Origin of the sequence: Streptomyces sp. NPDC047028 (assembly GCF_040644095.1) — a bacterium.
GTDB lineage: Bacteria > Actinomycetota > Actinomycetes > Streptomycetales > Streptomycetaceae > Streptomyces.
The window spans coordinates 166810-279977 of record NZ_JBEYVS010000001.1 but is presented as its reverse complement, the minus strand read 5'-3'; the positions used below and the strand labels follow the sequence as shown (position 1 = coordinate 279977).

Genomic DNA, 113168 nt, shown 5'->3' with positions numbered 1-113168 from the left:
CGGATGCACGCGGCGGGCTTCCGGCCCACGGACGACCCGGCCCACCTCGGCCGCGTCCGCACCGCCGTGATCTGCGCGCCGACCCCGCGCGGCGCCGACGGCGGGCTCGACCTCGGGCAGGTGGAAGTGGCGGCCCGCGCGCTCGCCGAGCGGCTCCGCCCGCACACCACCGTCATCCTGGAGTCATCGGTGCTGCCGGGCACCACCGAGCGGTTCCTGCTGCCCCTGCTGGAGAAGGGCTCCGGACTGCGCGCGGGCCGCGACTTCCACCTCGCCTACTCCCCCAGCCGGGCCGACCCCGGCAACCGCGACCACACCCCGGCCAACACCCCGAAGGTCATCGGCGGTCTCACCCCGGCCTGCACCGAGTCGGCCGCCGCGTTCTACGGGCGGCTCACCGACAAGGTCGTCCGCGCGCGGGGGCTGCGCGAGGCGGAGACCGTGCAGCTGCTGGAGACCAACTACCGGCACGTCAACATCGCACTCGTCAACGAAATGGCCGTCCTCTGCCACGACTTGGGCGTCGACCTGTGGGACGTCATCCGGTGTGCGGAGACCAAGCCCTTCGGCTTCCAGGCGTTCCGCCCCGGCCCGGGCGTCGGCGGCCACGCCGTCCCGCAGGACCTGACCGGGCACGCCGGCGGCACCCTGCGCATGGTGGAACTGGCCCAGCAGGTCAACCACCGCATGCCCCGGTACGTCGTCCAGCGCGCCGCCACCCTGCTGAACGAGCACGGCAAGTCCGCGCGCGGGGCACGCGTGCTGCTGCTCGGCGTCACCTACAAGGCCGACCTCGCCGACCAGCAGGGCACGCCGGCCCAGGAGATCGCCGTACGGCTGATGGAACTCGGCGCCTCCGTCAGCTACCACGACCCGCACGTGGCCTCCTGGAGCGTCCTGGACCGCCCGGTCCCGCGCGCGGACTCCCTCTACGAGGCCGCCGCCGACGCCGACTTGACGATCCTGCTCCAGCAACACCGCACGTACGACCTCCAAGGCCTGTCGGTGAAGGCCCAACTCCTGCTGGACACCCGGGGTGCCACACCGACGGGAGCGGCCCACCGGCTCTGATGCGCGCCGGATCGGTGTCCCGGGCCCGTCACGAACGGAAAACAGCCGGGGGCGTTGTCGGCCCCGGCTGTTAGTCTCCCCTGGCTCGCGCATAGCGGGCACACAGTTTGCGCGAGCGCACATCCGTTCGATCGTCCAGTTGTACACAGCACGGGGGGACTCCTGTCATGAGCCAGTCATATCCGCCGCCGCAGCAGCCCGGTCCGGCCGGCGCCAACCCTTACGCCCAGCAGCCGCCGGTCGGCGCCCCCGCGCCCTACCCGGCGCAGCCCGGTGCCCCGGCCGCGCCGTACCCCGCCCAGCCCGGCGCCTTCGCGGGTCCGCCGGCGCCGCCCGCGCCGGGGCGGAACAACCTGGCGCTGGGGCTGATCGCGGCGGTCGCCGCGGCGCTGGTCGTGGGCGCCCTCTACGGCGTCGTCATCGGCCTCACCAAGCACGAGATCGGCTGGGCCGCGGTCGGCGTCGGCTTCGTCATCGGTGTGGCCGCGGGCAAGGCCGGCGGCCGGAACCCGGTGGTCGCGATCGCCGCCGCCGTGCTGGCGCTCGGCTCGGTCTACCTCGGCCAACTGGTCGGCGAGGCCATGATCGGCGCAGATCTGCTGCACGTCAGCTTCTCCGAGCTGTTCTTCCAGCACTTCGACCTGGTCCAGCAGGGCTGGAAGTCCGACGCGGACCCGCTGACCTTCGTCTTCTTCGCGATCGCCGCGTTCGCCGCGTTCTCGGGCACGAAGAAGGCCGCCGCATAACACGCACGCACGCGAGAAGGGCCCGGCACCGCGCGGTGCCGGGCCCTTCGCCGTCGTGGCGGCGTTGCGCGGGTCAGCGCTTGTGCTGGCTGTCGGCCACCGTGACCTCGACCCGCTGGAACTCCTTCAGCTCGCTGTAGCCGGTGGTGGCCATGGCGCGGCGCAGGGCGCCGAAGAAGTTCATGGAGCCGTCCGGGGTGTGGGACGGGCCCGTGAGGACCTCCTCGATGGTGCCGACCGTGCCGAGGTCGACCTTCTGGCCGCGCGGCAGCTCCTCGTTGACGGCCTCCATGCCCCAGTGGTGGCCCTTGCCGGGCGCGTCCGTGGCGCGGGCCAGCGGGGAGCCCATCATCACCGCGTCGGCGCCGCAGGCGATCGCCTTGGGCAGGTCGCCGGACCAGCCGACGCCGCCGTCCGCGATCACGTGCACGTACCGGCCGCCGGACTCGTCCATGTAGTCGCGGCGGGCCGCCGCCACGTCCGCGACCGCGGTCGCCATGGGGACCTGGATGCCCAGCACGTTGCGCGTGGTGTGCGCGGCGCCGCCGCCGAACCCGACCAGGACGCCGGCCGCGCCGGTGCGCATCAGGTGCAGGGCGGCGGTGTAGGTGGCGCAGCCGCCGACGATCACCGGGACGTCCAGCTCGTAGATGAACTGCTTCAGGTTCAGCGGCTCGGCGGCGCCCGACACGTGCTCCGCGGAGACCGTCGTACCGCGGATGACGAAGATGTCCACGCCCGCGTCCACGACCGCCTTGGAGAACTGGGCGGTGCGCTGCGGGGAGAGCGCGGCCGCCGTGACCACGCCGGAGTCGCGCACCTCCTTGATGCGCGCGCCGATCAGCTCCTCCTTGATGGGGGCCGCGTAGATCTCCTGCAGGCGGCGGGTGGCCCGCTCGGAGGGCAGCTCGGCGATCTCGTCCAGCAGCGGCTGCGGGTCCTCGTGCCGCGTCCAGAGGCCTTCGAGGTTGAGCACGCCGAGGCCGCCCAGCTCACCGATGCGGATCGCGGTGGCCGGGGAGACGACCGAGTCCATGGGGGCGGCCAGGAAGGGCAGCTCGAAGCGGTAGGCGTCGATCTGCCAGGCGATCGAGACCTCCTTCGGGTCCCGCGTACGGCGGCTGGGGACGACGGCGATGTCGTCGAAGGCGTACGCCCGGCGGCCGCGCTTGCCGCGCCCGATCTCGATCTCAGTCACGTCTGTGGCCTTTCCCTGATGCGTTGCAGCGTCTTCCAGTATCGCCGACGGGTACGACAGCGGCGGCCCCGGATGCTCCGGGACCGCCGTCGGTTCACGTCTCGCGCGGCGTCACGCGCGCGGGGGCGTCGCGTTCACGCGCGCGTGGGCGTCACTTCTTGCTGCTGTAGTTGGGCGCCTCGACCGTCATCTGGATGTCGTGCGGGTGGGACTCCTTCAGGCCCGCCGAGGTGATCCGCACGAAGCGGCCCTTGGACTCCATCTCCTCGACGGTGGCGGCGCCGACGTAGCCCATGGTCTGGCGCAGGCCGCCGACGAGCTGGTGCAGGACGTTGGCGAGCGGACCGCGGTAGGGCACCTGGCCCTCGACGCCCTCGGGGACGAGCTTCTCGTCGGTGGTGACCTCGGCCTGGAAGTAGCGGTCCTTCGAGTACGACTTGCCCTGACCGCGGGACTGCATGGCGCCGAGCGAGCCCATGCCCCGGTACGACTTGAACTGCTTGCCGTTGATGAACAGCAGCTCGCCCGGGGACTCCTCGCAGCCGGCGAGGAGGCTGCCCAGCATCACCGTGTCGGCGCCGGCGACCAGCGCCTTGCCGATGTCGCCCGAGTACTGCAGGCCGCCGTCGCCGATCAGCGGGATGCCGGCGGGGCGGGCCGCGAGGGACGCCTCGTAGATGGCCGTGACCTGGGGGACGCCGATGCCGGCGACCACGCGCGTGGTGCAGATGGAGCCGGGGCCGACGCCCACCTTGATGCCGTCCATGCCGGCGTCGATCAGCGCCTGGGCGCCGTCGCGGGTGGCGACGTTGCCGCCGACCACGTCGACGTTCACGCTGGACTTGATCTTCGCCATCCAGCTCAGGGCGTTGCTGTTGTGGCCGTGGGAGGTGTCGACGACCAGGAAGTCCACACCGGCCTCGGCGAGGCCCTGGGCGCGCTCCAGCGCCTCCGGGCTGGCGCCGACGGCGGCACCGACGAGCAGCCGGCCCTCGGCGTCCTTCGCGGCGTTGGGGTACTTCTCGGCCTTGACGAAGTCCTTGACCGTGATCAGGCCCTTGAGGACGCCGTCGCCGTCCACCAGGGGAAGCTTCTCGATCTTGTGCTTGCGCAGCAGCTCCATGGCCTCGGGACCGGAGATGCCGACCTGGCCGGTGACCAGCGGCATCGGGGTCATGACCTCGTGCACGCGCCGGGTGCGGTCGCTCTCGAAGGCCATGTCGCGGTTGGTCACGATGCCGAGGAGCTTGCCGGCCGGGTCGGTGACGGGGACACCGCTGATGCGGAACTTCGCGCACAGCGCGTCGGCCTCGGCGAGGGTGGCCTCCGGGTGCACGGTGATCGGGTCGGTGACCATGCCGGACTCGGACCGCTTCACCAGGTCGACCTGGTTGACCTGGTCCTCCACGGAGAGGTTGCGGTGCAGCACGCCGACGCCGCCGAGGCGGGCCATCGCGATCGCCATGCGGGACTCGGTCACCTTGTCCATCGCCGCCGACAGCAGCGGGATGTTCACCCGGACGTTGCGGGAGATACGGGACGAGGTGTCGGCCGCGTTGGGGAGCACCTCGGATGCGCCCGGCAGCAGCAGCACGTCGTCGTAGGTCAGCCCGAGTGTCGCGAATTTACCGGGCACTCCGTCGACGTTTGCAGTCATGACACCTTCCCCATGGCCTTGATCGGTGCGGATGTCCATGCTAACGGGAAGCGGCGTTAGCAAATTCCACGGTGCGAGACGCCTTCGGGCTTCGTATGTTCGTACGACGACGTGTTCGTACGACGATGCTGCGGCTCTGGGCCCTGTACGCCCCTACTGTTCGGCGAGCGCCCTCAGACGGCTCAGGGCGCGGTGCTGGGCGACCCGGACCGCGCCGGGTGACATTCCCAACATCTGGCCCGTCTCCTCCGCCGTCAGGCCCACCGCGATGCGCAGGAGGAGCAGTTCGCGCTGGTTCTCGGGCAGGTTGGCGAGGAGCTTCTTGGCCCACTCGGCGTCGCTGCTGAGCAGGGCGCGCTCCTCGGGGCCGAGGGAGTCGTCCGGCCGCTCGGGCATCTCGTCGGACGGCACCGCCGTGGAGCCGGGGTGCCGCATGGCGGCGCGCTGCAGGTCGGCGACCTTGTGGGACGCGATGGCGAAGACGAACGCCTCGAAGGGGCGGCCGGTGTCCCGGTAGCGCGGCAGCGCGAGCAGGACGGCGACGCAGACCTCCTGCGCGAGGTCCTCCACGAAGTGGCGTGCGTCGCCCGGGAGCCGGGACAGCCGCGTGCGGCAGTAGCGCAGCGCCAGGGGGTGGACGTGGGCCAGCAGGTCGTGCGTGGCCTGCTCGTCCCCGTCGACGGCACGATGCACGAGGCCGCCGATCACCCCGTGGGCCGTGCCGGCCTCGTCGTCGCGCATCGGTCCATCGTGCACTGTGGCCGTCCGGTCCGTCGCATCGTGCTCGTGGTTGTGCACCGAAGCGTTATGAGCAGGTGCGCCGGCACTCATTCCTCGCGCCCTCCCCTTCCGCTCGACCGACTTGTCCCCGAGAGACTCCACCTCTCAAGCATGCGGCATCGCCGCGAAAACGGTGTCCCTCCGGGGGTTGGCCGACGATTCGGTGCGGCCCTGTGGAGATCTGCGGGCCCGTTGTGGCTGGTCGCGCCCACGCGGCGAGGCCCCGGATCGACACGGCCCGCGCCCCTTGGGGGGGTGGCCCCCCGGTAAATGGGTGCAGGTGCGTCGCGGCTTGTCGCGCAGTTCCCCGCGCCCCCGGGTGGGTTGCCCTGACCGGTGTCCAGTAGGTGCCCGGCATCGGTCGCACCGTACCTTGCGGCCGGGGGCGACTGCGGGTCCGTTGTGGCCGGTCGGGCCCACGCGGCGGAGCCGCAGATCGACACGCCCCCGCGCCCCTGGGTGGGTTGCCGCCATCGGTGTCTTGAAGCGGTGACCGCGACTCCGAGTGCCTGCTCGGTGCCGGGCAGAGCCATCACCCCAGGGGCGCGGGGAACTGTGCGACCAGCCACGACGGGCCCGCAGATGCCCTACGAGCGCAGCCCCGTAGGGGAGCGCAGGGCAACGGCGGAGCCGGCCGCACCCGGTGAGGGGAACACGGCCGGGGTTGCCGCCCAGGCGTTCAGCGGACCAGGCCCCAGCGGAAGCCGAGGGCCACGGCGTGGGCCCGGTCGGACGCGCCGAGCTTCTTGAACAGGCGCCGCGCGTGGGTCTTCACGGTGTCCTCGGAGAGGAACAGCTCACGGCCGATCTCGGCGTTGGAGCGCCCGTGGCTCATACCCTCCAGCACCTGGATCTCGCGGGCGGTGAGCGTCGGCGCCGCCCCCATCTCCGCCGAGCGGAGCCGGCGCGGCGCGAGCCGCCAGGTCGGGTCGGCGAGCGCCTGCGTCACCGTGGCCCGCAGCTCCGCGCGGGAGGCGTCCTTGTGGAGGTAGCCACGCGCGCCCGCCGCCACCGCGAGCGCGACGCCGTCCAGGTCCTCGGCGACCGTGAGCATGATGATCCGGGCGCCCGGGTCGGCGGACAGCAGCCGCCGCACGGTCTCCACGCCGCCCAGACCGGGCATGCGTACGTCCATCAGAATCAGGTCGGAACGGTCGGCGCCCCAGCGGCGGAGGACTTCCTCGCCGTTGGCCGCCGTCGTCACGCGCTCGACGCCGGGCACGGTCGCGACCGCGCGACGGAGCGCTTCTCGGGCAAGCGGGGAGTCGTCGCAGACGAGGACGGATGTCATGACCGCCCTCCGCAGCTGATGCGCGTCACCTTGAGCCTCCAGGCTGGTACGGAATCGTCACCTGTGCGGTCGACCGTCTCGGACGCCTGCCCGAGCTCTTGTGTTTTCAACCGCCTCCGCACTCTCAACGACGGTCACTCGAAAGAGTTACGGGGCCGCGTGCCGTCTTCGGCACTCTACGTGAGGGCGCGCACACGGTGCAGACATGCGCGTCGGACTCTCGACTTTTCATCACAACCTATGCCCCATTCAGACCCTTTTCTTCCCGTTCAGTGGTGTCCGGGGCTAGATTCGCAATGAGTCATATTTTCATCTCCTTAGACCGGAGATGTACGGTCGTTGGCACCGTATCCGCCCAGAACGGCTACAAGGGGTCACGTAATGGCAGATTTCTCCCGCCTTCCCGGACCGAACGCGGACCTGTGGGACTGGCAGCTGCTCGCTGCCTGCCGCGGGGTGGACAGCTCTCTCTTCTTTCACCCGGAGGGCGAGCGCGGGGCGGCTCGGAGCGCTCGCGAGAACTCGGCCAAGGAGGTCTGCATGAGGTGCCCGGTCCGTGCGCAGTGCGCGGCGCACGCGCTGGCGGTGCGCGAGCCGTACGGCGTGTGGGGCGGCCTGACCGAGGACGAGCGTGAGGAGCTGATGGGACGGGCACGCAACCGCCTGGTGACCGCGTCGGCCACCGGTGGGGGTGTCTCTCCCGACCACTGAAGGAACGTTTCCGCATCCATGGCAGTCCGGATGCGGCCCGCCATCCGCACCACAGGGGCACGCGCACGCGTGCCCCTGTTCTCATGCCCCCTGGGAGCGCCCCGCCGCCCGTGCCAGCTGTTCCAGCGTCGCCGCCACCGCCGGCACCTGGGCCAGGTCGGGCAGGGTGAGGGCGACGATCTCCCGCCGGACCGACGGTTCCAGCGCCACCGTCCGCACCCCCCGGGGCCGTACCGACTCCACCGCCAGCTGGGGCAGTACGGCGACGCCCAGGCCCGCGCCCACGAGGCCCACCACGGCCGGGTAGTCGTCCGTGGCGAAGTCGATGCGGGGCGTGAAGCCGGCGCTCTCGCACACCTCCACCAACTGGCCCCGGCAGCGCGGGCAGCCCGCGATCCAGGGCTCCTCGGCCAGCTCGGCGATGGCGACGGACTCCGCGCGCGCGAGGCGGTGCCGTTCGGGCACCAGGCCGACCAGACGGTCCGTCAGCAGCGGCCGTACGACGAGGTCGTCCCAGTCCTCCGCGACCGCCGCGCCCTCGTAGCGGAAGGCCAGCGCCAGGTCGCAGTCGCCCTCGCGCAGCAGTGCCGCCGACTTCGGGGGCTCGGCCTCCTCCAGGGAGACGCGGGTGCCGGGGTGGGCGGCGCGCAGGGCGGCCAGCGCGGTGGGGACCAGGGTGGAGCTGCCGCTGGGGAAGGAGACCAGCCGGACCCGGCCCGCGCGCAGGCCGGCGATGGCGGCGACCTCCTCCTCGGCGGCGGTGAGGCCGGCGAGGATCCCCGAGGCGTGCCGGACGAGGGCCTCGCCGGCCTGGGTCAGGCGCATCTCGCGGCCGTTGCGGACAAGCAGCGGGGTGCCCACGGAGGCCTCCAGGGCCTTCATCTGCTGGCTGACGGCGGGCTGGGTGCAGCCGAGCTCCCGCCCCGCCGCCGAGAAGGAGCCGGTGGTGGCGACGGCGCGCAGGACACGGAGATGACGGGCCTCTATCACCCCTCAAGCATAAGCCAGACTTGGACATGTCTCGCGATATTCACTCGACGCTTTGAGGTGGCGTCCCGTACCGTGCGGTCATGAAGCTTCTCTCGGTCAATCTGGGCCGTCCGCAGCCGGTGTCGTACACGGACCAGGCGGAGGGTGTCACGGGCATCGACAAGCGGCCCGTCGACGGCCCGGTGCGGGTGACCGCCCCGGGGCCCAGCGGCGTCGGCGGCAGCGGCCTGGCCGGGGACGCGGTGTGCGAACTGCGCTACCACGGCGGGGACGACCAGGCGGTGTACGCGTTCGCGCGCGCGGACCTCGACGAGTGGGAGCGCGAACTCGGCCGGCCGCTGGCCAACGGCCAGTTCGGCGAGAACCTCACGACGGACGGGTTGGACGTCTCCGGGGCACTGATCGGCGAGCGCTGGAGGATCGGCTCCGAGGTGGTCCTGGAGGTGACCTCGGGGCGGGTCCCGTGCCGTACGTTCCAGGGCCACATGGACGAGCGTGGCTGGGTCAGGAGATTCACCCGGAAGGGCGCGACGGGCGCCTATCTGAGGGTGATCGAACCGGGTGAGATACGGACGGGCGACCCGATCCGGATCGTGTACCGGCCGGAGCACGGGGTGACGGCGGCGATGGAGTTCCGGGCGACGACCACGGAGCACGAACTGCTGCCCCGCCTGCTGGCCGCGGAGACGGCCCTGCGCGCGAGGTCACTGGCCAAGGCCCGCAAGTACGTGCAGCAGAACGGGAGCTGACGAGCCGTCGGGCAGCAAGGCTCGCAGCGCGACGGCGACCCGGCCGACGGCGGGGCTGAGAGGCCGTCAGCACCCGGCCCTCCGGCGGTCCTCCCCCGGCGTCCGGCGAGCGGACGCTGTCAGTCCGGGTCACTACCCTTGCGCCATGACAACGGCTCTGATTACGGGATCGACCGCGGGGATCGGTGCCGCGTTCGCGCGGCGCCTGGCGGCTGACGGGCACGACCTCGTCCTGGTGGCACGGGACACCCGGCGGCTGCGCGAGCAGGCGACGGAACTGCACGACCGGCACGGCATCGAGGCCGAGGTGCTCACCGCCGACCTGGCCGAGGACAAGGGCATCGAGACGGTGGCCGAGCGCCTCGGCGACCGCCGCAACCCGGTCGACCTGCTGATCAACAACGCCGGTTTCGGAAACAAGGGCCGCTATCTGGACGTGTCGATGGCGGACGAGCTGCGCATGCTCAAGGTGCACTGCGAGGCCGTGCTGCGGCTGACCTCGGCGGCGGCCGACGCGATGCGGGAGCGCGGGCGCGGCGGGGTCGTCAACGTGGCCTCGGTGGCGGCCTTCGTGCCGAGGGGGACGTACGGCGCCTCCAAGGCGTGGGTCGTGCAGTTCACGCAGGGCGCGGCCCGGGACCTGGCCGGCAGTGGCGTCCGGCTGATGGCCCTGTGCCCCGGCTTCGTGCGCACCGAGTTCCACCAGCGGGCTGGGATGGGCACGGACAACATCCCCGGCTGGATGTGGCTGGACGCGGACAAGCTGGTGACGGCGGCGCTGGCCGACCTCGCGCGCGGGAAGTCGCTGTCGATCCCTGCCGCCCGGTACAAGACGCTGATGGGCCTGGCGAAGGTGGCCCCGCGCGGGCTGCTGGGCGGGATCTCCTCCCGGACGGGCCGCAGGTACGGCCCGCGATAGCCGCCGAACGCAGCCGCGGGGCTCGGCAGGTGAGGACGTCACTCCGGTGGGAAAATGGGCGGGACGATAACCGGACCACGGGGGCCGGAGGCGGCGTCATGACCTTCGTACAGCTCATCGAGTGCAGGACGAGCCGGCTGGACGAGATGAACCGGCTGATGGACGACTGGGTCGAACAGACCAAAGGAAAGCGGACGGCGACGCACGCGCTGGTCGGCAAGGACCGCTCGGACGCGTCGCACATCGTCGAGGTGGTGGAGTTCCCGTCCTACGAGGAGGCGATGCGGAACTCGCAGCTCCCGGAGACCGGCAGGATCTTCGAGAACCTGGTCGCGCTCTGCGAGGAGACACCGACGTTCACCGACCTTGACGTCGTACGGGACGACCTGCTGGCCGACATCGCGGTGCGGCGGTTCTTCGAGGCGCTCTCCGCGCCCGGTGAGCTGTCCCCCCTCAACGACCTGCTGGACGAGGACGTCCACAGCCACGACCCGGTCAACCCGCAGGACACGATCGGGCTGGACGCCTGCCGTGCCGAGTTCAGGATGTGGCGGAGCGCTTTCGGGTTCGACGCCGCGGTCGAGGACGTACTCGCCCAGGGCGACCGGGCCTGCTGCCGCTGGACCGCGAGCGGCTCGCACCAGGGCGACTTCCTGGGCATCCAGCCCACCGGCAAGCGGGTCACCATGACCGGTACGACCATGTTCCGCTTCGGCCCGAACGGCAAGATCACGGAAATGTGGTGGCAGCACGACACCCTGGGCCTGATGCAGCAACTGGGCGCGCTGGAGGCGTTGGAGCAGTGAGGGCCGCCCGGCCCGCGCCCACGCCACGCGGGCCGGCGCCGCTCTCCTCCTGACCTGCCGCGCGCGCTACGGCGTTGCAGGCGGGGCCGACTGGGTCTGCTGGGGGGCGGGAGGCGGAGTTTCCGGCTGGGCCAGGGTGCCGGCGATGGTGGTTGCGAAGGCCGTGGCGGCGGCGACCAGGACGGTGCCGGCCGGGACGGTGATGGAGGAGAGCCGGCGCAGGTTCCTGACCTGTGACCACTTCATTCCGGCGGCCCGCGCCAGTGACCACTCCCACCACAGACCCAGCAGCATGCACAGCACGAGCGTCTGCCCGGCGGCCCCGGCGCATCCGGCCGCCATGTCCGACCAGGAGGGGTGCGCCGTGTACTGCGGGTCGATGGTGAGGGACAGCATGGGCAGGACCTCGGCGGGCAGGATCACCAGCATCAGCCGGGCCGCCTTGCCGACCGGGGTGACGCCGCGCAGCAAGGCGTAGAAGTAGCCGAACACGAAGCCGTAGAGCGCCCAGTGGCCGAATCTCAGGACCTTGGACAGCTCGTCGAGGTGGAACGGCATGAAGTAGTCCGCGCCGACGACGCCTCCGGTCACCGCCTTGTAGGCCGCCCACGGCAGCGCCAGCAACAGGGCGCGGCGCGCGCCGGCGAACCCGGCGGACCACGGGGTGCGTCCGGCGTTCGTGCCAAGGGCGTACTGCCGGGCCCGTCGCAGCCGTGACTCGGGGTCGTCGCGGTGACCGGGTACGGCCAGCCGTTCCCAGCGGTCGGTGAATTCGGCCACCTTCATGTCCCCGGCGAGCGAGGACCGTGCGGAGCGCTGGAAGTCCGCCCGGGTGTCCCAGATCAGCTGGGTGACCAGCCACCGCTCCATGAACCGGGCGTGCCCGCGCGCACTCACCCGCCGCAGCCGGGCCGCGGACTCGGCGGTGCCGGGCGGAAGCAGCATCAGCGAGGCGAGGCCCACCCAGAGGACGGCGGCCCCCTCCCCCCACATCGTCAGTGTCCGCAGGCTGGGGCTCCCGTACGCCGTCAGCGTCGCGCCCAGCAGCAGCAGTCGGCCCACCGGCTCCACGGCCCGCCCGGCGCCGCCGAGCTCTCCGCGCCGGCGGAGGTAGAAGAGCTGGAGCACGATCACGCAGACGACGAGGACGAAGGGCAGCCATGCCGAGTAGCCCCCGAACGGGCTGCGCTGGTACGCCGCCCAGTGGGCGTCGCCCCCGGATCCCGTCCGCTGGAGTGCGCTCCACGTGGGTTCTCTTGTCGCCGGGACAGGCGTCAGGCACGCGATCAGGTAGGGCAGGAGCAGCAGGGCCCAGAACAGCAGGAAGCAGAGCGCGTGGAGCGGCGGCCTGACGGTGCGGCGCAGCGCGGAGGCCAGGAGCGAGGCGAGGCAGGCCGCCGCGGGCCAGGTGCAGCAGAGGACGGCCAACTGCCCGGCCAGGGGCATGGTCAGGCGCGGCCAGACGGTCGCGCCGGAGAGTACGGGGCCGGAGATGAGCCAGCCCGCGCCCGCGATGTAGGGGACCTTGCTGAGCCGGTGGATGAGGAAGGCCGTCCAGAGCAGGGCGGCCGCCGTAGGGGCCCAGCGACGGACCGCGCTGCCGTTGGGCCGCAGGCGTCCCGCCTGGGCCAGAACGGCGAGGAGCAGCGCTGCCGCCGGCACCGCCGTCCAGGTCACGGACGGCACCTCCTCCCCGGCGCCGGCGAGGAGGATCAGTGCGCACAGCGGCGACAGGCAGCCGGCCAGGAGTGCGGGCGTCGAGGGCGGTCTGCCGGTCCGCACGCGGCACGTGAACCACCAGAACGCCAGCGGCAGTACGTACCACCACCACAGGCCCAGGTAGGCGCCGGGAGCCCAGACGAATCCGGGCGCGAACGGGACGAGGCCCGAGACGTTTTCGGTCGTGACGGTGCCGGGCCACTGGAGCGAGATCTGCGGGCCGCCGCGGAGCGCGCACAGGACCACGGTCGCCCCGAGCAGCGCCGTCGCCCACTTCCACCTGCGCGATACGGCGGGGCCCGCCGGTCCCGCCACCAGGAGGGCGACTACGGCGGTGATCCCCGCGATGGCGGCCACGAGGGAGCCCAGCAGCTCGGCGCGCGTCTGGTGCCGCAGGACCGGTGGTCCGGACACCTTCACGCCGCGGCTCAGGATGACCGAGCGGGTGCCGTCCCCGACCTGGGTGGGCGCCCGGGATGCCCGCTGGAGTCGCCAGGTGAGGGTGGTGCCGTCCTGCGCGGCGACGGGCCCCCGGATGCGGCTGAACGTCCACTTGGGCGCGCTCACCGTCATCGTCCAGTCGGGCGGGAAGCCATGAGCCGTGCCGTACCGCTCGCCCACGGGTTCCGGCGCGATCTCCACTTTCGGATGACCGGACCGGACATGCAGGCCGAGGGTGGAGCGGGACCACACGTGCACCGGGGCACGTGCGGACGCCTGGGTCACCCTGGTGGTATCCCCGTTCGAACCGTCGTAGATCGGCTCCTCGCCGTCGAGCAGGAGCGTGTAGCCCAGGCAGTCCGCCGAACCGTCCTCCCTGAGTCCGGCCAGAGCGTCGCTCCCCGCGGCCAGCGTGTACCGGCAGGTCTGGGTGATCACCACGTCCTGCCGGGCCTGGTCCCAGCCGACCTTGATCAGCACCGTGGCGACGCGATCGGACGGCTTGTCCCCGTCCGCCGCCACGGCCCGCCCGGCGGCCGCCATGCACAGGCACAGGCAGAACAGCCCCAGCAGGAGCCCCGCCCCGGCTCTGACCGGCGGGGCTCCCCGCGACCGCCCGCCCCTCGACCGTCCCACGTCCCCGCCCCCCGGCCGCAGCACCCCACCCGCCGTGATCCCCGCCGTTCCCCGACGATGATGGCCCGGTTCGTGCCCGTCCGCGATGGCTTCGGCCGAAGACGTGCGCGCGGTGACCGCGGCCCGGCCCGCGGCTAGACCCCGGTGTCGCTCTGCCGTGACGGCCACTCAGGTGCGGGGTCCTCCGCGAACAGGGGCCGCAGCGCGCCGATGACCGCGCCGACGCAGATGTCGCGCAACTCGGTGCGGGTGCAGGTCTCGTGGGTGAGCCAGTCGACGCAGAGGACCTGGACGAAGACCAGCCAGCTCTTGAGGACGCCGGACACGGCCTCGCGGGTGTGCTCGTCCGCGAGGGGGAGCACGGCGAGCAGCCGGGCACGGAGTGTGTCCAGCTCGTTCGTCATGATCGTCTGGATGACGGGGTCGCCCGCGAGGACGCGGTTGGCCGCGAGGACCGCGCTGCGGTTGGCGACGAAGTAGTCGAGGTGGACGTCCATGCCCTGGACGAGCTGCTCCACCAGGGAGTCGGCCGGATCGAGCCGGGTCTCGGCGAGCAGCCGGTCGGCGGCCTCCTGGTAGACGGCCGCGAACAGGGCGTGCTTGCTGGGGAAGTGACGGTAGAGCAGGGCCCGGGAGACGCGGGCCTCCTCTGCGACCTCCTCCATCAGCACGTCGTCGTAGGGACGGGCCGCGAAGAGCCGCGCTCCGACGGCGAGGAGCTGCGCGCGGCGGTCGGCGGGGCTGAGGCGCTGGCGGGGAGGCACGCCCCCAGGTTACTTGACACGTGTCTACCAGTGCCCCCACGCTACTAGTAGACACATGTCAACCAGACGACCGGCACGGTTCGGAGGGATCATGGCAAGGGCTCTGCGTACGCTCACCCAGCTGATGGGCTGGTCCAGTGTGGCCATCGGCCTGTTCCACGTGGCCCTCGGCAACGCGGCCATCCCCGGGGCCGGTTCGGCCGGCCCGACCATCGACAGCTGGGGGCGGTTCATGGGCGCCAGCTTCGTCGGGTACGGGCTGGCGTGGATCTGGGCCGCGCGCCAGCGGCCGATCCCGGCACAGGTGGTGCGATGGCTGGCCGGCGTCTTCCTGCTGGGCGCGGCGGGCCGGTTCCTCTCCCTCGCGGTGGCGGGCCGGCCGCAGTGGTTCCAGCTCGCGCTCACCGCGATCGAGGTCGCCCTGCCGCCCGTCTTCTTCTGGCTGGCCGACGCGGAGGAGCGGACCGAGCGGGTCGCCGCCGAGCCGGCGGCCGCCGGCCACTGAGACCACCGCCGGACCGCTGGGCCCGACGCCCAGGTTGAGTTCGGAATAAGGAATTCCGTCAGGTGGTGGCGGAATTCTTAGTTCCTTTTCGCCGTCCGACAATTGTTCGTCGCTCAACTTTTTTCGGCTACTGAAATTGGTTGATTCCAGGCACCATCGCGTGTCAGGATTGATATGGCCGCACAGCGAACGGGGGTTCGCGGCCACAGGGGGAACAGAGAACACCCTTCTGCATGCGCACACCCGGCGTTCACCGCCGACAAGCCCACGGAGCAGCCGCAGCCGGCGCATCGCCCTGCGCTCGCCCCGACTCCACGGTTTGGAATCTTGTGATAGCGGAAGAAGTCTACGATCTCGTACTGGACGACGTCTTCGTCCGACTCGACCAACTCGTACCGGGAAGCTCGCTCTATCTCAAACTGGAAGGCCTGAATCCGGCAGGATCCGTCAAACTCAAGACGGCGATAGCGCTCGTCCGGGACGCCGAGGAGCAGATCGCGAAATCGGGCCGCACCTTTCCGCGGACCAGACTGATCGAATCGACCTCCGGAAACCTCGGGGTCGCGCTGGCCATGGTGTGCGCGGCCAAGGGCTACGCGCTCACCTGCGTCACCGACCCGAACGCCAACCGCCAGTCGGTCCAGCTGATGCGGACGCTCGGCGCCGAGGTCGTCGTCATCGACGCCCCCGACGCGAACGGCGGCTTCCTGCAGTCCCGGATCGACTACATCAGGCGGCGCCTGCGCCGCGACCCGCACACGCACTGGCTCAACCAGTACGCCAACCCCGCGGGCCCCCGGGCCCACCGGGACCGCACCGGCCGGGCCATCTTCGAGCACATCGGCCACGCCGACTACGTGTTCGTCGGCGCGGGGACCACGGGGACCCTGATGGGCTGCGGGGCGTACCTGCGCCGGCACAGCCCGACCACCCGCATCGTCGCCGTCGACAGCGTCGGCTCGGTCACCTTCGGCGGACCGCCCGCCCGGCGGCACATCCCCGGGCTGGGCACCAGCAGACGGCCCGAGATCCTCGACCCGGCCCTGGTGGACGACCTCGTGCTCGTCCCCGAATCCGCCTCCGTCGACATGTGCCACGCCCTCGCCAGGGAACGCGGACTGCTCTTCGGCGGCTCGACGGGCACCGTCCTCGCCGCCGTGCAGATGGCCGCGAAAGACATCCCGGACGGCAGCATCGTGGTGGCCATTTCGCCGGACTTCGGCGACCGCTATCTCGACACCCTCTACGACGACCGATGGGTGTCCGAGCGCTGGCCCGCGGAGATCGACGCGGAAATGAGCACCGGCATCGGCGCCTGACGCGACAACGAAATCGACAGCGGAATCAACAGCGACATCGACAGTGCAATATCTCGGGCGCGCACGCCCGAGAAGGGGGAAAAGTGTTCGACTTCGACATCGTCACGGGTAAAGCCGTGCGCGAAATCCTGCTGAATTCCCGCAGTGCGGTCCTGGACATCGTGGAACGCGCGTACGTCGCCCACGAGCGGGGCGACTCCGTCAACCCCGACAGCTATTTCCTGCGTTTCCCCGACAAGCCGGACTCGCGGATCATCGCGCTGCCCGCCTTCCTCGGCGACGACGTACAGCTGGCCGGCATCAAGTGGATCGCCAGCTTCCCGAAGAACACCGCGTCCGGTCTCCCCCGGGCCTCGGCGGTCCTCGTCCTCAACGACTACGAGACCGGCTACCCGGTCGCCTGCCTCGAAGCCGCCGGGATCAGTGCCGCGCGCACCGCCGCCTCGGCCGCCGTGGCCGCCCGCACGCTGCGGCCGGGCGGCTACCCGGGCACCACCATCGCGGTCGTGGGCGGCGGAGTCATCGCCCGCACCATCTGCGACTACCTGCACGCGGCGGGCTGCGCCCCGGACTCCTACGTGGTCCACGACATCGACGAGGCGTCCGGCCGCGCACTCGCCGACCACATCCGCATCACCCAGGGCCGCCCCGCCTCGTTCACCGCCGACCGTGACACCGCCCTGGCCGCGGACACCGTCGTGTTCGCCACGACGGCGCTCGAACCGTACGTGACCCCGCCGTTCCGCGCGGACCAGGTCGTCCTGAACATCTCCCTGCGGGATCTCACGCCCGAAGTGGTCCTGGCCGCCGACAACATCCTCGACGACGTCGACCACTGCCTGAAGGCCAACACCTCCCCGCATCTCGCCGAACAGCTCTCCGGCTCCCGCTCGTTCGTCACCGGCACCCTCGCGGGCGTACTGAACGGCCGGGTGAAGCTCACCCCCGGCCGGCCGGTGATCTTCTCCCCCTTCGGACTCGGCGTCCTCGACCTGGCCGTCGGCGCCCACGTCCTCACCCAGGCACGCGCCGACGGCACGGCACTGGCGGTGCCGGACTTCTTCGGGGAGACGAGCCGGTGGTGACGACGACAGAGGGTCCCTCCCCGACCCCGGCGCCCACGTCGGTGGTGATCATCGGGGCGGGGTCGCGCGGGCTCGGTGTGCTGGAACGGCTGATCTCCCACACCCTCGCGCGCCCGTTCCCGCTGGTCGTGCACCTGGTGGACCCCGACCCTCCGGGCCCCGGGTTCCACCGCGCCGACGACCCCGACCACCTGCTGCTGAACACCGTGTGCGCACAGCTCACGGCGTTCGCGGACGCGGACATGGTCGACGGCCCCGCGCCACTGCCCGGGCCGTCGCTCCACACCTGGTGCCTGGAGCGCGACCTGCGCCTGGACGAGGACGGGTTCACCGTACGGCCCGGCCGCGGCCGGCAGATCAGGCCCAACGACTTCCTGCCCCGCCGGCTGCTGAGCGAATACCTCACCTGGGCCGCCCAGCGCATCACGGAGGCCGCGCCCGACTGCCTGACCCTGGTCCGGCACACGACCACGGCGACCGACGTCCTCTCCGGTGACTCGAACGGGGCAGCCGGTGACGCCGGCGGGGCAGCCGGTGACGCCCGCGAGACGGTCGTCCTCGCCGACGGCGGCCGTATCACCGCCGACGCCGTCTTCGTCACCGTCGGACATCACTCCCTCCACGTGCCGCCACCGCCCGCGGACGCGCCGCGGTCGATCGGCCGCCCCTACCCGCTGCCCGACGCCGTCGAGTCGGTCGCCCCCGGCGACCGGGTCGCGGTCCTCGGCACCGGGCTGACGGCCATGGACGTGATCGCCACCCTCACCGTGGGCCGCGGCGGCCGGCACGTCCGCGACGGCGAACGGCTGCGCTACGAACGCGGCGGCCGTGAACCCCTCATCGTGCTGGCCAACCGCTCCGGGCTGCCCGCACGGAGCCGGCCGCACCTCAACCCCGGCCGGATCCGCCCCGTACCGATCGCGCTGACCGAGCCGCGGCTGGCCGCACTGCGCGCCCAGCGCCCGGACGGCAGGCTGCACTTCACCGAGGACGTACTGCCGCTGGTCGTCGCCGAGATGGAACTCGCCTGGTACCGCACCCTGCTGGCCCGGGCCCTCGGCGGGCGCCCGGCCGACGCCGAGCGCGCCGCCGCCGAACTGGCGCACGACGCAGGCGAGTCGGGCTTCGAGCGGCAACTGGGCGCACTGCGCGCACGGTTCGGCCCGGCCCCGGTCCGCGACCTGCTGACCGGTACGGCCACGCCGCCCACGGACGTCACCGAGGCGCCCGCCCGGTCATGGCCCGGACCCGACGACTACGCCGCCCACTTCACCACCGCGATCGAGGACGACCTCGCGGAGGCACGGGCCGGCCTCGGGGTCAGCCCGCTGAAGGAGGCCCTGGAGGTCCTGCGCGACCACCGTGACGTGCTGCGGGCCGCCGTCGACGCGCCGGGACTGGACGAGGAGTCGTCGGCGTACTTCTTCGGCACGTTCGCCCCGCTGGTGAACCGCCTGGTGATCGGCCCGCAGCTCGACCGCTCGGCGGAGCTCCTCTCCCTGCTCGACGCGGGCGTGGTGCGGCTCGGGCCCGGACCCGCGCCGAAGGTCGTCCCGCCGTCCGGCGGCGGCCCCTGGCGGCTGGAGTCGACCCTGCTGGAGCGGCACACCGCCGTGGAGGTCGACCACGTGGTGCACGCCCATGTCACCGAGCCCCCGGCCGAGTTGGTCACCGGCTCGCTGCTGCGCCGCCTGGTCCGGGCCGGCCGCGCCCGCACCCGCACCGCGGGCCGGACCAGCCTGCCGGGACTGGACGTCAACCGGCAGGGCCAGGGCATCTGCCGGACCGGCGCGGTCCAGCCCCGCCTGTTCTTCCTGGGCCCCCACACGGAGGGCTCCAGCTACTACAACCACTACGTCCCCTCCCCCGGCGCACCCTCGCGTGCGCTGAAGGACGCGGAACTGGCCCTCACCACGGCGCTGCCGGAGCTGACCGGGCACCGGACCGACAGCGGACACCCCGCCACCGACCGCCGGCCGACCGAGACCGACAAGAGGAACCGATGAGCAACCGCGAGAAGTACACCCCCTGGACGCACACGTACCACGTGGAGACGCGGGCCGCCCAGGGAGACGGCTGGCGCTCCCCCACCACCGGCGCCGTGCCGCCCGCCATCAGCATGGGCGCCACCTACGCCCGCGACGACCAGTACCGCGCCCCGGCGGGACTGGCCTACCTGCGGGACCAGGGCGCGCCGGGATACGAGCAGGTCGAGGACGTGGTGGCGGCCCTGGAGGGCGGCTCCCGGGGACTGCTGTTCTCCTCCGGGATGGCCGCCGCGACCGCCGTCTTCCAGGTACTGCCCGCCGGTTCCCGGGTCGTCGTACCGCGGACGATGTACTTCGGACTCACCAAGTGGCTCCTGGAGTTCGGCACGGAGCAGGGTCTCGACGTGGTCCAGGTGCCGATGGACGACCTGGACGCGGTCGCCGCCGCCGTGTCCGCCGCCCCGACCCGCCTGGTGTGGGCGGAGTCCCCGGCGAACCCGACGTGGACGGTGACGGACATCGCCGCGGTCGGCAGGCTGGCACGGGAGGCCGGAGCCCTGTTCGGCGTCGACAACACCGTGCCCACGCCGGTCCACTCCAAGCCCTTCGGGCTCGGTGCCGACATCGTCATGCACTCCGGGACCAAGTACCTCAACGGTCACACCGACGTGGTGGCGGGCCTGCTGGTCCTGGCCCCGGAACCGGGCGAGCGGGCCGCCGCACTGTGGGAGCGGCTACAACTGCACCGCAGGCTCACCGGCCCGATGCTCGGACCGCTGGAGACCTATCTCCTCATGCGCGGCATACGCACCCTGTTCCCCCGGATGCGGCAGATCTCGGCCACCGCGCAGGCCCTCGCCGAGCACTTCGCCGAGCACCCGCTGATCCGCAAGGTCGCCTACCCGGGGCTGCCCGGCGACCCCGGACACGCCATCGCCGCCCAACAGATGACCGGTGGATTCAGCGGCATGCTCTCGCTGCACGTGGACGGGGAGTGGCAGCGCTCGCTGCGCACCGCCCAGAACTGCGAGCTGTTCATTCGAGCCACTTCTCTGGGCGGGGTGGAAAGCCTCATCGAACACCGCTATACCTTCGAGGGTCCGGACAGCACCTCCCCCAAGGACATGCTGCGCATCTCGGTGGGCCTGGAGAACCCGGCGGACCTCGTCGCCGACCTCGAACAGGCCCTGGAGCGGGCCGTGAAGGAAGACCGTTGAACCCTGAGACCCGCACCCCCCACCCCCCGGCATCCGGCCCCTCACTGGACGGCACCTCGCAGGACGGCACCCCGCAGGACGGCACCCCGTCCGGCGGGGAGGCCGCCCCGGCCACCGACGACCCGTCGGCCGAGGACGGCGGCGAACACCGGCCGGGACTCTGGCGCGACGCGTCCGTCTCCGCCGTTCTCGCCGGGTTCATCGCCGTCGTGGTGTCGTACTCGGGGCCGCTGGTCATCGTGCTGGCCGCGGCTTCCCGGGGGCACCTGAGCACCGGCCAGACCAGTTCCTGGGTCTGGGCCATCTCCATCGGCAGCGGCCTGACCTGCATCGGCCTCAGTCTGCGCACCCGGATGCCGGTCATCACCGCCTGGTCCACACCGGGCGCGGCCCTGCTGGTCACGAGCCTCGGCGCGTACTCCTATGGCGAGGCGATCGGCGCGTTCCTGGTCAGCGGCGTGGTGATCGCGGCCGTCGGGCTGACCGGGGTGTTCGGGCGGCTGATGCGGCACGTGCCGTCGGCGGTGGTCTCCGCGATGCTCGCGGGCATCCTGTTCTCCTTCGGGACGGGAGTGTTCACCTCACTCAAGTCCGCCCCGTACATCGCGGGTTCGGTGCTGGTCGTGTATCTGCTCGGCAAGCGGCTGGCCCCCCGGTACGCGGTGCTGGCCGCGCTGGCGGCGGGCGTGGTGGCCGCGGCGGTCACGTCGAAGCTCCATGTGCACCTGGACGGCGTCGGACTGGCCACACCGGTGTTCACCGCGCCGCACTTCTCCGTCGCCTCCCTGATCGGCATCGCCGTACCGCTGACCCTGGCGACGCTCGGCTCGCAGAACGCCCCCGGCATGGGAGTGCTGGCCGCCGCCGGCTACCGGGCGGACGACCGGCTGCTCATCGGCTCCACCGGGCTGGTCTCCACCGTCCTGGCGCCGTTCGGTTCGCACGCGATCAACCTGGCCGCCATCACGGCCGCCATCTGCACCGGCCCGGAGGCCCACCAGGACACCCGCCGCCGCTACGTGGCCGGGGTCTCCTGCGGCGCCTTCTACCTCCTGATCGGACTGTTCGGCTCCACCCTGGTGGTGCTGTTCGCCGGCCTGCCCAAGGAACTCATCGCCGCGATCGCCGGCGTGGCCCTCTTCGGTGCCCTGGCCGGCGGCCTCACCGGAGCGATGACCGAGGAAAAAGACCGCGAAGCGGCCCTCATCACCTTCCTCGCCACCGCCTCAGGAATCACCCTCCACGGAATCGGCTCAGCCTTCTGGGGCCTGTTGTTCGGCATGCTGACCCACTTGGTACTGACCCGCCTACGCCGCCCCACTCCGGCGACCTGACAACTCCGGCGCAGGACAGCGCCCCCAAAGGGGCGCGGGGCTGTATCGATCTGCGGCTACCGCCGCGCGGGCGCGAGCAACCACAACGGCGCCGCACCCAGGCACGAACCGTGCCCCGTAAGGGGCGCGGGGAACTGCGCGACAAGCCACAACGCGCCCGTACCCGGCGACGAAACCCCCCGGGGCAGACGCCCGACCGAACAAAAACACCGGTGCCCAGCCCCCCGCAGGGGACTGGGCACCGTGGCTTCAGCGAAGCAGATCAGTGGGCGTGCCCATGACCATGCCCAGCCGCCGCAGGCTCCTCCTCTTCCTTCTTCTCGACGACCAGCGTCTCGGTCGTCAGCAGAAGCGAAGCGATCGACGCGGCGTTCTCCAGCGCGGAGCGCGTCACCTTGACCGGGTCGATGACGCCGGCCTTGACCAGGTCGCCGTACTCACCGCTCGCGGCGTTGTAGCCGTTGCCCTTCTCCAGCTCGGCGACCTTGGAGACGATGACGTAGCCCTCCAGGCCCGCGTTCTCCGCGATCCAGCGCAGCGGCTCGACGGCGGCGCGGCGGACGACCGCGACACCCGTGGCCTCGTCGCCGGACTTGCCGAGGTTGCCCTCCAGCACCTTCACGGCGTGGACGAGCGCGGAGCCACCACCGGAGACGATGCCCTCCTCGACCGCGGCGCGGGTCGCGGAGATGGCGTCCTCCAGACGGTGCTTCTTCTCCTTCAGCTCCACCTCGGTGGCGGCGCCGACCTTGATCACGCACACGCCGCCGGCCAGCTTCGCGAGGCGCTCCTGGAGCTTCTCGCGGTCCCAGTCGGAGTCCGTGTTCTCGATCTCGGCCTTGATCTGGGCGACGCGGCCCGTCAGGTCCTCGGACTTGCCGGCACCCTCGACGATCGTGGTGTCGTCCTTGGTGACGGTGACGCGGCGGGCGGAACCGAGCACGTCCAGGCCGACCTGGTCGAGCTTGAGGCCGACCTCCTCGGAGATGACCGTGGCGCCGGTGAGGACGGCCATGTCCTGCAGCATCGCCTTGCGGCGGTCACCGAAGCCGGGGGCCTTGACGGCGACCGCGTTGAACGTGCCGCGGATCTTGTTGACGACCAGGGTCGACAGGGCCTCGCCCTCGACGTCCTCGGCGATGATCAGCAGGGGCTTGGAGGCACCGGCCTGGATGACCTTCTCCAGCAGCGGCAGCATGTCCTGGATGGAGGAGATCTTGCCCTGGTTGATGAGGATGTAGGGGTCCTCCAGGACCGCCTCCATGCGCTCCTGGTCCGTCACGAAGTACGGCGACAGGTAGCCCTTGTCGAAGGCCATGCCCTCGGTGAAGTCCAGCTCCAGGCCGAAGGTGTTGGACTCCTCGACGGTGATGACACCGTCCTTGCCGACCTTGTCCATGGCCTCGGCGATCAGCTCGCCGACCTGCTGGTCCTGGGCGGACAGCGCGGCTACGGCGGCGATGTCGGACTTCTCGTCGATCGGGCGGGCCGTGGCGAGGAGGTCCTCGGAGACGGCCTTGACCGCGGCGTCGATGCCCTTCTTCAGCAGCGCCGGGGAGGCACCCGCGGCCACGTTCTTCAGACCCTCGCGGACCAGGGCCTGCGCCAGCACGGTGGCGGTGGTGGTGCCGTCACCCGCGATGTCGTTGGTCTTGGTCGCCACCTCCTTCACCAGCTGCGCGCCGAGGTTCTCGTACGGGTCCTCGACCTCGACCTCGCGGGCGATGGTGACGCCGTCGTTGGTGATGGTGGGGGCGCCGAACTTCTTGTCGATGACGACGTTGCGGCCCTTGGGGCCGATCGTCACCTTCACCGTGTCGGCCAGCTTGTTGACGCCGCGCTCAAGGGCGCGACGGGCGTCCTCGTCGAACTTCAGAATCTTCGCCATGACAGCGGAAGCCCTCTCGGAAATCTGTGGGTGTAAAGACAACTGCGCCCCGGACGCCCGGCTTCGTTATCGGTCGCGGGGGCCAGGGGCGCAGCTCAAGCAGAAGGTTGCTTGGAGGTGATTACTTCTCGATGATCGCGAGCACGTCGCGAGCCGAGAGGACGAGGTACTCCTCGCCGTTGTACTTCACCTCGGTGCCGCCGTACTTGCTGTACAGCACGACATCGCCGACCTTGACGTCGAGCGGAAGGCGCTCGCCGTTCTCGAAGCGACCCGGACCCACGGCGAGGACGGCGCCCTCCTGGGGCTTCTCCTTCGCGGTGTCCGGGATGACCAGGCCAGAGGCGGTGGTCTGCTCGGCGTCGAGCGGCTGGACCACGATGCGGTCCTCGAGCGGCTTGATGGCAACCTTGGAGCTGGTGGTCGTCACGATCCGACCTCCCCCTTCGGAGATCTCACGGGGTTAACTGTCTGAGGTGGCGACCAGGTGGATCCGTCGTCGCGGGTGCCGGACCTGCCCGTCGCTGTGTTGGCACTCTCCAGTGGGGAGTGCCAGAGCCGAGACTATGACTGCGATTAGCACTCGGTCAAGCGGAGTGCCAGTTGCCGTGCGGCGCGTCGGGGGGTTCCGGGTGCGTGGTGTTGGTTCGTGGCCCGGGCGACGGGTGCCGGTGCGGGGGCTGCCGCCCCCACGCCCCCGCTTTCGGGCCTGCGGCCCTCGTCCTCAGACGCCGGACGGGCTGAAGTTCTCGCCGGCCGGGCTGGATGGCGCCGCCGGGCTGGATGGTCCCGGAACGCGGGCTGTCTCCTACAGGTAGTCCTCCAGCCGCCCCACCGCCAGCCCCCGCTCCTCCACCCTCCTCAGTACGCGGCTCGTGCGAACCCTCAGGGCCGGGCCCCGGACGTGGATGATGTCGCCGGGCCGGAGGGTGTGCTCGCCCTGCCGGTAGGTGAGGCCGCTCGGGGTCGTGGTGGCGCGCCAGAGGACGACGGCCGTGATGCCGCAGTCGGCGGCGGCGCGGAGGGTCGTGGTGTCGTACGTGCCGTAGGGCGGGCGGAACAGGTGCGGGCGGATGCCGAAGCGGGACCTGAGTTTGTCCTGCTGGCCGCAGATCTCGGCGCGCTGACCGGCGTACGGCAGTCCGGTGAGGGCGCGGTGTTCGAGGGTCTGGTTCTGGATGCCGGCGCCGACCGAGCGCAGGCGGGCGAAGTGGCCGTAGCCGGGGCCGAGGACGCGGTCGGTGAGGAACATGCTGACGGGGAGCCGTAGTTCGCGGACCATGTCGGCGAAGCGTGGGTCCTGTCCGGCGCCGTCGTCGTAGGTGAGGAAGACGACCTTGTCGCGGGTGGGCACGCGGTCGACGACCGGAGGGCCGGCCGCGGTGCCGGGGGCGGCGGAGAACTCGGCGAGGGGGCGGGCCGGGTGGAGCGGGGGGCGGGCGAGCGGGGCGGTCAGGCCCCAGTGGCGGTAGGCCTGGCCGGGGACGGTGACGGGCGCGTCCGGCCGTACCCGTTCGGCGGCCTTCTTGCCCAGCCGCTCGATCGGGTCGACGGACTGGGCGCACCCGGCGAGGAGGAGCGTCGCCGCCGCGAGTACGGCGGCCAGGCCCCTGTTCCCGGCGTGGCGGCGGGACCTGACGCCCGCTCGCCGCCCCCGGTGCCTCACAGGTAGTCCTCCAGGCGGGCCACCGCGTAGCCGTCGTGGGTGACGCGGTTCAGGAAGCGCCGCATGTCGTCGACCATCGTGCCCTTGCCGCCCCAGTCCGCCAGGCCGCGGAAGTGGGTGAGGACGATGTCGCCGGGGTGGAGGTCCTGGTCGTCCTCGCGGTACTCCCAGTGGTCGACGTAGACCTCCTCGTCCCAGATGGGCGCGTACTTGATGCCGCAGGACTTGGCGGCGACGAGGGTGTCGTGGTTGTAGTTGCCGAACGGCGGGCGCAGTACGGTCGGCGCCTTGCCGAACTGCTTCTTCATGATGTCCTGCATGCCGCAGATCTCGTGCTTCTGCTCCTCGTAGGAGAGTCCGGGCAGGTAGGGGTGGGTGAGGGTGTGGTTGTTGAGGGTGTGGCCCTCGGCCTGCATCGTCCGGAAGTACCCGTAGTCGTCCTTGATCTCCTTGTTGGTGAGGAAGGCCGTGTACGGGATCTTCAGGTCGCTCATCATCTTGAGGAACTTCGGGTCCTTCTCGGAGCCGTCGTCGATGGTGAGGAAGACGATCTTCTGCTTGGTGGGGATGGTGGTGAAGACCGGCGGCAGGTCGTCCGCCACCTGGCCGTCGACCTCGAAGCCGGGGCGGGCGGTGATCTTCGGCTTCTCGGCGGGCGGCGCCGGGGGCGTCAGCGGGACCTGGTCCAGTCCCCACTTCTTGGCCGCGGCGACCAGCCGGGTGTGTTCGGCGGCGAGGCGGGCGGCGCGGGAGTCCAGGTGGCGGGCGGGGCCGCCCTGACCGGACTTCTTGGCGTGGGCGGGGCCGGCGTCCGTGCCGGGGGCGGCGCAGCCGGCGGCCAGGGAGAGGGAGGCCAGCGCGGCGGTGGCCAGTGCGACGGTTCCGTGGCGGTGGACCGCTCTACGGAAGCGTGACCGATTTTTGTCATTTTGTACTACTGCTCGCATGGGCCCGGATCCTCGCAGGCGACACCCCCGAACCCGGCCCGACACCGCCGCCGGAGGCGCACGATCCACCGACTGGCCCACAATGACCCGGTGAACGACCAGCTCTCCTCCTTCCACGCGCTGCTCACCCCCGAGGGCCGGGCCCTCCTCGACGAGGTGCGCGGCACGGCCCCGGCGGACGAACTCGCCGTGGCCACCCGGCTGCGCCGCACGCACCCCGCCGGCCTGGTGTCGGCCGCGCTCGGCCAGGCCCGGCTGCGGCAGCGGGCGGCGGCGAAGTTCGCGGCCGGGGACGCGAAGCGCATGTTCTTCACCTCGAACGGGGTCGAACAGTCGACCAGGGCGAGCGTGGCGGAGCACCGGGCGGAGTGCTTCCGTGCGTCGGGCGTGCGCTCCGTCGCCGACCTGTGCTGCGGCATCGGCGGCGACGCGATCGCTCTCGCCCGCGCCGGGATCCAGGTCCTCGCGGTGGACCGGGACCCGCTGACCGCCGCCGTGGCGCGGGCCAACGCCGAGGCGCTCGGGCTGGCCGGGCCGATCGAGGTGCGGGAGGCGGACGTCACCGAGGTCGACACCGCCGCGTACGACGCCGTGTTCGTGGACCCCGCCCGGCGGGGCGGCCGGGGCCGCGTCTTCGACCCGGAGGCCTACTCACCGCCGCTGTCCTGGGCGGTCGAGGCCGCCCGCAAGGCTCCGCGCGCGGCCCTGAAGATCGCGCCGGGCATCCCCCACGAGGCGATCCCGGCGGACGCCGAGGCCGAGTGGATCTCGGACCGGGGGGACGTCAAGGAGGCCGTGCTCTGGTTCGGCCCGCAGGTGACGCCGGGCGCGCGGCGGGCCGTACTGCTGCCCTCGGAGGCCGGCGTGTGGGCCTCGCCCGCCACCATGCTGCCCGACCCCGAAGTACGTCCCGTCGGACGGTACTTGTACGAGCCCGACGGCGCCGTCATCCGCGCCCATCTGGTCGCCGAGGTGGCCGCCGACCTGGACGGCGGCCTGATCGACCCCACCATCGCCTACGTCACGGCGGACGAACGGCACGTGACCCCGTACGCCTCGGTGTACGAGATCACCGACCAGCTCCCCTTCAACCTGAAGAAGCTGAAGGCACTGCTGCGGGAGCGCGAGGTCGGTGTCCTGACCGTGAAGAAGCGCGGGTCGGCCGTCGAGCCCGAGGAGCTGCGCAGGAAGGTCAAGCCCCAAGGGCCCAACGCGGCCACGGTGTTCCTGACCCGGGTGGCGGGCGCCCCGACGATGCTGATCGGCCGCCCCGCCTGACCGGCGCCCGGCGGGTTCGTCCGGTCAGAGGTCGGCCGCGCGGCGCAGCAGCAGGTCACGCTCGCGTTCGTTGCGGGTCAGGGACGCGGCCCGTTCGAGTTCGGCGCGGGCCTCCGCCGTACGGCCGAGGCGGGCCAGCAGGTCGGCGCGCACGCTGGGCAGCAAGTGGTAGTCCCGCAGGGCGGGTTCGGCGGCGAGACCGTCGACGACCGCGAGTCCCTCGGCCGGTCCCCGCGCCATGGACACCGCCACCGCCCGGTTGAGTTCGACCACCGGGGAGCCGGCGCGGGCCGCCAGCAGCGCGTACAGGGTGGCGATGGTGGGCCAGTCGGTCTCCTCGTAGGAGTCGGCGTGCGCGTGGCAGGCGGCGATGGCCGCCTGGAGGACGTACGGCCCCCGGGCCGGTCCGGCGGCGGTGGCCTCGGCCCGGCCGAGGGCCTCGACGCCGCGGGCGATGAGCAGGCGGTTCCAGCGGCTGCGGTTCTGGTCCCTCAGGAGCACCGGGGTGCCGTCGGGGGCGGTCCGGGCGGCCGTCCGGGAGGCCTGGAACTCCAGGAGCGCGGTCAGGCCGTGCACCTCCGGCTCCTTGGGCATCAGGGCGGACAGCACCCGGGCCAGCCGCAGGGCGTCCTCGCACAGGCCGGGGCGCAGCAGGTCGTCGCCCTCGGTGGCCGCGTACCCCTCGTTGAACACCAGGTAGATGACGTCCAGGACGGACCCGAGGCGGGCCTCGCGGTCGGGGCCGTACGGCACCTCGAAGGCGATGTTCCTCGTCGCGAGGGTGCGCTTGGCGCGGACGATGCGCTGCGCGACGGTCGGCTCCGGGACCAGGTAGGCGCGGGCGATCTCGGCCGTCGTCAGGCCGCCGAGCAGGCGCAGGGTGAGGGCGGTGCGGGCCTCGGGGGACAGCACCGGGTGGCAGGTCGTGAAGACCAGGCGGAGCAGGTCGTCGTCGATGTCGTCCGGGTCGGCGGGCTCCTGCGGCGGGGGCGTGGTCTCCAGGTCGCGGCCGATCTCGGCGAGCTTGCGGGCGTACGTCTCGCGACGCCGGACCAGATCGACCGCGCGGTGCCGGGCGGTGGCCATGAGCCAGGCGCCGGGGTTGTCCGGCACGCCGTCCCGGGGCCACCGTTCCAGGGCGGCGACCAGGGCGTCCTGCGCCAGTTCCTCGGCGATGCCGACGTCCCGGACGATCCGGGCGACGCCGGCGACGACCCTCGGGGACTCCAGGCGGAAGACCGTCTCGATCACCCGCTCCGCCGCCGAGGAGGCGGCCGGCGGAGAGTGCGGTGCGGACTGCGGGGGCTGTGGATCCACAGCCCCCATGCAACACTCCCGGCGGGCGCCGGCCAAGGACCGGCTCAGCCCTCGGCGATCTCCCGCACCTCGAGGGTCACGGTCCAGTACTCCTCGTGGACCTTCAGGAACCGCTTGGCCCACTCCAGCGCCTCCGCCTTGTCCTTGCACTGCATCAGCGCGTAGCCGCCGATGACCTCCTTGGACTCGGTGAACGGCCCGTCGGTGACGGAGAGCTTGCCGCCCTCCCAGTGCACCCGGGTGCCCTGGGCGGCGGGGGTCAGCCCGGCGGTGTCGAGCATGACGCCGGCCTTGGTGATCTCCTCGATCAGCGCGCCCATCCGCTGCATCAGCTCCTCGCTGGGGCCCCCGGCGGGGGCGGTGGACTCGTCGATCCGTACGAGCGACAGATAGCGGGGCATGGTGACTCCTCCGGTCGGGCGGCGGGTCCGTTTCCCGCCGCTCACCCCTGCGTCGAACGGGAGGGCCCCGGATCGACACGCGGTCGCCGGAGAACTTCAGGAATCTTTTTCGGTCCGGCCCGGCCCCGGCCCGGCTCAGCGCAGCGAGGCCCACAGGTGGCTCGCCGCCGGTTCCTCGGCCACCACCCGGTTGGGGTCGGACGGTGCCGTGACGACGGGCATCATCACCGTGGTGACCCGGTCGGCGGACAGGCCCTTCAGGCTCCGGCCGAGTTCCGTCAGCTCGCCGATGGAGTCCAGGCCGGTGTCCGTGGTGATGCTCGCGGTGACGGCGTCGGCGACGCGGTAGAGCTTGGCGGGGTCGGTGAGCAGGTCGGTGGTGGAGACCCGGGTGAGCAGCGCCTTCACCAGTTTCTGCTGAAGCCCTATGCGGCCCAGGTCGCTGCCGTCGCCGATGCCGTGCCGGGTGCGGGCCAGGGCCAGGGCCCGGGTGCCGTCGAGGTGGTGGGTGCCGGCCTTGAGGTGCAGGTGGCTCTTGTCGTCGTCGATGTCGCGGGTGGTGGTGACGTCGACGCCGCCGAGCGCGTCGACCAGCTTCGCGAAGCCGGAGAAGTCGATCTCGATGAAGTGGTCCATGCGGACGTGGGTGATCGACTCGACGGTCTTCACCGCGCACACCGGCCCGCCCAGCTCGAAGGCGCTGTTGAACATCGAGCCGTACGACACCCTGCTCGTCCCGCCGGAGGGCAGCGGGCAGGACGGGCGGGTGACCAGGGTGTCGCGCGGGATGCTGACGACGGTGGCCGAGGTCCGGCCCGCGTCGACGTGCACCACCATCGCCGTGTCGGAGCGGGCGCCGCCGCTGTCCCCGCCGCCCAGTTCCTCGTCGGCCGTGCCGCTGCGCGAGTCCGAGCCGAGGACCAGGATGTTCAGGGCGCCCTTCGGCAGCGGTGCGGCGGTGGCCGAGGCGGAGGGGGTGCCGACCGCCTTCGCGGGCCGGTCGTCGCCGAGCGCGCTGTTGATGTCCACGCTCCGGATGTTGCTGTTCAGGTGCCAGTACGCCCAGCCCGCGGCGGCTGCCCCCAGCACCAGGGCCCCGGCGAGGCCGATGCCGACGGCCTTCAGCGTCCTGGACCGCCGGCCCGCCCGTGTTCCGCCCGCCCGTATGCCCGCTGTGCCCTGCTCGTCGTGTCGTGTCACGGGACGAACGTAAGTCTGCATTATGTGAAGACTGTTAGCGTCGTCGTCCGGCCTGGGCCGCTAAGCGAAAACCCCGCCCCCGGGCGACCGGGGACGGGGTTTCGATGGAGCGCCGGGCAGGCCTTGCACCTGCATCTCCCCGCAGGAAGCGGGACGTCTTTCCTTGGACCACCAACGCACTGTGTCCGGACCGGAGTTCCAGCCGTTCACGTGGGATGATCATAGCCTGACCGGGCGGTCCGGCGCCAGTTCAGCCCGCCGGCTCGCCCTCCACCGCCTCGAACCGCCACCGGTGCACCGCCCTGGTCACCAACTCACCCACAGGTTCGGGAAGTTCGGGCAGCTGGGCGTCGTAGGGCGCGTCCCACCACGTGATGACGAGCACCCGGTCCTGCGGGGCGCGGAAGGTCTCCCGGCGCGGCGGTTCGGGCACGAGCGGCTGCCGCCGTACCCAGGCGAGCAGGTCCGCGCCCCGGCCCTCGGCGGCCCGCGCCTCCCACATCAGGGCGACGGTCACGAGTACAGGTTCTCCTTGCTGACCTCGTGCACGTGATCGTGATCGTGATCGTGCCCCGGCACGTGCGGGTCGGTCACCGGCAGGGAGGAGTCGGCGGACAGGTCCCAGCTGGAGGCGGCCCGGTTCCGGGCGACCATCTCGGCGCCCAGCGCGGCGACCATCGCGCCGTTGTCCGTGCACAGCTTGGGACGGGGCACGCGCAGCCGGATCCCGGCGCCCTCGCAGCGCTCCTGGGCGAGTGCGCGCAGCCGGGAGTTGGCGGCCACGCCGCCGCCGATCATCAGGTGGTCGACGCCCTGGTCCTTGCAGGCCCGGACGGCCTTGCGGGTCAGCACGTCGACCACGGCCTCCTGGAAGGAGGCGGCCACGTCCCGGACCGGGACCTCCTCGCCGGCCGCCCGCTTGGCCTCGATCCAGCGGGCCACGGCCGTCTTCAGACCGGAGAAGGAGAAGTCGTACACCGCGTCGCGCGGGCCGGTCAGGCCGCGCGGGAAGGCGATCGCCCCGGGGTCGCCCTCACGGGCATACCGGTCGATGACCGGGCCGCCGGGGAAGCCCAGGTTCAGGACGCGGGCGACCTTGTCGAAGGCCTCGCCGGCCGCGTCGTCGATGGTCGCTCCCAGCGGACGTACGTCGGAGGTGATGTCCGTGGACAGCAGCAGCGAGGAGTGGCCGCCGGACACCAGCAGGGCCATCGTCGGCTCGGGCAGCGCGCCGTGCTCCAGCTGGTCCACGCAGATGTGGGAGGCGAGGTGGTTGACGCCGTAGAGGGGCTTGCCGAGGGCGTAGGCGTACGCCTTGGCCGCCGAGACGCCGACGAGCAGGGCACCCGCGAGTCCGGGGCCCGCGGTGACGGCGATGCCGTCGAGGTCCCGCGCGGTCACGCCCGCCTCCCGCAGGGCGCGGTCGATGGTGGGGACCATCGCCTCCAGGTGCGCCCGCGACGCCACCTCCGGTACGACACCGCCGAAACGGGCGTGCTCGTCGACGCTGGAGGCGACGGCGTCCGCGAGCAGGGTGGTGCCGCGGACGATGCCGACGCCGGTCTCGTCGCAGGAGGTCTCGATGCCGAGGACGAGAGGTTCGTCAGCCATTGATCTCGGTTCCTTGCACTGAAGAGGAGGGGTCGGTCAGCCGCATCACCAGGGCGTCCACGTTCCCCGGCTGGTAGTAGCCGCGTCTGAACCCGATCGGGGCGAAGCCGAAGCGTTCGTAGAGCTTCTGGGCGCGCACGTTGTCGACCCGGCATTCGAGCATCACCTCGGCGCACTCGAAGTCGGTCGCCGCGCGCAGCAGCTCGGTGAGGAGCCGGCCGCCGAGGCCGGTGCCCTGCTGGTCGCGGGCCACGGCGATGGTCTGCACGTCGCCCAGCTCACCGGAGGCGGCGAGCCCGGCGTACCCGACGATCCGGCCGCCGTCACCCGCGCCGTCGCCCGTCGTACCGCCCTCTTCGACCTCCGCGGCCTCCGCGGCCTCCGCGACCAGGTAGCGCCGGGTGGCCTCGGGGCCCCGGGCGTGGGCCAGCTCGGACCAGAACATGCCCCGCGACCAGGCGTCCTCGGGAAAGAGGTCCTTCTCCAGCTCCAGTACGCGGTCGATGTCCCACCAGCGCATCTCGCGCAGTCGAGGTCCCGTCACTTGGGGGTGACCACCTTGTAGTTCTTGGGAACCTGGGCGTCGGGGCGGCGCAGGTACAGCGGGCGTGGGGCCGGGAGTTCCTCGCCGGCCGCCAGCCGCTCCGCGGCCAGCGAGGCCAGGGCGGCGGCGGACACGTGCTCGGGTTCGTGGGCGCTCGGGAACGTGTCCGGGTAGAGCAGCGCGCCGGCGCCGACGGCGGGGAGCCCGGCGACCCGCTCGGCGATGTCCGCCGGGCGGTCCACGGCCGGCTCGGTCAGCCGGGTGCGCGAGTCGGCGTACGTCGCCCAGTAGACCTCCTTGCGCCGGGCGTCGGTCGCCACGACGAAGGGGCCCTTCTCGATGTCGGCGGCGTAGGCGAGGGCGTCGAGCGTGCACACACCGTGCACGGGGACGCCGAGCGCCAGGCCGAAGGTGTCGGCGGTCATCAGGCCGACGCGCAGACCCGTGTAGGGGCCGGGTCCGGTCCCCACGGCGATCCCGGTGACGGCGTCCAGCCTCAGCCCGGCCTCGGCGAGCACACGGTCGACGGCCGGCAGCAGCAGCTCTCCGTGCCGGCGCGCGTCCACCTGGCTCGACGAGGCGATGACGTGCGTGCCGTCGTGCAGCGCGACGGTCACGGCGGGGGTGGCGGTATCCAGAGCGAGCAAGAGCACGCGAACAGCCTACGGCGCCCGCGCCTCCCGCATGGCCGCCCGGGCGGGACGGTCACGCACTGCTACGGTCAGTACGAAGTACGTAATAAGTGCGTACGAAGTGCGATATGTGACGCGAGCAGAGGTGGACGCACGTGGCAGGGACCAGCTCGGCGATCGTGGCCGGCCTCACCGCGGCGGCCGTCGGAGCCGTCGGCTTCCTCGCCTACCAGGCGCACACGACCGTACCGGCGGGCCTGGCGGGCCGCCCTGGGCCGAGCGCGTCGCACGCGGCGGCGGCGAGCAAGGCGCCGCGGGACCCGCACGACCCGACGGCCCTGCCCAGGGCCTCCGGTACGGGTGAACGGGTCGTGTACTCGGTGGACGACGACCGGGTCTGGCTGGTCGGCACGGGAAACCGGGTGCGGCGGACGTTCGCCGTCAACCCCGGGAGCGTGGATCCGCCGCCGGGGCTGTACTGGGTGACGTCCCGGTCGAACGAGGTCACCGGGACGGACGGCGCGCCCGTCGAGCATGTCGTGCGGTTCACCAGCGTCGACGGGGTGGCGATCGGCTTCAGCGCGGCGGTGGGCCGGAGCAACGCGGTGGCGATGGGCGCTGAACCGGTGAAGACGGGGGGCATCCGCGAGGAGCGGGCGGACGGCAACGCGATGTGGGACTTCGCGACGATCGGGGTGCGGGTGAATGTGATCCGGTGAGGACGGTCCTGCGTACTTTCCGACAAGCCGTCGGGAAGATATTGCGCCGGGCCGACCGGGCGTGATGACATGGTGGGCAGCCCGAAGTTAGGTCTACCTAACTCGCCGCCCCCACTCAGGAGGCGCCATGCCCGCACCTCGCCCACAGCAGCACTCCGGCGTTCCCATGCGTGACCTGCTGGCCTCCTGCGCGGCAGCGAGGGCGATCTCCAGCCCACCGGCGGGATCGACGACGCGCCCCGAAGGGGCGCGGGGAACGGCGCGATCAGCCACAGCGCACCCGCAGGCGCACACCGGTCTCCCGGACTGAAGTGCTCAGGCGCCCAGTACGTCCAGGCCGGCGTCGGTCCAGCGCTCGCCCACACCCGTGAGGGTGACGTGCCGTACCTCGTCGGTCGTGTCGCCGACGGCGCGGTGGATGACCACCTGGAGCCGTTCCTCGGTCAGCTCCTCCACCTTCCCCTCGCCCCACTCCACGACGATCACGGAGTCGGGCAGGGAGACGTCGAGGTCGAGGTCCTCCATCTCGTCCAGGCCGCCGGAGAGCCGGTAGGCGTCGACGTGGACGAGCGGCGGGCCGTCACCGAGGGACGGGTGCACCCGGGCGATCACGAAGGTCGGCGACGTGACCGCGCCCCGCACCCCGAGCCCCTCGCCCAGTCCGCGGGTGAGCGTCGTCTTTCCCGCGCCCAGCTCCCCGGAGAGCATCACCAGGTCGCCCGCGCGCAGCAGCTTGGCCAGGTCGCGGCCCAGCTCCCGCATCTGCTCGGGAGAGGTGATCGTCAGCCGGGTCTCAGCGGGGTCCTGCGGTGCTGCTGGTCGTTCCATAGCCCATAACGGTAGCCCCTGCGGGCACGGCACCCGCACGGGTGAGCAGGTCGGCGAGCCGGTCGGTGACCACTTCCGGGTGCTCCAGCATCACCAGGTGCCCGGCGTCCGGCACGAGGACCAGTTCGGCGTCGGGCAGCAGGTCGGCGACGGCCTCGCTGTGCTCGCTCGGTGTGACCAGGTCCCGCACGCCGGCCAGCACCAGCACCGGCATCTCCCGGAAGAGGGCGAGCGCCTCGGTCTTGTCGTGGTCGGTGAAGGCCGGGTAGAACTCGGCGACCACGTCGATCGGTGTGGACTCGATCATCCGCTCGGCGAACCGGGCCACCGCCGGGTCGATGTCCCGTCCGGCGAACGAGTACCGCTTGATGATCCCGGCGAACAGGTCGGCGGTCGCCCGCCGCCCCTTCTCCACCAGTTCCGCCTGCTGTCCGAGCGCCTTCAGCACCCCGGGGAGGATGCGGCGCACCGCGTTGACCCCGGCCATCGGCAGGCCGAAGTTGACCTCGCCGAGCCGCCCGGACGACGTGCCGACGAACGCGGTGGCGACGACGCGGTCCCGGATCAGCTCGGGGTACTGCGCGGCCAGCGCCATGACCGTCATCCCGCCCATGGAGTGTCCGACCAGCACGATCGGGCCGTCCGGTACGGCGGCGTCGAGTACGGCCCTCAGGTCCCGTCCGAGCTGGTCGATGCTGACCGGAACCCCGTCCCGGGTCTGGGCCACGCCCCGCCCGGACCGGCCGTGGCTGCGCTGGTCCCAGTGCACGGTCCGGACGACGCCGCGCAGCGCCGCCCGCTGGAAGTGCCAGGAGTCCTGGGCGAGGCAGTAGCCGTGGCAGAAGACGACGGTCACCGGCGCGGGTGCCTTGCGGCCGAACAGCCGCCTGCGGCGCGGGGAGACGTTCGGTCCCTGATCGGGTTCGACGTCGTCGACCTCGTAGTACAGCTCGGTGCCGTCGTCGGCGTACGCCTTGCCCGAGGTGCCGCGCAGGGTGCCGTACGGGCCGGCCGCGTCCAGGGCCAGCCGGGCCTTCCTGCGCATGCCGCGGCCGACGGTCATCCGCTCGACGGCGACGCCGGCGGCCGCGCCCGCCGCGAGGACGCCTATCGCGGCACCGGCGATACCGGTCGCCTTGCGCCAGCTACCGGCCGCCCCGGCGGCGGAGGCGGCGGCCGCCGAGGCGACGACGTCCGCCACGGCCTCCGCACTGCTCTCGCTCACGTACCGCTCCTCTTCGCCGTATGGCAGTTCGCTGGGTGATGAAAGGGGTGGTGCGGGGGTGGTTCGCCGTAGTCGGTCGGTCCCGTGGGGTTCGTGTTGCCTCGTGGGGTTCGTGTTGCCTCGTGGGGTTCGTGTTGCCTGGTGGTGCCGCCGTAACCGCGTCCGGTCGGGTGGCTACCGGTCTTGTTCCCCGTGGGCCCCGTTCACATAGACGCGGGGAACGCGTGTTCCGATGCGCGTGACGATCTCGTACGCGATCGTGCCGCAGGCCTGCGCCCAATCCTCGGCGGTGGGCTCGCCCCGGTCGCCGGGGCCGAACAGCACCGCCTCCGCCCCCTCGGCGGGCGTGTCACCGCCCAGGTCGACGACGAACTGGTCCATCGCGACCCGCCCGGCGACGGTCCGCCACTTGCCGTCGACCAGCACGGGGCCGGTGCCGGAGGCGTGCCGCGGGATGCCGTCGGCGTAGCCCACCGGCACCAGGCCGAGGGTGGTCTCGCCGGGGGTGACGTAGTGGTGGCCGTAGCTGACGCCGTGGCCGCCCGGCACCCGCTTGACCAGCGCGAGCGAGGCGCTGAGCGTCATCACCGGGCGCAGCCCGAAGTCGGCCGGGGTGCCCAGTTCGGGGCTGGGCGAGACGCCGTAGAGGGCGATGCCGGTGCGGACGAGGTCGAAGTGGGACGCCGGCAGGGTCAGGGTGGCGGGCGAGTTGGCGATGTGCCGGACCTCGGGGCGGACGCCCTGGCCCTCGGCGTGGGCCAGCATCTCCCGGAAGCGGGTGAGCTGGGCGGCGATGGAGGCGTGACCGGGCTCGTCGGCGCAGGCGAAGTGGGACCACAGGCCGGTGATCCGGATGAGCCCCTCGCGCTCGGCGCGCAGGGCCTCGGTGACCAGTTCGGGCCAGTCGGCGGGCTGGCAGCCGTTGCGGCCGAGACCGGTGTCGGCCTTGAGCTGCACGCGCGCGGGGTGTCCGGCCTCCCGGGCGGCCCGGGTGACCTCGCGCAGCGCCCACAGCGCGCTGACGGACACGTCGACGTCCGCCTCGATCGCCTGCCGCCAGGGACCGCCCGGCACCCACAGCCAGCACAGCACGGGCACCGGGATCCCGGCCGCGCGCAGGGCCAGCGCCTCCTCGGGCGTGGCCGTACCGAGCCAGGAGGCGCCCGCCGCGACGGCCTCGCGGGCGCAGCGCAGCGCACCGTGACCGTAGGCGTCGGACTTCACGACGGCCATCAGGGCCGCGCCCGGCGCATGCGCGCGCAGGGCACGCACATTGGCGCGCAGCGCTCCCAGATCGATCTCGGCACGGGCGCGCAGGGTCGCGGTCGGCACAGCTGCAGTCTCACTCATGGCGCCCCCAGTGTCTCAGAGGGCGGCGGGCGCCTCGCCGTCGGCGGGTGCGGGTGCGTTGTGGCTTTTTGCGCAGTTCCCCGCGCCCCTTTGGTCGGTCCACCGCGGCCTCGTTGGAACCGGCCCCGAATCACTCTTGACCAAGCTGCAGATTGCCGAGCCAGGGGCGCGGGGAACTGCGCGAACGGCCACAACGCACCCGCACCCGGCGACGGCGAGGCACCCCGCAGGGCCCCGCAGCGCCCCTCAGGCGCGGACGTCCCGCCACGCCTCCGGGATGCACGCCGCCACGTCGTGCGCCCCCACCGGCCCCCCGCCGGAGGCCAACCGCCCGGCGAGCCCATGCACGTAGGCCCCCACACTCCCCGCGTCCAGCGCGGACAGCCCCGCGGCCAGCAGGGACCCGGCGAGCCCCGACAGCACGTCACCACTGCCCGCCGTCGCCAGCCACCCCGTGCCCGTGGCGTTCACCCGGGCCGGCCGGTCGCCACCCGGGTCGGCGACCAGCGTCGTGGACCCCTTCAGCAGGACCGTCGCCCGGTAGACCGCCGCCAGTTCACGCGCCGCGGCCAGACGCGCCCCCTCGACCTCCTCCCGCGGCACGCCCAGCAGCGCGGCCGCCTCGCCGGCGTGCGGTGTCATCAGGGTCGGTGCCCGACGCCCCCGTACCGCGTCCCGGTCCGCCAGCCGCAGGCCGTCCGCGTCGATGAGCACCGGTACGTCCGTGGCCAGCACCTCCGCCACGGTCGCCGCGTCGTCCCCGGCGCCCGGCCCGACCACCCACGCCTGCACGCGCCCCGCCTTTTCGGGGCCCCGGTCGGACACCAGCGTCTCGGGGAAGCGGGCGATGACCGCGTCCCCGGCCGGACCGACGTACCGCACGGCCCCGGCACCGCCTCGCAGCGCCCCGGAGACGGCGAGCACGGCCGCGCCGGGATAGCGGGCCGACCCGGCGGCGATACCGACGACACCCCGCCGGTACTTGTCGCTCTCCGCCGCCGGAACCGGCAGCAGCCGCGCCACGTCGGCGTGCTGCAGCGCCTCCAGCTCGGGCCGGGCGGGCAGTTCCAGTCCGATGCCGACGAGCCGCACGGACCCGGCGTGGTCCCGCGCGGGGTCGATGAGCAGGCCGGGCTTGTGCGTTCCGAAGGTCACGGTCAGGTCGGCGCGCAGTGCGGCACCGTGCACCTCGCCGGTGTCGGCGTCGACCCCGCTGGGCAGATCGACGGCGACGACACGGGCCGAGGACCGCGCGACGACGGCGGCCAGCGCCTCCGCATCCGGCCGCAGGCCGCCCTTTCCGCCGATCCCGACGATTCCGTCCATGACGAGATCGGCCCGCCCGATGACGTCCTCGGCGCCGCCCGGCGCCACCACGGAGCCGCCGGCGCGCCGCAGCGCCGCGAGTCCTCCGGGGTGGGTGCGCTCGCCGGCCAGCAGTACGGCCGTGACACCGGCACCCCGGCGGGCCAGCCGCGCCCCGGCGTACAGGGCGTCCCCGCCGTTGTCCCCGCTGCCGACCAGCAGCACCACCCTGCTGCCGTACACCCGCCCGAGCAGTTGGGCGCAGGCGGCGGCCAGCCCGGCGGCGGCCCGCTGCATCAGCGCGCCCTCCGGCAGCCCCGCCATCAGCGCCCGCTCGGCCGCCCTTACCGTCTCCACGCTGTACGCAGTACGCATGCGTCCGAGTCTCCCCGAACCTCACGACCGTCACACCGGACCGGACCGCACCGGAGGCGCCCGACTCAGCCTTCGGCGATCACCACGGCCGACGCCACCCCCGCGTCATGGCTGAGCGACACATGCCAGACCCGGACGCCGAGTTCGGCCGCCCGCGCGGCCACGGTGCCCTTCACCCGCAGCCTCGGCTGCCCGCTGTCCTCCACGTACACCTCGGCGTCGGTCCAGTGCAGCCCGCCCGGCGCCCCGAGAGCTTTGGCCAGCGCCTCCTTGGCGGCGAACCGAGCGGCCAGCGACGCGACCCCGCGCCGCTCCCCGCTCGGCAGCAGCAACTCGCTCTCGACGAACAGCCGCTCGGCCAGCCCGGGCGTCCGCTCCATCGACGCCCCGAACCGCTCGATCTCAGCCACATCGATCCCGACCCCGACAACACTCATCCCCGCACCCTACGACCCACCCGCCGCTCCCCCTGCCAGGTTCAGCTCCCTTCGGGGCTCGCCGGGACGTTCGCGTCGTCGCCGAAGAGTTCCTCGGCCGCCGTGGCCGACAACGACCGGTCGAACCAGACCGCGAGGGTGTCGAGGTCGGTGCAGGACGTGACGCGTTCGCGCGCCTCTGCGGAGACGGAGACGCCGCGCTTCTCCAGGACCCGCAGGACGAGCGAAGCCCGGTCCTCGGCCCGGCCCTCGGCGATGCCCTCTTCACGGCCCTCTTCACGGCCCTCTTCGCGGCCCTCGGCGATGCCCTGGGCCTTGCCCTCCAGGTAGGCGGTTTCGCGGACGGTCCCACGGCCGGGGAAGTAGCTGACGAACGACGACATGATTTCCTTCCACTTCTGTCCAGCTGGGGTGTCACCCAGATTGATTTCCATGAAGTCCGTGAAGTACCCGGCGGTTTCCGGGTCCGTGTCCTGGAGTTCCTGAAGGGCTGTGTGGATTGCCTCCAGTATGGCGCCGCCCTCGGGACTTCGGGCGTGTGCCAGCGCCGAGAGAACGGCCAGGGCGAGGTTCTTGGCGATGGTCCTGACGTCGGTGAACACCGGCAGGTTGTCCGGTCCGGCCACCATCGGGTAGGTCCGCAGAGCCGTCCAGCCGCGCGCCCCGCAGTCGAAGGGGCCGGACGCCCACTTGGCCGTGGCGGCGTCCTGGCAGACCACGAGCAGCAGCACCGGCAGGCGGTACTTCGCCTGGAGGTACGCGACGTAGTACGCCCAACTCGCCTCCTTGCCCGGAACTCTCGTCGACTGCGCTTCGATGGCGAGCAGGAAGTCCTCGCCGTCGGAGGGGCCGATGCGCAGCACGGTGTCGACGCGGCGTTCCAGCGGGCGCGTCTCCGTCACGTCGGTCGTGACGGCGTCCACGGTCGCCTTCGCGGGCAGGGGTACGCCCAGCACGGTGAACACGGGAGTCAGGATCTCTGGGCGCTCCTGGAAGATGCGGTGCATCCCCTCGTGAGCTGATGTGACCATGAGCGCAACTTCGTGGATCAAGGAGCGCCTTGTCCGTCGTTCCGAAATGCGTTCACCCATTCGAGCGACGAAAAAACGATCAATCATTCGCGCGCCCCGTTCACAGAATGCCCAGCAACTGGCCCAGGGTTCCGCCGAGTACCCGGTCGCGGACCTCGCCGGGGCGGGTGACCCGTTCCACGGTGGTGCGGGCGAGGACCGGGTCGCCGTAGGGGGCGTCCGAGCCGAAGAGGGTGCGGTCGGGGATCTCGCGGATGGCCAGTCGTACCGCGAAAACGATGCTCGCCGTGGAGAGTTCCAGGTACATGCTCGGGGTGTCCCGGACCAGTTCGACGGCGTCCATCCAGTTCGCCCCGCCGAGCTGGCTGACGACCAGCGGTACGGCGGGATAGCGGGCGGCGAGGTGGGCCAGGGTGCGCAGGTCGCTCGCGGTGGTGGGGGCGAAGCCGTGGACGACGACGGGCAGCCCGCCGTGGTCCCGCGCCGCGGCGAGCACGGGCTCGATCAGGGCGGCCCGGCCCGCGGGAGGCGTGAGTTCCCCGATGCCGGCCAGCCCCCGCCCCACCACCTCGCGTTCGACCAGCGCCGCGATGTCCTCCGCCGGCAGGTCCAGCGGGACGGAGCCGAATCCGATGAACCGGTCCGGATGCGCCGCCAGGGTCTCGTGCAGCTCCCGCCAGGCGTCGCGGTGGCCCTCGACGCCGTTCCCGCGACCGGACAGGGCAGCGTCGAGGACGCTCATCTCGCGCCGCAGGGAAGCCAGATCGACGGCCCGCTCCGGGTGCGGCCGGGTGCCGAAGAGCACCGCGCGGTCCACCCCCGCGTCGTCCAGGGCGGCGAGGTGGCCTTCCACCGGGTCGTGGACATGACTGTGAGCATCGATGATCACCGGTTCCTCCAAGGGCGAGCGGGGCCGCCGGAATGCGGCGGGCGTGGCCACTGTTGCTCCTTGACACCGTTGGAAGGTCAAGTGCCAGAGGAGAGACGCCCGGTGCTCATCGGAGAACTGGCCCGGCGGACCGGGACCGGCGAACGCCTCCTGCGCCACTACGAACGCGCCGGCCTGCTCCGGCCGGAGCGCCGGCCCAACGGGTACCGGAGCTACGACGACACCGCCCCCGGGACGGTGCTGCGCATCCGCGCCCTGCTCGCGGCGGGTCTGCCCACCCGCGTCATCCGGCAGGTCCTCCCCTGCACCGGTGCCGACGCCGGCGTCCGGCCCTGCCCGGGCGTGCTGGACGCCCTGCGCGCCCAGCTGCGCGCCCTCGACCGGCGCTCGGCCGAGATCGCCGCGGCCCGGGACGTCCTGCGCCGGACCATCACGACCGCGGAGGCCGCCACTGCCGGAGCCGCGACGGCCGGCTCCGACGACACCGTCGCAGGGTCCGCGAAGGCCGTGACGACCGCCGCGGAAACCCCCGCGGCGTCCGCCGGGCCCGTCACGCCTCCCCCGCCCCGCTGACCGGGGCGGAGACAGGCCCCTACTCCACCGTCACCGACTTCGCCAGGTTGCGGGGCTGGTCGACCTCGTTGCCGCGGGCCGTGGCCAGTTCGCAGGCGAAGACCTGGAGGGGGACCGTGGCCACGAGGGGCTGGAGGAGGGTGGGGGTGGCGGGGATGCGGATGAGGTGGTCGGCGTAGGGGACGACCGCCTCGTCGCCCTCCTCCGCGACGACGATCGTCCGCGCACCCCGCGCCCGGATCTCCTGGATGTTGGAGACGATCTTGTCGTGCAGGACGGAGCGGCCGCGCGGGGAGGGGACGACGACGACCACCGGCAGGTCCTCCTCGATCAGGGCGATCGGGCCGTGCTTCAGCTCGCCCGCCGCGAAGCCCTCGGCGTGCATGTAGGCCAGCTCCTTGAGCTTGAGCGCGCCTTCCAGGGCGACCGGATAGCCCACGTGCCTGCCGAGGAACAGCACCGTGTTCTTCGCCGCCAGCGTGCGCGCCAGAGCCCGGACCGGCTCCATCGTCTCCAGGACCCGCTCGACCTCGACGGAGATCCGGGACAGGTCGCGGACGACGGCGCGGATCTCGTCGCCCCACTTGGTCCCGCGCACCTGGCCCAGGTAGAGGGCGACCAGATAGCACGCCACCAGCTGCGTCAGGAACGCCTTCGTCGAGGCGACCGCCACCTCCGGGCCGGCGTGCGTGTACAGCACCGCGTCCGACTCGCGCGGGATCGTCGAGCCGTTGGTGTTGCAGATCGCCAGCACCTTCGAGCCCTGCTCGCGGGCGTGCCGGAGCGCCATCAGGGTGTCCATCGTCTCCCCGGACTGGGAGATGGCGATCACCAGGGAGCGCGGGCCCAGGATGGGGTCCCGGTAGCGGAACTCGCTCGCCAGCTCCACCTCGCACGGGATACGCGTCCAGTGCTCGATGGCGTACTTGGCGATGAGCCCCGCGTGGAACGCCGTACCGCACGCCACGATGACGACCTTGTCCACCTCGCGCAGCTCGGCCGCGCCGATGCGGAGTTCGTCCAGGCTCAGCGAACCGGAGGCGTCGATCCGGCCCAGCAGCGTATCGGCGACCGCCTTGGGCTGCTCGGCGATCTCCTTGAGCATGAAGTAGTCATAGCCCCCCTTTTCCGCGGCCGACGCGTCCCAGTCGACGTGGTACGAACGGACCTCCGCGGGACGGCCGTCGAAGCCCGTCACCGTCACGCCGTCCCGGCGCAGCTCCACCACCTGGTCCTGGCCCAGCTCGATCGCCGACCGCGTGTGGGCGATGAACGCGGCGACGTCCGAGGCGAGAAAGGCCTCACCCTCTCCAACGCCCACCACCAGCGGCGAGTTCCGCCGCGCGCCCACGACCACGTCCGGCTCGTCCGCGTGCACCGCGACCAGCGTGAACGCCCCCTCCAGCCGCCGGCACACCAGCCGCATCGCCTCGGCGAGGTCCGCGCACGAGGAGAACTCCTCGGCCAGCAGGTGCGCCACGACCTCGGTGTCCGTCTCGGACGCCAGCTCGTGCCCGCGCTCGGCCAGCTCCGCGCGCAGCGCCGCGAAGTTCTCGATGATCCCGTTGTGGACGACGGCGACCCGGCCGGCGTTGTCCAGGTGCGGGTGCGCGTTCGCGTCGGTCGGCCCGCCGTGGGTGGCCCAGCGGGTGTGCCCGATGCCCGTCGAGCCGGCCGGCAGCGGCCGGTCGACCAGCTCCTTCTCCAGGTTGACCAGCTTCCCGGCCCGCTTCGCCGCGGCCAGGCCGCCGTCCGCCGGCACGGCGACGCCCGCCGAGTCGTACCCCCGGTACTCCAGCCGCTTCAGTCCGGCCATCACGACGTCGAGGGCCGACTGCGATCCCACGTATCCCACGATTCCGCACATGAGCGGCAGCCTACGGTCCACGCACCGCCGGAAACGGGCGAAGCGTGCCCGGATTCGGAAATTCTTACCGCCTCTTCGCCACCCCTGCTCCCCCCTTTCCTCACCCCACCCGGCCCAGCGTGACCGAGCCCACCCGCCACGCGGCGCGAACTCCGTTAACAATGGACTGTGATCTCTCCGGTCCCCTCGATGCCCCGGAGCGCCCACCGGTCCCGGCCGGAGGCGACTCCCTACGTCGACCTCACCCGCGCCGAGTGGAGCGCGCTGCGTGACAAGACGCCCCTGCCGCTCACCGCCGAGGAGGTCGAGCGGCTGCGCGGACTCGGTGACGTCATCGACCTCGACGAGGTGCGGGACATCTACCTCCCGCTGTCCCGGCTGCTCAACCTGTACGTCGGCGCCACCGACGGCCTGCGCGGCGCGCTGAACACCTTCCTCGGCGAGCAGGGCACCCAGTCCGGCACCCCGTTCGTCATAGGGGTGGCCGGCTCCGTCGCCGTGGGAAAGTCGACCGTCGCCCGGCTGCTCCAGGCCCTGCTCTCCCGCTGGCCGGAGCACCCGCGCGTGGAGCGCGTGACGACCGACGGCTTCCTGCTGCCCACCCGGGAACTCCAGGCGCGCGGGCTGATGTCCAGGAAGGGCTTCCCCGAGTCCTACGACCGCCGGGCGCTGACCCGGTTCGTCGCCGACATCAAGGCCGGCAAGGCCGAGGTCACCGCCCCCGTCTACTCCCACCTGCGCTACGACATCGACCCCGACCAGCGGCTCACGGTACGCCGTCCGGACATCCTGATCGTCGAGGGCCTCAACGTCCTGCAGCCCGCCCTGCCCGGTCAGGACGGCCGCACCCGGGTCGGCCTCGCGGACTACTTCGACTTCAGCGTGTACGTCGACGCGAGCGCCGACGACGTCGAGCGCTGGTACCTCAACCGGTTCAAGAAGCTGCGCCAGACCGCCTTCCAGGACCCGTCCTCGTACTTCAGGAAGTGGACCCAGGTCTCCGAGGAGGAGGCCCTGGACTACGCGCGCGCCCAGTGGCGGACGATCAACAAGCCCAACCTCGTCGAGAACATCACCCCCACCCGGGGCCGGGCCACCCTCGTCGTACGCAAGGGCCCGGACCACAAGGTGCAGCGCCTCAGGCTCCGCAAGCTCTAGGAGCCCCTGCTAGAAACTCCCCATGCTGCATCTGCGCCTGATCGCCCCCGCCGACCGCACGGACGACGTGGTCCGTCTGATCGAGAAGACCGTCGGCAGCACCCACCTGGTGGTGCTGCCGGGCGCCGCCCGCGATCCGGCCGGGGACGTCGTGATGTGCGACGTGGCGCGCGAGGCCGGCGACGAACTCATCGCCGGCCTACGGCACCTGGGCCTGGACGAGACCGGCTCGATCTCCGTGGAGGACATCGACCTCTCCCTGTCCCGCCGCGCCGACAGGGCCGAGGCGGAGGCACCGGGCGAGGGCGCGGACGCGGTGCTCTGGGAGCACCTGGCCGAGGCCACCCACGAGGAGTCGACGCTGAACGTCACGTACGTCGCGTTCCTGGCCGTGGCCACCATGCTCGCGGCCTGCGGTGTGATGCTCGACAACGCGATTCTGATCGTCGGCGCGATGGCCGTGGGGCCCGAGTTCGGGCCGCTGGCCGGGATCTCCACGGCTCTGGTGCGGCGTGCACCACAGCGAGTGTGGCGCTCACTGTGGGCGCTGCTCGCCGGTTTCGCCGCCGCGATGGCGCTGACGGCGGGCTTCAGTTGGCTGCTGGACGCGCTGGGGCTGTTTGAGAGGTCGATGGTGGAGGCGGCCCGGCCGAACACCGCGTTCATCTGGAATCCGGACGCGATGTCCTTCGTCGTGGCGTTCCTGGCGGGCATCGCCGGCACGCTGTCCCTCACGTCCGCCAAGTCGGGGGCCCTGATCGGCGTGGCGATCTCCGTGACGACCGTCCCCGCCGCCGCGAACGCCGCCGTAGCCCTCAGCTACGGCGACTACGCGCAGACCTGGGGTTCGACCTGGCAACTCCTCGCCAACCTGGGCGGCATCGTCCTGGCGGGAACCCTCACGTTGCTGGCCCAGAAATACTTCTGGGCCAAACAAAGGGCACGTCTCAACTAGCGCAGGGCCCCCAGGGGCGCGGGGAACTGCGCGACAAGCCACGACGAAACCCGCACCCCGTAACGCACAGTCCCCGGCACTACGAGGCCCTAGCCCAGCGCAGACTTGACCGCGTCAGCCAGCCGCCCCGCCACAGACCGAGCCTGCTCGATATCGGCCGCCTCCACCATCACCCGCACCAACGGCTCGGTCCCGGAGGGCCGCAACAGCACCCGCCCGGTCGCCCCGAGCTCCCGCTCGGCCTCGGACACCGCCGCAGCGAGATCCGCAGACGTCCGCACGCGCGACTTGTCCACGTCCGGAACATTGATCAGCACCTGCGGCAGCCGCTCCATCACCGCCGCCAGCTCCCGCAGCGGCTTCCCGGTCTCCGCGACCCGTGCCGCCAGCAGCAGCCCGGTCAGCGTGCCGTCGCCCGTCGTCGCGTGGTCCAGCACGATCACGTGCCCGGACTGCTCGCCGCCGAGGGCGTAGCCGTGCTCCTTCATCTCCTCCAGCACGTACCGGTCGCCGACGGCGGTCTGCACGAGCTGGATCCCGGCCCGCTCCATCGCGAGCTTGAAGCCCAGGTTGGACATGACGGTCGCGACGACGGTGTCGGCCCGCAGCACGGAGCGCTCCCGCATCGCCAGCGCGAGCACGGCGAGGATCTGGTCGCCGTCGACCTCGGCGCCGGTGTGGTCCACGGCCAGGCAGCGGTCGGCGTCGCCGTCGTGCGCGATGCCGAGGTCGGCGCCGTGCTCGACGACGGCGGCCTTGAGCTTGCCCAGGTGGGTGGAGCCGCAGCCGTCGTTGATGTTGAGGCCGTCCGGCTCCGCGCCGATGGTGACGATCTCGGCGCCGGCCCGGGTGAACGCCTGCGGCGAGACCCCCGAGGCCGCGCCGTGCGCTTCGTCCAGGACGATCTTCAGGCCGTCCAGCCGGTTGGGGAGGACGCCGAGCAGATGGTCGACGTAGCTCGCGAAGCCCTCGTCGTACGACCGGACCCGCCCGACGCCGGCTCCGGTGGGCCGCTCCCAGGGCTCGCCGTGCCGGTGGGACTCGTACACGGCCTCGATACGGTCCTCCAGCTCGTCGGCGAGTTTGTGGCCGCCGCGGGCGAAGAACTTGATGCCGTTGTCCGGCATGGCGTTGTGGCTGGCGGACAGCATCACGCCGAGGTCGGCGCCGAGCGCGCCGGTGAGGTGGGCGACCGCCGGTGTCGGCAGGACGCCGACCCGCAGGACGTCCACGCCCGCGCTCGCCAGCCCGGCGACCATGGCGGCCTCCAGGAACTCCCCGGACGCGCGCGGGTCCCGGCCGACCACGGCCTTCGGCCGGTGGCCCGCGAAGGTGCCCGCCTCCGCCAGCACGTGCGCCGCCGCGACGGAGAGGCCGAGCGCCATCTCGGCCGTCAGGTCCGCGTTCGCGACGCCGCGCACGCCGTCCGTGCCGAAGAGTCGTCCCACTTGTCCTCCTGCAAAGCTGAATGTCACGCGAGCTGAATGTCACGCAAGACTTTGAGCGCCTTGTGTCGTTATACGCCCTGAGCCGGGATAAACGAACGCCCCGGCGGCACACAGGGCGTGCCGCCGGGGCGTTCGGAGTACGAGCAGGCGAGCCTTAGCGCTTGCTGTACTGCGGGGCCTTGCGGGCCTTCTTCAGACCGGCCTTCTTGCGCTCGACCGCACGGTCGTCGCGCTTGAGGAAGCCGGCCTTCTTCAGCGGGCCGCGGTTGTTGTCGACGTCGGCCTCGTTCAGCGCGCGGGCGACACCGAGACGGAGCGCACCGGCCTGACCCGAGACACCGCCACCGGCGATGCGGGCGACGACGTCGTAACGGCCTTCGAGCTCCAGCACCTTGAAGGGCTCGTTGACTTCCTGCTGGTGCACCTTGTTGGGGAAGTAGTCCTCAAGGGTGCGGCCGTTGATCTTCCACTTGCCGGAGCCCGGGATGATCCGGACGCGGGCGATGGCGTTCTTGCGGCGGCCCAGGCCGGCGGCCGGCTGCGGCTCGCCGAAGTGGGAGGCCATGGACTCCGAGGTGTACTCGCCCTCGACGGGGACCTCGGACTCGGTGGTGTAGCTGTCGATGTCAAGCTCTTCGAGCGGCTGCTCGGCAGTGGTCTCGGCCACGATGCTCCTCAGATTCTCTTCAGTCTTAGGGGGTGGCCGGACTTACTGCGCGACCTGGGTGATCTCGAACGGCTGCGGCTGCTGCGCGCCGTGCGGGTGCTGGTCACCCTTGTAGACCTTCAGCTTCGAGAGCATCTGACGGCCCAGGGAGTTCTTCGGGAGCATGCCCTTGACGGCCTTCTCGATGGCCTTCTCCGGGTTCTTGTCCAGCAGCTCGTCGTAGCGGACGGAGCGCAGACCGCCCGGGTAGCCGGAGTGGCGGTACGCCATCTTCTGGGTCCGCTTGTTGCCGGAGAGGTGCACCTTGTCGGCGTTGATGATGATGACGAAGTCACCGGTGTCGACGTGGGGCGCGTAGATCGGCTTGTGCTTGCCGCGGAGAATGGAGGCCGCGGTGGAGGCCAGACGACCCAGGACGACGTCCTGAGCGTCGATGACGTGCCACTGGCGCGTCACATCGCCGGGCTTGGGGCTGTACGTACGCACGGTTCGTAGCCTTCGCTTCGAGTGAATGGTCCTGAACAGGTCACCGAAACGATCACGACAGCCTTGACCGCACCGCGGTGACGCATACCGCGTGCTGGTCGCTGGTCATCGGCCCGGTGGACCGGTGTAAGGGCCCGTCCCGTGAGAATGAGCAAGCCAATACACAACGAAGCAGTAGGCTACCGGGCCGCCCCCGGACGGGTCAAAACGAGACCCTCCGACATGTCCCCCGCATGTCACCGCCGTGTCCCCGGAAAGCCCGGCGACACCCCATCGCCGGACAAAGACGGCATGCCGCCTTACGCGCACCAGCACCCCGCGCCCCCCGTCTAAGATGCGCCCCATGAGTTACGGGCAGGGGGGACCCCAGTCTCAGTGGGATCCCTGGAAACCGAATTCCCAGCAGCAGCCGTGGAACAGCGGCGGCGACGACGGAAGTCCGGACTGGGCCGCCCTCGCGGAGGCCTCGGAGACCCGGAACAAGCGCCGCAAGTGGCTGTTCATCGGCGGCGGCGCGCTGGCCACGATCGCGATCGGCACCGCCGTCGCGATGGCCGTCGTGTCCGCGAACGGCGACGACACCGCCTCCGGCCGGCCCACGAACCTGCCCCCCAGCGCCGCCCTGCCCAGCGGCACGGCCTCGGCGCCGTCCTTCGCGCCCACCAGCGCCCCGCCCCCGCTGGATCCGAAGGACTTCATATCCAGTGTGAAGAAGGACACCGCGCCGCTCGGCCCCGCCACCCTCTTCCCCGGCACCCAGCTGACCATGAACAGCACGGTGTACAAGAAGGGCGCCACGGCCGACACCAAGAACTGCGCCTCGGCCGCCGACGCCACCCTGCCGAAGGTCCTCACCGCCAACGGCTGCACCCGCCTGGTCCGCGCCACGTACACCAAGGGCGACATCGCGGTCACCGTCGGTGTCGCCGTCTTCGACACCGAGGCACAGGCGGCGAAGGCGAAGGCCCGGACCGACGACAAGAGCATCGTGCGCTCCCTCGCCGGCAAGGGCGTCAAGACGTTCTGCGACGGCGCCATCTGCCGCTCGACCCGCAACACCGTCGGCCGCTACGCCTACTTCACGATCGCCGGCTTCACCAACGGCCACAACGTCACCAAGAAGGACACCAAGGTGTTCTCCGCGGGCGACGACCTCCAGGAGTTCACCTTCCGCCAGATCTGGCGCCGCGGCCAGGCCCAGGCGTCGGCGGCGAGCCAGTAGGCCTCAGCAGCACCCCGCCGACGGGAGCGAGCGCTTGTTGCGGGCCTCCTTGTTCCGGGCCGCCAGCAGCTCGTCGGCGGGGTAGCCGACCTCCTCCAGGGTCAGCCCGTGCGGCCGTACGACGTGCACGGCCGAGTCCCGGACCCCCGCGGCCAGCACCTTCCCGGGCCACTCCGGTCCCCGGTGCCCGTCCCCCACGAACAGCAGCGCGCCGATCAGCGACCGCACCATGTTGTGACAGAAGGCGTCGGCACGCACCGTCGCGGTGACGATCCCGTCCTCGCCCCGCACCAGGCTCAGCTCCTGAAGCGTCCGGATCGTCGTCGCGCCCTCGCGCTTCTTGCAGTACGCGGCGAAGTCGTGCTCCCCGAGCAGCGCCCGCGCGGCCTCGTTCATGGCGTCGACGTCCAGCGGCCAGTCGTGCCACAGGACGTGGTTGCGCAGGATGGGGTCGACACCGCCGGGGTTGTCGGTGACCCGGTACGCGTACCGGCGCCACACGGCGGAGAACCGGGCGTTGAACCCGCTCGGCGCCGGCCCGAGGGCCCACACCCGCACATCCCTCGGCAACCGCCCGGCCAGCCGCTTGAGCAGCTTCTGGTGGTGCTCCCGCCACACCGACTCGGGCAGGTCGACGTGCGCCACCTGGCCCCGCGCGTGCACCCCGGCGTCCGTCCGCCCGGCCACGGTCAGCTCATACGTCTCCCGCGACCGCGTCACCGTCCGCAGGGCGTCCTCGATCTCCCCCTGCACGGTCCGCTTCCCCCCGGCCTGCTTGGCCCAGCCATGGAAGTCACTGCCGTCGTACGACACATCGAGTCGAACCCGAACCCACCCGGGCGCTGCTTCATCACTCACGCCTGAATCCTCTCAGGTACAGCAAAGCGGGCCCGCTCCCCCTTGAGGGAAACGGGCCCGCTTCGAAGAACGCCTTACGCGTCCTTGGACTCCTCGGTCGCCTCGGTCGACTCGACCGGGGCCTCCTCGGCCTCCTTGACCGCGCGCTTGGTGGCGGCCTCGGCCTCACCCGTCGCCTGCTGGGCGACCGTCAGCGCCTCGACCAGCTCGATGACGGCCATGGGCGCGTTGTCGCCACGGCGGTTACCGATCTTGGTGATGCGGGTGTAGCCACCGGGACGGTTCTCGTAGCGCGGGCCGATCTCGGTGAAGAGCGTGTGGACGATGCTCTTGTCCGTGATCACCTGGAGCACCTGACGGCGGTTGTGAAGGTCGCCCTTCTTCGCCTTGGTGACCAGACGCTCGGCGTACGGGCGCAGCTTGCGCGCCTTCGCCTCGGTGGTGGTGATACGGCCGTGCTCGAAGAGGCTCTTCGCGAGGTTCGCGAGGAGCAGCTTCTCGTGCGCGGCACTGCCGCCCAGACGGGCACCCTTGGTGGGCTTCGGCATGGTGATTCTCCTAGGTGTCTGCCCCGGCCGTATCAGGTACCGAGGTCAGTATCCGAGCAGGCGGTCGCCCGTCGGAGATCCGGGGACGCGCCCCGGAGGAGTCGGGAGCCGCCCCGCAGGGGCGCTCCCGACAGGGGCGCGGGGAACTGCGCGACAAGCCACAGCGCACCCGCACCCGAAGACGGACCGTCGGTCCGAGCTCAGTACTGCTCGGTCTCGACGAACCCGGCGTCCGCGTCGTCGTCCGCGCCGAACGCGTCCGCCGCGGCGGTCGGGTCGAACCCGGGAGGCGAGTCCTTCAGCGCAAGACCCATACCCGCCAGCTTCGCCTTGACCTCGTCGATGGACTTCGCACCGAAGTTGCGGATGTCCAGCAGGTCGGCCTCGCTACGCGCGACCAGCTCACCCACAGAGTGGATGCCCTCGCGCTTGAGGCAGTTGTACGACCGAACGGTGAGCTCCAGCTCCTCGATCGGCAGCGCCAGGTCGGCGGCAAGGGCGGCGTCCGTGGGGGACGGGCCCATGTCGATGCCCTCGGCGTCGATGTTCAGCTCGCGGGCGAGACCGAACAGCTCGACCAGGGTCTTGCCGGCGGAGGCCATGGCGTCACGGGGACGCATCGCCTGCTTGGTCTCGACGTCGACGATCAGCTTGTCGAAGTCGGTGCGCTGCTCGACACGCGTGGCCTCGACCTTGTACGTGACCTTGAGGACCGGCGAGTAGATCGAGTCGACCGGGATACGGCCGATCTCCTGGCCGACCTGCTTGTTCTGCACGGCGGAGACGTAGCCGCGGCCGCGCTCGACGGTCAGCTCCATCTCCAGCTTGCCCTTGCCGTTGAGCGTGGCGAGGACGAGGTCGGGGTTGTGCACCTCGACACCGGCCGGGGGCGCGATGTCGGCGGCGGTGACCAGACCCGGACCCTGCTTGCGCAGGTACATCACGACCGGCTCGTCGTGCTCCGAGGAGACGACCAGCTGCTTGATGTTGAGGATCAGGTCGGTGACGTCCTCCTTGACGCCCGGCACGGTGGTGAACTCGTGCAGGACACCGTCGATGCGGATGGACGTGACCGCCGCACCCGGGATCGAGGAGAGGAGCGTACGGCGCAGGGAGTTGCCGAGGGTGTAGCCGAAGCCCGGCTCCAGCGGCTCGATCACGAACCGGGAGCGGAACTCGTCGACGACCTCTTCGGTCAACGAGGGACGCTGAGCGATCAGCATGTGTGGATCAGATCCTTCAGTCAGGGGCGCCCGCTATTTGACGCCCGACTCTGTACTGCAAGGGTACGGGCGGTACGACCGTTCAAGGAGTCGTACCGCCCGGAAAGCCCTGAAACAGCCGGTGTCTCAGACGCGACGGCGCTTCGGCGGGCGGCAGCCGTTGTGCGGGGTCGGGGTGACGTCCTGGATGGAGCCGACCTCGAGACCGGTCGCCTGGAGCGAACGGATCGCGGTCTCACGACCGGAACCCGGGCCCTTCACGAACACGTCGACCTTGCGCATGCCGTGCTCCTGGGCGCGGCGGGCAGCCGACTCGGCGGCCATCTGCGCGGCGAACGGCGTGGACTTCCGGGAGCCCTTGAAGCCGACGTGGCCGGCGGAGGCCCAGGAGATCACGTTGCCCGACGGGTCCGTGATGGAGACGATCGTGTTGTTGAACGTGCTCTTGATGTGCGCGTGGCCGTGAGCGACGTTCTTCTTTTCCTTGCGGCGCACCTTCTTGGCAGCGCCCTGACGACCCTTGGGGGGCATCCTTTAACTCCTACGGGAGGTGGTCGGTCCTACAGCGAAGACCGTGGACAGGTGTCCGCTGCGGACTACTTCTTGCCCGGCTTCTTCTTGCCGGCGATGGCGCGACGCGGGCCCTTGCGGGTACGAGCGTTGGTGCTGGTGCGCTGACCGCGGACGGGCAGACCGCGACGGTGACGGAGACCCTGGTAGCAGCCGATCTCGACCTTGCGGCGGATGTCGGCCTGGATCTCGCGACGGAGGTCACCCTCGGTCTTGATGTTGTTGTCGACGTACTCGCGGATCGCGACGAGCTGCTCCTCGGAGAGGTCGCGAACGCGGGTGTTCGGGTCGACGCCGGTCGCTGCCAGCGTCGCCTGCGAGAGGGTCCGGCCGATGCCGAACACGTAGGTGAGGGCGACCTCCACGCGCTTTTCGCGCGGGATGTCAACACCGGAAACGCGTGCCACTTCAATGGCTCCTGGTGATCTTCGGAGGTCTTCCACAGAACCGGCTCCCGGCCGCCGGCCTCTCCATTGCGAAGAGTTGGTACGACCCGGGTCCCCGGCCTCCGAGCCGGGGGTGTCCGGCGATCACTCGCCGGGGTTCTGCGTATGAACATATTCAGCTCGCGTCGCGCGAATCTCTGCGATAGAGGTGCAGAGGGTGCGGTCGGTCGTGCGTCAGCCCTGGCGCTGCTTGTGGCGCGGGTTCTCGCAGATGACCATGACCCGACCGTGACGGCGGATCACCCTGCACTTGTCGCAGATCTTCTTGACGCTCGGCTTGACCTTCATTGGTGAGGTTCTCCGGGTCAGTGCCATCGCTCCGGCGGATGCCGGGGCGCGGGCAAGATCTACTTGTAGCGGTAGACGATCCGGCCACGCGTCAGGTCGTACGGAGACAGCTCCACCACGACCCGGTCGTCAGGGAGGATGCGGATGTAGTGCATGCGCATCTTGCCGCTGATGTGTGCCAGGACCTGGTGGCCGTTCTGGAGCTCGACCTTGAACATGGCGTTCGGCAGAGACTCGACGACAGTGCCCTCGATCTCGATGGCACCTTGCTTCTTGGCCACGCTTCGCCCTTCGAATCGACTACCTTGATCGACTCTCGGGCGTTCCCTCTTTCCCCTTGACGGGGAGCATGCGGACATGCGGGTGCACGAGAGCCGACGAGTCAGTCTACGTCAGCGCACCCGGAAACACGAATCGAGGGATTCTGCCCTACAGCGGAGATCCCTAAGCACCCCGGGCACGACAGCGCGCCCCAAAGAGGCGCGGGGAACTGCGCGACCAGCCCCACACGACCGCGAGATCCCCCCGAAGCGCCAGGGCTCAGGCCAGGGGGTCGGGGGCGGCAGTGATCCCCATCTCGGCGAGCTTCGCCTTGCCGCCGTCCGGAGCGGTGAGGACCAGCGGGCCCTCCTCCGTGAGGGCGACCGAGTGCTCCCAGTGCGACGACCACGTGCCGTCGGTCGTGATGACCGTCCACTCGTCCGAGAGGACCTCCGTGCGCGGGGTGCCGAGGGAGACCATCGGCTCGATCGCGAGGCAGAAGCCGGGTACCAGCTTGGGACCCTTGCCGCGGCGGCGGTCGACGTAGTTCAGCAGGTGCGGGTCCATGTGCATCTCGGTGCCGATGCCGTGGCCGCCGTAGTCCTCGATGATCCCGTACTTGCCGCCGCCCGGCTTCGGCTGGCGGCGGATGTACGTCTCGACGGCGCGGGAGATGTCGACCAGGCGGTTGCCCTGCTTCATGGCCGCGATGCCCGCCCACATCGACTCCTCGGTCACCCGCGACAGCTCGATCAGCTCCGGAGCGTGGCCGGAGCCCACGAAGGCCGTGTAGGCGGCGTCGCCGTGCCAGCCGTCGATGATCGCGCCGCAGTCGATGGAGATGATGTCGCCGTCCTTGAGGACGACCTCGTCGGACGGGATGCCGTGGACGACGACCTCGTTCACGGAGGTGCAGATGGTGGCGGGGAAGCCGCCGTAGCCGAGGAAGTTCGGCTTGGCCCCGTGCTCGTCGAGGACCTTGCGGGCGACCTGGTCCAGATCCCTGGTGCTGGCGCCGGGCACCGCCGCCTCCCGGGTGGCCGCGTGGATCGCGGCGACGACCAGCCCCGCCCTGCGCATCGTGGCGATCTGCTCGGGGCTCTTGATCTGCACCATGGGGGGCCTGCGCTCTCCGTCACTCAGGTCGGCTGGGTTACCTACACAACACTACGGCCGCGGCGCCCCGGAGGGCACCGCGGCCGGAAGGACCGCGATCTACTTGTTCTCGGCCTTCTCGCGCTTGAGCGCCTCCAGCGCCCGCTGCGTGATCTCGTCCACCGGGCCGAGGGAGGAGATCGTCACGACCAGGCCCTGCGACTTGTAGTAGTCGATGATCGGCTCGGTCTGCGTGTGGTAGACCTCCAGCCGCGTGCGGACCGTGTCCTCGGAGTCGTCGTCGCGCTGGTACAGCTCGCCGCCGCAGACGTCGCAGACGCCGGCCTTCTTCGGCGGGCTGTACGTCACGTGGAAGACGTGGGAGGAGTCGTTGCGGCAGATGCGCCGGCCGGCGATCCGCTTGACGACCTCGTCCTCCGGGACCTCCAGGTCCAGCACCGCGTCGACCTTGATGCCCTCGGTCTCCAGCAGCGCGTCCAGCGCCTCGGCCTGCTTCACGTTGCGCGGGAAGCCGTCGAGGAGGAAGCCGCCCTCGGCGTCCGGCTGCTCCATGCGGTCCTTGGCCATGGCGATGGTCACCTCGTCCGGGACGAGGTTGCCGGCGTCCATGTAGGACTTCGCGAGCTTGCCCAGCTCGGTCTGCCGGCTGATGTTGGCCCGGAACAGGTCGCCCGTGGAGATGTGCGGGATGGCCAGCTGCTCAGCGAGGCGGACGGCTTGCGTTCCCTTACCGGCACCGGGCGGCCCGACGAGGACGATACGCATCAGCGGAGGAACCCTTCGTAATTGCGCTGCTGGAGCTGGCTCTCGATCTGCTTCACGGTCTCGAGGCCGACACCCACGATGATGAGGATGCTGGTCCCGCCGAACGGGAAGTTCTGGTTCGCGTTGAAGCCCACCAACGCCATTGTCGGCACGAGAGCGATCACACCCAGATACAGCGAACCCGGCCAGGTGATCCGGTTGAGCACGTAGCTCAGGTACTCAGCGGTCGGTCGGCCAGCCCGGATGCCCGGGATGAAGCCACCATACTTCTTCATGTTGTCGGCGACTTCTTCGGGGTTGAAGGAGATCGCCACGTAGAAGAACGTGAAGAACACGATGAGCAAGAAGTACGTAACGATGTAAACCGGGTGATCGCCCTTGGTCAGGTTCGTCGTGACCCATTGCTTCCAGCCCGAATTACCGCCCGCGAACTGCGCCACCAATGCCGGGATGTAGAGCAGCGACGAGGCGAAGATGACCGGAATCACACCGGCCTGGTTCACCTTGAGCGGGATGTACGTGGACGTACCGCCGTAGGAACGGCGACCGATCATGCGCTTCGCGTACTGCACCGGAACGCGGCGCTGGGCCTGCTCGACGAAGACGACCAGGCCGACCATGACCAGGCCGACGATGATGACCGTGCCGAACTCGATCCAGCCGCCGGCCAGCGTGCCCTGCTTCTTGATCGCCCACAGCGCGGACGGGAACGTCGCCGCGATCGAGATGAACATCAGGATCGACATGCCGTTGCCGATGCCCTTGTCGGTGACCAGCTCACCGAGCCACATGACCACACACGTACCGGCGGTCATGCAGATCACCATGGTGATCGTCGTGAAGATCGACTGGTTCGGGACGATGCTGGGGGCGGCGGAGCAGCCGTTGAACAGCGCGCCGCTGCGGGCCGTGGCCACCAGGCCGGTGCCCTGGAGGATGGCGAGCGCCACCGTCAGGTACCGCGTGTACTGCGTGATCTTCGTCGTACCCGCCTGGCCCTCCTTCTTGAGGGCTTCCAGACGCGGGATGACCACGGTCAGCAGCTGCAGGATGATGCTCGCCGTGATGTACGGCATGATGCCGAGCGCGAACACCGTGATCTGGAGCAGCGCACCACCGCTGAACATGTTGACGAGCCCGAACAGGCCCTGGTTGCCGGACGCCTCTTTCACGCACGTCTGGACGGCCTTGTAGTTGACGCCGGGGATCGGAATGTGGGTACCGAGCCGGTAGACCACGATGATGAACAGCGTGAAGAGCAGCTTCTTGCGCAGGTCGGGCGTCCTGAACGCCCGGGCGAAGCCGGTAAGCACGGTGCCTCCTGCGACCCCCGCGCACGTGCGTCAAGGGTGACGGTCTTGAGGTTCGACGAATGACGACGGACGAAATACCAAACAGAACAGTGCAGGCCACCTTACCGGCGACACTGCCCCCCTAGGAACGACCAACCGGGGATACCTCATTGTGAGGTATCCCCGGTCGGGTTCGTTTACGTCATCGAGGCGTCCGAGGGACTCAGACGAGCTCGGTGACCGTGCCGCCGGCGGCGGTGATCTTCTCCTTGGCGGAGCCGGAGACGGCGTCGACCGTCACCTGCAGCGCCACGGAGACCTCGCCCTGGCCGAGGACCTTGACGAGGCTGTTCTTGCGAACGGCCCCCTTGGCCACGAGGCCCTCGACGGTGACCTCGCCACCCTCGGGGTACAGCGCGGCCAGCTTGTCGAGGTTCACGACCTGGTACTCGGTCTTGAACGGGTTCTTGAAGCCCTTCAGCTTCGGGAGGCGCATGTGGAGCGGCATCTGGCCACCCTCGAAGCGCTCCGGAACCTGGTAACGGGCCTTCGTGCCCTTGGTACCACGACCGGCCGTCTTACCCTTCGACGCCTCACCACGACCGACGCGGGTCTTGGCGGTCTTGGCGCCCGGGGCGGGACGGAGGTTGTGGATCTTGAGCGGGTTCTGCTCCGCCATGATCAGTCGACCTCCTCGACCGTCACGAGGTGACGGACATGGCGCACCATGCCGCGGAACTCGGGGCGGTCCTCCTTGACGACCTGCGTGTTGATCCCCTTGAGACCAAGGGAACGCAGGGTGTCACGGTGGTTCTGCTTGCTGCCGATGTAGGACTTGACCTGCGTGATCTTGAGCTGCGCCATGATTACGCACCCGCCCCGGCACGCGCACGCAGCAGAGCCGCGGGAGCGACGTCCTCGAGGGGCAGACCGCGGCGGGCCGCGACCTCCTCCGGACGCTGCAGGCCCTTGAGGGCCGCCACGGTGGCGTGCACGATGTTGATCGCGTTGTCGGAGCCGAGCGACTTCGACAGGATGTCGTGGATACCGGCGCACTCGAGCACGGCACGCACCGGACCACCGGCGATAACACCGGTACCGGGCGACGCGGGCTTGAGCAGCACGACGCCGGCAGCCTTCTCACCCTGGATCGGGTGCGGGATGGTGCCCTGGATACGGGGGACCTTGAAGAAGTGCTTCTTGGCCTCCTCAACACCCTTGGCGATGGCGGCCGGCACCTCCTTGGCCTTGCCGTAACCGACACCCACGGTGCCGTCACCGTCGCCCACCACGACCAGCGCGGTGAAGCTGAAGCGACGACCACCCTTCACAACCTTGGCGACGCGGTTGATCGCGACAACGCGCTCAACGTACGCGGTCTTCTCGGCGGCAGCGCCGCCGTCACGGCCCTTCCGGTCCCGCCGCTCGCCGCCACCGGCACCGCCACCGCGGCGCTGGGGTCCAGCCATTGGATTTACCTCTTTCTTTTCCGCTAGCTACGGCGGCTCAGAACCTGAGCCCGGCTTCGCGGGCGGCGTCCGCCAGGGCGGCGATGCGCCCGGCGTACTGGTTGCCACCACGGTCGAACACGACAGCCTCGACACCGGCGGCCTTGGCACGCTCGGCGACCAGGGCGCCGACCTGCTTGGCCTGCGCGGACTTGTCGCCCTCGCCACCGCGGATCGAGCTGTCCAGCGTGGACGCCGAAGCCAGGGTGTGGCCCTTCAGGTCGTCGATCACCTGCGCCACGATGTGGCGGTTGGAGCGGGTCACGACCAGACGGGGACGCTCGGCAGTACCGGAAAGGTTCTTGCGGATCCGGATGTGACGGCGCTTGATCGCGGCGCGCTTGTAGGCGTCGCCCTTGAGGATCTTCTGTCCGTATGCCATGGCTTACTTACCCGCCTTTCCGACCTTGCGGCGGATGACTTCGCCCTCGTACTTGACGCCCTTGGCCTTGTACGGGTCAGGCTTGCGCAGCTTGCGGATGTTGGCCGCAACCTCGCCGACCTTCTGCTTGTCGATGCCCTCGACCGAGAACCGGGTGGGGGCCTCCACCTTGAAGGTGATGCCCTCGGGGGCCTCGACGGTGATCGGGTGGCTGTAACCGAGCGCGAACTCGAGGTTCGAGCCCTTCGCGGTCACGCGGTAACCGACACCGCTGATCTCGAGCTTCTTCACGTAACCCTGGGTCACGCCGGTGATCATGTTCGCCACCAGCGTGCGGGACAGGCCGTGCAGGGCCTTGCTCTGACGCTCGTCGTTGGGGCGGGTGACGTTCAGGACGCCGTCCTCACCCTTGGCGATGTCGATCGGCGCCACGACGGTGTGGGTCAGTTCGCCCTTGGGGCCCTTGACCTTGACCGTCCGGCCGTCGATGGTGACGTCCACGCCGGCGGGAACCGTGATGGGGAGCTTGCCAATACGCGACATAGCTGTTTCCTCCGTTCCCTTCCGCTACCAGACGTAGGCGAGGACTTCCCCACCCACGCCCTTCTTGCCGGCCTGCTTGTCGGTGAGGAGCCCGTGCGACGTGGAGATGATCGCCACGCCCAGGCCGCCGAGCACCTTCGGCAGGTTGGTGGACTTCGCGTACACCCGGAGACCGGGCTTGGAGATCCGCTTGATGCCCGCGATGGAGCGCTCACGGTTGGGGCCGAACTTCAGCTCCAGGACGAGGTTCTTGCCGACCTCGGCGTCCTCGACCTTCCAGCCCGTGATGAAGCCCTCCTGCTGGAGGATCTCCGCGATGTGAGACTTGATCTTCGACGCCGGCATCGTCACGGAGTCGTGGTATGCCGAGTTCGCGTTGCGCAGACGCGTAAGCATGTCTGCGATCGGATCAGTCATGGTCATGAATTGGCCTTCGGCCTCTCTCGCCGGGGTTTCCTGGTGCGCCATCCCTCTCCCCGATCCGAGACGGGACGGGTGCGGCGCGGTGGACCTACGGCGTAGTAAGTCGTACGGGCGACTGTCAGGCGCCCAACCCTCCAAGCCTAAGCCATGGAGGGGAGGGCGCCTGACACGCCCAGTGCTTACCGAGAGCCCTGGAATCCCTTGTTAGGGGGACTACCAGGAGCTCTTGGTCACGCCCGGCAGCTCGCCACGGTGAGCCATCTCACGAAGGCACACGCGGCACAGGCCGAACTTGCGGTACACGGAGTGCGGGCGGCCGCAGCGCTGGCAGCGGGTGTAGCCACGCACACCGAACTTGGGCTTGCGAGCAGCCTTAGCGATCAGAGCCTTCTTCGCCATCTCGCTCACGCCTCCTTGAACGGGAAGCCGAGGTGACGAAGGAGCGCGCGGCCCTCAGCGTCGTTGGTCGCCGTGGTGACCACGGTGATGTCCATACCCCGGACACGGTCGATCTTGTCCTGGTCGATCTCGTGGAACATGACCTGCTCCGTGAGACCGAAGGTGTAGTTGCCACGGCCGTCGAACTGCTTGGGGGACAGACCACGGAAGTCGCGGATGCGCGGGAGCGCGAGCGACAGGGTGCGGTCCAGGAACTCCCACATGCGGTCGCCACGGAGCGTGACGTGGGCACCGATCGGCTGGCCCTCACGCAGCTTGAACTGCGCGATGGACTTGCGGGCCTTGGTGACGGCCGGCTTCTGACCGGTGATCGTGGTGAGGTCGCGGATGGCGCCCTCGATCAGCTTGGAGTCGCGGGCGGCGTCGCCCACACCCATGTTGACCACGATCTTGACGAGGCCGGGAACCTGCATGACGTTCTCGTACTTGAACTCGTCACGCAGCTTGCCCGCGATCTCCTCGCGGTACTTCTGCTTCAGACGCGGGCTGGTGGTGGTCGTCATCAGATGTCCTCACCCGTCCGCTTGGCAACGCGGATCTTGTTGCCTTCGTCGTCGAAGCGGTAACCGACACGCGTGACGACCTTGTTGCCGTCCTTCTCAACGACCAGCTGGACGTTGGAGACGTGGACGGGCGCCTCGGTCGTGACGATGCCGCCGGCCTGCGAACCGCTGGCGGTCGGGCCGGCCTTGGTGTGCTTCTTGACCCGGTTGACACCCTCGACCAGGACACGGTCCTCGCGGGGGTAGGCCGCGATGACCTTGCCCTGCTTGCCCTTGTCCTTACCGGTGATGACCTGGACCAGGTCGCCCTTCTTGATCTTCATGCTTACAGCACCTCCGGCGCGAGCGAGATGATCTTCATGAACTTCTTCTCGCGCAGCTCACGGCCGACCGGGCCGAAGATACGGGTGCCGCGAGGGTCGCCGTCGTTCTTCAGAATGACGGCGGCGTTCTCGTCGAAGCGGATGTACGAGCCGTCCGGACGGCGGCGCTCCTTGACGGTGCGAACGATGACCGCCTTGACGACGTCACCCTTCTTCACGTTGCCACCGGGGATCGCGTCCTTGACGGTGGCGACGATGACGTCACCGATGCCCGCGTAGCGGCGACCGGAGCCACCGAGCACACGGATGCAAAGGATCTCCTTCGCACCAGTGTTGTCGGCGACGCGCAGTCGCGACTCCTGCTGGATCACGTCTATCTCCTGTTTGTCTGCCGGTTCCCGGCAGGGGCCTCACGGATGAGAGCCCCTGCCGAGCCTGGCGGAACTGACCTGCGGATTTGCCCCGCAGGAATTACTTGGCCTTCTCGAGGATCTCGACGACGCGCCAGCGCTTCGTCGCGGACAGCGGCCGGGTCTCCATGAGGAGGACGCGGTCGCCGACACCCGCGGCGTTCTGCTCGTCGTGCGCCTTGAGCTTGTTGGTACGGCGGATGACCTTGCCGTACAGCGCGTGCTTGACGCGGTCCTCGACGGCGACGACGACGGTCTTGTCCATCTTGTCGCTGACGACCAGACCCTCACGGGTCTTGCGGAAGCCGCGCGCGGCCTTCGTCTCTTCAGTCACGTTGCTCTCGCTCATCAGGCGCTCTCCACCGTCTCGATGCCCAGCTCGCGCTCACGCATCAGGGTGTAGATCCGCGCGATGTCCTTGCGGACGGCCTTGAGCCGACCGTGGTTCTCGAGCTGGCCCGTCGCCGCCTGGAAGCGGAGGTTGAACAGCTCTTCCTTGGCCTCGCGGAGCTTCGCCAGAAGCTCCTCGTTGCCCAGCTCGCGCAGCTCGGACGCCTTGGTACCGGCCGACATCACGCTTCACCTGCCTCGCGCTTGACGATCCGGCACTTCATCGGCAGCTTGTGGGCCGCACGAAGGAGCGCCTCACGGGCGATCTTCTCGTTGGGGTACGACAGCTCGAACATCACACGTCCGGGCTTGACGTTGGCGATCCACCACTCCGGCGAACCCTTACCGGAACCCATGCGGGTCTCGGCGGGCTTCTTGGTGAGCGGACGGTCCGGGTAGATGTTGATCCAGACCTTGCCGCCACGCTTGATGTGGCGGGTCATCGCGATACGAGCCGCCTCGATCTGGCGGTTCGTCACGTAGGCCGGGGTCAGCGCCTGGATGCCGTACTCGCCGAACGCAACCTGCGTGCCACCCTTGGACATACCGCTGCGCTTCGGGTGGTGCTGCTTGCGGTGCTTGACCCTACGGGGGATCAGCATGACGGTCAGGCCTCCGTTCCGGTGCTCTCAGCCGGAGCGGCGGCGGGAGCCTCGGCCTTGGGGGCCTCGGCGCCGGCAGCCTGCTGCGGCTTGCGACCGCGCCGCTCGCCACCGCGGCCACCACGGGCCGGGCGGTCGGAGCCGCCGCGGGCCGGGCGGTTACCCGCGCGGGCAGCGGCGTTCTCGGCGCGGACCTCGGCGATGTTCTTGACGTCGCCCTTGTAGATCCAGACCTTCACGCCGATGCGGCCGAAGGTCGTCTTGGCCTCGAAGAAGCCGTAGTCCACGTTCGCGCGGAGCGTGTGCAGGGGCACGCGGCCCTCGCGGTAGAACTCCGAGCGGGACATCTCGGCGCCGCCGAGACGGCCACCGCACTGGATCTTGATGCCCTTGGCGCCGGCCTTCATCGTGCCCTGCATGCTCTTGCGCATGGCGCGACGGAAGGAGACGCGGGAGGACAGCTGCTCGGCGACGGCCTGGGCCACCAGCTGAGCGTCCGTCTCCGGGCTCTTGACCTCGAGGATGTTCAGCTGGACCTGCTTGCCGGTCAGCTTCTCCAGGTCACCGCGGATGCGGTCGGCCTCGGCGCCGCGGCGGCCGATGACGATGCCCGGACGCGCGGTGTGGATGTCGACGCGGACGCGGTCACGGGTGCGCTCGATCTCCACCTTGGAGATGCCGGCGCGCTCCATGCCGGACGTCATCATCCGACGGATGGCGACGTCTTCCTTGACGTAGTCCTTGTACAGCTTGTCGGCGTACCAACGCGACTTGAAGTCGGTGGTGACACCGAGCCGGAACCCGTGCGGGTTTACCTTCTGGCCCATTACCGGGTTCCTTCCTTGCTGCTGACGACCACGGTGATGTGGCTGGTCCGCTTGCGGATCCGGTAGGCACGGCCCTGGGCGCGCGGCCGGAACCGCTTCAGGGTCGGGCCCTCGTCGACGTAGGCCTCGGAAATGAAGAGGCTGTCGGCGTCGGTGTGGTCGTAGTTGTGCGCGGCGTTGGCGATGGCGCTGTCGAGCACCTTGCCGACCGGCACGGAGGCTGCCTGCGGAGCGAATCGCAGAACAGCCTGGGCCTCCGTGGCGTCCATGCCACGGATGAGGTCCACCACGCGGCGGGCCTTCATGGGCGTGACGCGGATGTACCGCGCCTGGGCCCTGGCTTCCATGGTTGTCCCTTCAGTTACTTACGTGTCTGAATGCGATCCGCTGTTAGCGGCGCTTCGACTTCCGGTCGTCCTTGACGTGGCCCCGGAAGGTGCGGGTCGGCGAGAACTCGCCGAGCTTGTGGCCGACCATCGACTCGGTGACGAACACCGGGATGTGGGTCTTGCCGTTGTGCACCGCGATCGTGTGACCGAGCATGGCCGGGACGATCATCGAGCGGCGGGACCAGGTCTTGATGACGTTCTTGGAACCGGCTTCGTTCTGCGCGTCCACCTTCTTGATCAGGTGGTCGTCGACGAAGGGCCCCTTCTTCAGGCTACGAGGCATCTCAACCCGTCCTTAGCGCTTCTTGTTCGTCTTGCGGCGGCGGACGATGTACTTGTTCGACGCCTTCTTGGGCGAACGAGTACGGCCTTCCTTCTTGCCCCACGGGGACACGGGGTGACGACCACCGGAGGTCCGGCCCTCACCACCACCGTGCGGGTGGTCCACCGGGTTCATGACGACACCACGGACGGTCGGGCGAACGCCCAGCCACCGCTTGCGGCCCGCCTTGCCCCAGTTGATGTTGCTCTGCTCGGCGTTGCCGACCTCACCGATGGTGGCGCGGCAGCGCTGGTCGACGAGACGGATCTCGCCGGACGGCATGCGGAGGTGGGCCATCGAGCCCTCCTTCGCGAGCAGCTGCACGGACGCACCGGCGGAGCGGGCGAACTTGGCACCGCCACCGGGACGGAGCTCGATCGCGTGGATCGTGGTACCGACCGGGATGTTGCGGATGGCCAGGTTGTTGCCGGGCTTGATGTCGGCCCCGGGACCGTTCTCGACGCGGTCACCCTGCTGCAGGTTGCGCGGGGCGAGGATGTAGCGCTTCTCGCCGTCGGCGTAGTGCAGCAGCGCGATGCGCGCGGTGCGGTTGGGGTCGTACTCGATGTGCGCGACCTTCGCCGGCACGCCGTCCTTGTCGTGACGACGGAAGTCGATCACGCGGTAGGCGCGCTTGTGGCCGCCACCCTGGTGGCGGACGGTCACACGACCGGTGTTGTTACGGCCGCCCTTGCTGTGCAGGGGGCGGACCAGCGACTTCTCCGGCGTGGACCGCGTGACCTCGACGAAGTCGGCGACGCTGGCGCCACGACGGCCCGGCGTAGTCGGCTTGTACTTGCGGATTCCCATTTCTCAGTCCTCGTCCGATATCGGACGATCCGACCCGCTTACGCGGTCGGACCGCCGAAGATGTCGATACGGTCGCCCTCGGCAAGGGTCACGATCGCGCGCTTGGTGGCGGCACGCTGACCGAAACCGGTCTTCGTACGCTTGCGCTTGCCCTGGCGGTTGATCGTGTTGACCCCGGTGACCTTGACCTCGAAGACCGCCTGGACGGCCTGCTTGATCTGGGTCTTGTTGGCGCCCGGGGCGACGACGAACGTGTACTTGTTCTCGTCGAGGAGCGCGTAGCTCTTCTCCGAGACGACCGGCTTGAGCAGCACGTCACGGGGGTCCGTGAAGGACTTGCTCAGCGGGGTCTCGACGGTGTTCTTGCCCTCGGCGGCGTGGCGGCGCGCCTTGGCGACGCGCGCGGCCTTGGCGGCCTTCGCAGCCTTGGAGGCGATGCTCGGGTGACGCGTAGCCATCAGGCCTCGCTCCCTTCGGTGTCAGTGGCCTTCGGGCCGGACACGAAGGACTCGAAAGCGGCCTGGGTGAAGACCACGTCGTCCGAGACGAGAACGTCGTACGTGTTCAGCTGGCCCGGCTCCAGGATGTGGACCTGGGGCAGGTTGCGGGCGGACAGCCACGCGGCCTCGTCGGAGCGCTCGATGACCAGGAGCAGGTTCTTGCGCTCCGAGATCTTGCCGAACAGGCTCTTGGCGGCCTTGGTGGAGATGTCGCCGTCGACCACGCCGGAGACGACGTGGATGCGGCTGTGGCGCGCCCGGTCGGTGAGGGCACCGCGCAGGGCGGCGGCCTTCATCTTCTTCGGGGTCCGCTGCGAGTAGTCACGCGGCTGCGGGCCGTGGACGACGCCACCGCCGGCGAACTGCGGCGCACGGGTCGAACCCTGGCGGGCGCGGCCGGTGCCCTTCTGGCGGTACGGCTTGCGGCCACCACCGCGGACCTCGCCACGCGTCTTGGTCTTGTGGGTGCCCTGGCGGGCGGCGGCCAGCTGCGCGACGACGACCTGGTGGATCAGCGGGATGCTGACCTTGGCGTCGAAGATCTCCGCGGGGAGCTCGACGGTACCGGCCTTCTCGCCGGCAGGCGAAAGGATGTCAACAGTGCTCATCGGTTACCTCAGGCCCCCTTGGCCGCGGTGCGGACCAGGACGAGGCCGCCGTTCGGACCGGGAACCGCGCCCTTGATGAGCAGCAGACCCTTCTCCGCGTCAACGGCGTGGACGGTCAGGTTCTGGGTGGTGACCCGCTCGTTGCCCATGCGACCCGCCATGCGGAGGCCCTTGAACACGCGGCCCGGGGTGGCGCAGCCACCAATGGAACCGGGCGAGCGGTGCTTGCGCTGGGTGCCGTGTCCGGCGCCGAGGCCCTTGAAGTTGTGACGCTTCATGACACCGGCGAAGCCCTTGCCCTTGCTCTTGCCGGTCACGTCGACCTTCACGCCGGCCTCGAACACCTCAGCCGTGACCTCCTGGCCGAGCGTGTACTCGGAGGCGTCCGCGGTGCGGATCTCGACGAGGTGGCGGCGGGGGGTGACGTCGGCCTTGGCGAAGTGGCCCTTGAGGGGCTTGTTCACCTTGCGCGGGTCGATCTCGCCGAACGCGATCTGAACGGACTCGTAGCCGTCCACGTCGTTCGTGCGGACCTGGGTGACGACATTGGGGCCGGCCTTGACGACGGTGACCGGAACAACGCGGTTGTTCTCGTCCCACACCTGCGTCATGCCGAGCTTCTCGCCCAGGATGCCCTTGATCTGCTTAGCCATTCTCAGCCACCAGCCTCAGAGCTTGATCTCGATGTCGACACCGGCCGGGAGGTCGAGTCGCATCAGAGAGTCAACGGTCTTGGGAGTCGGGTCGAGAATGTCGATCAGGCGCTTGTGCGTGCGCATCTCGAAGTGCTCGCGCGAGTCCTTGTACTTGTGCGGCGACTTGATGACGCAGTACACGTTCTTCTCAGTGGGCAGCGGCACCGGGCCCGCGACCGACGCACCAGTGCGGGTCACCGTCTCGACGATCTTCTTCGCCGAGGAGTCGATGACCTCGTGGTCGTAGGCCTTGAGCCGGATGCGGATCTTCTGTCCCGCCATGGCTACTCAGTAGTCCTGTCTCTTCTTACGCTCCGGAACCCGGTGGATTCCTGCTGCTGCCTTCGTTTTCTCCGACCCACGCGGTCGGGCGTGTCGCGCTCCCGCTGACACAGATGTCCCTTGTTCGAACATCCCTGCGGGGAATGCACACGGCCCTTCCGGAACCGCAAGCCGGGGACCGGAAGGCCCACCGGGCGCCTGGCCGGTGCCGCGCTCACACTTCCCGGAAGATTCCCGTACGTCCGCCCCTGAGCAGGGACGACGAGTACTGTGGGACTCGCTTCCGGTCCTCCCGGCGGGAGGCGCGCAGCATCAACACTCGACCGAGCAACTCGGACAGTCTGCCATATGGGGCAGGGGCCTGGCCAATCGGGCCGAAGAGATTACCCCGAAGGTGACGAGCGTCAAACAGGGGTGCCCTCGGCCCGCCCGGTGCTCAGGTGCGGGTGACCGTCCCGCAGCCCACGTCCCGGTCGTCGTCCTTGAGGGACTGACTGCGGTCGTACGGGTCCTCGGCCGAGCCGGTCGGCGGGGCGCCGGTGGGGGCACTGTCCGGGAAATCCGGGTGCAGGTAGCCGTCGTGGACGCCGCAGGTGCTGTTGGCGATGTCCTCGCCGTACTCGCTGAGCGCGAGCTTGCCCTTCGTGGCCATCCAGGTGCGCGGGTCCGCCAGGCTCGTGATCAGGTCGCGGCGGATGATGGTCCGCGCCACCTGCCGGTCGCCGTGCGGTCCGGCGTGCAGCAGCGGATACACGAACGAGTAGTCCGCGTGGACCAGCACCTCGCCCGGCTTGCCGGCCTTGAAGGTCATGTGCCCGCGGACCTTGATCACCTTGCCGGCCAGACGCACCTCGTGCGGATCGAACCGGCTGACGAGCTTCAACGGGTCGTGCTTCGCGCTCGGCTCACGCAGCGACCGCCCGAACTCCGCGATCATGCCCGGCTGATGCGGGTCGACGAGGGAGAGGGCGCGGCTGGGCGTGCCGCCGAGCAGCACCTTCGGGTCCAGGTTGGTGGCGACCAGGAACTCCTTGGTGCGGCGCAGCGCGAGTGCCACGTCTGCCTTGCTCATGGTGCCGACGGCCTTGGCGGGGGGCAGCTCGATGGCGTCGGCGCCGTCGGCCCAGCGGCGGGCGGGCGAACCGAGGAAGGGGTGCTCGGGGGTGGGCGTCTGGGTGTCGTACACCCCGCCCGGCCCCTGGGACGGCAGCGCGGTCTCGGCGGGCAGCGGCGAGGGCGCGCCCGCCGCCTTCGCCTCCCGGCCGGGCAGCCGGTCGACGATCAGCGAGGGCCGTACGACGAGTACGGCGGCGAGGACGGCCAGCACCACACCGACGACGGACCGCACGGTACGGCGACGGCGGTCACGGGTGCCGTTCATCTCCCGCCAAGCGGGCCCCGTACGCCAACCGGGCGGCGTCGCGGACCGCGCGATTCCCTTCTTCTGCCGGAGCGGCCACCGCCTCCGGCTTCCCGCCTCCTCCCGCGCCGCGGCCTCGTCCTCGGCCCGCAGCCGCTCGGCCACCATCCGGGCCCGCGCCGACGGCTCCTTCCGTACGTCCCCTCCCCCGTGAGCGGCGGCGTCACGCTGGAACGCCGTCCACTGCTCGCCCGATGTGGAGGACGCGGAGGCTCCGGAGGACGATCTGGAGGGCTCCTCTCCGGCTCCTTCACCTTCGCCGGGCCGTTCGGGAGGCATGACGGTACTCACGGGCTCGCTTTCATCGGGGTGGTCCGGGAGGCGTGACCTCTCAGCCCTCCACGGTCGGGGACGGGCCGGGGAAGTCGGGCGGGAGGGCGTCCGGCGGGATTACTCCCCGGACGAGGCCGGCCAGGTAGCCGGTGAGGGTTTCCCGGACCTCGACCCAGTCGTCGTTGTGTCCGCTGACCACGATCGACCAGGCGGCCGGGTCGGAGCCCGGCCCGCCCGTCTTCCAGAACCAGGTGTCGCCCTCACAGGAGTCGGCCCAGGGGAAGAGGCCGGCCTCGGCGGGGTGCGGCGCGTATCCGTGCGACATGTCCGCCTCGCGGAGACTGTCGAGATCGGACAAAAACTCCCTCGCCACCGAGAGGAATTCCTGCTCCTTTCCCGGGTCGGGGATATGCACCGAGAGGAATTCACCGAGGACGAGCAGGGAGTAGTGCTCGGAGAGTTCGACGAAATCACTCGGCAGGCGCAGGCCCAGCTCGCTCTCGATGAGGCCCCAGTCGATTCCGCGTGGAGCGGCCGACCGGAACTCGCTCAGCGCGGGCAGGGCGGACTCGAGATCTCGCAGTGTCAACAGGTCACCTGCGTTCCTGACTTGTTCGCCACGTAGACGGACTTGAACAGCTGGCCCGACGGTGTGGACGCGGTCATCGTGATGCCTGTCGGCAGCTTGTTCGTGCCGTTGGCGTAATCGAGCACTCCAGAGTAAAGGACGGGTTGCTTCTTCTCCAGGGCCGCCGCCATGCGGTTCTCGCACCGCTTCATTCCGGGATCGTTCATCTGCCGGTACCCGGTGAAGACGTTCCCTGCCACCCATTCACCGCTGAAGCGGTCGCCGATGATGTGCGTGCGGTGGTACTTCCACGCCTTGCCGTCCCGCTCCGACTTCCAGTGGGGCGGGTCGGGGAAGGTACTCGGGCGCGGAGTCCGGTTCTTCTTCTTCAGGTCACTCGGGCAGATCAGGGCCGACGCACCGGTCGGCGCACCGCCCACCGTGGGGCCGTACAGGAAACGCTCGGAGCGCGGGAGGTCGCACGGGTCGTCGTCGGAGTCGTTCCCCGAACCGCCGCCGGCGGAAGGGCTCGGCATCGGCGACGGGAGTGCCGACGGGTCCGTACCCGGAGTGCCGTTCGGCAGCATCTTGAAGTAGCCGCGCAGCGTCTCCTCGTTGACCTTGAGTTCCTTCTGCGCCTTGGTGAACGAGTCGTCCACGAACCCCTGGTGCTCGGCGTCCTCGCGCGGCTTCGCAGCCGGCCGGGCGGCGAGGTGGTTCAGGGCGAGCTTGATCAGCGAGGCCCACGGCGGCGGCGGGGGCGGCGGGGGCGGGCCCGGGGGACGCGGGGCCTGAGGCCGGCCGGGGCCACGGTAGGGCGAGTAGTCCCGGTACCCCGAGTAGCCCGAGGAGTGCGGTGTCGCGACGCTGCTGCCGTGGCTCCGGGCCGCCGCCGCGGCCTGGGCTCGGGCCTGGGCTTCGATGGCACTCGCGGTGCTGGACACAGAGTTGCTGAAGATGTGGCTGAAGACCGAGGTCGTCGAGCTGCTGCTGGAGTGTGAGTGCGACCAGGGCCAGGAGAACGACGGCCAGTGGAACGAGATGTGAACCGGGTGCTGCCGGTAGTACTCGGAGATCGACGAACCCACATAGCCGGCCAGGATGCTGACGCCGATCGCCTCCCCGATGCACAGGTCCTCGATGCAGTGCCCGCTGGGGTCGGTGTTCGTCAGCGGGCTGCCGCCCGCGTACGCGTACCGGTTGGCCTGCCCGGACGGGACCGGGTCGAGGTTCCAGGAGTCGCGGGCCGTGAAGCCGCCGGCGGTGGGGTCGTACCAGCGGGCGGCCATGTCGACCTGGCCGGTGGCCGGGTCGGTGTAGGCGCCCTGGTAGCCGAGGGCGTCCTTGGCGCCGGACTGGGCGGTGACCTGGCCGAACGGGTCGTAGCCGGTGGAGTCGGCGACGGTGCCGGTGGCCGGGTCGATGGATGCCGTCACGTCGCCGTGCAGCAGGTCCGCCAGGACCGAGTCCGCGTTCGTGCCGTCGGTGTTCGCCGTGGACAGGGGTGAATCCGAGGGGTCTCGGGCGATCAACTGGCCGTCGGCCGCGACCGGGTTGTTCGTCTGGTCGGCGTACGTCAGCGCGTCGGCGCCCTGTTTGACCAGGCGGTCCAGCGCGTCGTAGGCGTACGTCGTGCCGCCCGCCGAGGTCATCCGGTCCAGCGCGTCGAACTGCGCCGGGTGCGAACCGCTCGCGTCCGTGCTGTTCGTGCGCCCGCCGCGCGCCGAGTACGTGTACGTGGTGCCGTCGGCGGAGGTGAGGCGGTTGCGGGCGTCGTACGACGCGCTCACGCCTCCGGCGCCGGTGCGGTTGCCCGCCGCGTCCCAGGTGTACTTCGTCTCGGTACCGTTGACGTTCGTCCAACTGGTCAGCCGGCCCGCCCAGTCGTAGGCGTAGGACTGGGTGCCCGCGCCCGCCGTGCCGGTGGACGTCCTGGTCTTCAGGTCGGACGCCTTGTCGTAGCCGTAGCTCACCGAGGCCGTCGTCGTGCCGGACGGGGACTTCGTCGTGTCCGAGGTGACGCGGTCCAGGGTGTCGTGGCCGACGGAGCGGGTCGCGCCGGTGGCGCCGTAGGTGACCGTGTCCAGGCGGGAGGCGGTGTCGTAGCCGTACGTCTGGGTCGTGCCGGTCAGCGGGTCGGCGGCCGTGCGCAGACGGCCGGCGGTGTCGTAGCCGAAGGCGGTGTGGCCCGCGGCGTCGGTGCGGCCGGTGAGGCGGCCCTCCTCGTCGTAGGAGAACGTCGCCGTACCGGACGGGCCGTCCGAGGACAGCAGGTCACCGCGGTCGTCGTAGCTGAAGGTGTCCGTGCCGCCCGGCGCGCTCGCCGAGGTCAGGCGGCCCGCCGCGTCGTAGCCGAAGGTCTCGGCCGTGGTCGCGGCCTCCGCGCCCGAACCCGCGTTCTTCGTCACGCGGCCCAGGGCGTCGAAGTCCCGCTGGACCGTGACGCCGCCCGGCTTCAGTTCCTTCACCGGCTGGTCGGCGGCGTCGTACACCATCGTCCAGGTCCGGTCGGAGGCGTTCGGGTAGGCCGCGGTGGAGGGCTCCACCACCGACTCCGGCAGGCCGTGCGAAGTGAACGTGTACCACGTGGTGTTCGAGCGGCCGTCCGTGAGACGGGTGCGGTGGCCGGCCGCGTCGTAGCCATAGGTGGTGGTGATGGACGTGTCGGCGTCGACCGGTTCGACCAGCTCGGTGAGGTCGCCGGCCGCGTCGAACGTCTGGTGGACGGTGTGGCCGAGCGCGTCCGTCGAGGTGACCGGGTTGCCGTCGGCGTCGTACGACGTACCCACCGTGCGGAGTTCGGCGCCGGTGGCGTCCTCGTCCGTTACCTGGGTGAGCCGGCCCGCGAGGTCGTACGTGGTGCGGGAGGTGCGGCCCTGCGGGGTCGTCACAGTCGCCGGCAGGCCCGTCGGGCCGTACGTGTACGACGTCACCGCGCCCGCGGTGTCCCGGGCGGTGAGCGGGTCGCCCGCCGCGTTGTAGGTGCCAGAAGTGGTCAGACCGGTCGGGGACTTCGCCGACACCAGGTTGCCGGCGTCGTCGTAGGCCATCGTGGTCGTGAACGCGCCTGCGGACGGCCGGCGTTCGAGCACCGTCGAGGTCATCTGGCGGCCCAGGTCGTCGTACGTCGCCTGGGTGCGGGCGCCGGTCGGGCCGGTGGCCGACAGCTGCTCGCCGAGCAGGTCGTAGGTGAACGTGGAGACCGGTGCGGCGGCGCCGTCCGCGGGGGCCGGCTGCTCGGCCTTGGCGAGGTTGCCGAACTGGTCGTAGGTGTAGGTGGTGACCTTGCCGAGGGCGTCGGTCTCGGTCGCCAGGTTGCCCGCCGCATCGTAGGTCTGGGAGACCTTGCCGGTCAGCGCGGTCGTGGCGCCCGGCGGGGTGTAGTCGGGCAGCGTGGTCGAGGTGGTGCGGCCCAAGCGGTCGTACGCGGTGTGCGTGACGTCGCCGTTCGGGTCGCGGGCGTCCACCGGGTCACCGAAGGTGTCATAGCCGACGGTGGTCGTCGGGCGGACGGTGGACGGCGTCGCCCCCTCGGTCTCCGCCGTCACCGGGGCAGCGCGGGTCTCGGTCGGACGGCCGAGCGCGTCGTAGGTGTAGTCGGTGGTGTACGACGCCGGGTCGGCGCCGGTGGCGTTGCCGCGCGGGGACGTCTCGGACGTCACCAGGCCGCGGTCGTCGACGTGGTACGTGGTGACCAGGTCGTCGGTGCCGTTCTCCACGGTCTGCTTGGTGACCGCGCCGGTGATGTCGCGGTCCAGGGTGACCTTCTCGGTGCGGGTGCCGCCCGCGCCGGTGTGGGTCTCGGTGAGCACCTCGTCGCCCGCGTCGTAGGTGTACGCGGTGCGCCGGGCCAGGCCCGCGGGGTCCAGGACCGAGGCCGTGGTGCGGCCGGCCGCGTCGACCTCGTAGGCGGTGGTGACCTTGCCGTTGCCGGTGGTCTCCTGCACCAGGTTCCCGGCCGCGTCGTAGGTGCGGTCGCTCAGCACCAGGTCACGGGTCGTGCCGTCCGGGTCGTGGAAGCCGGAGAGGATCTCCTGCGCCTGGAGGCCGTCGTCGTAGTACGTGGTCCGGGTGGTACGGCCCATCGCGTCGGTGTGCTCGGCGAGCCGGCCCGCCGGGTCGTACGCGTAGGAGTCCAGGACCACGTCCCTGGCTGCGGACGGGTCGTTGGGGTCGCCGGTGTAGCCGGTGAGCGTGTTCGTCGCCAGCTGTCCGAGGGCCGTGTAGGTGTAGCGGAAGGTGCCCTGGCCGGGCATGGTGCGGCTGGTCTGGCGGCCGTAGACGTCGTAGGTGTACGTCTCCTGGTCGCCCTCGGGGTCGGTGAGGGTGCCGAGGAGGCCATGGCCGTCGTAGGTGCGCGTGGTGGTGCGGGTGGCGTCGCCGCCCGTGAGGTCGGCGACCGCCTCGGTCAGGGGGCGGCCGTCCGCGTCGTAGGTGTACGTGGTGCGCGCGCGGTGGCCGGTGCCCGTCACCTTGTTGGTGGTGGCCGGGCCGGTGACCGTGAGCGGGCGGGACTCGCCGTCGTAGGTGGTCGTCGTGGTGACGCCGTCCGGGTACGCGTCGGAGGTGACCGTGCTCGACGTCTCGCGGCCGAGCGCGTCGTAGGCGTACGCGGTGACGACGCCCGCCGGGTCGGTGACCTTCGCCAGGTCACCGGCCGCGGTGTACGACCGCCTGGTCACGGCGCCGCGCACATCGGTGCTGGTGGCGAGCAGGCCGGCCGGGACGGTGCCGCCGTCGGTCGCCGCCTCGGTGCCGTCGGTGAAGGTGAACGACTCGCTGCGGCCGGACGGGAAGTCCGTGGTGGCCGGGGTGGTGGTGGAGGTCCGGTCGCCCTGGCTGTCGTAGCCGTACGACGTCTTGTACGTGTCGTCGGCGGCGCTCGCCGACCGGGCGTCGCGGGTCGCGGTGAGCTGGTCGTTGCGCGGGTCGAGCGGGTCGGAGGCGTTCAGGTAGTAGCTGGAGTAGGTGGTGTGGCAGGTCTTGTCGTCGGCGGCGTCACGGCAGGTGGTCTGCGACACCTTGTTGCCGCGGGTGTCGTTGCCGAAGCGGGTGACGGAGCCGTCGGGGCCGGTGGTGGCCGCCAGGTAGCCGCCGGTGTCGTAGCCGAACGTGCCGGTGTGGCCGGCGGCGTCGGTCTGGCTGATGAGCCGGTTCCCCTGGAGCGGGTCGTAGGTGTAGCTCGACGCGCGGTGGTCGGGGTCGGTGACCGTGACCGTGAGGGTGGTGGTCCCGGCGACGGCCGGCTGGTCCTCGGTGGCGGGCTTGGCCTCGGTGCCGGTCAGCGCCAGGTCGGAGAGCTGGTAGGTGCCGCCGCTCTCGTCCGTGTAGGACGACACCCGGTCGTGCACGGTGTCGTAGGTGACCGCGGAGTGAACCCGGCCGCTGGGCAGCGTCACCCGGGTGAGCTGCTGGGCCACGGTGGCCGAGGCGTGCTGCTCGGCGATGCTGTCGGCGCCGAGGGGCCGGGTGTAGACGGCGGCCTCGTCGATGTCGCCGGTGAGGTGGCCGATGCTGCCGGTGGTGGCGGGCCAGTTGTTCCAGTAGCCGGCGCCGAGGTAGACGAACCGCTGGTCGTACTGGGTGATGTCGCCGCTGAGGCTGCCCGCCTTCTTGCCGTCGAGGTACAGCGTCTGGGTGTTGCCGGCCGCGGTGAGGGCGGCCTGGTGCCAGGTGCCGTCGTTGACGGTCGTGGCGGTGGTGATCGGGGCGGCGGTGCCGTTCCAGAACTCGCCGCGCAGCTTGCCGTCCGTGCCGACGTACAGGGCCGGGGTGAGCTTGACCGGGGTGTTCTCCTCCAGGGTGTGGTCCTGGTAGCTGAGGAGGACGCCGCTGCCGGTGGTGCGGAACCACAGCTCGGCCGTCAGGTACGGGGTGTCGGAGATCAGCTGGTCCGGCAGCTGCACATAGGACGTGGTGCCGTTGAACGTGGCCGCCGTGTCGGGGCTGCCGGCGAGCGCGCCGGCGGTGCCGAGCTGCACGTCGTTGTAGGTGCCGGCGTGCTCGTCGCGGTCGAGCGGAAGGTCGCTGGCCGCGTCGGTGGCGCCGTCCTTCTCGTCGAGGCGCCAGTACGAGAACGGGCCGGCGTCGTGCACGACCGTCCGGGCGTGCGAGCCGTCGCCGTAGCCGTACGTGGTGCAGTGGCCGAGGGTGTCCTCGGGGCCGCAGACCAGGGTCAGCCGGTCGCCGTCGTAGGTGTACTTCCAGGTCAGCTGGGTGGCGCCGGAGGTGGGGGCGTCGGTGCTGACGGTGGCGACATGGCCGCCGGACCAGGTCAGGTGCAGCGCCCGGCCGCCGGTCGCGGTGACCGTGGTCAGCGCGCCCGAGGTGTCGTAGGCGAGGGTCTGCTTGCGGCCCCGGTAGTCGGTGACCTGGGTGAGCCTGCCGTCGGCGCCGAAGACGTACGTCGTCTGGTCCTTGTCGGCGAGCTTCCAGCCGCCGCCGCTGACGGCGGTCAGGGTCGAGAAGCTGCCGTAGGGCGGCGCGTAACTGCCGTCGGGGTTCTTGCCGAAGCGGACCTGGCGGCCGTCGGGCAGGGTGGCCACGACGTTGCCGGTGCCGTCGCCGTCGGGGTCGATCCGCATGTCGTAGCGGGTCGACCAGCCTGCGCCGAAGGCGTTGGTGGAGCGCGGGTCGCGGCTGTTGTAGGTGCGGGTGACGGTCAGGCCGGGGCCGGCCGTGGAGACCGTCGCGTCGGTGTCGCTGGTGGTGTAGTTGCCGATGCCGGGGTCGACCTCGCGGCCGTCGGCGCCGGGGCCCTGGCTGCCGAGGTGCGAGGTGATCGCGGGCTGCTCGACGGCCGTGGTGAAGGTGTAGAAGGGGCTGAGCGGGGTCTCCAGGCCGTTCTCGCGGGCCTTGACCCGCCAGACGTACTCCTTGCCCCAGGTCAGCTTGGCGGCGGGGACGTTCCAGGTGCGCTTGGTCTGCCAGCCGGAGTTGACGCAGCCGGTGGGGGCGTCGGCGGTGCCGGAGCAGACCTCGAAGTAGTGCTCGATGGCGGCGCCGGCCGGGTAGTGGTCGATGGACTCGGTGTCCATGAACAGGGCCGGGGTGAGGCTGCCGACCTGGCCGCCCGGGCGCGGGTAGACGTCGGTGACGCGCGGGCCGACGTCCTGCGAGGTCACGGTGACCGTGGCGACGGGGACGCTCTCGCTGGAGAACCACTTCTGGTCCCGCAGCCGCTGCATATCGAAGTTGATCTTGTACTTGCCCGGTGGCAGCGGGGGTATGCGGGCGCTGAGGGTGGCGTCGTCCCCGGGCGTCAGGCGCTCGTCGAGGCGGGTGAACGCCTCCTGGCCCATGAGGGCGCCGCTGTCGTAGTCGCGCACCCGGGTGCCGAGGCGGACCTCGTTCCAGCCGAGCGGCTCCCAGGTGAAGTCGCCGAGGTTCTTGACGGTGACGTTCACCTCGCCGCTCTGGCCGCCGGTGAGCGGGGCGGTCTGGGAACCGACGGTGTACTGGGCGCCGTAGCCGCTGTGCGTGATCGCCAGGTACGGCTTGTCGGCCGAGTTGGCGCTGCCGAACCGCTTCCACGGGCCGGACGTGCTGAAGTCGGCCCACAGGGCGAGGCCGTTGTTCTTGACCGAGCCGTCGACCCAGCCCTGGACCAGGTCGACGCCCTTGTTGCCCAGGTCGACGACGTGCCACTTGGAGCCGCCGCAGTTCTCGCCTGCGGCGAAGGAGTCGGAGGCGATCAGGTCGTCGAAGCTGGCCGGACGGTTGTTCCAGGTGACCGTGGTGGAGCTCCACGAGCCGGTGACCTGGTTGACGGTCATCTTCTGGTCGGCGCAGCTGGAGGACCAGACGTTGTAGAGGCCGAGGTCGGCGTTGAGGATGTAGCGGTTCTTCAGCTGGCTGGTGACGTTGTCGAACTTCAGGTAGCTGATCGCCTCGTTGGTGCCGGCGTCGTAGGAGCCGATCTTCAGTTCGTCGTCACCGGCGAAGTTGGTGTCCGCGAAGGTGTTCTGGACGAAGGCGTCGCCGTTGTCGTCGATGTCGTCGACGCTCGGGTCCACCTTGACCGGGTAGGTGCGCTTCGGGGAGTCCAGCCAGGCGTCGTCGAGGGAGACCTTCAGCGACCACTGGCCGTCCGCTGCCTTGGCCAGGTGGTAGTCGACGTCGTCGGAGAGCGCCGGGCCGCCCGTCTTCGCGCTGTGCGAGGAGTCCGCCATCCACCCCTTGGGGATGACGGCCTGCACGGCGCCCTTCGCGTCCTTCAGCAGGACGGCGCCGTGCGCGTCGAGCGACGGGGTGAGCCCGTCGAGGTGGAGCGGGAACGTCCACTCGTGCGGCGCGTCGGCCGAGTTGAGGACGATGGTCTCCTTGACCGCGCCGTGCACGGCCTTCAGGACGATGTCGGAGTGGCGCCGCACGCCGTCGTAGTGGGCGGCGTCCTGGTGCACCTCGGCGGTGGTGCCGGTGGCCCCGCTGATGCCGAAGCCGACCTGGTGCCGGCCGTCGTCGACCTTGAGCCGGGCCAGCGCGGGGTCGTCGCCGTGCTCGGCCAGGGTGAGCCCGGTGCTGTCGGAGACGGCGGCGAGCCGGTCCTTCCCGTCCTTCGCACCGGCCGGCGCGCCCTTGGCGTCGGCGGCCGGGACGAGCGAGGTGTCGATCGTCTTCCAGCTGCCGTCCGTGGCCTTGTAGTTGACCGGCTCGGTGTAGACGCGGGTGGTGCGGGTGCCGTCGGGGTTGCTGAACTCCTTGGTGGTGGCGGTGCGTTCGCCGGGGAGTTCGACGCTGCGTCCGGGTACGTAGCCGGTGAGGCCCTTGCTCACGCCTCCGGTGGTGCGGGGGTGCAGGGCGGTCTTCTTGACCTTCGGCTGGACGGGCGTGAAGCCGGTTCCGGAGTCGTGCAGGGGCAGGGCGTGCTTGCCGGCCTTCAGGTCACCGGCGTTCAGCTTGTCCCGGCCGGTGGCGTCGGCGCCGGCCGCGCCCACCTCGTGCTTCCTGCCCTTGGCGGTGCCGGTGCGCTGCGCGGGCGCCGTGGTGTCCGCCCAGCCGGCGGCCTCGGCCCGCTGGACGAACGGCGTCAGCGCGGGCGGGGGCAGCAGGGTCGCGCCCAGTGCCAGGAACAGACCGCCCGACGTCAGGGCGACGGCACGCGAGGCGCGGCCGGGCCGCCCGGAGGGTCGGACCCCTCCGGTACGTCCGGGCAGTCCGGATCTTCCGGGCTGTCCAGCCCGTCCGGGCAGGGAACGCCGGACGTCCGCGAGGAGACGGAGGCGGAGGCGGCTGGGCACGGGACTCCTTCACACCACAAGGCCGATCGCCCGCACGGGGGCGATCGGCCGGAAGCAGGGAGCCGGGCACACACGGCACTGGGCCGGAGGGTGCACCCGGGCGGCGTACACCGTAAGTGATCAGTAAGGACCTGCGCCATGCCCATGACAACGGATTGATAACGAGTTGGCACGGTATGCCCCGTCCGCACAGGGCGGTCACAGGGTCTCCAGGAGGCCCACCACCCGGTCCCACCATAGGCAATCGATTTCAGCCACGCCCCTGAGGGGCCGTTATCAAGCGCGCCCGGCGTGATCATTTCGAGATGATCACCGGGATAACCTGCGGCTCGTTCACACGGACCAGGTCGCCCAGACGGTGGTCCACGCCTTCCGTCACGATCGCCGATGGCGATTTCACGTCACGGAACTCGCCACGGACCGCAGAGGATTGAAGGGCAGTCATGGCCGAAGAGAGGGCCTCGGGGGCCGAGAAGACCGCGGAGACCGGTCAGGGTGCCACGGCCGGGAGGACGACCGGGCGCCGCCGCCGGGTCTGGCTCGCGGGCGTCGCCCTGCTCGCGTGCGCGGGCGTCGTGACCACGGTCGCCCTCGTGTCCGGCTCCGCAAGCGCGGCGAAGCCGTACGACTTCAACGGCGACGGCATACCGGACCTCACCGTCGGCCTGCCCGGGAACACCGTCAGCAGCAAGGCGGGCGCAGGTTCGGTCATCATCGCCAACGGCACCTCGACCGGCCCCGCGAGCACCGCCGTCCGCATCGACCAGGCGTCCCCCGGCGTCCCGGGCGACCCGGAGACCGCCGACAGCTTCGGACAGTCGGTGGCCAGCTGCGACTTCGACAACAACGGCTACGCCGACCTCGCCGTCTCCTCCCCGATGGAGGCCATCGGGGACGTCGAGGGCGCCGGGATGCTGACCGTCCACTACGGCGCCTCGGGCGGCATCTACAACGACACCACCGAGAGCTTCGACGAGGACACCGCGAACTACCCCGGCACCGTCGTCAAGGACGAGGCCTTCGCGTACTCCCTGACCACCGGGGACCTCAACGACGACGGCTACTGCGACCTGGCGATCGGGCAGCCCCTCGACAACGCCGGCGGCAAGGCGAACGCCGGAACCATCAAGATCATGTTCGGCACGTCCACCGGCCTCAACGCCGCCGACACGATCCAGATCGACCAGTCCACCGCCAACGTCCCCGGCACGCCCGAGGTCGGCGACCGCTTTGGCGAACAGCTCGCCGTCGCCGACGTCAACGGCGACGGCGTGGGCGACCTCATCTCCGCGACCATCGGCGAACAGATCACCGGCAGCTCCGACCGGGGCTCGCTGCAGATCATGTACGGCCCCATCAAGAACGGGGCTCCGGCCTCCGACGGCTGGGTCGACTCCGCCAACGTCACCGGCATCGGCGAGTTCGTGGGCAGCGCGCTGACCGTCGGCCACTTCAACGACGACCCGTACGCGGACGTCGCGGTCAGCGTCTCCGACGAGGAGGTCGGCGCCAAGGGCGCGGCCGGACGCCTCGCGGTCTTCTACGGCGGCTCGCAGGGCCTGTCCGCCACCAGCCGCGTGAAGCTGTTCGACCAGAACAGCCCCGGTATCGCCGGAGCCCCCGAGACCGAGGACTACTTCGCCTCCTCCCTCGCCTCGGGCGACTTCGACGGCGACGGTGTGGACGACCTGGTCCTCGGCATGCGCAGCGAGGCCATCGGCTCCTTCAAGGGCGCCGGCGCCTCCATGATCCTCTTCGGCAACGCCACCGGCGGCATCACGACCAAGGGCGGCCTGTGGATCGACCAGGAGACCGACGGCGTCCCCGGCACCGCCGCCGAGGGCGACCACTTCGGCTGGACCGTCGGCGCGCTGGACACCGACGGCAACGGCCGCGTCGAACCCCTTGTCGGAGCCCCCGGCAACTCGGCCGGCACGGTCACCATCCTCAAGGTCAAGCCGGGCACCCTGGAGTCGGCCAAGGCCCTGGCCGAAGCCGACCTCGGCTTCTCCGCGGGCAGCGACGGGGACGCGTTCGGCAGCGCGCTGGCGCACTGAGGCGCGCGGGCTCTGTGCGCGGCCCCGGCCGTAGGCGTCAGCGTCGGCGCGACGGCCGGGTCAGAGCGATGGGCCCTTGTCCCAAACCTTCCAACGCCGCGCCCCGGCGACGGTATCGGGGCCGCCGGTGAAGCGCCGGTGGCGGCTGCGGCCCCCGGGGGGAGACCCGGAGGCCGGTCGGCTCAGATGACGCCCTGGGCCAGCATCGCCTCGGCGACCCGTTCGAAGCCGGCGATGTTGGCGCCGGTCACGTAGTCGCCGGGGGCGCCGTAGCGCGCGGCGGTCTCGTGGCAGGTGGTGTGGATGTCGGTCATGATCCCCGCCAGTTCCTCCTCGACGCGGGCCGGTGACCAGGCCGTACGGGCGTGGTTCTGGGCCATCTCCAGCGCGCTGACGGCGACACCGCCCGCGTTGGCCGCCTTGCCGGGACCGAAGGCGACACCGGCCTGCTGGAGCAGGTGTACGGCGCCGGGCGTGGTCGGCATGTTGGCACCCTCGGAGACGGCCTTGACGCCGTTACGGACGAGCGTGGCCGCGTCGGTCTCGTTCAGCTCGTTCTGCGTGGCGGAGGGCAGGGCGACGTCGGCCGGGACCTCCCAGACGCGGCCGTCGGGCACGAAGCGGGCGGAGGCGCCCCGGCGCAGCGCGTACTCGCTGATCCGGCCCCGCTCCACCTCCTTGACCTGCTTGAGGAGGTCGACGTCGATGCCCTTGTCGTCGATCACGTACCCGCTCGAATCCGAGCAGGTCAGCGGGTTGGCGCCCAGCGCGAGCAGCTTCTCGATCGTGTAGATCGCGACGTTTCCCGAGCCGGAGACGACGGCCGTCTGGCCCTCCAGGTCCTCGCCGCGCACGCGCAGCATGGCCTCCGCGAACAGCACGTTGCCGTACCCGGTCGCCTCGGGCCGGATCGCCGAGCCGCCCCAGCCTCGTCCCTTGCCGGTGAGGACACCGGCCTCCCAGCGGTTGGTGATCCGCCGGTACTGCCCGAACAGGTAGCCGATCTCCCGGCCGCCGACGCCGATGTCCCCGGCCGGGACGTCGGTGTGCTCGCCGATGTGCCGGTGCAGCTCGGTCATGAAGGACTGGCAGAACCGCATCACCTCGGCGTCACTGCGCCCGCGCGGGTCGAAGTCGCTGCCGCCCTTGCCACCGCCGATACCCAGCCCGGTCAACGCGTTCTTGAAGATCTGCTCGAACCCGAGGAACTTGATGACACCCAGGTTCACGGACGGGTGGAAGCGCAGGCCGCCCTTGTACGGGCCGAGCGCGCTGTTGAACTCCACCCGGAACCCCCGGTTGACGTGCACCCTCCCCCGGTCGTCCTGCCACGGCACCCGGAAGATCACCTGCCGCTCGGGCTCACACAGCCGCTCCACGAGCCCCGGCTCGGCGAACTCGGGCCGCGCCGCCAGCACCGGCGCCAGCGTCTCCAGCACCTCGTGCACGGCCTGATGGAACTCGGGCTGCGCGGGATTGCGCCGCTCGATCTCGATACGGAGGGCGTCGAGCTGGGTCGTGGTGTCGTGTCGGGTGATCACGAGTCCCCTTTCTGGCACGGCTACGACCGGTACGGGACCGGTGGCGAGCGCTCGGCGCCGTTGCCGCGCGCGGAAAAGGACCGCTGCCCCCTCCGGAGGAAGAGGAGCGGCCGCCTCCCAGTGTTACTCCCCCGGCAGCGTACGGGGAGGGGTCAGCCCTCCGAGGCGTACGTCACGAAGTCCGCCCAGGCGCCGGGGGCGAGGGCCAGCCGGGGACCTTCGGTGTTCTTGGAGTCGCGGACGTGCACCGTGCTGGGGGTGAGAGCAAGCTCGACGCAGGAGTTGCCGTCGTTGCCGCCGCTGTAGCTGCTCTTGAACCACGCCAGCTCGGGGGCGTCCCCCGCAGAGGTCGCGCGCATCATGACTCCGAGGCGTAGGGGACGAAATCCGCCCATGCGGCAGCAGTGAGGCCCAGGCTGGGGCCTGCGACGTTCTTGGAGTCGCGGACGTGGACCGTGCCGGAAGTGAGGGCAAGCTCGACGCAAGAGTCGCCTTCGTTGCCACTGCTGTAGCTGCTCTTGAACCACGCCAGATCGGTGGCGTCCTCGGCAGAGGCCTTGTGAATCATGTCTCTCCCAGCAGTTGCTCGATGAAGACCAGCGACTCGCGTGGGGAGAGAGCCTGCGCACGGATCGTGCTGTAACGCAGCTCAAGGATGCGTAGGTGCTTGGGCTCGGAAGTCGGCCGGCCGTTGAGCGCTCCGTCAGAGCGGCCCACCGCAGTACCGTCCGCGAACTTCAGCACCTCGATCCTTCCGTCCAGCCCCGGGTGTGCTTCGCAGTGCAGCGGCATCACCTGAAGCGTGACGTTGTGCAATCTCCCCACTTCCAGCAACCGTTCGAGCTGCTGGCGCCAGACCATTGTGCCCCCGATGGGCCTCCTCAGGGCTGCCTCTTCCTGGACGAAGCTCAGCGCCGGGGCAGGTGTGCGCTCGAAGATCGACTGCCGTGCCACGCGGGCGGTGACCAGTCGCTGCACTTCATCCGGCGCGTACGGAGGCTGCCGGGCTGCGAACAACGCCCTCGCGTGTCCAGCCGTCTGCAATAGGCCGTTGATGCTGTGGCTCTCGTACAGGCCCATCTCAACCGCCTGCGCCTCCAACTTGGCCAGTTCTCTCAGCCTCTTCGGATACCGGACCTTCTTCACGTCCTCCCAAGTCGCCGCGACCAGACCGCCCGCATCCAGCACCTCGTCCGCCCGGACCAGGTAGTCCTGCCGGGGGATCCGCTTGCCGCCCTCCACCTTGTAGACGAGGTCCTCCCCGTACCCCACCGCCCTGCCGAACTCGGCGGCCCGCAGCCCCGCCGCCTCCCTCCGCAACTTCAACTGCCGTCCGACCGTGGTGATGACGGCGACGCCCCACTCGTCGTCGGGATCGACCTCCCACCCCGGCTCGTCCGCATCCGTCCCTTGCCGTGCCGCCTCGCCGTCCACCGACATACCGCGCCCCTCCGTAGTCCCGCGTCGTACCGCGACGCCCTACCCGGAGCAACGGTGCCGACAGCCCGGACAGCACCGGACAAGCAGCCGACAGTCACAGTACGCAAGCACTCAGTCACTCCTCACGGTAGGCGTATCCGGCCACGCTGAGTGATGTGAATCAGGAAATCGCCGTAGCCGAGTCCACGGCCCAACAGGCCGACCAGTTCCCGAACTTCAGCGTGCTGCTGTCAGCGACGAGGCGCGGAGCCCGCCTGGCCAGGCTGCTCGCGGAGGCGCACCTACGGCACTGGGGCCTGCCCACGGAGAGTGCGAGCCACGTCGTCGCCGAACTGGCGGCCAACGCGGTCACGCACGGCCGCGTACCCGGCCGGGACTTCCGGCTGACGCTGTACGTCGTCGGCGACACACTCCGTATCGAGGTGTCCGACACGCGAGGTGACCGCCTCCCAGCGCCCCAACAGCCGTCCGTCGACGCGGAATCGGGCCGGGGCCTCCTCCTCGTGGAGGCGCTCGCGGACCGGTGGGGCGTACGCGAGGACCGGTTCCCGCGCAAGACCGTGTGGGCGGAAGTGTGCTGCTCAGCGCCGGAACCCGAAGCTGCGGGCCCCGGGGTCGCAGGCCATTCCCACTAAAGGAACTCGGGGGAAAGGAACCCCACCAAGCCCCACCCCTCCCGCCCGGGACGGCCGCTCACTCGGGCGGGTGAACATCACCGGCTCAGCTGGATTTCGGGCCCCTCAACTGCCCTACTCTCAGCGCAAACAACCGCACACATGCGACGGCCCCCGGCCGGGACTAGCGATCCCGATCGAGGGCCTGGCCACCGAGGAAGTAGGAGCTTCCCGATGGGTACCGTGAACCCTAGCGTGCCCCCGCGCGCCCAGTCAGCCGTTGCCGCGAACGAAGTGAACGAACCCCCCTCCCGGGGGAATTCACGGCGCCGCGGGCATGCCTACGGCGTCACCCACGACAACTCCCGCCACACCACCCGCTTCACGGTGATCGGCAACCACCTCGCCCAGCACGCCGAGCTGTCCCTCGTCGCCATCGCCCTGGCCGTACACATCCAGTCGCTGCCGACGAACGCGCCCGTGGACATCAAGACCCTCGCGGAACGCTTCCCGGAGGGCCGCACCCGCATCGCCGCCGGGCTGCGCGAACTGGAGGCCCACGGCTACCTGCGCCGCGTACGCGAACGCACGCACACCGGCCGCATCGTCACCCGCACGATCAGCTGCAACCAGCCACGGCAGGTGGCAGCACACAGGGATCACGCGCCCGCACCCGTCCCGCGGACGGCACCCCGCGAAGAACCCCGCAAGAAGCGGCACCCCCTCCCCCCGGTCCCCCAACCGGCGTACTCCCACCCCACCCTCCTCCAGCAGGCCACCGACCTCCTCGCCACCCTCCACCGCGAGGACCCCCGCCTCCTCCTCTCGGCCTGCGACACGGCCCACCTGGCCCCCGGCGTCGCGGCCTGGCTGCAGTACGAGGTCCCCCCGAGCGCCGTACGCAGAGCCCTGACCACCGACCTCCCACCGGAGGGCCCACGCCGCCCGGCGGCCCTCCTCGCCCACCGCCTCACGGCCCAGCTCCCACCCCCACCCCCGCTGCGCACCCCGACCGCCCCGCCGGCCGAGCCACTCGCCCTCCTCAACTGCAACGGCTGCGACCGCGGCTTCCGCGCCCCGGAGGGAGAAACCCGCTGCCGCGGCTGCCGTACGGCGGCCGGCCACCCCTGATTTCCAGAAGGAGCCCCATGGTCACCTCGTCCCACGAGGCGATGCACCGCATCTTCCAGGACTACCCCGGCCTCTTCTCACGCGTCTCCGAAGCACTCAGCATCCCGTTCCCCCAGGCCACCGGGGTCAGCGTGCTGCCGAACGACGTCACCGAGACGAAGCCCGTCGACCGCCGCATCGACACATTGCTGAAAGTCGAGACGGAGCACCACGGGCCCTTCCTCCTCGCGATCGAGGCGCAGAAGAAGAAGGACCTCGAGAAACCGGCCAGCTGGAGCTACTACCTCGCCTACCTGCGCAACAAATACCGCCTGCCGCCTCTGCTGCCCGTGGTCTGCCAGGACCGCGCGACGGCCGAATGGGCGACCCGGCCCGAGCCCATCGGATTCTGTTCGTGGCCGTCGCTGACCGTCCGGCCCATCGTCGCCGGACCGCACAACATGCCCGTGATCACGGACCCCGACGAAGCCCGTGCCGACCTGGCGCTGACCGCGCTCGCGGCCATCACACACGCGGCGGGTCCACACATCGGTGCCATACTGAAAGCCCTGTCCACCGCGCTGCGGGACGTGCCCGAAGACGTCGCAGACCCCATCATCGAATTCACCGCGCAAGGGCTGGGAAACCGCCCGGCCAAGCACTTCTGGAGGAACCTGGTGGCCGTGGACCTCTCCTTCTACAAGTCCTACATCTCCGAGGAAATCCGCGACGAAGGCCGGGCTCAGGGCCGCGCCGAGGACGTCCTGCTCATCCTTGAGCAGCGCGGCATCGACGTGTCGGAGGAAGCCCGCAGCCGCGTGACCGGCTGCGATGACCCCGAAGTCCTGCGGACCTGGCTCCTGCGCGCCGTGACCGCGGCGACCAGCGACGAGGTCTTCGACTCGCCCGAGTGACGGTCGGCCCCGGGCTGCTCCAGCCGCGTCAGCGTCCCTTGTGCGGAGCCAGTTCGCTCAGTACGTCGCCGAGTTGGGCGGGAGTGAGGGACGGTGCGGGCAGCGGGGGCGTGGTGGGGTGCGGGCGCAGCCCGGAGATGAGCAGGTCGAGGGGGCGGAGCCAGGCGTCCGGAGCGACGGCGGTGAGCGCGGGGACGGTCCGGCCGAACGCGGCCAGGGCGAGGAGCAGGTCCTCGGGGGTGACGTCCGGGCGGATGGTGCCCTGCTCCCGGCCCCGGCGGAGAAGGGTGCCGACGGTCTCGCGGTTGTGGGCGTGGATCGCCTTCAGCGAGGGCACGTCGGCCAGGTTCGTGGTCATGAGGTCGTTGGCTCCGCGGTCCTCGGCCAGGCCGTGGAACACGTACCGCAGATAGTCGGTCAGGCCCGTCCACGCGTCCTCGGCGGTGCGGGCCCGCTCTCCGGCCGCCATCGTCTCGCTGAGCGCGTCCCGGAAGACCTCCTCCACGAGCGCGGCCCGGGTCGGGAAGTGCCGGTAGAGGGTGGCGTTGCCGACACCCGCGCGCCGGGCGATCTCGTCCAGCGGGGCATCCAGACCCTGTTCCGCGAAGACCGCTCGGGCCTGGTCCGTCAGCAGCCTGCGGTTGCGCAACGCGTCGCGGCGCCCCACCGGCGAACCCTCGGCCATCACATCGTCTCCCCTTCCGCCCCGCCGTCTCGCATCTCCGTACCGGGGAGCTGTCCCCGGTACGGATGCTAACGTCGAGAGGAGAAGTGGGGAGTGGTCCCCGTTTTGGTGAGCGTTCTTCGTGACCTTTCTTGGGGAGGGACCGTGTCCGACACCGCACTCGTCCTCGGCGGCGGCGGGCCAGTGGGCGGAGCCTGGCTGGTCGGCGTGCTCGCGGGGCTCACCGAGGCCGGGATCGACCTCGGCCGTGCCGACATCGTGATCGGCACCTCCGCCGGTTCCGTCTTCGGATCCCGGCTGCTGTCCGGCGTCCCGGCGGCGGAGCTGTACGAGCGCCAGCTCGACGGTACCGACGCGATCCAGCTGCCGGTGACGCCGGGCCAGACGCTGCGCTTCCTCTGGGCCGCTCTCGGGTCCCGTGATCCTCAGCGGTCCGCCGAACGCCTCGGCCGGGCGGCACTGCGCGCCCGCACCGGCCCTGAGGCGGACCCCGTCGGTCTCCTCCGCCCGCTGCTCGGCGGCGTACGCGACTGGCCCGCTCGGGAGCTGCGGATCACCTCGGTCGACGCGCGGACCGGCCGGGTCGAGACATTCGACGCGACGTCCGGTGTGCCGCTCCTCGACGCGGTGGCCGCGAGCTGCGCCGTACCCGTCGTCCTGTCCCCCGTCACGATCGCGGGCCGCCGCTGGATCGACGGCGGGAGCCGTTCGACCGCCAACCTGCAACTCGCCCACGGGTACCGGCGCGTGCTGGCCGTCGTACCGATCCCCAAGGCGGTCGGGCCCCACCCGAGCGCCGGACGGCAGGCGGCGGAGCTGTCCGACGGCGGAGCGCGAGTGGCCCTGCTGGCTCCGGACCCGGCCGCCCGAAAGGCGATGGGCCGCAACCTCGCCGACGACACCCGCCGGCCGGCCGCCGCCCGCGCGGGCCGTGCCCAGGCTCTCGCCCTGGCCGGTTCGGTCGCCGAGGTCTGGCCGGGCTGAACCGGCCGGCCGAGGCGGGGCGCACCGGTCGGGCGGGGCGGGGCGCGCCGGCCGGACGGGGCGGGGCGCGCCGGTCGGACGGGGCGGGGCGCACCGGTGCCGAGGAGCCCCACGTGCACCTCCTCGGCACCGGCCCTGGCCGGCCCCCTCAGCCGGCCTGCCACAGGGCCGGGACCGACGGGGGTTCCCAGCCGGCCTGGGCCGTGTGGGTCTGGACGCAGACGTAGGGCTTGCCGGCGTAGGTCACGCGGTCACCGGGGCGGTACGTCGTGCCGGCGGTCCAGGTGGTGCCGGAGGGCGGCGGGGTGGTGGGGTCGCCACCCCCGCCCGGGTCCTGCGGGACGTCGAGGACGAAGTCGAACGCGGCCTCGCGGCCCCCGTTGCCGTCGCGCACGGTCATCAGCAGGCGCGGGTCGAAGATCGTGTCGGTGTTGTTGCGCGGCTCGTTCGGGAAGTACAGCTGGGTGGTGAGGATCGGGCGGCCCGGCGCCTGGAGCTTGACGTGGATGTGCCGGGTGCGGCCGGGGTAGAGGCCCGGGACGATGGTCGTCAGGGCGAAGGCGCCGGTGGAGTCGGTGTACTGGTGGCCGCGCAGGGTGAACCCGGTGTTGTCGTAGGCGCCGTTGTCGTCCGCCTGCCAGAAGTCCAGCAGGGCGCCGGCGACGGGGAGGCAGGCGCTGCCGAAGACGTAGCCGGACACCGTGAGGTGGGTGCCGGGCATGCCGGGCTCCAACAGGCTCGTGCGCTCGGGCGAGTTGGGCTTGAAGTACGGGCCCTCGATCTGCTCCGGCGTGGGGTCGTCGCCGTCGTCGCAGGGCGGGGTGAGGGGCACGCTCGTGCCGGTGGTGGCCATGGTGCGGGCGAGGGCCGGGCCGCCGATGAGGGCGACCGGGATCGCGGCACCGGCCGCGACCGCCGCGCGCAGGACCGTCTTGCGCGAGATCGGCCGGGATGCCGGCCGGTACTGCTCGGCGGGCGAGGGGTTCGGGGAGTGCGGCTCGCTGTCCATACCTGCTCCTTGTGGGGGCGGGGCGAGGGGCCATGACGAGGGCCATTCGGGTCGGCAACGAACCTAGGCGGGGCCGTCCGGCGCTTCGATGGACTGGTCGTGGCGACTGTGGTGCTTTCGGAAGTCACCGGGGCTGCGGCCGGTCTCCCGCCGGAAGAACCGGCAGAAGTAGGCGGGGTCGGTGATGCCGACGCGCGCCGCCACCTGCCGTACCGGTAACTCCGTGTGTGCGAGGAGGCGTTGGGCCTGGTACACCCGCGCCTCGATGAGCAGCCGGCCGGGGCTGCGGCCGGTGGCGGCGCGCACGGCCTGGCTGAGGTGGCCGGGAGAGACCCCGAGCCGCTCGGCGCACTCCCCCACCGACCAGGCCGCCGCCTCCCGCCGCGCCGTCAGCCGCGCGAACGCCTCGGCGAGGCCACGGGGCCGGGGACGCGGGCGGGGGCGCTCCGGGCCGGTCTCCCCCTTCCGGTCCAGACGGGCGGCGCGGACGACCAGGACGTGCAGCAGGGCGCGGAGCACGCTCTCGTGTCCGGGTGCCCGCTGCCGGTGCTCCGCCGCCAGGTCGGCCATCAGACCGCCGACGCGTACGTCGTCCTCGGCGTCCAGGGCGAACCAGCAGGTGCGGCCGAGCCCGCGCAGGAGGTCGATGTCGCCGGGGTGGTCCACCAGGAAGTCCTCGGTGAACAGGGCGAGCGTGCCGTCGAGGCCGTGGCCGTCCTGCCAGTGGTGGATCTGGCCGGGCAGGATCACGGCCAGGTGCGGCGGCCGTACCGGCCAGCGGGCGAGGTCGACGACATGGGCGCCGGAACCGGCGGTGACGTGGACGATCTCGTAGAAGGTGTGCCGGTGCGGGTGCGTGGTCCGGGACAGCGGGCCCATCGCGTCGAAGGAGCCGGCGGCGAACGGCAGCCCGCCGGGGCCGGCCACCTCCAGCCGGTGCAGGGGCGGCTCCCCGGGGCGCGGGGTGAGCGGGGTCGTCCCCGGCGAAACGGTGGTGCTGCGCATCGCGATCCTCCCCAGTACAGGTCCAGACCAATCATGGGGAGTGTACGGCGCACACGGCGAAGGACCCGCGCATGACGAAGGGCCCGCACGACCGAGGTCGTACGGGCCCTTCCGGTGCTCCGGGGAGCTACCAGGCGGTCAAGCCAACAAGGACTTACTTGTTGATCTTGGTGACCTGGCCGGCGCCCACGGTCCGGCCACCCTCACGGATGGCGAACTTCAGGCCCTCTTCCATGGCGACGGGCTGGATGAGCTCCACCTTCATCTCGGTGTTGTCACCCGGCATGACCATCTCGGTGCCCTCGGGGAGGGTCACCACGCCGGTCACGTCCGTCGTGCGGAAGTAGAACTGCGGACGGTAGTTGTTGAAGAACGGCGTGTGGCGGCCACCCTCGTCCTTGGACAGGATGTAGGCCTGCGCCTCGAACTCGGTGTGCGGGGTGACCGAGCCCGGCTTGATGATGACCTGGCCGCGCTCGACGTCCTCGCGCTTGATGCCGCGGAGCAGCAGACCGACGTTCTCACCGGCCTGGCCCTCGTCGAGCAGCTTGCGGAACATCTCGATGCCGGTGACCGTGGTGGTGGTCTTCTCCTGCTTGATGCCCACGATGTCGACGGTCTCGTTGACCTTGAGGACACCACGCTCGATACGGCCGGTGACGACCGTACCGCGACCGGTGATCGTGAAGACGTCCTCGATCGGCATCAGGAACGGCTTGTCGACGTCGCGCTCGGGCTGCGGGATGTTCTCGTCCACGGCCTTCATCAGCTCGAGGACGGAGTTGCCCCACTCCTTGTCGCCCTCGAGGGCCTTGAGCGCGGAGACCTTGACGACCGGCAGGTCGTCGCCCGGGAACTCGTACTCGGAGAGGAGCTCACGGACCTCGAGCTCGACGAGCTCCAGGATCTCCTCGTCGTCCACCATGTCGGCCTTGTTCAGGGCGACGACGATGTACGGAACGCCGACCTGGCGGGCCAGGAGCACGTGCTCCTTGGTCTGCGGCATCGGGCCGTCGGTGGCGGCGACCACGAGGATGGCGCCGTCCATCTGCGCCGCACCCGTGATCATGTTCTTGATGTAGTCCGCGTGACCGGGGCAGTCGACGTGGGCGTAGTGACGCGTCTCGGTCTGGTACTCGACGTGCGCGATGGAGATGGTGATACCGCGCTGGCGCTCCTCGGGAGCCTTGTCGATCTGGTCGAAGGCCGAGGCCTCGTTCAGGTCCGGGTACGCGTCGTGCAGCACCTTGGTAATGGCGGCCGTGAGGGTCGTCTTACCGTGGTCGATGTGACCGATGGTGCCGATGTTGACGTGCGGCTTAGTCCGCTCGAACTTCGCCTTCGCCACTGGGGTCCTCCTGTGGAGTGGTTCTGTACGCCTTACTTCATCGGCGCCAGGTGATCTTTGCTGTCAAAACCCGGAACCGGTACCCGGGGCAAACATCCGTGTTTGCGGCTGTTTGCCCCTTGAGGCTCCGGGGTCAAGCCTAAGGCGTGTGAACGCGACGTGTTAAACGCGGTGCGTTACTCGCCCTTGGCCTTCGCGATGATCTCCTCGGCGACGTTCCGCGGAACCTCGGCGTAGGAGTCGAACTGCATCGAGTAGCTCGCGCGACCCGACGTCTTGCTACGGAGGTCGCCGACGTAGCCGAACATCTCCGACAGGGGCACGAGGCCCTTCACGACGCGGGCACCGGCCCGCTCCTCCATGGCCTGGATCTGGCCACGGCGGGAGTTGATGTCGCCGATGACCTCACCCATGTAGTCCTCGGGCGTGGTGACCTCGACGGCCATCATCGGCTCGAGCAGCACGGGGCTGGCCTTGCGAGCGGCCTCCTTGAAGGCCTGCGAACCGGCGATCTTGAAGGCGAGCTCGGAGGAGTCGACCTCGTGGTAGCCACCGTCGATCAGGATGACGCGCACGCCGGTCATCTCGTAACCGGCGAGGATGCCGAACTGCATGGCCTCCTGCGCACCGGCGTCCACCGAAGGGATGTACTCCTTCGGGATACGGCCACCGGTCACCTTGTTCACGAACTCGTACGAGGCGTCGCCGCCCTCGATGGGCTCGATCGCGATCTGCACCTTGGCGAACTGACCGGTACCACCGGTCTGCTTCTTGTGGGTGTAGTCCACGCGCTCGACGGCCTTGCGGATCGTCTCGCGGTACGCGACCTGCGGCTTGCCGACGTTGGCCTCGACCTTGAACTCACGGCGCATGCGGTCGACCAGCACCTCGAGGTGCAGCTCGCCCATACCACCGATGATGGTCTGGCCCGTCTCCTCGTCCGAGTGGACCTGGAACGACGGGTCCTCCTCGGCCAGGCGCTGGATCGCGACGCCCAGCTTCTCCTGGTCGCCCTTCGACTTGGGCTCGATGGCAACCTGGATGACCGGCGCCGGGAAGTCCATGGACTCCAGGATCACCGGCTGCTTGTCGTCGCACAGCGTCTCGCCGGTCGTGGTCTGCTTCAGACCCATGACCGCGACGATGTCGCCGGCGCCCACCGACTCGATCTCCTCACGCTTGTTGGCGTGCATGCGGTAGATCTTGCCGATGCGCTCCTTCTTGCCCTTGACGGAGTTCAGCACGGCGGAGCCGGACTCCAGGCGGCCCGAGTACACCCGGACGAAGGTGAGCTTGCCCAGGTGCGGGTCGCTCATGATCTTGAACGCGAGGGCCGACAGCGGCTCGTCCTCGGACGGCTTGCGCTTGACGACGACCTCGGCGTCCTTGACGTCGTGGCCCTCGATGGCCTCGACGTCGAGCGGGGTCGGCAGGTAGCGCACGACCGCGTCGAGCAGGGGCTGGACGCCCTTGTTCTTGAACGCGGTACCGCAGAACACCGGGGTCACCGTGGTGTCCGACGACTTGCCCGAGGCGATGGTGATACGACGGATCGCGGCGTACAGCTGCTCCTCCGAGGGCTCCTGGCCCTCCAGGAACAGCTCCATGATCTCTTCGTCGTTCTCCGCGACGGCCTCGACGAGCTTGTTGTGCCACTCCTCGGCGGCCTCGGTGTGCGTGGCCGGGATGTCGACGACGTCGTACATCTCGCCCTTCGCCGCCTCGGCGGACCACACGAGCGCCTTCATGCGGACCAGGTCCACAACGCCCTTGAAGTCGGCCTCGGCACCGATCGGGAGCTGCATGACCAGCGGCTGGGCGCCCAGGCGGTCCGAGATCATGTCCACGCAGCGGTGGAACTCGGCGCCGGTACGGTCCAGCTTGTTCACGAAGCAGATACGCGGCACGCCGTAACGGTCGGCCTGACGCCACACCGTCTCGGACTGGGGCTCGACACCGGCGACACCGTCGAACACGGTCACGGCACCGTCGAGCACACGCAGGGAACGCTCCACCTCGACGGTGAAGTCGACGTGCCCCGGGGTGTCGATGATGTTGATCGTGTAGTCGTTGTTCTCCAGCGGCCAGTGACAGGTGGTGGCAGCGGACGTGATCGTGATGCCACGCTCCTGCTCCTGCTCCATCCAGTCCATCGTGGCGGCGCCGTCGTGGACCTCACCGATCTTGTACGAAACGCCGGTGTAGAACAGGATCCGCTCGGTGGTGGTCGTCTTGCCCGCGTCGATGTGGGCCATGATCCCGATGTTGCGGACCTTGGCCAGGTCAAGTGAAGTGGTAGCCATAAGGCTTCAGTCTTCTCTCGGTCTCGATGTGGGTAGCGACTACCAGCGGTAGTGCGCGAAGGCCTTGTTGGACTCGGCCATCTTGTGGGTGTCCTCGCGCTTCTTCACGGCCGCACCGAGGCCGTTCGAGGCGTCGAGAAGCTCGTTGAGCAGACGCTCGGTCATGGTCTTCTCGCGACGGGCGCGGGAGTAGCCGACGAGCCAGCGCAGCGCCAGGGTGTTCGCACGACCGGGCTTGACCTCGATCGGCACCTGGTACGTGGCGCCACCGACGCGGCGGGACTTGACCTCGAGGGTCGGCTTGATGTTCTCCAGCGCGCGCTTCAGCGTGATGATCGGGTCGTTGCCCGTCTTCTCACGCAGACCTTCCATGGCGCCGTAGACGATGCGCTCGGCGGTGGAGCGCTTGCCGTTCAGCAGCACCTTGTTGATGAGCGACGTCACCAGAGGAGAACCGTAGACCGGGTCGATGATGACCGGGCGCTTCGGGGCGGGGCCCTTACGAGGCATTCTTACTTCTCCTTCTTGGCGCCGTAGCGGGAACGGGCCTGCTTGCGGTTCTTGACACCCTGGGTGTCGAGGGAGCCACGGATGATCTTGTAGCGAACACCCGGCAGGTCCTTCACACGGCCGCCGCGCACGAGCACGATGGAGTGCTCCTGCAGGTTGTGTCCCTCACCCGGAATGTAAGCGGTGACCTCGATCCCGCTGGTCAGACGCACACGCGCGACCTTACGCAGGGCCGAGTTCGGCTTCTTCGGGGTGGTCGTGAACACACGCGTGCAGACGCCACGACGCTGAGGGGAACCCTCGAGTGCGGGCGTCTTGTTCTTCTCGACCTTGTCCTGCCGGCCCTTACGGACCAGCTGCTGGATCGTAGGCACTACTTCTCCGGTTTCTGTGTGCCGATTTGTACAGCTAACCTGGAACTTCGCCGACCCACGCGGTCGGGTGTGTCGGATCCGCAGGCTTCCGCCGCGAGGCGAAAAGGGCACGGATCACGGTGGCCGCTCTCGGCTCCGCTGCGGTTTACAGGCACGCAACAGGGTCAGGGCACACCCCAGGCACAAGGTCTGAGCGTACCCAGCCCAGCGACTCCGGTCAAAACAGAAGCCGTCCGGCCCTCCCCCGCCCCCGGAACCGGCCGCTCCTGGCGGGAGCGCCAGAGGCCCGTAGAGCACCTTGGGGCGCCGCCCTGGGGCCGGCGGACGCCCGGCCGACCGTGAGCCGCCACGACGCGGGACGCGCCCCTTGAGGGCGCGGGGAACTGCACGACCAGCCACCACTCGCCGGCGGTCGCCGTCCGACAGTCAGGATCCGAAGGCGCCGGCGCGACTCGGGCCGGCCCGCGGGAAAGGCCGCAGGGCGGCCACCCCTCACGGAGTGACCGCCCTGCGGATCGTGCTCGCTTACTGGTTGTACGGACCGTAGTCGTAGTCCTCCAGCGGGACGGCCTGGCCGGAGCCCGTGCCGAACGGCGAGTAGTCGATGTCGTCGTAGCCGACGGCCGAGTACATCGCGGCCTTGGCCTCCTCGGTCGGCTCGACCCGGATGTTGCGGTAGCGGGACAGGCCCGTACCGGCCGGGATGAGCTTACCGATGATGACGTTCTCCTTGAGGCCGATCAGCGAGTCGGACTTGGCGTTGATCGCCGCGTCCGTGAGGACTCGCGTCGTCTCCTGGAAGGACGCCGCCGACAGCCAGGACTCCGTGGCCAGCGAGGCCTTGGTGATACCCATGAGCTGCGGCCGGCCGGAGGCCGGGTGACCGCCCTCCTGGACCACACGACGGTTCTCGGTCTCGAACTTCGAGCGCTCGACCAGCTCGCCGGGCAGCAGCTCCGCGTCGCCCGACTCGATGATCGTCACCCGGCGCAGCATCTGCCGGATGATGATCTCGATGTGCTTGTCGTGGATCGACACACCCTGCGAGTTGTAGACCTTCTGGACCTCGCCGACCAGGTGGACCTGGACGGCCCGCTGACCCAGGATGCGCAGCACGTCGTGCGGGTTGGTGGCACCCACGGTGAGCTTCTGGCCCACCTCGACGTGCTCGCCCTCGGACACCAGCAGACGGGCGCGCTTCGAGATCGGGAACGCCGTCTCGTCGCTGCCGTCGTCCGGGGTGACGACGATCTTCTTGGTCTTCTCGGTCTCCTCGATCCGCACGCGGCCGTTGGCCTCGGAGATCGGGGCGACACCCTTCGGGGTACGGGCCTCGAAGAGCTCGACGACACGCGGCAGACCCTGGGTGATGTCGTCACCGGCCACACCACCGGTGTGGAAGGTACGCATCGTCAGCTGGGTACCGGGCTCACCGATGGACTGGGCGGCGATGATGCCGACCGCCTCACCGATGTCGACCAGCTTGCCGGTGGCGAGCGAACGGCCGTAGCACATGGCGCAGGTGCCGACGTGGGACTCGCAGGTCAGGATCGAGCGGGTCTTGACCTCCTCGATGCCGTGGTGCACCAGCTGCTCGATGAGGACGTCACCGAGGTCCACGTTGGCCGGCGCGATCACCTTGCCGTCGATGACGACGTCCTCGGCGAGCATGCGGGCGTAGACGCTGGTCTCGACGTCGTCCGCCTTGCGCAGCACGCCGTCGGCGCCGCGGTTGGCGATCCGCAGCTTCAGACCGCGGTCGGTGCCGCAGTCCTCCTCGCGGATGATGACGTCCTGGGAGACGTCGACCAGACGACGGGTGAGGTAACCCGAGTCGGCGGTACGCAGAGCGGTGTCCGCCAGACCCTTACGGGCACCGTGCGTGGAGATGAAGTACTCCAGCACGGACAGACCCTCACGGAACGACGCCTTGATCGGACGCGGGATCGTCTCGTTCTTGGCGTTGGACACCAGACCGCGCATACCGGCGATCTGACGCATCTGCATCATGTTTCCGCGGGCACCCGAGTCGACCATCATGAAGATGGGGTTCGTCTTCGGGAAGTTCTCGTTCATCGCCTCGGCGACCTCGTTGGTCGCCTTGGTCCAGATCGCGATGAGCTCCTGCGTGCGCTCTTCCTTGGTGATCAGACCGCGCTCGTACTGCTTCTGGACCTTCTCGTCCTGCGCCTCGTAGCCCTTGACGATCTCCTTCTTCGCCTCGGGAACGACGACGTCGGAGATGGCCACGGTGACGCCGGAGCGGGTGCCCCAGTAGAAGCCGGCCGCCTTCAGGTTGTCGAGCGTCGCCGCCACGACCACCTTGGGGTAGCGCTCGGCGAGGTCGTTGACGATCTCACCGAGCTGCTTCTTGCCCACCGAGTAGTCGACGAACGGGTAGTCCTCGGGCAGCAGCTCGTTGAAGAGCGCGCGGCCCAGGGTCGTCCGGAGGCGGAACGGGTCGCCCTGCTGCCAGTCGGCGGCGTCGGCGTCGTCCTCCTCGGAGACCGGCGGGGTCCAGCCGCGCGGCGGGATGGTGCCCACCGGGAAGCGGATGTCGACGGACGACTGGAGCGCGAGCTCGCCGGCGTCGAACGCCATGGTCGCCTCGGCGGTGGAACCGAAGGCCCGGCCCTCGCCCTTGGTGTCCCGCATCTCGCCGTCGGTGGTGAGGAAGAACAGACCGAGGACCATGTCCTGGGTCGGCATCGTCACCGGACGGCCGTCGGCGGGCTTGAGGATGTTGTTCGAGGACAGCATCAGGATGCGGGCCTCGGCCTGCGCCTCCGCGGACAGCGGCAGGTGCACGGCCATCTGGTCACCGTCGAAGTCCGCGTTGAACGCGGTGCAGACGAGCGGGTGGATCTGGATGGCCTTGCCCTCGACCAGCTGCGGCTCGAAGGCCTGGATGCCGAGGCGGTGCAGGGTGGGCGCACGGTTCAGCAGCACCGGGTGCTCGGCGATGACCTCTTCGAGGACGTCGTACACGACGGTGCGGCCACGCTCGACCATGCGCTTGGCCGACTTGATGTTCTGCGCGTGGTTCAGGTCGACCAGGCGCTTCATCACGAACGGCTTGAACAGCTCCAGCGCCATCGCCTTCGGCAGACCGCACTGGTGCAGCTTCAGCTGCGGGCCGACGACGATGACGGAACGCGCCGAGTAGTCGACTCGCTTGCCGAGCAGGTTCTGCCGGAAGCGGCCCTGCTTGCCCTTGAGCATGTCGGACAGCGACTTCAGCGGACGGTTGCCGGGGCCCGTCACCGGGCGGCCGCGGCGGCCGTTGTCGAAGAGCGCGTCGACGGCCTCCTGGAGCATGCGCTTCTCGTTGTTCACGATGATCTCGGGCGCGCCGAGGTCGAGAAGCCGCTTCAGGCGGTTGTTGCGGTTGATGACACGGCGGTACAGGTCGTTCAGGTCGGAGGTCGCGAAGCGGCCACCGTCCAGCTGCACCATCGGACGCAGGTCCGGCGGGATGACGGGCACGCAGTCGAGCACCATGCCCTTGGGGCTGTTGGACGTCTGCAGGAACGCGGAGACGACCTTGAGGCGCTTGAGCGCACGGGTCTTCTTCTGGCCCTTGCCGGTGCGGATGATCTCGCGGAGACGCTCGGCCTCCTCCTCCAGGTCGAAGGACTCCAGGCGCTTCTGCAGCGCCGCGGCACCCATCGAACCGTCGAAGTACGTGCCGAAGCGGTCACGCAGCTCGCGGTAGAGCAGCTCGTCGCCCTCCAGGTCCTGGACCTTGAGGTTCTTGAACCGCGTCCACACCTCGTCGAGGCGGTCGATCTCGCGCTGCGCGCGGTCGCGCAGCTGCTTCATCTCGCGCTCGGCACCCTCGCGCACCTTGCGGCGCACGTCGGCCTTGGCGCCCTCGGCCTCCAGCTCGGCCAGGTCGGTCTCGAGCTTCTTGGCGCGGGCCTCCAGGTCGGCGTCGCGACGGTTCTCGACCTGCTGGCGCTCCACGGAGACGTGCGCCTCCAGGGAGGGCAGGTCGCGGGTACGGCGCTCCTCGTCGACGAACGTGATCATGTACGCCGCGAAGTAGATGACCTTCTCGAGGTCCTTGGGAGCCAGGTCGAGCAGGTAGCCCAGCCGGCTCGGGACACCCTTGAAGTACCAGATGTGCGTGACGGGCGCGGCCAGCTCGATGTGGCCCATCCGCTCACGGCGCACCTTGGCGCGAGTGACCTCGACGCCGCAGCGCTCGCAGATGATGCCCTTGAAGCGGACACGCTTGTACTTGCCGCAGTAGCACTCCCAGTCCCGGGTGGGGCCGAAGATCTTCTCGCAGAAGAGCCCGTCCTTTTCCGGCTTGAGGGTGCGGTAGTTGATGGTCTCGGGCTTCTTGACCTCGCCGTGGCTCCACTGACGGATGTCGTCAGCGGTGGCCAGACCGATCCGGAGCTCATCGAAGAAGTTGACGTCGAGCACTATGCGTCAATCCCTCTCAGGGTTGTAAGTCTGTGGTCTGAAACGGGGGCCTGGGGGTCGGCGGGGGCCCTCAAGGGTGAGGGCCCCGCCGGACTCCCGTCAGACCTCTTCGACGCTGCTCGGCTCGCGCCGGGACAGGTCGATGCCGAGCTCCTCCGCAGCGCGGAAGACATCCTCGTCGGTGTCACGCATCTCGATGGACATACCGTCGCTGGACAGCACCTCCACGTTCAGGCAGAGCGACTGCATCTCCTTGATGAGCACCTTGAAGGACTCGGGGATGCCGGGCTCCGGGATGTTCTCGCCCTTGACGATGGCCTCGTAGACCTTCACGCGGCCGGTGACGTCGTCGGACTTGATGGTCAGCAGCTCCTGGAGGGCGTAGGCGGCGCCGTACGCCTCCAGCGCCCACACCTCCATCTCACCGAAGCGCTGGCCACCGAACTGGGCCTTACCACCCAGCGGCTGCTGGGTGATCATCGAGTACGGGCCGGTCGAACGGGCGTGCAGCTTGTCGTCGACCAGGTGGTGCAGCTTCAGGATGTACATGTAGCCGACCGAGATCGGGTCCGGGAACGGCTCACCGCTGCGGCCGTCGAACAGCCGCGCCTTGCCGGTCGGGAGCACCATGCGCTCGCCGTCGCGGTTCGGGATGGTGTGCTGCAGCAGACCCGCCAGCTCGTCCTCGCGGGCACCGTCGAACACCGGGGTGGCGACGTTGGTGCCCGGCTGGACGTTGTCCGCGCCGATGGCCTGCAGGCGCTGGGCCCACTCGTCGGCGAGGCCGGAGACGTCCCAGCCGCGGCTGGCGAGCCAGCCGAGGTGGATCTCCAGGACCTGTCCCGGGTTCATTCGGGACGGCACACCCAGCGGGTTCAGGATGATGTCGACCGGGGTGCCGTCCTCCAGGAACGGCATGTCCTCGATCGGCAGGATCTTGGAGATGACACCCTTGTTGCCGTGCCGGCCGGCGAGCTTGTCACCGTCGGTGATCTTGCGCTTCTGCGCGACGTAGACGCGCACCAGCTGGTTCACACCGGGGGGAAGCTCGTCGCCCTCCTCGCGGTCGAAGACGCGCACGCCGATGATCTTGCCGATCTCGCCGTGCGGCACCTTCAGCGAGGTGTCACGGACCTCACGGGCCTTCTCGCCGAAGATCGCGCGCAGCAGGCGCTCCTCCGGGGTCAGCTCGGTCTCACCCTTCGGGGTGACCTTGCCGACCAGGATGTCGCCGGCGACGACCTCGGCGCCGATGCGGATGATGCCGCGCTCGTCGAGGTCGGCGAGGACCTCCTCGGAGACGTTCGGGATGTCCCGGGTGATCTCCTCGGGGCCGAGCTTGGTGTCACGGGCGTCGACCTCGTGCTCCTCGATGTGGATCGAGGAGAGGACGTCGTCCTGCACGAGGCGCTGCGACAGGATGATCGCGTCCTCGTAGTTGTGACCCTCCCACGGCATGAACGCGACCAGCAGGTTCTTGCCGAGGGCCATCTCACCGTTCTCGGTGGCCGGACCGTCGGCGAGGACCTGGCCCTCGATGATCCGGTCGCCCTCGTTGACGATGACCTTCTGGTTGACCGAGGTGCCCTGGTTGGAGCGGGCGAACTTGTGCAGGCGGTACGTGATGTACGTGCCGTCGTCGTTCGCGGTGGTGATGTAGTCCGCGGAGACCTCCTGGACCACACCCGCCTTCTCGGCCTTGACGACGTCGCCGGCGTCGACGGCGGAGCGGTACTCCATGCCGGTGCCGACGAGCGGGGCCTCGCTCTTGATGAGCGGGACGGCCTGGCGCATCATGTTCGCGCCCATGAGGGCACGGTTCGCGTCGTCGTGCTCGAGGAAGGGGATCATGGCGGTCGCGACCGACACCATCTGGCGCGGCGAGACGTCCATGTAGTCCACGTCCTCGCCACCGACGTAGTCGACCTCGCCGCCGCGGCGGCGGACCAGCACGCGGTTCTCGGCGAAGCGCAGTTCGTCGGTCAGCGGCGCGTTGGCCTGCGCGATGACGAAGCGGTCCTCCTCGTCGGCGGTCAGGTAGTCCACCTCGTCGGTGACCTGGCCGTCGATGACCTTGCGGTACGGCGTCTCGACGAAACCGAACGCGTTGACCCGGCCGTAGGAGGCGAGCGAGCCGATCAGACCGATGTTCGGGCCTTCGGGCGTCTCGATCGGGCACATGCGGCCGTAGTGCGAGGGGTGCACGTCACGGACCTCGAAGCCGGCCCGCTCACGGGAGAGACCACCCGGGCCAAGGGCCGACAGGCGGCGCTTGTGGGTGAGACCCGACAGCGGGTTGTTCTGGTCCATGAACTGCGACAGCTGGCTGGTGCCGAAGAACTCCTTGATGGAGGCGACGACCGGCCGGATGTTGATCAGGGTCTGCGGCGTGATCGCCTCGACGTCCTGGGTGGTCATGCGCTCACGCACGACGCGCTCCATACGGGCGAGACCCGTACGGACCTGGTTCTGGATCAGCTCGCCGACGCTGCGCAGACGACGGTTGCCGAAGTGGTCGATGTCGTCGGTCTCGACGACGATCGTCTGGCCGTTGTCACCGACCGTCTCGGTCTCGCCGGCGTGCAGCTTGACCAGGTACTTGATCGTCGCGAGGACGTCCTCGACCGTCAGCACACCGGCGTCCAGCGGGGCGTCCGCGGCGAGCTTCTTGTTGACCTTGTAGCGGCCGACCTTGGCGAGGTCGTAGCGCTTGGGGTTGAAGTACAGGTTCTCCAGCAACGTCTGCGCGGCCTCGCGGGTCGGGGGCTCGCCCGGGCGCAGCTTGCGGTAGATGTCGAGCAGCGCGTCGTCCTGGCCCTGGGTGTGGTCCTTCTCCAGGGTGGCGCGCATCGACTCGTACTCGCCGAACTCCTCGAGGATCTGCTCGGTCGTCCAGCCGAGAGCCTTCAGGAGCACGGTGACGGACTGCTTGCGCTTGCGGTCGATGCGGACGCCGACCATGTCGCGCTTGTCGATCTCCATCTCCAGCCAGGCACCCCGGGACGGGATGATCTTGGCGGAGAAGATGTCCTTGTCGGACGTCTTGTCGATGGAGGAGTCGAAGTACACGCCCGGCGAACGGACCAGCTGCGACACCACGACACGCTCGGTGCCGTTGATGACGAAGGTGCCCTTGTTCGTCATGAGCGGGAAGTCGCCCATGAAGACGGTCTGGGACTTGATCTCGCCGGTCTCGTTGTTCGTGAACTCGGCGGTGACGAAGAGCGGGGCCGCGTACGTGAAGTCGCGGTCCTTGCACTCGTCGATGCTGTTCTTCGGGGGCTCGAAACGGTGGTCGCGGAACGTCAGCGACATCGAACCGGAGAAGTCCTCGATCGGGGAGATCTCCTCGAAGATCTCCTCCAGTCCGGACTTGGTCGGGACGTCCTGACCGGACTCCAGAGCCGCCTCGACACGAGCCTTCCAGACACTGTTCCCGAGGAGCCAGTCGAAGCTCTCGGTCTGCAGGGCGAGAAGGTTCGGAACCTCAAGGGGCTCCTTGATCTTTGCAAAGGAGATGCGCAGCGGGGCGGTGCTGGCAGCGTTGTTCATATTCGCGGTCGAGGCATTGCGCGAGGCGGCCAAGAGGGGGTCCTTCCGAGGGCTCGGACTCACTACGCGCGTACCAGTCCCTCTTCCGCACACGACGATGGAAAGCCCAGGTCAAAGGGTTTCGGTCGACGTGCTCGGGTGAGGGCAGACCCCTGGTGACGGGCAGGGGACAGCTAACAGGCAGCGCAAAGGGTCAGTGTAGCCACTTGGCACACTGATGTCCAGTGCGGGTTTCGCGAGACCCTCGCTGTTCTCATCGCCTTCGTCAACGCCCTCGGCATGCTGCCCTCAACGCACGTTGATACTGCCCTCTTCGCCGCCGATCCATGCCTCGGATACGGATCCTTGTGACGACGCGTCCTGAGAATTGCGCGCTGCGTGCGGTTCGTCAAGGCCCCCCAGCCCGTTGTGGACCGTTCCGGAGACAGAACGAAGATCACCATACCCCTCACCGTCACGAGTGCAAGGCAACCGCGGCCCCTCCCCCGGACACGCCGAAGAGCGACCACCCGGATGGATGATCGCTCTTCGGTGCGTTCGCGTTACAGCCCCTCAGGGGGCGTGGTCAGCGTGCAAAGGGGTTCGGAGAACCGGGGAGGTCTTACTTGACCTCGACGGAGGCGCCGGCGCCCTTGAGGGACTCGGCGGCCTTCTCGGCGGCTTCCTTGTTGACCTTCTCCAGGACCGGCTTCGGGGTGCCGTCGACCAGGTCCTTGGCCTCCTTCAGGCCGAGGGAGGTCAGCTCGCGCACGACCTTGATGACCTGGATCTTCTTGTCGCCGGCGCCGGTGAGGATGACGTCGAACTCGTCCTTCTCCTCCTCGGCGGGGGCGGCCGGGCCACCCTGGGCCGGGCCGGCCACGACGGTCGCGGCGGCCGCGGTGACGTCGAACTTCTCCTCGAAGGCCTTCACGAACTCGGAGAGCTCGATGAGGGTCATCTCCTCGAACTGCGCGAGCAGGTCGTCCTGGGTGAGCTTCGCCATGATGGGCGATCCTTCCACTCAATCGGCTGGTGCCGTATGTACATGACTGGCGGGCGTACGTTGGCCCGCTCGACCTCGGCCGTCAGACGGCGGCCGGGGTCAGGAAGCGAGCCGAATTACTCGGCACCGCCCTGCTCGGCCTGCTTGGCACGGAGCGCGTCCACGGTGCGGACGAGCTTCGAGGGAAGCGCCTGGAAGAGCTGAGCAGCCTGGGTCTGCTTGCCCTTCATGGCGCCCGCCAGCTTGGCGAGCAGAACCTCGCGGGACTCGAGGTCCGCAAGCTTCTTGATCTCGTCGGCGGACAGCGCCTTGCCGTCAAGGACACCGCCCTTGATGACGAGGTTGGGGTTGTCCTTGGCGAAGTCACGGAGACCCTTCGCCGACACCACCGGGTCACCGGTGATGAAGGCGACAGCCGTCGGACCATTGAACTGGTCGTCCAGCGTCGAGATCCCGGCCTCGTTGGCCGCAATCTTGGTCAGCGTGTTCTTCACCACGGCGTACTGGGCGTTCTCACCGAGCGACCGGCGCAGCGTCTTGAGCTGCGCCACGGTGAGACCGCGGTACTCGGTCAGCACGGCAGCGTTCGAGTTGCGGAACTTGTCCGTCAGCTCGGCAACCGCGGCAGCCTTGTCGGGCCTCGCCATAGAGCCTCGGCCTCCTTCCGGGTGATTCGGACCGCGCGGACCCGAAGGAGGACTGGGGAAACGAAACGCCCCGGCGCAGGCGCACGGGGCGGACTCGACCGATCACACACCAGGGCGTGCGTCCGGGAGTTCTTCCACAGTCACCTGCGCGGGTCGCCCACTTTTCAGCGGATCCTTCGGCCACCGCACCCTCGAGTGAGCGCACGGCAACGACCAGCGGTCTTTGGCTTCGGTAGGAGACTACGGGACCGGGGTGCCCCCGAGCAAATCGGGCCGTACGGGTGCTCGCCCGGGGGTTTCCGCGGGGCGTACGGGTGCTTGTCCGGGGGCTTCCGGAGCGGGTTCAGGAGCTGACGCCGGTGCCCCCACCGGCCGTACCGCCCGCCTGCATGAGGTCCTTGAAGTCCTTGGTGTCACCGGCGGGCGGCGCGACCGCGGTGACCTTCACCCCGTAGTCGCTGTAGTACGCCGTGCTGGTCATCGTGCCGGCCGTCATGTCGGCCTTCTCGACCTTCTTGACCAGCAGGTCCTGGTCGTTGACCCAGATGTCGACGGTCTCCGTGGTGACCCCGGCCTGGCTGAGCTGCTTCTTCAGACCGGCGAGCTGCTCGGCGGTGAGGTTGCTGTTCTTCGCGGCGAGGCCGGCGACGTCGACCTTGCCCGAGTAGTGCGTGGCGCTCTGCCCCGAGACCTGCTCCTGGCCGACCTTCTTCACGTCACCGGAGGCCAGCAGCAGCCGCACCGACTGGTTCGGCGTGGTGTTCTGCATCTGGTCCTTCATGTACGCCCCGGAGCTGCCGCCGAGCTTGGCGAGGTCGTCGTAGGCGTACTTGACCCAGTGCTTGCCGCCGGTCTGCTGGGCGAACTTCTCGCTCATCTTCGCGTAGTAGGCGTCCGGCAGGTACCGGGCCTGCATCTGCGTGGAGCCCAGCTGGCGCATCGCGTCGGCCATCTTGCCGCCGGTGTAGGTGATGGTGAGGTTGCCCTTGAGGCCGTCGCCCCAGGTGAGGGCGCCGTTCGCGGTCATCGACATCGTCGTGCCGATCGTCGTGCTGGAACGGACCCTAGCCGAGTCGGCCTTGTCGGTGGACTTCTCCGCGGACCGCAGGGCGGCTATCGGGCTGACGCGGGTCACGGTCTTGCCCACCGCCTTGTCGGCCTTCCCGGAGCCGTCGGAGGAACCGCAGGCGGCCACCCCCGTCAGCGCGGTGACCGCCGCGATCGAGAGGGTCATCCGGCGCACGGTCGTGCTCTTCATCTCGTCCCACCCCTATGCGAGTTGCCTGTATCCGCACCGTAGCCCAGGGCACTGACAGCCGTGGGCTCAGGTCGCACAAAGAAAAGACGGACCCCGCACCTGGAAGGTTGCGGGGTCCGTCTGTGACTTAACGCGTCCCTGACACGGGACTCACGCGTCCGCGACGCGGCTGCCTGGTGAGCGCGGGGCTCAGACGGCGGCCGGGTCCTCCTCGACGAGGAGGTTGCGGGTGCGGTTCGAGTCGAGCGGGATGCCGGGGCCCATCGTGGTGGTGATGGCGGCCTTCTTGATGTAGCGGCCCTTGGCGGCGGACGGCTTCAGACGGAGGATCTCCTCCAGCGCGGCGCCGTAGTTCTCCACCAGCTTGGTGTCGTCGAAGGACACCTTGCCGATGATGAAGTGCAGGTTCGAGTGCTTGTCGACGCGGAACTCGATCTTGCCGCCCTTGATCTCGGTCACGGCCTTGGCGGTGTCCGGGGTCACGGTGCCGGTCTTCGGGTTCGGCATCAGACCACGCGGGCCGAGGACGCGGCCGAGGCGGCCGACCTTGCCCATGAGGTCCGGGGTGGCGACGACGGCGTCGAAGTCCAGACGGCCCTTCGCCACCTCGTCGATCAGTTCGTCGGCGCCGACGATGTCGGCGCCCGCGGCACGCGCGGCCTCGGCACGGTCACCGGTCGCGAAGACCAGGACCCGGGCGGTCTTACCGGTGCCGTGCGGAAGGTTCACGGTGCCACGGACCATCTGGTCGGCCTTGCGCGGGTCAACACCCAGGCGGAAGGCGACCTCGACAGTGCCGTCGAACTTGCTGGTGGAGGTCTCCTTGGCGAGACGGACGGCCTCGAGCGGGGCGTACAGCTTCTCCCGGTCGACCTTGGCGTCCGCAGCGCGGAGAGCCTTGCTGCGCTTGCTCACAACTTGCTCCTGTGTGTTCTGAAAGGAGTCGTGGTCCCTGGGCCGAGCAGGCCCTGCCACGTGCGACCGGCTACGGCCGCGATGACTGCTGGGGGTGGGTTCAGCCCTCGACCGTGACGCCCATGGAGCGCGCGGTGCCGGCGATGATCTTCGCGGCCGCGTCCAGGTCGTTCGCGTTGAGGTCGGGCATCTTGGTGGTGGCGATCTCGCGGACCTGCGCCTCGGTGATCTTGGCGACCTTGGTCTTGTGCGGCTCGCCGGAGCCCTTCTCCACGCCCGCGGCCTTGAGGATCATCTTCGCGGCCGGCGGGGTCTTGGTGATGAAGGTGAAGGAACGGTCCTCGTAGACCGTGATCTCCACCGGGATGACCCAGCCACGCTGCGACTCGGTCGCGGCGTTGTAGGCCTTGCAGAACTCCATGATGTTGACGCCGTGCTGACCCAGCGCCGGGCCGACCGGCGGAGCCGGGTTGGCCGCACCGGCCTGGATCTGGAGCTTGATGAGCCCCGTGACCTTCTTCTTCTTGGGAGGCATTGCTCTCCGGGTCCTTTCATTCGGGTCCATGCCCACGCGAGGATCGCGATCCTGACGCAGGCATACCGCACAACGATAACGGGTATAGGTGTGCGGCCAAAAACGACCAGGTCAGAAGGGCACGTGCGAAAGCCCCTCTGACCTGACCCACCTCTAGGGGCGCGGGGCCGTGTCGATCTGCGGCTCCGCCGCGTGGGCGCGACAAGCCCCCACCGGCCCGCAGTTACTCCACGCCGTCCGCGGAGCCTTAGTTCTTCTGGATCTGATCGAACGACAGCTCGACCGGCGTCTCACGCCCGAAGATCTCCACGAGCCCCTTGACCTTCTTCGAGTCGGGGTTGATCTCGTTGATCGTCGCCTGGAGCGTCGCGAACGGACCGTCGGTCACCGTCACCGAGTCGCCGACCTCGAAGTCCAGCACCTGGACCTCGACCTTGCGCTGCGGAGCCGGCTTGCCCTCGGCCTCGGCCGCCTCGCGGGCCGCCTTCTCCTCGGCCTCCGGAGCGAGCATCTTGACGATCTCGTCCAGCGTCAGCGGGTACGGGTCGTAGGCGTTGCCGACGAAGCCCGTGACGCCCGGGGTGTTGCGGACGACGCCCCAGGACTCGTTGGTCAGGTCCATGCGAACCAGGACGTAACCCGGCAGCTTGTTCTGCTTGATCGTCTTGCGGTCGCCGTTCTTGATCTGGACGACCTCTTCCTGCGGCACCTCGGCCTGGAAGATGTAGTCCTCGACGTTCAGCGAGACGGCGCGCTGCTCCAGGTTCGTCTTCACGCGGTTCTCGTAACCGGCATAGGTGTGGATGACGTACCACTCGCCGGGAAGGGTGCGCAGCTCCTCGCGCAGGGCCTGGACGGGGTCGACCGGCTCGGCCGGCTCCTCCTCGGCCTGCTCGTCCCCGGCCTCGGCGGCGACGGCGTCGTCCTCGGCGGCGACGGCGTCCTCGTCCTCGGCGGTCTCGTCCGCGACGGCGTCCTCGGTGGCGACGTCCTCGTCACCCGTGACGTCCTCGTCCGCGTCCTCGACGTGCAGCGCGGCCTCTTCCGCCGGCTCGCCCGACTCGGCCTCGGCAGCCTCGAACTCGTCCTGCTCGTCCGCGCCCTCGACGATGTCGAGCTCGTCATCGACCGACTTCTCGGGCTCGATGGCGTCGTTCAGGTTCGGGTCAGACACGATGGCTGCTTCTTCCTGGATACATAGAGGTGGAACATGCGAAAACGGGCGCCGGTACCACGGCGCCCTTCGCTCTGGACTCAGCCGAAGACGTACTTGGCCGCGTGGTTGAGCCCATAGTCAATCACGGTCACCAGGCCGATCATGATGGCGACGAAGAAGATCACCACAGTGGTGTACGACGTCAGCTGGTTACGCGTCGGCCAGACGACCTTGCGGAGTTCCGCGATGATCTGGCGATAGAAGATGGCGAGGCGCTTGAGCGGGCCCTTCTTGGCGCGCTTGCCGCCCTTACGGGCCTTCTTCTTGGACTCGGGCACCTCGTCCTGAGCATCAGGCGTGTCGATGGAGCCCACGGCGTCCGTCATTCGTCCTCACCTGATCCCGGGTCGTGGCCGTGCCGCGCCCGGTTTCTGAGCCGCACGGCGGTGCATTGCTGTACGTACATGCGCACACATCCTGGCGGTGTGTGTAGCAGGGCCGGAGGGACTTGAACCCCCAACCGCTGGTTTTGGAGACCAGTGCTCTACCAATTGAGCTACGACCCTTTGTGTGTCCCCCAACGTACCGCATCCGACCGGGTGCTCGGTGTGCACCGGCCGCACAGGCGGCTGCTGGAAGCCAACGAGGTGAGAGTGTACGTGGTCCGCGGCCCGGCGTCGAACAGAAAGTGCCCGTCCGAGGGTGCGGTACCGAAGATCGTCCTGGCCGGGGACGGGATTCGTATCCCTGTTCATACGCCGACCCCTTGCCGTTCAGTCTGTGAAACCGGTGTGCAGCGGGCCTTTCCGGTCTGAAACCATGGCCCCCATGAGCGCTGCAACCCCTCCCACCGAGCGCCGGGTCTCCGCCCGAATCGGCGCGATCTCCGAGTCCGCCACCCTCGCCGTGGACGCCAAGGCCAAGGCCCTCAAGGCCGCCGGGCGTCCGGTGATCGGCTTCGGCGCCGGTGAACCGGACTTCCCGACCCCGGACTACATCGTCGACGCGGCCGTCGAGGCCTGCAAGAACCCGAAGTACCACCGCTACACACCGGCCGGCGGCCTGCCCGAGCTGAAGGCCGCGATCGCCGCCAAGACGCTGCGCGACTCCGGTTACGAGCCCGACGTCTCGGAGATCCTGGTCACCAACGGGGGCAAGCAGGCCATCTACGAGGCCTTCGCCGCGATCCTCGACCCCGGTGACGAGGTCATCGTCCCGGCGCCGTACTGGACGACGTACCCGGAGTCGATCCGCCTCGCCGGCGGTGTCCCGGTCGAGGTCGTCGCCGACGAGACCACCGGCTACCGCGTCACGGTCGAGCAGTTGGAGGCCGCCCGCACCGAGAAGACCAAGGTCGTCCTCTTCGTCTCCCCCTCCAACCCGACCGGCGCGGTGTACTCCGAGGCCGAGACCGAGGCGATCGGCCGCTGGGCCGTCGAGCACGGCCTGTGGGTGCTCACCGACGAGATCTACGAGCACCTGGTGTACGGCGACGCGGTGTCCGTGTCCCTGCCGGCGCTTCTGCCCGAGCTGCGCGACAAGTGCGTCGTGGTCAACGGCGTGGCGAAGACGTACGCCATGACCGGCTGGCGCGTGGGCTGGGTCATCGGCCCGAAGGACGTCGTCAAGGCCGCGACCAACCTCCAGTCGCACGCCACGTCGAACGTCTCCAACGTTGCCCAGGTGGCCGCCCTGGCCGCCGTCTCCGGCGACCTGGAGGCCGTCGCGACGATGCGCGAGGCGTTCGACCGCCGCCGCAAGACCATCGTGCGGATGCTCAACGAGATCGACGGCGTCCTCTGCCCCGAGCCCGAGGGCGCGTTCTACGCCTACCCCTCGGTGAAGGAGCTGATCGGCAGGGAGATCCGCGGCAAGCGCCCGCAGAACAGCGTCGAGCTGGCCGCGCTCATCCTGGAGGAGGCCGAGGTCGCGGTCGTCCCCGGCGAGGCCTTCGGCACGCCAGGCTACCTGCGGCTGTCGTACGCCCTCGGTGACGAGGACCTCGTCGAGGGCGTGAGCCGCATGCAGAAGCTGCTGGCGGAGGCCAAGGCCTGAGCGGGCCCCGTCTCTGAGCGGGAGCACCGGGGAAACGTCCCCGGTGCTCCCGTTCGTCTGTACGAGCAAGACCACGTACGGGGAAACGGCTACCGGTGGGGCGGGTGTGTACGGCAGGATCCTGGGATGGAGCGTGTACGTGACCTCTCTGAGCTGCCGAAAGCCCATCTGCACCTGCACTTCACCGGCTCGATGCGGCCGGGGACCGTCCTGGAGCTGGCCGACAAGTACGGCGTCCGCCTACCCGAGACGCTGACGGAGGCGCTGACCGGCGGGGAACCGCCTCGGCTGCGCGCCACTGACGAGCGCGGCTGGTTCCGCTTCCAGCGGCTGTACGACGCGGCGCGTTCCTGCCTGCGGGAGCCGGAGGACATCCAACGGCTGGTCCGGGAGGCCGCCGAGGAGGACCTCACGGACGGCTCGGGCTGGCTGGAGATCCAGGTGGACCCGACGTCGTACGCCCCCCGCCTGGGCGGTCTCATCCCGGCGCTGGAGATCATCCTGGACGCGGTGGAGACGACCGCGCGGGACACCGGGCTCGGCATGCGGGTCCTGGTCGCCGCCAACCGCATGAAACACCCGCTGGACGCGCGCACGCTGGCCCGGCTCGCGGTGCGGTACGCCGACCGGGGCGTGGTCGGCTTCGGGCTGTCCAACGACGAACGGCGGGGCATGGCGCGGGACTTCGACCGCGCGTTCGCGATCGCCCGCGACGGCGGCCTGCTCGCGGCCCCGCACGGCGGCGAGCTGACCGGCCCGGCGTCCGTCCGGGACTGCCTGGACGACCTCGACGCGGCCCGGATCGGCCACGGGGTGCGGGCGGCGGAGGACCCCCGGCTACTGCGCCGGCTGGCCGATCGGGGCGTGACCTGTGAGGTGTGCCCCGCCTCGAACGTGGCCCTCGGTGTCTACGAGAAGCCGGAGGACGTCCCCCTGCGGACGTTCTTCGAGGCGGGCGTCCCCATGGCCCTCGGTGCCGACGACCCCCTGCTCTTCGGCTCCCGGCTGGCGGCCCAGTACGAGCTGGCCCGCGAGTACCACGGCTTCACCGACGCCGAGCTGGCGGAACTGGCCCGCCAGTCGGTCCGCGGCTCGGCCGCCCCGGAGGACGTCAAGGCCAAGCTGCTGGCGGGCGTCGACGACTGGCTCGGCGCCCCGGCCGTCTGACTCAGGTTCGCTCGGCGGCCACGGAGATCCCGGCCAGCAGCGTGCGGGCCAGCCGGGCGGCGAACTCGTCAGCCGCCGGGCGCGTGTCCGCCGAGTCGTACGCGAACGCCCGCTGCGCGCACGCCCCGAGGAGGAGCGAGGCGGCGGCGAAGGGGTCGGCGTCGGGGGCGATGCGACCGAGTTCGCGTTCGGCGCGCAGATAGGCGGTCAGTTCCTCGATGGGCATGTGCGCGCCGGAGCCCATCTCCCGCATCGCCTCGTCGTGCCGGCGTTTGAGCTGGGTCTCGGCGTAGAGCGAGGCGGCGATCGGGAAGCTCTGGTCGTAGAACAGGGCGGCCTGGTGGGCGATCTCCGTGAGGTTCTCCTCCAGCGTGCGGCGGCCGGGCTCGGCGGCGAGGCTGCGCAGCAGCGGGGTGAGGCGGGGCAGCCGCTCGTGCAGCACCCGGATGAACAGCTCCTCCTTGCTCGCGAAGTGCTTGTAGAGAGCCGCCTCGGAGCAGCCGGCGGCCCTGGCGATCTCCTTGGTGGTGGTGCGCGCCAGCCCGAGGGTGAACATCAGCTCGTGGGCGGCGTCGAGGATGCGGACGCGGGCCGGGGGCTGCTGGGGAGCCGGTTTCTGCTGCATGAGGCCCAAGGATTCCATGTCGTGGCCGACGGGACTTGACGGGTGGGTGAGTACTTACTCACTCTGGAGGGAGGTGAAGGTGAGTGAGCACTCACCCACCTTGAAGGATTCCACGCGACCAGCAGGAGTGCAGCTCATGAATCTCACCGTTTTCGGGGCCACCGGCGGCATCGGGCAGGAGATCGTCCGGCAGGCCCTCGGCGCGGGCCACCGGGTCACCGCCGTGGTCCGCGATCCGGCACGGCTGGCGGTCGGGGGCGACGGCGTGGAGGTGTTCCGCAGCGATCTGGGCGACGCGGAGTCCGTGCGTGCGGCGGTCGCGGGCCGGGACGCCGTGCTGTCCGGTCTGGGCGCGCGCAGCCGCAAGGACGCCGGTGTGGCGGCCCGGCTGACCCGTACGGTCCTGGCCGCGATGGAGGCCGAGGGCGTACGACGGCTGCTCCTGGTGAGCGCCGGCCCGGTCGGTCCGGCGCCAAAGGGGGAAGGGGCGGTCGACCGTGCCGCGCGCGGACTCGTCTCCGCGCTGCTGAAGGACGTCTACGCCGACCTGCGCCAGCTGGAGGCCGAGGTGGCCCGCAGCGCCACGGAGTGGACGGTGGTCCGGCCGCCGCGCCTCCAGGACAAGCCGCTCACCGGCACCTACCGCACGGTCCTCGGCGGCTTCCCGCCGCGCGGCCGGTTCATCGCCCGCGCGGACGTGGCCCACGCGATGCTGAGGATGACCGACGACCCGGCGACGGTGAAGCAGGGGGTCGGCGTGGCCTACTAGCTCAGAGACCGGACACCCGTCAGAGGCCGACGCCCACCGTCACCGGCTCGTTGACCAGGGTGACGCCGAAGGCCTCCCGGACCCCGGCCACGACCTCGCGGGCGAGCGCCAGGAGGTCCTCCGTGGTGGCCTCCCCCCGGTTGGTCAGGGCGAGGGTGTGCTTGGTGGAGATCCGGGCGGGACCGGTGCCGTAGCCCTTGGTGAAGCCCGCCTTGTCGATGAGCCAGGCGGCGGAGGTCTTGGTACGGCCCTCCCCCGCCGGGTAGGCGGGCGGCTCGGCCCCGGCGCCCAGGCGCTCCCGCACGCGCGCGTGGAAGGCGGCGAAGTCGGCGTCCGTGAGGATCGGGTTGGTGAAGAACGAACCGGCCGACCAGGTGTCGTGGTCCTC

At 70.2% G+C, this 113168-nt stretch carries 112 protein-coding genes and 2 tRNA genes (2 of these 114 only partly in view); 26 read left to right on the top strand and 88 right to left on the bottom strand.

Translation table 11 applies throughout. The features are described 5' to 3' along the window. Together ABZ854_RS01395 and ABZ854_RS01390 are read left to right on the top strand one after the other, a co-directional pair. On the top strand, positions 1-1071 hold the 3' portion of the coding sequence (locus ABZ854_RS01395; RefSeq protein WP_361202445.1) for a nucleotide sugar dehydrogenase. 138 nt of this gene lie to the left of the window's left edge; the window shows 1071 of its 1209 coding nt (coding positions 139-1209); its start codon lies off the left edge, out of view; the stop codon is at positions 1069-1071. A gap of 167 nt (positions 1072-1238) precedes the next feature. Further along, positions 1239-1817 (top strand): hypothetical protein, encoded by a 579-nt coding sequence (locus tag ABZ854_RS01390; protein WP_361202443.1) that lies wholly within the window; start codon positions 1239-1241, stop codon positions 1815-1817. A 73-nt stretch (positions 1818-1890) separates the two neighbouring features. On the opposite strand, the gene ABZ854_RS01385 is transcribed toward ABZ854_RS01390, so the two are convergent. From ABZ854_RS01385 to ABZ854_RS01370, 4 genes are all read right to left on the bottom strand, one after another. Next, a complete protein-coding gene (locus tag ABZ854_RS01385; RefSeq protein WP_129307346.1) occupies positions 1891-3015 on the bottom strand; it encodes a GuaB3 family IMP dehydrogenase-related protein in 1125 nt (374 codons plus the stop codon). Positions 3016-3166: 151 nt separating this feature from the next. Next, positions 3167-4672, bottom strand: coding sequence for an IMP dehydrogenase (gene guaB, locus ABZ854_RS01380; RefSeq protein ID WP_129307347.1), 1506 nt, complete (start codon positions 4670-4672; stop codon positions 3167-3169). A gap of 153 nt (positions 4673-4825) precedes the next feature. Beyond that, positions 4826-5413 carry a sigma-70 family RNA polymerase sigma factor gene (locus tag ABZ854_RS01375; protein WP_361202440.1) on the bottom strand — a complete coding sequence of 196 codons (588 nt, stop codon included), beginning with the start codon at positions 5411-5413 and terminating at the stop codon, positions 4826-4828. A gap of 718 nt (positions 5414-6131) precedes the next feature. After that, the gene (locus ABZ854_RS01370) at positions 6132-6743 is read right to left on the bottom strand and encodes a response regulator transcription factor (protein WP_003948568.1); all 612 of its coding nucleotides are present in this window, start codon (positions 6741-6743) and stop codon (positions 6132-6134) included. Positions 6744-7124: 381 nt separating this feature from the next. On the opposite strand from ABZ854_RS01370, the gene ABZ854_RS01365 reads away from it, so the two are divergent. Then, positions 7125-7454, top strand: a complete 330-nt coding sequence (locus ABZ854_RS01365; protein ID WP_129307349.1) for a WhiB family transcriptional regulator — start codon at positions 7125-7127, stop codon at positions 7452-7454. A gap of 81 nt (positions 7455-7535) precedes the next feature. Here ABZ854_RS01365 and ABZ854_RS01360 read toward each other — a convergent pair whose 3' ends face one another. Then, complete coding sequence (locus ABZ854_RS01360; RefSeq protein ID WP_361202438.1) at positions 7536-8444, bottom strand: LysR family transcriptional regulator; 909 nt, start codon at positions 8442-8444, stop codon at positions 7536-7538. 80 nt (positions 8445-8524) lie between these two features. Between ABZ854_RS01360 and ABZ854_RS01355 the strand changes: the two genes are divergently transcribed. The 3 genes from ABZ854_RS01355 (at position 8525) to ABZ854_RS01345 (ending at position 10918) form a co-directional block, all read left to right on the top strand. After that, a complete protein-coding gene (locus ABZ854_RS01355) occupies positions 8525-9193 on the top strand; it encodes an MOSC domain-containing protein (RefSeq protein WP_361202436.1) in 669 nt (222 codons plus the stop codon). 145 nt (positions 9194-9338) lie between these two features. Further along, positions 9339-10112 (top strand): SDR family oxidoreductase, encoded by a 774-nt coding sequence (locus tag ABZ854_RS01350; protein WP_361202434.1) that lies wholly within the window; start codon positions 9339-9341, stop codon positions 10110-10112. A 98-nt stretch (positions 10113-10210) separates the two neighbouring features. Further along, entirely contained in the window at positions 10211-10918 is a 708-nt protein-coding gene (locus tag ABZ854_RS01345) for an ester cyclase (RefSeq protein ID WP_361202432.1), read from the top strand. A 66-nt stretch (positions 10919-10984) separates the two neighbouring features. On the opposite strand, the gene ABZ854_RS01340 is transcribed toward ABZ854_RS01345, so the two are convergent. After that, entirely contained in the window at positions 10985-13714 is a 2730-nt protein-coding gene (locus tag ABZ854_RS01340; RefSeq protein ID WP_361202430.1) for a hypothetical protein, read from the bottom strand. Positions 13715-13848: 134 nt separating this feature from the next. Next, on the bottom strand, positions 13849-14478 hold the full coding sequence (locus tag ABZ854_RS01335; RefSeq protein WP_361202428.1) for a TetR/AcrR family transcriptional regulator: 630 nt from the start codon (positions 14476-14478) through the stop codon (positions 13849-13851). Between the two features lie 91 nt (positions 14479-14569). Here ABZ854_RS01335 and ABZ854_RS01330 point away from each other — a divergent pair, with 91 nt between their 5' ends. The 6 genes from ABZ854_RS01330 to ABZ854_RS01305 all read left to right on the top strand — a co-directional run bounded on the left by ABZ854_RS01330 (position 14570) and on the right by ABZ854_RS01305 (position 21926). Then, positions 14570-14983: a DUF4345 domain-containing protein gene (locus ABZ854_RS01330; protein ID WP_361202426.1), complete on the top strand. Its 414-nt coding sequence runs from the start codon at positions 14570-14572 to the stop codon at positions 14981-14983. Between the two features lie 329 nt (positions 14984-15312). Further along, on the top strand, positions 15313-16302 hold the full coding sequence (gene sbnA / locus ABZ854_RS01325) for a 2,3-diaminopropionate biosynthesis protein SbnA (RefSeq protein WP_361202424.1): 990 nt from the start codon (positions 15313-15315) through the stop codon (positions 16300-16302). A gap of 83 nt (positions 16303-16385) precedes the next feature. Next, complete coding sequence (gene sbnB / locus ABZ854_RS01320; protein WP_361202422.1) at positions 16386-17387, top strand: 2,3-diaminopropionate biosynthesis protein SbnB; 1002 nt, start codon at positions 16386-16388, stop codon at positions 17385-17387. Next, positions 17384-19393 carry an FAD/NAD(P)-binding protein gene (locus ABZ854_RS01315; RefSeq protein WP_361202421.1) on the top strand — a complete coding sequence of 670 codons (2010 nt, stop codon included), beginning with the start codon at positions 17384-17386 and terminating at the stop codon, positions 19391-19393. The genes sbnB and ABZ854_RS01315 overlap by 4 nt, the downstream gene beginning before the upstream one ends. Next, positions 19390-20592, top strand: a complete 1203-nt coding sequence (locus ABZ854_RS01310) for a PLP-dependent aspartate aminotransferase family protein (RefSeq protein WP_361202419.1) — start codon at positions 19390-19392, stop codon at positions 20590-20592. Before ABZ854_RS01315 ends, ABZ854_RS01310 begins: the two co-directional genes overlap by 4 nt. Next, a complete protein-coding gene (locus tag ABZ854_RS01305; RefSeq protein ID WP_361202417.1) occupies positions 20589-21926 on the top strand; it encodes a benzoate/H(+) symporter BenE family transporter in 1338 nt (445 codons plus the stop codon). The genes ABZ854_RS01310 and ABZ854_RS01305 overlap by 4 nt, the downstream gene beginning before the upstream one ends. A 262-nt stretch (positions 21927-22188) precedes the next feature. Here ABZ854_RS01305 and groL read toward each other — a convergent pair whose 3' ends face one another. The 4 genes from groL to ABZ854_RS01285 all read right to left on the bottom strand — a co-directional run bounded on the left by groL (position 22189) and on the right by ABZ854_RS01285 (position 26427). Then, positions 22189-23814: a chaperonin GroEL gene (groL, locus tag ABZ854_RS01300; protein WP_361202416.1), complete on the bottom strand. Its 1626-nt coding sequence runs from the start codon at positions 23812-23814 to the stop codon at positions 22189-22191. A gap of 121 nt (positions 23815-23935) precedes the next feature. Further along, a complete protein-coding gene (groES, locus tag ABZ854_RS01295) occupies positions 23936-24244 on the bottom strand; it encodes a co-chaperone GroES (protein WP_020132158.1) in 309 nt (102 codons plus the stop codon). Between the two features lie 378 nt (positions 24245-24622). Beyond that, positions 24623-25420, bottom strand: coding sequence for a polysaccharide deacetylase family protein (locus ABZ854_RS01290; protein WP_361202786.1), 798 nt, complete (start codon positions 25418-25420; stop codon positions 24623-24625). Positions 25421-25476: 56 nt separating this feature from the next. Beyond that, positions 25477-26427, bottom strand: coding sequence for a polysaccharide deacetylase family protein (locus ABZ854_RS01285; protein WP_361202415.1), 951 nt, complete (start codon positions 26425-26427; stop codon positions 25477-25479). Between the two features lie 90 nt (positions 26428-26517). On the opposite strand from ABZ854_RS01285, the gene ABZ854_RS01280 reads away from it, so the two are divergent. Then, entirely contained in the window at positions 26518-27705 is a 1188-nt protein-coding gene (locus tag ABZ854_RS01280; protein ID WP_361202413.1) for a class I SAM-dependent methyltransferase, read from the top strand. 24 nt (positions 27706-27729) lie between these two features. Here the strand turns inward: ABZ854_RS01280 and ABZ854_RS01275 are convergent, their stop codons facing one another. The 8 genes from ABZ854_RS01275 to tsaB form a co-directional block, all read right to left on the bottom strand. Then, positions 27730-29031, bottom strand: coding sequence for a sigma-70 family RNA polymerase sigma factor (locus tag ABZ854_RS01275; RefSeq protein WP_361202411.1), 1302 nt, complete (start codon positions 29029-29031; stop codon positions 27730-27732). A 35-nt stretch (positions 29032-29066) separates the two neighbouring features. After that, a complete protein-coding gene (locus tag ABZ854_RS01270; RefSeq protein WP_361202409.1) occupies positions 29067-29423 on the bottom strand; it encodes a YciI family protein in 357 nt (118 codons plus the stop codon). Between the two features lie 135 nt (positions 29424-29558). After that, the gene (locus ABZ854_RS01265) at positions 29559-30623 is read right to left on the bottom strand and encodes an LCP family protein (protein WP_361202407.1); all 1065 of its coding nucleotides are present in this window, start codon (positions 30621-30623) and stop codon (positions 29559-29561) included. 105 nt (positions 30624-30728) lie between these two features. Continuing rightward, positions 30729-30801: transfer RNA gene (locus ABZ854_RS01260), tRNA-Arg, on the bottom strand. 72 nt (positions 30802-30873) lie between these two features. Further along, positions 30874-31140 carry a hypothetical protein gene (locus ABZ854_RS01255; protein WP_361202405.1) on the bottom strand — a complete coding sequence of 89 codons (267 nt, stop codon included), beginning with the start codon at positions 31138-31140 and terminating at the stop codon, positions 30874-30876. Further along, a complete protein-coding gene (tsaD, locus tag ABZ854_RS01250; RefSeq protein WP_361202403.1) occupies positions 31137-32234 on the bottom strand; it encodes a tRNA (adenosine(37)-N6)-threonylcarbamoyltransferase complex transferase subunit TsaD in 1098 nt (365 codons plus the stop codon). The genes ABZ854_RS01255 and tsaD overlap by 4 nt, the downstream gene beginning before the upstream one ends. Further along, positions 32227-32754, bottom strand: coding sequence for a ribosomal protein S18-alanine N-acetyltransferase (rimI, locus tag ABZ854_RS01245; protein ID WP_361202783.1), 528 nt, complete (start codon positions 32752-32754; stop codon positions 32227-32229). Before rimI ends, tsaD begins: the two co-directional genes overlap by 8 nt. A gap of 20 nt (positions 32755-32774) precedes the next feature. Continuing rightward, complete coding sequence (tsaB, locus tag ABZ854_RS01240; protein WP_361202401.1) at positions 32775-33431, bottom strand: tRNA (adenosine(37)-N6)-threonylcarbamoyltransferase complex dimerization subunit type 1 TsaB; 657 nt, start codon at positions 33429-33431, stop codon at positions 32775-32777. A 134-nt stretch (positions 33432-33565) separates the two neighbouring features. Between tsaB and ABZ854_RS01235 the strand changes: the two genes are divergently transcribed. Continuing rightward, positions 33566-34129, top strand: coding sequence for a hypothetical protein (locus ABZ854_RS01235; protein ID WP_361202399.1), 564 nt, complete (start codon positions 33566-33568; stop codon positions 34127-34129). Positions 34130-34444: 315 nt separating this feature from the next. On the opposite strand, the gene tsaE is transcribed toward ABZ854_RS01235, so the two are convergent. From tsaE to ABZ854_RS01200, 7 genes are all read right to left on the bottom strand, one after another. Further along, positions 34445-34957, bottom strand: a complete 513-nt coding sequence (gene tsaE, locus ABZ854_RS01230) for a tRNA (adenosine(37)-N6)-threonylcarbamoyltransferase complex ATPase subunit type 1 TsaE (protein ID WP_361202397.1) — start codon at positions 34955-34957, stop codon at positions 34445-34447. Then, positions 34923-36182 carry an alpha/beta hydrolase gene (locus ABZ854_RS01225; protein WP_361202395.1) on the bottom strand — a complete coding sequence of 420 codons (1260 nt, stop codon included), beginning with the start codon at positions 36180-36182 and terminating at the stop codon, positions 34923-34925. Before ABZ854_RS01225 ends, tsaE begins: the two co-directional genes overlap by 35 nt. A gap of 174 nt (positions 36183-36356) precedes the next feature. Continuing rightward, positions 36357-37532, bottom strand: a complete 1176-nt coding sequence (alr, locus tag ABZ854_RS01220; protein ID WP_361202393.1) for an alanine racemase — start codon at positions 37530-37532, stop codon at positions 36357-36359. 246 nt (positions 37533-37778) lie between these two features. Then, on the bottom strand, positions 37779-39212 hold the full coding sequence (locus ABZ854_RS01215; RefSeq protein ID WP_361202391.1) for an NAD(P)H-hydrate dehydratase: 1434 nt from the start codon (positions 39210-39212) through the stop codon (positions 37779-37781). Between the two features lie 65 nt (positions 39213-39277). After that, entirely contained in the window at positions 39278-39649 is a 372-nt protein-coding gene (locus ABZ854_RS01210; protein WP_361202389.1) for a holo-ACP synthase, read from the bottom strand. A gap of 41 nt (positions 39650-39690) precedes the next feature. Then, entirely contained in the window at positions 39691-40680 is a 990-nt protein-coding gene (locus ABZ854_RS01205; RefSeq protein WP_361202387.1) for a hypothetical protein, read from the bottom strand. Positions 40681-40780: 100 nt separating this feature from the next. After that, positions 40781-41569 (bottom strand): amidohydrolase family protein, encoded by a 789-nt coding sequence (locus ABZ854_RS01200; protein WP_361202385.1) that lies wholly within the window; start codon positions 41567-41569, stop codon positions 40781-40783. 102 nt (positions 41570-41671) lie between these two features. Between ABZ854_RS01200 and ABZ854_RS01195 the strand changes: the two genes are divergently transcribed. Further along, positions 41672-42142 (top strand): MerR family transcriptional regulator, encoded by a 471-nt coding sequence (locus ABZ854_RS01195; protein ID WP_361202383.1) that lies wholly within the window; start codon positions 41672-41674, stop codon positions 42140-42142. Positions 42143-42161: 19 nt separating this feature from the next. Here ABZ854_RS01195 and glmS read toward each other — a convergent pair whose 3' ends face one another. Then, entirely contained in the window at positions 42162-44009 is a 1848-nt protein-coding gene (glmS, locus tag ABZ854_RS01190) for a glutamine--fructose-6-phosphate transaminase (isomerizing) (RefSeq protein WP_361202381.1), read from the bottom strand. Positions 44010-44198: 189 nt separating this feature from the next. Here glmS and coaA point away from each other — a divergent pair, with 189 nt between their 5' ends. Then, complete coding sequence (gene coaA / locus ABZ854_RS01185) at positions 44199-45167, top strand: type I pantothenate kinase (RefSeq protein ID WP_361202780.1); 969 nt, start codon at positions 44199-44201, stop codon at positions 45165-45167. Positions 45168-45189: 22 nt separating this feature from the next. Then, complete coding sequence (locus ABZ854_RS01180; protein WP_361202379.1) at positions 45190-46122, top strand: DUF389 domain-containing protein; 933 nt, start codon at positions 45190-45192, stop codon at positions 46120-46122. An 89-nt stretch (positions 46123-46211) separates the two neighbouring features. Here the strand turns inward: ABZ854_RS01180 and glmM are convergent, their stop codons facing one another. The 3 genes from glmM to rplM form a co-directional block, all read right to left on the bottom strand. Next, positions 46212-47570, bottom strand: coding sequence for a phosphoglucosamine mutase (glmM, locus tag ABZ854_RS01175; protein WP_361202378.1), 1359 nt, complete (start codon positions 47568-47570; stop codon positions 46212-46214). 154 nt (positions 47571-47724) lie between these two features. Continuing rightward, a complete protein-coding gene (gene rpsI, locus ABZ854_RS01170) occupies positions 47725-48237 on the bottom strand; it encodes a 30S ribosomal protein S9 (protein ID WP_129307380.1) in 513 nt (170 codons plus the stop codon). Positions 48238-48279: 42 nt separating this feature from the next. Beyond that, a complete protein-coding gene (gene rplM / locus ABZ854_RS01165; RefSeq protein WP_137303147.1) occupies positions 48280-48723 on the bottom strand; it encodes a 50S ribosomal protein L13 in 444 nt (147 codons plus the stop codon). 343 nt (positions 48724-49066) lie between these two features. Between rplM and ABZ854_RS01160 the strand changes: the two genes are divergently transcribed. Further along, a complete protein-coding gene (locus tag ABZ854_RS01160; RefSeq protein WP_361202375.1) occupies positions 49067-49945 on the top strand; it encodes a hypothetical protein in 879 nt (292 codons plus the stop codon). Between the two features lie 3 nt (positions 49946-49948). On the opposite strand, the gene truA is transcribed toward ABZ854_RS01160, so the two are convergent. The 35 genes from truA to ABZ854_RS00985 all read right to left on the bottom strand — a co-directional run bounded on the left by truA (position 49949) and on the right by ABZ854_RS00985 (position 79233). Beyond that, positions 49949-50803 carry a tRNA pseudouridine(38-40) synthase TruA gene (gene truA / locus ABZ854_RS01155; protein WP_361202373.1) on the bottom strand — a complete coding sequence of 285 codons (855 nt, stop codon included), beginning with the start codon at positions 50801-50803 and terminating at the stop codon, positions 49949-49951. 74 nt (positions 50804-50877) lie between these two features. Beyond that, entirely contained in the window at positions 50878-51351 is a 474-nt protein-coding gene (gene rplQ / locus ABZ854_RS01150; protein ID WP_361202371.1) for a 50S ribosomal protein L17, read from the bottom strand. A 200-nt stretch (positions 51352-51551) separates the two neighbouring features. Then, positions 51552-52574 carry a DNA-directed RNA polymerase subunit alpha gene (locus ABZ854_RS01145; protein WP_003966937.1) on the bottom strand — a complete coding sequence of 341 codons (1023 nt, stop codon included), beginning with the start codon at positions 52572-52574 and terminating at the stop codon, positions 51552-51554. 126 nt (positions 52575-52700) lie between these two features. Next, positions 52701-53105: a 30S ribosomal protein S11 gene (rpsK, locus tag ABZ854_RS01140; protein WP_003956432.1), complete on the bottom strand. Its 405-nt coding sequence runs from the start codon at positions 53103-53105 to the stop codon at positions 52701-52703. 65 nt (positions 53106-53170) lie between these two features. Next, positions 53171-53551 carry a 30S ribosomal protein S13 gene (gene rpsM / locus ABZ854_RS01135; RefSeq protein ID WP_071364953.1) on the bottom strand — a complete coding sequence of 127 codons (381 nt, stop codon included), beginning with the start codon at positions 53549-53551 and terminating at the stop codon, positions 53171-53173. A 213-nt stretch (positions 53552-53764) separates the two neighbouring features. Continuing rightward, positions 53765-53878 carry a 50S ribosomal protein L36 gene (rpmJ, locus tag ABZ854_RS01130; protein WP_003998809.1) on the bottom strand — a complete coding sequence of 38 codons (114 nt, stop codon included), beginning with the start codon at positions 53876-53878 and terminating at the stop codon, positions 53765-53767. 59 nt (positions 53879-53937) lie between these two features. Continuing rightward, positions 53938-54159, bottom strand: a complete 222-nt coding sequence (gene infA / locus ABZ854_RS01125; protein ID WP_003948620.1) for a translation initiation factor IF-1 — start codon at positions 54157-54159, stop codon at positions 53938-53940. Positions 54160-54418: 259 nt separating this feature from the next. Continuing rightward, positions 54419-55255: a type I methionyl aminopeptidase gene (gene map / locus ABZ854_RS01120; RefSeq protein WP_361202369.1), complete on the bottom strand. Its 837-nt coding sequence runs from the start codon at positions 55253-55255 to the stop codon at positions 54419-54421. Between the two features lie 99 nt (positions 55256-55354). Next, positions 55355-56020, bottom strand: a complete 666-nt coding sequence (locus ABZ854_RS01115; protein ID WP_361202367.1) for an adenylate kinase — start codon at positions 56018-56020, stop codon at positions 55355-55357. Further along, positions 56020-57333 carry a preprotein translocase subunit SecY gene (secY, locus tag ABZ854_RS01110; RefSeq protein WP_361202365.1) on the bottom strand — a complete coding sequence of 438 codons (1314 nt, stop codon included), beginning with the start codon at positions 57331-57333 and terminating at the stop codon, positions 56020-56022. Before secY ends, ABZ854_RS01115 begins: the two co-directional genes overlap by 1 nt. A 202-nt stretch (positions 57334-57535) precedes the next feature. After that, positions 57536-57991 (bottom strand): 50S ribosomal protein L15, encoded by a 456-nt coding sequence (gene rplO, locus ABZ854_RS01105; protein WP_030745257.1) that lies wholly within the window; start codon positions 57989-57991, stop codon positions 57536-57538. 2 nt (positions 57992-57993) lie between these two features. Continuing rightward, positions 57994-58176: a 50S ribosomal protein L30 gene (gene rpmD / locus ABZ854_RS01100; RefSeq protein ID WP_129307387.1), complete on the bottom strand. Its 183-nt coding sequence runs from the start codon at positions 58174-58176 to the stop codon at positions 57994-57996. 2 nt (positions 58177-58178) lie between these two features. After that, positions 58179-58781: a 30S ribosomal protein S5 gene (gene rpsE, locus ABZ854_RS01095; RefSeq protein ID WP_129307388.1), complete on the bottom strand. Its 603-nt coding sequence runs from the start codon at positions 58779-58781 to the stop codon at positions 58179-58181. 37 nt (positions 58782-58818) lie between these two features. Then, positions 58819-59202: a 50S ribosomal protein L18 gene (gene rplR / locus ABZ854_RS01090; RefSeq protein ID WP_067045323.1), complete on the bottom strand. Its 384-nt coding sequence runs from the start codon at positions 59200-59202 to the stop codon at positions 58819-58821. A gap of 3 nt (positions 59203-59205) precedes the next feature. Further along, positions 59206-59745, bottom strand: a complete 540-nt coding sequence (rplF, locus tag ABZ854_RS01085; RefSeq protein ID WP_361202362.1) for a 50S ribosomal protein L6 — start codon at positions 59743-59745, stop codon at positions 59206-59208. 24 nt (positions 59746-59769) lie between these two features. Beyond that, on the bottom strand, positions 59770-60168 hold the full coding sequence (gene rpsH, locus ABZ854_RS01080; protein ID WP_007384075.1) for a 30S ribosomal protein S8: 399 nt from the start codon (positions 60166-60168) through the stop codon (positions 59770-59772). A gap of 213 nt (positions 60169-60381) precedes the next feature. Further along, a complete protein-coding gene (locus ABZ854_RS01075; protein WP_003948630.1) occupies positions 60382-60567 on the bottom strand; it encodes a type Z 30S ribosomal protein S14 in 186 nt (61 codons plus the stop codon). A gap of 5 nt (positions 60568-60572) precedes the next feature. Continuing rightward, positions 60573-61130: a 50S ribosomal protein L5 gene (rplE, locus tag ABZ854_RS01070; RefSeq protein WP_129307391.1), complete on the bottom strand. Its 558-nt coding sequence runs from the start codon at positions 61128-61130 to the stop codon at positions 60573-60575. Then, positions 61130-61453, bottom strand: coding sequence for a 50S ribosomal protein L24 (gene rplX / locus ABZ854_RS01065; RefSeq protein WP_129307392.1), 324 nt, complete (start codon positions 61451-61453; stop codon positions 61130-61132). Before rplX ends, rplE begins: the two co-directional genes overlap by 1 nt. 2 nt (positions 61454-61455) lie before the next feature. Beyond that, a complete protein-coding gene (rplN, locus tag ABZ854_RS01060) occupies positions 61456-61824 on the bottom strand; it encodes a 50S ribosomal protein L14 (protein WP_003998823.1) in 369 nt (122 codons plus the stop codon). A 100-nt stretch (positions 61825-61924) separates the two neighbouring features. Next, positions 61925-62212, bottom strand: a complete 288-nt coding sequence (rpsQ, locus tag ABZ854_RS01055) for a 30S ribosomal protein S17 (protein WP_030039759.1) — start codon at positions 62210-62212, stop codon at positions 61925-61927. Continuing rightward, positions 62212-62436, bottom strand: coding sequence for a 50S ribosomal protein L29 (gene rpmC, locus ABZ854_RS01050; protein ID WP_003974259.1), 225 nt, complete (start codon positions 62434-62436; stop codon positions 62212-62214). The genes rpsQ and rpmC overlap by 1 nt, the downstream gene beginning before the upstream one ends. Beyond that, positions 62436-62855 (bottom strand): 50S ribosomal protein L16, encoded by a 420-nt coding sequence (rplP, locus tag ABZ854_RS01045; protein ID WP_073901439.1) that lies wholly within the window; start codon positions 62853-62855, stop codon positions 62436-62438. Before rplP ends, rpmC begins: the two co-directional genes overlap by 1 nt. 5 nt (positions 62856-62860) lie before the next feature. Beyond that, on the bottom strand, positions 62861-63682 hold the full coding sequence (gene rpsC, locus ABZ854_RS01040) for a 30S ribosomal protein S3 (RefSeq protein ID WP_361202359.1): 822 nt from the start codon (positions 63680-63682) through the stop codon (positions 62861-62863). Next, positions 63682-64029, bottom strand: a complete 348-nt coding sequence (gene rplV / locus ABZ854_RS01035) for a 50S ribosomal protein L22 (protein WP_003974262.1) — start codon at positions 64027-64029, stop codon at positions 63682-63684. Before rplV ends, rpsC begins: the two co-directional genes overlap by 1 nt. 43 nt (positions 64030-64072) lie before the next feature. Beyond that, positions 64073-64354, bottom strand: a complete 282-nt coding sequence (gene rpsS / locus ABZ854_RS01030) for a 30S ribosomal protein S19 (RefSeq protein WP_007384069.1) — start codon at positions 64352-64354, stop codon at positions 64073-64075. 12 nt (positions 64355-64366) lie between these two features. Beyond that, the gene (rplB, locus tag ABZ854_RS01025) at positions 64367-65203 is read right to left on the bottom strand and encodes a 50S ribosomal protein L2 (protein ID WP_129307394.1); all 837 of its coding nucleotides are present in this window, start codon (positions 65201-65203) and stop codon (positions 64367-64369) included. Between the two features lie 38 nt (positions 65204-65241). Then, positions 65242-65661, bottom strand: a complete 420-nt coding sequence (gene rplW, locus ABZ854_RS01020; protein ID WP_020941673.1) for a 50S ribosomal protein L23 — start codon at positions 65659-65661, stop codon at positions 65242-65244. After that, the gene (gene rplD / locus ABZ854_RS01015; protein WP_129307395.1) at positions 65661-66311 is read right to left on the bottom strand and encodes a 50S ribosomal protein L4; all 651 of its coding nucleotides are present in this window, start codon (positions 66309-66311) and stop codon (positions 65661-65663) included. The genes rplW and rplD overlap by 1 nt, the downstream gene beginning before the upstream one ends. 8 nt (positions 66312-66319) lie before the next feature. Then, on the bottom strand, positions 66320-66964 hold the full coding sequence (gene rplC, locus ABZ854_RS01010) for a 50S ribosomal protein L3 (RefSeq protein WP_062706771.1): 645 nt from the start codon (positions 66962-66964) through the stop codon (positions 66320-66322). Positions 66965-66979: 15 nt separating this feature from the next. Beyond that, positions 66980-67288, bottom strand: a complete 309-nt coding sequence (gene rpsJ / locus ABZ854_RS01005) for a 30S ribosomal protein S10 (RefSeq protein ID WP_003948644.1) — start codon at positions 67286-67288, stop codon at positions 66980-66982. Between the two features lie 436 nt (positions 67289-67724). Next, positions 67725-68669 carry a hypothetical protein gene (locus ABZ854_RS01000; RefSeq protein ID WP_361202355.1) on the bottom strand — a complete coding sequence of 315 codons (945 nt, stop codon included), beginning with the start codon at positions 68667-68669 and terminating at the stop codon, positions 67725-67727. A 370-nt stretch (positions 68670-69039) separates the two neighbouring features. Then, positions 69040-69570 carry a hypothetical protein gene (locus ABZ854_RS00995; protein WP_361202353.1) on the bottom strand — a complete coding sequence of 177 codons (531 nt, stop codon included), beginning with the start codon at positions 69568-69570 and terminating at the stop codon, positions 69040-69042. After that, complete coding sequence (locus ABZ854_RS00990; protein ID WP_361202351.1) at positions 69567-78788, bottom strand: DNRLRE domain-containing protein; 9222 nt, start codon at positions 78786-78788, stop codon at positions 69567-69569. Before ABZ854_RS00990 ends, ABZ854_RS00995 begins: the two co-directional genes overlap by 4 nt. 295 nt (positions 78789-79083) lie before the next feature. Then, a complete protein-coding gene (locus ABZ854_RS00985) occupies positions 79084-79233 on the bottom strand; it encodes a hypothetical protein (RefSeq protein WP_361202349.1) in 150 nt (49 codons plus the stop codon). Between ABZ854_RS00985 and ABZ854_RS00980 the strand changes: the two genes are divergently transcribed. After that, positions 79232-80845: an FG-GAP repeat protein gene (locus tag ABZ854_RS00980; protein ID WP_361202347.1), complete on the top strand. Its 1614-nt coding sequence runs from the start codon at positions 79232-79234 to the stop codon at positions 80843-80845. The two genes, ABZ854_RS00985 and ABZ854_RS00980, sit on opposite strands and share 2 nt — an antisense overlap. A 182-nt stretch (positions 80846-81027) precedes the next feature. Here ABZ854_RS00980 and gdhA read toward each other — a convergent pair whose 3' ends face one another. The 4 genes from gdhA to ABZ854_RS00960 all read right to left on the bottom strand — a co-directional run bounded on the left by gdhA (position 81028) and on the right by ABZ854_RS00960 (position 83826). Continuing rightward, positions 81028-82386: an NADP-specific glutamate dehydrogenase gene (gene gdhA / locus ABZ854_RS00975; protein WP_361202345.1), complete on the bottom strand. Its 1359-nt coding sequence runs from the start codon at positions 82384-82386 to the stop codon at positions 81028-81030. Positions 82387-82538: 152 nt separating this feature from the next. After that, the gene (locus ABZ854_RS00970) at positions 82539-82748 is read right to left on the bottom strand and encodes a DUF397 domain-containing protein (protein ID WP_361202343.1); all 210 of its coding nucleotides are present in this window, start codon (positions 82746-82748) and stop codon (positions 82539-82541) included. Continuing rightward, on the bottom strand, positions 82745-82954 hold the full coding sequence (locus ABZ854_RS00965; RefSeq protein ID WP_361202341.1) for a DUF397 domain-containing protein: 210 nt from the start codon (positions 82952-82954) through the stop codon (positions 82745-82747). The genes ABZ854_RS00970 and ABZ854_RS00965 overlap by 4 nt, the downstream gene beginning before the upstream one ends. Continuing rightward, positions 82951-83826, bottom strand: a complete 876-nt coding sequence (locus ABZ854_RS00960) for a helix-turn-helix transcriptional regulator (RefSeq protein ID WP_361202339.1) — start codon at positions 83824-83826, stop codon at positions 82951-82953. The genes ABZ854_RS00965 and ABZ854_RS00960 overlap by 4 nt, the downstream gene beginning before the upstream one ends. 155 nt (positions 83827-83981) lie before the next feature. On the opposite strand from ABZ854_RS00960, the gene ABZ854_RS00955 reads away from it, so the two are divergent. The 3 genes from ABZ854_RS00955 (at position 83982) to ABZ854_RS00945 (ending at position 86464) form a co-directional block, all read left to right on the top strand. Next, positions 83982-84461 carry an ATP-binding protein gene (locus ABZ854_RS00955; RefSeq protein WP_361202337.1) on the top strand — a complete coding sequence of 160 codons (480 nt, stop codon included), beginning with the start codon at positions 83982-83984 and terminating at the stop codon, positions 84459-84461. A 213-nt stretch (positions 84462-84674) separates the two neighbouring features. After that, positions 84675-85571: a helix-turn-helix domain-containing protein gene (locus ABZ854_RS00950; protein WP_361202335.1), complete on the top strand. Its 897-nt coding sequence runs from the start codon at positions 84675-84677 to the stop codon at positions 85569-85571. Between the two features lie 17 nt (positions 85572-85588). After that, entirely contained in the window at positions 85589-86464 is an 876-nt protein-coding gene (locus tag ABZ854_RS00945) for a hypothetical protein (protein ID WP_361202333.1), read from the top strand. A 28-nt stretch (positions 86465-86492) separates the two neighbouring features. Here ABZ854_RS00945 and ABZ854_RS00940 read toward each other — a convergent pair whose 3' ends face one another. Next, the gene (locus ABZ854_RS00940; protein WP_361202331.1) at positions 86493-87149 is read right to left on the bottom strand and encodes a TetR family transcriptional regulator; all 657 of its coding nucleotides are present in this window, start codon (positions 87147-87149) and stop codon (positions 86493-86495) included. A 144-nt stretch (positions 87150-87293) separates the two neighbouring features. On the opposite strand from ABZ854_RS00940, the gene ABZ854_RS00935 reads away from it, so the two are divergent. Next, positions 87294-88133 carry a patatin-like phospholipase family protein gene (locus ABZ854_RS00935; RefSeq protein WP_361202329.1) on the top strand — a complete coding sequence of 280 codons (840 nt, stop codon included), beginning with the start codon at positions 87294-87296 and terminating at the stop codon, positions 88131-88133. 148 nt (positions 88134-88281) lie between these two features. Here ABZ854_RS00935 and ABZ854_RS00930 read toward each other — a convergent pair whose 3' ends face one another. From ABZ854_RS00930 to ABZ854_RS00855, 16 genes are all read right to left on the bottom strand, one after another. Then, positions 88282-89142, bottom strand: coding sequence for a carbohydrate-binding protein (locus ABZ854_RS00930; RefSeq protein ID WP_361202327.1), 861 nt, complete (start codon positions 89140-89142; stop codon positions 88282-88284). A 63-nt stretch (positions 89143-89205) separates the two neighbouring features. Then, complete coding sequence (locus tag ABZ854_RS00925) at positions 89206-90147, bottom strand: AraC family transcriptional regulator (RefSeq protein WP_361202325.1); 942 nt, start codon at positions 90145-90147, stop codon at positions 89206-89208. 154 nt (positions 90148-90301) lie between these two features. Next, positions 90302-91495, bottom strand: a complete 1194-nt coding sequence (tuf, locus tag ABZ854_RS00920; protein ID WP_030839706.1) for an elongation factor Tu — start codon at positions 91493-91495, stop codon at positions 90302-90304. 176 nt (positions 91496-91671) lie between these two features. Beyond that, a complete protein-coding gene (fusA, locus tag ABZ854_RS00915) occupies positions 91672-93798 on the bottom strand; it encodes an elongation factor G (RefSeq protein ID WP_361202323.1) in 2127 nt (708 codons plus the stop codon). Positions 93799-93837: 39 nt separating this feature from the next. Continuing rightward, positions 93838-94308: a 30S ribosomal protein S7 gene (rpsG, locus tag ABZ854_RS00910; RefSeq protein WP_003992340.1), complete on the bottom strand. Its 471-nt coding sequence runs from the start codon at positions 94306-94308 to the stop codon at positions 93838-93840. Between the two features lie 2 nt (positions 94309-94310). Further along, positions 94311-94682 carry a 30S ribosomal protein S12 gene (gene rpsL, locus ABZ854_RS00905; RefSeq protein ID WP_003948652.1) on the bottom strand — a complete coding sequence of 124 codons (372 nt, stop codon included), beginning with the start codon at positions 94680-94682 and terminating at the stop codon, positions 94311-94313. 525 nt (positions 94683-95207) lie between these two features. Next, a complete protein-coding gene (locus ABZ854_RS00900; RefSeq protein ID WP_361202321.1) occupies positions 95208-99116 on the bottom strand; it encodes a DNA-directed RNA polymerase subunit beta' in 3909 nt (1302 codons plus the stop codon). A gap of 99 nt (positions 99117-99215) precedes the next feature. Continuing rightward, positions 99216-102701, bottom strand: a complete 3486-nt coding sequence (gene rpoB / locus ABZ854_RS00895) for a DNA-directed RNA polymerase subunit beta (protein ID WP_129307411.1) — start codon at positions 102699-102701, stop codon at positions 99216-99218. 568 nt (positions 102702-103269) lie between these two features. Next, positions 103270-103653, bottom strand: coding sequence for a 50S ribosomal protein L7/L12 (rplL, locus tag ABZ854_RS00890; protein ID WP_361202319.1), 384 nt, complete (start codon positions 103651-103653; stop codon positions 103270-103272). Positions 103654-103769: 116 nt separating this feature from the next. Further along, positions 103770-104300, bottom strand: coding sequence for a 50S ribosomal protein L10 (rplJ, locus tag ABZ854_RS00885; protein ID WP_361202317.1), 531 nt, complete (start codon positions 104298-104300; stop codon positions 103770-103772). 343 nt (positions 104301-104643) lie between these two features. Then, on the bottom strand, positions 104644-105558 hold the full coding sequence (locus tag ABZ854_RS00880; protein ID WP_361202315.1) for a hypothetical protein: 915 nt from the start codon (positions 105556-105558) through the stop codon (positions 104644-104646). 189 nt (positions 105559-105747) lie between these two features. Beyond that, a complete protein-coding gene (gene rplA / locus ABZ854_RS00875; RefSeq protein WP_361202313.1) occupies positions 105748-106473 on the bottom strand; it encodes a 50S ribosomal protein L1 in 726 nt (241 codons plus the stop codon). Between the two features lie 100 nt (positions 106474-106573). Beyond that, positions 106574-107008 (bottom strand): 50S ribosomal protein L11, encoded by a 435-nt coding sequence (gene rplK, locus ABZ854_RS00870; protein WP_053846805.1) that lies wholly within the window; start codon positions 107006-107008, stop codon positions 106574-106576. A 247-nt stretch (positions 107009-107255) separates the two neighbouring features. Beyond that, on the bottom strand, positions 107256-108182 hold the full coding sequence (gene nusG, locus ABZ854_RS00865; RefSeq protein WP_361202311.1) for a transcription termination/antitermination protein NusG: 927 nt from the start codon (positions 108180-108182) through the stop codon (positions 107256-107258). An 80-nt stretch (positions 108183-108262) separates the two neighbouring features. Next, positions 108263-108550, bottom strand: coding sequence for a preprotein translocase subunit SecE (gene secE, locus ABZ854_RS00860; protein WP_129307417.1), 288 nt, complete (start codon positions 108548-108550; stop codon positions 108263-108265). A gap of 107 nt (positions 108551-108657) precedes the next feature. Further along, positions 108658-108730 (bottom strand) — tRNA-Trp (locus tag ABZ854_RS00855). A gap of 262 nt (positions 108731-108992) precedes the next feature. Here ABZ854_RS00855 and ABZ854_RS00850 point away from each other — a divergent pair. Together ABZ854_RS00850 and ABZ854_RS00845 are read left to right on the top strand one after the other, a co-directional pair. Beyond that, the gene (locus ABZ854_RS00850; RefSeq protein ID WP_361202308.1) at positions 108993-110219 is read left to right on the top strand and encodes a pyridoxal phosphate-dependent aminotransferase; all 1227 of its coding nucleotides are present in this window, start codon (positions 108993-108995) and stop codon (positions 110217-110219) included. 126 nt (positions 110220-110345) lie between these two features. Then, positions 110346-111386 carry an adenosine deaminase gene (locus ABZ854_RS00845; protein WP_361202306.1) on the top strand — a complete coding sequence of 347 codons (1041 nt, stop codon included), beginning with the start codon at positions 110346-110348 and terminating at the stop codon, positions 111384-111386. Position 111387: 1 nt separating this feature from the next. Here the strand turns inward: ABZ854_RS00845 and ABZ854_RS00840 are convergent, their stop codons facing one another. Then, positions 111388-112011, bottom strand: coding sequence for a helix-turn-helix domain-containing protein (locus ABZ854_RS00840; protein ID WP_361202304.1), 624 nt, complete (start codon positions 112009-112011; stop codon positions 111388-111390). A 136-nt stretch (positions 112012-112147) separates the two neighbouring features. On the opposite strand from ABZ854_RS00840, the gene ABZ854_RS00835 reads away from it, so the two are divergent. Beyond that, positions 112148-112780 carry an NAD(P)-binding oxidoreductase gene (locus tag ABZ854_RS00835; protein ID WP_361202302.1) on the top strand — a complete coding sequence of 211 codons (633 nt, stop codon included), beginning with the start codon at positions 112148-112150 and terminating at the stop codon, positions 112778-112780. 19 nt (positions 112781-112799) lie between these two features. Here ABZ854_RS00835 and ABZ854_RS00830 read toward each other — a convergent pair whose 3' ends face one another. Continuing rightward, positions 112800-113168, bottom strand: partial view of a UDP-N-acetylmuramate dehydrogenase gene (locus ABZ854_RS00830; RefSeq protein ID WP_361202300.1) — the 3' portion only. The gene runs 687 nt beyond the window's last position; the window shows 369 of its 1056 coding nt (coding positions 688-1056); its start codon lies beyond the right edge, outside the window — the gene reads right to left on this strand; the stop codon is at positions 112800-112802.

Excerpts from the sequence above, each read along its gene's own strand:
- rpsQ (WP_030039759.1), bottom strand. The coding sequence starts at position 62,212 with ATGAGCGAGAGCAACGTGACTGAAGAGACGAAGGCCGCGCGCGGCTTC.
- ABZ854_RS00985 (WP_361202349.1), bottom strand. The coding sequence starts at position 79,233 with ATGACTGCCCTTCAATCCTCTGCGGTCCGTGGCGAGTTCCGTGACGTG.
- rplK (WP_053846805.1), bottom strand. The coding sequence starts at position 107,008 with ATGCCTCCCAAGAAGAAGAAGGTCACGGGGCTCATCAAGCTCCAGATC.
- rpmJ (WP_003998809.1), bottom strand. The coding sequence starts at position 53,878 with ATGAAGGTCAAGCCGAGCGTCAAGAAGATCTGCGACAAGTGCAGGGTG.
- glmS (WP_361202381.1), bottom strand. The coding sequence starts at position 44,009 with ATGTGCGGAATCGTGGGATACGTGGGATCGCAGTCGGCCCTCGACGTC.
- ABZ854_RS00880 (WP_361202315.1), bottom strand. The coding sequence starts at position 105,558 with ATGAAGAGCACGACCGTGCGCCGGATGACCCTCTCGATCGCGGCGGTC.
- rplO (WP_030745257.1), bottom strand. The coding sequence starts at position 57,991 with ATGGCGGAGCAGAACCCGCTCAAGATCCACAACCTCCGTCCCGCCCCG.
- tsaD (WP_361202403.1), bottom strand. The coding sequence starts at position 32,234 with ATGGCTGACGAACCTCTCGTCCTCGGCATCGAGACCTCCTGCGACGAG.
- rpsS (WP_007384069.1), bottom strand. The coding sequence starts at position 64,354 with ATGCCTCGTAGCCTGAAGAAGGGGCCCTTCGTCGACGACCACCTGATC.
- ABZ854_RS00960 (WP_361202339.1), bottom strand. The coding sequence starts at position 83,826 with ATGTCGGTGGACGGCGAGGCGGCACGGCAAGGGACGGATGCGGACGAG.
- ABZ854_RS01285 (WP_361202415.1), bottom strand. The coding sequence starts at position 26,427 with ATGCGAGCAGTAGTACAAAATGACAAAAATCGGTCACGCTTCCGTAGA.
- ABZ854_RS01355 (WP_361202436.1), top strand. The coding sequence starts at position 8,525 with ATGAAGCTTCTCTCGGTCAATCTGGGCCGTCCGCAGCCGGTGTCGTAC.
- ABZ854_RS00845 (WP_361202306.1), top strand. The coding sequence starts at position 110,346 with ATGGAGCGTGTACGTGACCTCTCTGAGCTGCCGAAAGCCCATCTGCAC.
- ABZ854_RS01375 (WP_361202440.1), bottom strand. The coding sequence starts at position 5,413 with ATGCGCGACGACGAGGCCGGCACGGCCCACGGGGTGATCGGCGGCCTC.
- ABZ854_RS01215 (WP_361202391.1), bottom strand. The coding sequence starts at position 39,212 with ATGCGTACTGCGTACAGCGTGGAGACGGTAAGGGCGGCCGAGCGGGCG.
- rpsC (WP_361202359.1), bottom strand. The coding sequence starts at position 63,682 with ATGGGCCAGAAGGTAAACCCGCACGGGTTCCGGCTCGGTGTCACCACC.
- ABZ854_RS00970 (WP_361202343.1), bottom strand. The coding sequence starts at position 82,748 with ATGATGCGCGCGACCTCTGCGGGGGACGCCCCCGAGCTGGCGTGGTTC.
- rplE (WP_129307391.1), bottom strand. The coding sequence starts at position 61,130 with ATGACGACCACCACCAGCCCGCGTCTGAAGCAGAAGTACCGCGAGGAG.
- coaA (WP_361202780.1), top strand. The coding sequence starts at position 44,199 with ATGCCCCGGAGCGCCCACCGGTCCCGGCCGGAGGCGACTCCCTACGTC.
- rplF (WP_361202362.1), bottom strand. The coding sequence starts at position 59,745 with ATGTCGCGTATTGGCAAGCTCCCCATCACGGTTCCCGCCGGCGTGGAC.
- rplQ (WP_361202371.1), bottom strand. The coding sequence starts at position 51,351 with ATGCCGAAGCCCACCAAGGGTGCCCGTCTGGGCGGCAGTGCCGCGCAC.
- ABZ854_RS01330 (WP_361202426.1), top strand. The coding sequence starts at position 14,570 with ATGGCAAGGGCTCTGCGTACGCTCACCCAGCTGATGGGCTGGTCCAGT.
- ABZ854_RS01390 (WP_361202443.1), top strand. The coding sequence starts at position 1,239 with ATGAGCCAGTCATATCCGCCGCCGCAGCAGCCCGGTCCGGCCGGCGCC.
- rplW (WP_020941673.1), bottom strand. The coding sequence starts at position 65,661 with ATGGCTACGCGTCACCCGAGCATCGCCTCCAAGGCTGCGAAGGCCGCC.
- rpsK (WP_003956432.1), bottom strand. The coding sequence starts at position 53,105 with ATGCCCCCCAAGGGTCGTCAGGGCGCTGCCAAGAAGGTGCGCCGCAAG.
- ABZ854_RS01310 (WP_361202419.1), top strand. The coding sequence starts at position 19,390 with ATGAGCAACCGCGAGAAGTACACCCCCTGGACGCACACGTACCACGTG.
- ABZ854_RS01370 (WP_003948568.1), bottom strand. The coding sequence starts at position 6,743 with ATGACATCCGTCCTCGTCTGCGACGACTCCCCGCTTGCCCGAGAAGCG.
- rplC (WP_062706771.1), bottom strand. The coding sequence starts at position 66,964 with ATGGCTAAGCAGATCAAGGGCATCCTGGGCGAGAAGCTCGGCATGACG.
- rplJ (WP_361202317.1), bottom strand. The coding sequence starts at position 104,300 with ATGGCGAGGCCCGACAAGGCTGCCGCGGTTGCCGAGCTGACGGACAAG.
- rplX (WP_129307392.1), bottom strand. The coding sequence starts at position 61,453 with ATGAAGATCAAGAAGGGCGACCTGGTCCAGGTCATCACCGGTAAGGAC.
- rpmC (WP_003974259.1), bottom strand. The coding sequence starts at position 62,436 with ATGTCGGCCGGTACCAAGGCGTCCGAGCTGCGCGAGCTGGGCAACGAG.
- ABZ854_RS00945 (WP_361202333.1), top strand. The coding sequence starts at position 85,589 with ATGGTCACCTCGTCCCACGAGGCGATGCACCGCATCTTCCAGGACTAC.
- ABZ854_RS00965 (WP_361202341.1), bottom strand. The coding sequence starts at position 82,954 with ATGATTCACAAGGCCTCTGCCGAGGACGCCACCGATCTGGCGTGGTTC.
- ABZ854_RS01275 (WP_361202411.1), bottom strand. The coding sequence starts at position 29,031 with ATGGGGGCTGTGGATCCACAGCCCCCGCAGTCCGCACCGCACTCTCCG.
- rplR (WP_067045323.1), bottom strand. The coding sequence starts at position 59,202 with ATGGCATACGGACAGAAGATCCTCAAGGGCGACGCCTACAAGCGCGCC.
- ABZ854_RS00940 (WP_361202331.1), bottom strand. The coding sequence starts at position 87,149 with ATGGCCGAGGGTTCGCCGGTGGGGCGCCGCGACGCGTTGCGCAACCGC.
- ABZ854_RS00950 (WP_361202335.1), top strand. The coding sequence starts at position 84,675 with ATGGGTACCGTGAACCCTAGCGTGCCCCCGCGCGCCCAGTCAGCCGTT.
- rpmD (WP_129307387.1), bottom strand. The coding sequence starts at position 58,176 with ATGGCGCAGCTCAAGATCACGCAGGTCAAGTCCTACATCGGCAGCAAG.
- rplB (WP_129307394.1), bottom strand. The coding sequence starts at position 65,203 with ATGGGAATCCGCAAGTACAAGCCGACTACGCCGGGCCGTCGTGGCGCC.
- rimI (WP_361202783.1), bottom strand. The coding sequence starts at position 32,754 with ATGCGCTGGTGGGACATCGACCGCGTACTGGAGCTGGAGAAGGACCTC.
- ABZ854_RS00925 (WP_361202325.1), bottom strand. The coding sequence starts at position 90,147 with ATGCGCAGCACCACCGTTTCGCCGGGGACGACCCCGCTCACCCCGCGC.
- ABZ854_RS01350 (WP_361202434.1), top strand. The coding sequence starts at position 9,339 with ATGACAACGGCTCTGATTACGGGATCGACCGCGGGGATCGGTGCCGCG.
- ABZ854_RS00840 (WP_361202304.1), bottom strand. The coding sequence starts at position 112,011 with ATGCAGCAGAAACCGGCTCCCCAGCAGCCCCCGGCCCGCGTCCGCATC.
- alr (WP_361202393.1), bottom strand. The coding sequence starts at position 37,532 with ATGAGTGAGACTGCAGCTGTGCCGACCGCGACCCTGCGCGCCCGTGCC.
- ABZ854_RS01115 (WP_361202367.1), bottom strand. The coding sequence starts at position 56,020 with ATGCGTATCGTCCTCGTCGGGCCGCCCGGTGCCGGTAAGGGAACGCAA.
- rplL (WP_361202319.1), bottom strand. The coding sequence starts at position 103,653 with ATGGCGAAGCTCACCCAGGACGACCTGCTCGCGCAGTTCGAGGAGATG.
- ABZ854_RS01000 (WP_361202355.1), bottom strand. The coding sequence starts at position 68,669 with ATGAACGGCACCCGTGACCGCCGTCGCCGTACCGTGCGGTCCGTCGTC.
- tsaE (WP_361202397.1), bottom strand. The coding sequence starts at position 34,957 with ATGGAACGACCAGCAGCACCGCAGGACCCCGCTGAGACCCGGCTGACG.
- rpsJ (WP_003948644.1), bottom strand. The coding sequence starts at position 67,288 with ATGGCGGGACAGAAGATCCGCATCCGGCTCAAGGCCTACGACCACGAG.
- ABZ854_RS00930 (WP_361202327.1), bottom strand. The coding sequence starts at position 89,142 with ATGGACAGCGAGCCGCACTCCCCGAACCCCTCGCCCGCCGAGCAGTAC.
- rpsE (WP_129307388.1), bottom strand. The coding sequence starts at position 58,781 with ATGGCTGGACCCCAGCGCCGCGGTGGCGGTGCCGGTGGCGGCGAGCGG.
- ABZ854_RS01145 (WP_003966937.1), bottom strand. The coding sequence starts at position 52,574 with ATGCTGATCGCTCAGCGTCCCTCGTTGACCGAAGAGGTCGTCGACGAG.
- ABZ854_RS01075 (WP_003948630.1), bottom strand. The coding sequence starts at position 60,567 with ATGGCGAAGAAGGCTCTGATCGCTAAGGCTGCTCGCAAGCCCAAGTTC.
- rplV (WP_003974262.1), bottom strand. The coding sequence starts at position 64,029 with ATGGAAGCCAGGGCCCAGGCGCGGTACATCCGCGTCACGCCCATGAAG.
- ABZ854_RS01160 (WP_361202375.1), top strand. The coding sequence starts at position 49,067 with ATGAGTTACGGGCAGGGGGGACCCCAGTCTCAGTGGGATCCCTGGAAA.
- rplD (WP_129307395.1), bottom strand. The coding sequence starts at position 66,311 with ATGAGCACTGTTGACATCCTTTCGCCTGCCGGCGAGAAGGCCGGTACC.
- ABZ854_RS01365 (WP_129307349.1), top strand. The coding sequence starts at position 7,125 with ATGGCAGATTTCTCCCGCCTTCCCGGACCGAACGCGGACCTGTGGGAC.
- ABZ854_RS01210 (WP_361202389.1), bottom strand. The coding sequence starts at position 39,649 with ATGAGTGTTGTCGGGGTCGGGATCGATGTGGCTGAGATCGAGCGGTTC.
- ABZ854_RS01205 (WP_361202387.1), bottom strand. The coding sequence starts at position 40,680 with ATGGTCACATCAGCTCACGAGGGGATGCACCGCATCTTCCAGGAGCGC.
- fusA (WP_361202323.1), bottom strand. The coding sequence starts at position 93,798 with ATGGCTACCACTTCACTTGACCTGGCCAAGGTCCGCAACATCGGGATC.
- groL (WP_361202416.1), bottom strand. The coding sequence starts at position 23,814 with ATGGCGAAGATTCTGAAGTTCGACGAGGACGCCCGTCGCGCCCTTGAG.
- rpsH (WP_007384075.1), bottom strand. The coding sequence starts at position 60,168 with ATGACCATGACTGATCCGATCGCAGACATGCTTACGCGTCTGCGCAAC.
- ABZ854_RS01270 (WP_361202409.1), bottom strand. The coding sequence starts at position 29,423 with ATGCCCCGCTATCTGTCGCTCGTACGGATCGACGAGTCCACCGCCCCC.
- map (WP_361202369.1), bottom strand. The coding sequence starts at position 55,255 with ATGGTGCAGATCAAGAGCCCCGAGCAGATCGCCACGATGCGCAGGGCG.
- ABZ854_RS00980 (WP_361202347.1), top strand. The coding sequence starts at position 79,232 with ATGGCCGAAGAGAGGGCCTCGGGGGCCGAGAAGACCGCGGAGACCGGT.
- rplP (WP_073901439.1), bottom strand. The coding sequence starts at position 62,855 with ATGCTGATCCCCCGTAGGGTCAAGCACCGCAAGCAGCACCACCCGAAG.
- rpsG (WP_003992340.1), bottom strand. The coding sequence starts at position 94,308 with ATGCCTCGTAAGGGCCCCGCCCCGAAGCGCCCGGTCATCATCGACCCG.
- ABZ854_RS00850 (WP_361202308.1), top strand. The coding sequence starts at position 108,993 with ATGAGCGCTGCAACCCCTCCCACCGAGCGCCGGGTCTCCGCCCGAATC.
- ABZ854_RS00835 (WP_361202302.1), top strand. The coding sequence starts at position 112,148 with ATGAATCTCACCGTTTTCGGGGCCACCGGCGGCATCGGGCAGGAGATC.
- ABZ854_RS01180 (WP_361202379.1), top strand. The coding sequence starts at position 45,190 with ATGCTGCATCTGCGCCTGATCGCCCCCGCCGACCGCACGGACGACGTG.
- guaB (WP_129307347.1), bottom strand. The coding sequence starts at position 4,672 with ATGACTGCAAACGTCGACGGAGTGCCCGGTAAATTCGCGACACTCGGG.
- secE (WP_129307417.1), bottom strand. The coding sequence starts at position 108,550 with ATGACGGACGCCGTGGGCTCCATCGACACGCCTGATGCTCAGGACGAG.
- ABZ854_RS01345 (WP_361202432.1), top strand. The coding sequence starts at position 10,211 with ATGACCTTCGTACAGCTCATCGAGTGCAGGACGAGCCGGCTGGACGAG.